The following is a 115343-nucleotide window of genomic DNA, read 5'->3' as shown; positions in this document are numbered from 1 at the left end:
ACTTGGCGGTATTACAGTAAATAGCACGTTTGCATTTAGTTATGACGGCCATTCATTTGGTACAGGAGAAATTAACCTGAATGGGGATCAAGCCCTTGCCTATACGAGAATGAGAAAGCAAGATCCAAAAGGTGACTTCGGACGTCAGCAAAGACAGCGTCAGGTCATTGAAGGCATCATTGCAAAAGGTGCCAACATTTCATCTATTACGAAATTCGGCGATATGTTCAAAGTCGTAGAAAATAATATGAAGACAAACATGTCATTTGATGATATGTGGACGATGATGAATGATTATCGTGATGCAAGACAGCATGTGAAGCAGCACGAGTTGAAAGGATCAGGCACACGTATCAATAACATTTATTACTACCAGCTTGATGACAGCAGCCTTGCGAATGTGAAGAAGGAATTGAAGGAAAGTTTGGAGCAGTAAAAAAGAAGACTACAGAAATGTAGTCTTCTTTTTTTATGATTGAAATGGAACTGGTTTTTCTTCACTTAATCCAAAACGATGGAGAAGCTCTTCGACAATTCGTTTTGACGCTTGTCCATCACCATATGGATTAGACGCCTTCGACATGTTGTCGTACTCTTTCTGATCGACTAACAGCTGTTTTGCCATGTTGTAAATGGTCTCTTCATCTGTACCCGCGAGCTTCAGCGTGCCAGCTTTCACACCTTCAGGGCGTTCTGTTGTATCTCGCAGAACTAATACTGGCTTCCCAAGAGAAGGCGCCTCCTCTTGGACACCGCCAGAATCCGTTAATATAAAGTGTGAGGCAGCAGCGAAGTTATGGAAATCAACGACTTCAAGCGGCTCAATTAAGTGCACACGATCAAGATCACTGAATTCTGTTTGAGCCGCATCACGAACAGCAGGGTTTAAATGTACAGGATATACAACCTGAACATCTTCAAACTCTTCTACAATACGTCTAATCGCTCTAAACATGTTTTTCATCGGTTGGCCGAGATTCTCCCTGCGATGAGCCGTTAACAAAATCATTTTATCTGTGCCTATTTTCTCTAAAATAGGGTGTTGATACTGCTCTGTAACCGTTGTTTGTAACGCATCAATCGCAGTATTCCCCGTCACACAAATCGTCTCTTCTTTTTTATTTTCAATTAAAAGATTCTGCTTTGCCTCATTTGTAGGAGCAAAATGAATATCAGCAATAGTGCCTGTCATTTGTCGGTTCAATTCTTCAGGGAACGGCGAGTATTTATTGTGTGTTCTTAAACCCGCTTCAACGTGACCAACCGAAATTTGGTGGTAGAATGCGGCCAAGCTTCCTGCAAAGGTTGTTGTTGTGTCTCCATGAACAAGGACAATATCAGGTTTTTCCTCTTGGAATAGTTGATCTAGTTTCAAGAGTGCATTTGATGTGATTTCGGATAATGTCTGGCGCTGTTTCATGATGTTTAAATCATGATCAGGCGTAATAGAAAAAGCCTCAAGGACTTGATCAAGCATTTCTCTATGCTGAGCTGTTACAGTAACAATCGAATTTATCTGTGGATGTTTATTCAGTTCAAGGACAAGTGGTGCCATTTTGATTGCTTCAGGTCTAGTACCGAAAATAGTCATTACATTTAGTTTTTTCACTTGTTTATGCCTCTTTCCTAGTATAGTACTTTCAATTATACACAATTGGGAGGGTAAAATTAATGATATAAAAAAAGAAATTTACATTGAATTAACGTTAAATTTCTCTTTCCTTTACATTTTACATATAAAATATGAATTATCTAAAAGTCATTTTAGTGAAATCATTTGTCTTTCCTATGATTTGTAAGTTACACTTTAAACAGACGACCAAGAACAAACATCGAAATATGAAATCGGTTATCTATGTAAGGAAGGTGCAAAGTTCATTGAAAAAAGTACGTAAAGCCATTATACCAGCTGCAGGTCTTGGGACACGTTTCCTCCCTGCAACAAAAGCGATGCCTAAAGAAATGCTCCCAATCGTTGATAAACCAACCATTCAATATATTATTGAAGAAGCTGTTGAATCAGGAATCGAAGACATTATTATCGTCACTGGAAAAGGAAAAAGAGCCATTGAGGATCATTTTGATTTTGCACCAGAGCTAGAGCGTAATCTTGAGGAAAAGGGAAAGAGCGAGCTTTTAGAAAAAGTGAGAAAGTCCTCTAACATTGCTGACATTCATTACATACGTCAAAAAGAGCCGAAAGGACTTGGACACGCCGTTTGGTGCGCACGCAACTTTATCGGTGATGAGCCTTTTGCTGTTTTATTAGGTGATGACATTGTTCAAGCCGAAACGCCTGGGCTTCGCCAGCTGATGGACGAATACGAAAAAACCCTTTCATCTGTCATCGGTGTTCAGCAAGTAGCGGACAGCGATACACATCGCTATGGGATTATCGACCCTCTTACACAAGAAGGACGCCGCTATCAAGTCAAAAACTTTGTTGAAAAGCCGCCGCAAGGAACAGCACCATCGAACCTAGCCATCTTAGGGCGCTACATTTTCACGCCAGAGATCTTTATGTACCTCGATCAGCAAGAAATTGGTGCAGGCGGAGAAATTCAGCTAACAGATGCCATTCAAAAGCTGAATGACATTCAGCGCGTATTTGCCTATGATTTCGAAGGGAAACGATACGATGTCGGCGAGAAGCAAGGCTTCATCGAAACGACGCTTGAGTTTGCTCTTCAGGATGAAGAATTGAAAAAGAAACTCATTCCATTTATGAAACAGCTTCTCGAAAAAGAAGAAGTGAATTAAAAAAAGCTGCCGGCATCGGCAGCTTTTTTATTTAATGACTGAAATAGTCAGTGTATGCTGTTCATTATCAATGACAAACAGGTTGTTTTCACCCTTCACTGCGAACTTTGTTCGTTTCTCATTCATCCAGACATCTTGTTCTGTCAGCCCAAGTGTGGAAGGAGAAATTGGCATAATGTCGCGAAACATAATCGTGTTTGCCTGACCATTTTGAATGACATAGTCGGTTTTCTCTGTGGTCAATCGCTCAATCATATCTCCTTGATCATTTTTCACTGAACTCAGCGTTTGCATTCTCTGTTTCAGCACAGATTCTTCTTTTCCAAGGAAAGAAAGTAAATACTCATACGAACCTGCCGATGCAGGCGATACATAGGAATTAAACTGTCCTGGTCCAATGGATAATGACTTTAAATTCTCTGCATTTTGAAGCGCAGCAGGTTTAACAAAATACGTTTCTGACGCAGTTTTAATTTGAACGGTTTGTTTATTTTCAGCCACAGCCTGTACTTCTTGTCCAAATGTCAAAGTGACATCGGCCTTTTTTTTCATGGCTTGGTCTTTGTAAACCTTGAGGGGATCAGCCGTGACAATCGCCTGTTGATCCACCTTTTTCATATCAGGCGCTCCTTTGGTCTGCGTGTTCTTCGACTGAGGCGCTTCTGTCTTATCTGATGGGATTGCACCAAATGTCGCCAATGTACGAAGCGGGCGATCTGAAAACATCGATAAGGCTAGCAATATCGTTAAGACCGCTAAAACTGTCACTTGAAATGCGGGGCCAAACAATGAACGCCGTTTTCCATTCTCTTGATAACGAGACACCTTTTCTGTCTTCTGTACGCCTTTGCGGCCTTCTTTATGTTTCAATTGATATTCTTTTTTCTCTTTCTTGGAAAGCTTGTTAAACCACTCAACAAACTCCTTATATTCCTTCACGACCTTTTTCGTATCATCAAACATACGAAGCTCACCATAATGCATCCAAGCCACCCGATCACAGATTTTTTGGATTTGGCTAATAGAGTGACTGACAAAAAAGATCGTCTTTCCTTGTTCTTTGAATTCTGTAATGCGGTCCACACATTTTTGATAGAAGGTTTGGTCTCCAACAGACAGTGCTTCATCAATAATCAGGATATCTGGATCGATATGCGCTGAAATGGCAAAGCCAAGACGTGATTTCATTCCACTTGAATAGCTCTTAACTGGCTGGTCAATAAAGTCGCCAATATCCGCAAACTCTACGATTTTTTCATAAAGCTCATCTATCTCTTTATTCGTCAGTCCCATCATTAAGCACTTTAAACGAATGTTGTCTTTTCCGCTTAACTGGTTGTTCAGCCCTGCTGCAATGGCAATTAACGAAGGCTGGCCGTCCATATCAATTTCACCACTTGTCGGTGGAATGATTTTCGCTAGAAGGTTCGACATTGTCGATTTCCCCGATCCGTTAATTCCTACAAAACCAATTGTCTCGCCTTCATATACATCAAAGGACACATCACGAACAGCAAAAAAACCTTTTTCATTTTTATTAGGAAAAAACAGCCCTTTAATCTTATCTGACTGCTTTTTATATAGGACGTATTGCTTGGATACGTTTCGAAACGAAACCTTTAGTTTCATCGTATAATCTCCTTACTTTTTAAAGAAAATCGACAAATTTATCCCTAAATTTCATATGAAGCAATGAACCGACTGTTAAAAGAAGAAGCGTGATCAGCCAAAAATAAAGTGTGTATTTGACATCATGGAAGAACCATTCTCCCTTTAACAAACTATTTCTAAAACCATCAATAATGTAGAAAAGAGGATTCAATTTTAATATGTCCCCAATCCACGCTTTGTCTCCAGTGAGCTTCTCTGAGATATTCCAAAAAATCGGCAGCAAAAAGAAAAGTAATCGTGTCACAGATTGTAAAAGAAATTGATAGTCTCTCACGAGTACGCTAATCGTGGAATTAAACAAACTAAACGAAAACATAAAAGCGATCATACAAATAAGATAGTATATATATTGCAACCAATGTGCGTCAGGATAGATGCCATAGGAAATCAGCACAATCAGATAGACACCCATCATAACAAAGTAGCTGAACAAGTTGGACATAATCACCACAGACGGAAGCGCACTAATCGGAAAATTCATTTTCGATACCATATTAATGCGTTTAAACACACTGTTTGATCCATCAAGAATGGTCGGACTAATGAAAAACCACGGGATTAATCCGGCAAGCATCCAGATGATAAATGGAATCTCCACGCCGCCAATGACAATTGGCTGTCCTCCGCGAATGCCCATACCAAAAACAAACCAGTAAGCCAGCATTTGAATCAATGGATTTAAAAACTGCCATAAAACACCTAAATAATTCATCTGATATTTTGATTTTGTTTCATAAACAGCAAGTCGCATAATCAGCGGGAATGAGCTGATTTGCTCCTTTAGTATCGTCAACATTGCGTTCATTCTAATCTTCCTTAGATATAAGTTTTTGGGATTACTTTTTTAAAAAGCACCGCTCATAATTGTAACAGATAACGATACACATTTCATCTTATAACAAAAGTCATGCACGTCAAACTAGAAGACAAAAAACCCCTGAATCCTTTCAATCATAGATTCAGGGGGCATGAGACATTAGATAATTTGATGCTCTTTTAAGAAATCTGTAATTCTTTTCGTATTTTGATTATCGTTAAAGCTGTTAATTTTCAAGTATTTTTCTTTATATTCATCTTCCACGACATACTCATTCTCAATCGCATGTTTGACAATACGAATAAGCTCTTGAGTATTATATGCAATCGGTCCTGGTGCATTTTCTTCGTTTACAGGAGGAATCGCTTTATACTGTCTAATCAAGTAATCTTTTTCTTCCCAATAAAAAATAGGGTATGCTCCTCTATATTGTGCATCATAAATAGCAGAAGAGTAATCAGTGATAAACACCTTTGATACTTTTAGCGCTTCTGATGGATTATCAGAAATAATATGTTTATACTGAGGCAGGTTTTGATAAACGTACTGAGAAAATTTGTTATGCGGTACAATTAACAAACGATCAAGAAGACCTGCTTCTTCAAAGCTTTTAATGATTTTAATCAGAACTCTATAGTAAGATGTTTCTTCGATTCTATTTGTATATATTAGCCCCTCTTCCCAATAGCGGTAAGTTGGCATAAAGGCGATCTTATCTGCACCGTCTACTAATTTGGCATGATCAAAGGTTGCGAGGCCTGTCAAAATCAAATCCTCACGGTCATATTTCATTTTGTAAAATTCACCAGCCTCTAGTTCAGAACTGATGACTGATTTATAAATATTATATTGGTTCTTGTCTTTATGGAATCCAAAGGCCATTGGATTATCAACTGGTTTCGCAAACATTATTCCATGCTGCAAAAAGACAAGTGGTACGCTCATAATTCTCTCTCTAAGATGATCAATATATAATCTATCGTTCAGAACATGGTTAGATAACTCACTTGAAATAAAATAGCTGGCATTGAAGATACTTAAATAATGTCTCAGACTATATTTCGGAATGATTCCCTTTCCATACTTAGCTTTAAGTGCCGGATAAGCACTTGATTTCTTATTAAGAATAAAGTAATTTCTTGAGTCTGTTTGACAATTCTCTTGTACATAGTCATACACTCTAATAGCGGATTCATCTGCTTTATCACTCTTTTTCTCAAAAAACAAATTCACACGATAATTCTTGTCTTTATAGAATGATGATAAGATACTCGCTATTTTTATTTTTACTTTACTAAATAAAGAATATTCCTGTGAATAAGGAATAATGGTTGATGTCACATTTCCAAATAGATTTGTTCTTAGTACTTGAAGCTTGTCCCCATTCTTTTTCGTGATATATGTTTTCACCTTTTTATCTCTTTTTTTCAGCCTTAAACTATGGATAATTCGGTTATCATTGCCAACGAATAGGTTATTATGGATTCTGCTGTCTAAGTCAAGATCATTTAACGAAATTTTAAAGAAACCATACCTTTTTAAGAATTTGATTTTTCTAAATGGTCTTATAAATTTCGCCACTTGGTGATCAGAATTTCTAATGTACAGATATTCATACTTTTGGTCTGAATTATACGCGTAATGTGTCAGTCTTCCATAAACATAAAAGCTATTAAACAAACTAAAAATACGTAGTCTTGATGTATGTTTTGTAACAAGATAAGGGTTTCCTCTTACTAAGTAAACACCATTCGTTCTTACATATATGTAATACCTTTGTTTATTAATCACCAAAATATTGAGGATATTATCTTCTTTGAATTGCTCTAATGTATCTTTACCAAAAACTTTGAGCGGCTGATATCTAGGAACAAGTCTAAAGTTGACGATTTTCTTTTGCTCAGTCACCTTATTTAAAATTTTGATTTGATTACGATTATTCACAGTCACTTCAATATCTTTATGTTCCTGCATCACATCAAACAAAATTTTCCTTACATTTAGTTCTTTATTTTGGCAATCATACGTAACAACAAAGTTGAAGGGACTATATTGGATAAAGGAGATGTCTACAAATCTTTTTTCTGCCCCGTGAATTTTCAAATCCATTTTATAATTCCGATTGATCTCATCAACGTTCAGCAGCCCTGAGAATAATAACAGTTCCTCTTCGCCTCTAAATAAGCCATAGCGGTCTAACCCTAATTGTTTGACATATATATCTTCAAATTGATTGTTAATGTCAATAGGATGTATTTGATTTGATTGAAGGATGTCAGAGCTTTCTTTGACAATATACAAGTTCTGATCCTTAGAATAGAGATAGATCATTTCATTAGAATGATCTATTGAAGATTCAAAAATCATCTGATCCTTAACATTAATTTCACAAATCTTCTTTGATTCGTTTACAATTAGCTCTTTAAATTCAAAAGTACATAACTTCTCTATGTCATCAATATATAACACTAACTTTTGTTCATCTAAATTAAGAATTTCAATAAAATTATGATAAAGTTTGTACATTGAAGCACCTCTATATTATTTTCAGCATTTTTACAGTACCGGATAATCTTATCTAAATTTAGCATGTTTACTGTTAAATTTCTATGTTTTTTTATTTTTACCATTACATTTAAATATGTGTACAATGGAATAAAAAAAACAAAAAAGTACCGTTCTACTAAGCGAAGAACGGTACTTTTTAAACTATTTTTCAGAAAACACTACTTCAACGACCCGCTTCGAAGATTCTCCAGTCTCTAAGTAACAGAATTTCTCATAAAACGGTGCAAATGAAGCTGGTAGTGTAAAGTCTGGCTGTTCTGTTTCTCTCACCCAGTCAATGACACTTGCTGTCTCTTTCACAAGTGGTCCAGGTGCTTCTTGTTCAAAGTCGAAGTAGAAGCCTCTGAGCTTGTCACGATATGTTTCAATGTCTGGCACATAGAACAGCATCGGACGTTTGAGGTTTGCATAATCAAAGAACACCGATGAGTAATCTGTGATGAGCAGATCTGAAATCATATAAAGGTCTCTAATGTCTTCGTAATGAGAGAAGTCATAGGCAAAGCCTTCATACGGCCCTAAATCAAAGTTTTCAGCAACTAGATAGTGCATACGCAGAATGATGATATATTCATCTCCGATTGCAGCTCTGAGTTCATGCAGATCAAGGTCTAAATCAAATTTGTACTGCCCTTTTTTATAAAATTGGTCGTCTCTCCATGTCGGTGCGTATAAGATCAACTTTTTATCCAGCGGCAGGTTCATTTTTTGTTTCAGTGCTCTCATCGTTTCTTCATTGTTTTGATTGTGAAGGAAGTCATTTCTCGGATATCCTGACTCAATCATGGTCTTTTGGAATTGGAACGCACGTGTAAAGATTTCAGTCGAGTAGGCATTAGGAGAAATGAGATAATCCCAATTCGATGCTTCTTTCGTGAAATTCTTTTTGTATTTCTTCGTGTTTGTTCCAGGCATATGCACCTCATCCATGTCCATTGCCAATCGTTTTAACGGCGTACCATGCCAAGTCTGCAAGTATGTTGTGTGATCTGGCTTTGGAACCCATAGCGGCAAACGGCTGTTTACAACCCAATACTCGGCTCTTGCCATCGCAAAGATCCATTTCAATGACAGACGATTGATATAGTAGATGCCTTTTTCCTTAAACGGTGCTTCATGACCCTTTTTAACGCTCCAGATCAGCGTATATTCAGGGTGATGTTCTTTCATATACTCATAAATCCCACGCGGGTTACAACTGAATTGTTTTCCGTTAAAACTTTCAAAAACAACCGTTTTCTTTTTCACAGACAGCTTACTCGCCAGTTTAAAGGTCGTTTTAAACGTTCTTGTCACAAGACGGTTACGGACTTTTTTGATTTTACTGATCTTCTTTTTGAATTTCTTCCACTTGCTTTTGACGTAATACTTGGCACGTGTTTTCATTGTGTAATCATTAATACGGATGCCAAGCGTTTGTCTTTTTTTCTTTCGGTACACTTCATATCGAATCGGTACATCGTTTCGTTTATGAATTTGAACAAGTCCTTTGAGTTTGTTCGAGCGGTCTCCAAGCACTAAAGAAGTGGTTGTTAATGTTTCCTCTACTCCGTTTACATCGCAGATAAATTCAAGATAGAAGCGATATACAAAGCGTTTGTTTAATGAATAGGTCAATTCCTCTAAAGGGACTTCTGCTAAAAATTGATAAAGCTGTGGTACATGTTGATCATCACGGTATTCGATCACTTCGTCTTTTATATGGGTAATATTAACCGGAAAGCGATGTTCAATTGGTTCTTCACCATTTTTCTTCAATAGAAGCTTTGCTTCTTTGATCTCATACGGATGTTCTGCACTTAATACACCTGCATACCCGGATAAAGATAACATACACCCTTTGTTGAGATCGATATGATTGAATTTCACAACCTTTAGCTCACGCTTGATTTTCAAAGAAGCATTCCCTTTGTCTGTACGGTATGGAATGATACACAGCATGGCGTCTTTATTTTCTAAAAAGGTCAGCTCAGGCTTTTCTATTTCCATTTTTAAACGGCGTTTATAGTTTGACGTTTTCTCTTCAGATTCAATATCTGTATTGATATCCGCTTCTTTTACTTCTTCTTCCTCTTCTTCGGAATCAGAATCATAAGCTGAGTCCTCAAGCTCGTCCTCATCCTCTTCTTTGTTTGTGCTCAAATAGTCCGTGACATACAAGTTATATGTCTGGCCTTGCTCTAACGCAAGCGGCAGCGATGCTTCATTCAATACCAATTTGAATAGATTCTCTTCTTGATGAACAAGCGGAAGGAAAAGTTCTTGTTTCGAAACTCTCTCCCTCATAAACAAATAAAATTCTCTATCTGTTAATGGCATGTCATCGTTGATGCGAATCAGCATTTCTAGTTTTTCATGGTGATTTTTTAACCCTTCAACGACACTCTTCTTATGAATTCCCTCTTCAATCATTAATCGTTAATCTCCTCTGTTCAGAAATCTTACCGTTATGTTATATCACTATTTCACTTTCCAAGAATAGTTGCCTTGTTTCGTTTGATATGACCATCCATCGATGGACGATGGTTTATTCGTAAGCAGCTCACCTTCTATTTCTAGACGCTGCAAAACCTCTTGAAGTTCTTCTGTTTTAAAACGAATGTAAAAATCCACAAATTTCGTTTGGTTGATTTCAATGTTTTTCTTTGTTTGAAAATGGCCGATTGGGAAGCTGACTTGATGGTTCTCATCGATTGTTTGAGAGATGATTTCAGCTCCATTCACTCGATCATATCCTGCGAAATCAATTTGCACATGATCCGCATGACTCATTTCACCTTTTAACTCGAGTTGAAGGTGAAGAACATGATGCTCAGAGCTTAGATCACGCAAGACCCATTTCATGCTGTCAACGATCCCTCTCAGTTCATCTTTATGCTCACGATTTTCGAGCATATGATGAATCGCCGTATTCCAAACAGTCTCTTCGTCAGAAGGAACAAAATAAAAATAAGCTTGTTCTCCCAATAGTTTTTCGACATCTTCTTTATGTTTAGTATCCCCAAAAAAGACAGCATCCACTTGCTGTTTTCTTATTTGTTTAAATAATTCTCCATATTGAGAATTGACTTGATGCAGATCTTCCTCATAATGTGCGTGATGCACAAATGCAGCGTAATAGGTTGTTTCAGGCTGATCGATTTTAAACAGGTGGCGGTCCTGATCACGGTCCTCTGTGATCATCAGTTTCAAACGGTCATTTTGTGATTGAATGCTGGATAGCCATAATTGTTTAATATCCGTCTTCTTTGTAAATGTTTGAATCCCTGTTTTTTTATACCAATTAATATGCCGAACTGGATTCTTTTTTACATCTCCATGGTAGATGAACTCCATATAAATACTGCCATCGTCATTGATCAATTCCTCTAAGTATAGTGCACCTGTATGGGGAACAAAGCTTTGTACTCTGCATAAAACGCCCTGCCAATTGTATTCTTCCCTCTTCACCAGTTGCTGCTCTTCATTATATTGATCAATATAACAAATGGGGGAAGCAGGCAATACATATCTCGTCACTTGAATCGTGGATTCATCTGCTGGAATCACTGCTTCATTGATCGAATGCGATGATTCACCAACAATAAATTCCGAGTAACGTCTTTTACTACCACTTTCCGGTAGAATATAGTGTTCATATACATTCAATATGTCAACCTCAGGAGAAAAGAACTCTCCTATGCGATGAATACGTTCCTTCACATTTGCATCGTAATTTAAAGTTAAAATTGCAGTACGTTTATGTTGATCAGCCAAAGGCTTAACCCTTGTCTTTAAAGACTTCGTTAAGCTCTCATCCTGTTTTGGCACATCACCCACAATAAAGTAATAGTCCATATCAGGCACGTCCATTGATGCCATCGTTTCATGTTGTTCAGATTGAACCAATGTGTCTTCAACTTTTTTCTTCATCCAATTTTGAAACAAAGGAAGCTCTCCTTAAAAATAATGATGACTTGCTCATTGTATTTTACATGAAAAAGTACTTCTCACCAAAAGATAAGAAGTACTTTTTTTCGATCTATTAAAGTCCCGCAATTTCTTCCTTAATTTGTGTTGTCGAGATGCCTTCTGTTCTCTTCAAGTATACGACTTCGCAATGTTCTTTTAAGAAATCGAATTTACCTTCCCAGTCATCTCCCATGACAAACACATCGATATCATGCTCTTGCACGTCACGGACTTTTTGATCCCAGCTGTTTTCTGGAATGACTTCGTCTACATAACGAATGGTTTCAAGAATCAGCTTTCTATGCTCGTAGCTGTGATAAGCTTTTTTTGATTTTTGTAAATTAAACTCGTCTGTAGAGATGGCCACCACTAAGTAATCTCCGAGCTGCTTTGCACGTTCTAGCAGCTTAATGTGCCCCCAGTGTAATAAATCAAATGTACCGTAAGTAATAACTTTCTTCATTGCAAACATAAACTCCTTTCTTCAATCCTTATTCGACTGCATTCGTGCAGTAATTTATCCGTAATTCTGTGATATTCGATTCGCTCTTCGGAACCTCATTATATCACAGCGCCCACCAAACGTTAAGCGGATGTAAAGACAAACTATTTCCAATTTATTGGGCGCAGGAGGAAAAGTCCGAAGAATCAATGTTTCACAAAGGATTGTCCAGATGAAATGATGAAAATGTCATGAAATTTAAAGGTTTGTAAAGTTATTGTTAATATTTCATGGAGCATCTGTGATAAAATGATGAGTAGACGAAGAATGAATTTACAATGGACGTTCATAGATAACAAGTTAAAAAGGAGGTCTAAACAATGCAAACAGAAGTGGTCTCTAACCTTTCTTATGTAAACGGCGACTTAGATGAATTTATCAGCTATATGAACCAGCACCATATTTCTCAGAGAAGAGGCGCCATGATTGCGACTGTCAATCCAGAGATAGGCTATGCCGTCATGAAGGATCATGCGTACCATCAAGTCGTCTCATCTGCGGATTATGTACTGCCGGATGGCGTAGGCGTCGTATTGATGTCCCGCATGACCCAAAGTCCGCTTAAGTCTAGAATTGCCGGCTTTGATGTCTTCATGTCTATGCTTGATCTAGCAAACAAGCAGTCTAAAAGAATCTTTTTATATGGTGCGAAAAAAGAAGTGCTTGAGGCTGTGAAACAGCGAATTGATACGGAATATCCAAATGTGGTCCTTGCCGGAAGCTGTGACGGCTATCAAGCCGATAAACGTTTCGTTGCGAAGCAAATCGCGCGCTCGAAACCTGATATGGTGTTTGTTGCATTAGGTTATCCAAACCAAGAGAACTTTATTTACGAATACCGCCATTTATTCCCGCAGGCTGTTTGCATCGGTTTAGGCGGAAGCTTTGATGTATTTAGCGGAACGGTGAAGCGTGCACCACGCTGGATGATTAAGACAAATACAGAATGGCTGTACAGATTGATTGTGAATCCATGGAGATGGAAACGAATGCTCAATATTCCTAAGTACGCTTTTGCCGTCTTAAAGGAAAGCAAAGGAAAAAAACGTTATTATCCTGAGCAGGTAAAGGATCAGACGAAGCAGCTGTGAGAGACTGATAAATGATGAATATACGCTCAATGATGATTTCATGTTACGCAGCTTTTATTTCTTTCATTGGATGGCTGATGAGCGGCGTGAAGCCTCGTGAAAACCAGGTGACGCTGCTTGTTTCATTCCAAGAGAATGCGGCTGCTCTCATTCATACTTATCAACAACAGGCGAACATGACAATGAAGCTTACTGTCCTCTATACGAAGCATGCTTCTGCGATAGAAAAGGACGAGCCTCATCTGTCATTTCGCTATTTTCATGAAAAAAATCCTCTCCATCTCATTCAATGTCTGTATACGATGTTTAAAAGCAAGGTTGTCGTGACAGATAATTACTTTCTCATGACGAGTGTGCTCAGAAAACGGCCTTCTACCACCTGTATTCAAGTATGGCATGCAAATGGGGCTTTGAAAAAATTCGGGCTCGAAGATGCTTCAAATTCTGAACGAAGTCCCCGTGACATCGAACGCTTCAAACGTGTCTATGCGTCTTTCGATTACATTGTGACAGGCTCAGATCACATGCGTGAGATTTTCAAGACCTCGTTTGGGGTCAATGATGAACGCTTTTTACCAACTGGTGTACCATTGACGGATGTGTACTATGAACAGCACCAGCCTTCCTTGAAGCTAAATAATGTTCCAAAAGGGAAAAAGATCCTGCTCTATACACCAACTTATCGAGACTTTGCAATGGACGGTCTTGTGCTGCCTTTTTCAAAAGAGCAGTTACAAACTGATCTGAATGGCGATTACATTCTGCTCGTCAAGCTTCATCCTGCGGTCAAACATTTAGCGAAAGCAGAAACAGACGGTGAATGGATATTTGATGTGTCCGATCAGCCGCTCTATCCATTGCTTTGTGCTTGTGATGTCCTGGTGACAGATTATTCGTCCATTGTGTTTGAATATGCACTGCTCGAAAAGCCTGTGTTGTTCTTCACTTATGACTTAGACACTTATCGAGAGAAACGCGGCTTAGTCGATCGGTATGAAGATATCATTCCTGGTAAGGCTTGCGTCACTCAAGACATACTCTTGCAGGAGCTTTTGCACCTAAACGGATCAACCAATAAAGAACGAATCAAAACCTTTGCTGAGGAATGGAACCAATATTCAAAGGGACAATCCAGTCAGCAGCTCCTCTCATTTATTGAACAGCAGCTGCTCCTACACAAAAAACGTCCGGCTTCTCATTAGGAAGCACGGACGTTTTTTTATTTGTTATACACCGGGATATCATAATACAGCGTATAGTCATCAAGCAGGTTATACAAACTATACATGCGAGTGACTTGCTTAGAAGCCCAGCCAATATCTGTTGCATATTGATGAGTCGCTGCAGCCGACCAGCGCATTTTATAAATTGTATCTTGCTTGTATGTGGCATTATTGATATAGCTGTTGCCAATGAATTTTGCTCCGCCAATAATGGCCGCCTCTGGCGTGAACCATTGTTGTTCATACGCATACTTTGCACCTAGATAATTCGGATTGCTGTCATATGCGCCAATGCCATACATGTTATAAACTTTCTTTCCATTATACATTGTACCATTCGCTAAAATGGAACTTCCGTTACCCGTTTCAAGCAACGCATGAGAAATAAGATAAATTTCGTTGATATGATACGTTTTTGCTGCTGTAATAAAGGCTTGTCCTTTACCCGCAAGAATCCCTTTTCCTGCTAAAATCTTTGAATTGACCTCTGCTGGATTGAGATTCGCAGCTTCAGAGAGTTTCAGAAATTGAAAATAAGATTGCGTGCCTTCGGCAATATTAGCTGGATCTACATATTTTTGCACCTCTGCTGCACTTGCATTTCTCCAGCCGAGGTTGATCCTGATCCAGTTCCCTTCTTTCCCAAGCTGTTTCACTTTTGCTCCTTTATTGAGCTGTGCCACAATGTTGCTTGCAGAGCTAGAATCAGGTGTAGAACGAACATTTAAGCCATCCGTATTCACTGTCGATGTGGCTTGGTCTACATATGCTGCATAAACATAGGCCGCACCATCTGTCTGTGGTGATACCTTCATTTGTTTGTTGACCATCTCATTGATAGTAAGGTTGTAGTTCGTTTGCATGACCATTGGGCCATTTTTAATTTTTACGGCTGTGGCAGTCCAGCCATATTGGCTTTTCACAAATGCAATGGCTTCATTTACAGTTGGTAATCCTGTAAATTGCTGCGTAATGTTAATTTTGTAAGTTGGTTTCGTTGTTGTTGTATACACAGCGGTTTCATTCCGTTTTTTGAAAAATGCCAAGCCTTGGTCACGCAGTGCAGCGGTTGAGATGACACCTGTTTTGATCTGATATTGAGCATAATCGGCTGCGCCTGTTTTTTGTGCAACAGCCTTCATTTTTTGTTTCGTTAAATAGCTGAGTGCTTGATTCAGTTTTGTCTGATTCACTGTCGGCTCTGTCATGATACGGTATTGCTTGACCGCTTCTGTCAGCGTTTTTGTACTGCTGGGAACGCCATTTTTCTTGATAATCTCTTGAGCCTGCTTCACTTTAGTTTGTTCATATACAGGTGTTGTCTTAAGACTATATGTTTTGCTGACAGCTTGTCCCTTACTTGTCTTGATGCTGCTTGTCAGCTTCTGCGTTTTTAAGTAGGCGGCACCTTTATTCACTTTCGCTTGGTCCACTGCTTGATTGACGACGAGTCGATATGTGCTGTCTGATACCTTGCCTGTTTTTTTCGTTGTCGCAGATACTTTTTTCTTTTGGAAGAAAGCCGCTGCTTTTTTCGCTTGGTCATCTCCTAAAAGGTTTCCCGTCACGACTTGATATGGCTGTGTGGAAGAAATCTTTTTGGAGGTGTAGCGCCATTTCTTTTTCTTGAAAAAGGCTACCGTTTTGCCGTAAGCTGTATCGTTCAATTGATTGAGCTTCACGATATAATTTTTTGTTTTTCCCACTCGCTGGACAGCACCTGCAGCACCGGTTTGTTTCTTAATCTGAGCTGCAGCTGAAGCTGCTTGTTTGTTGTCTTTAAAATAGCCTGATTCCAAGCTGTAGACATTTTTTAAGGCACCAGTCTTTTGAATCTTCCCGCTGATCTTTGCTTCTTTTTGCAGCTGAGTAAGGAGCGTCTGTGCTTTCGACTCGTTCGCTTGTGCAGCGGATGTGACGATGTAATACGGCTTACCCGCTGTCACCGTTTGAAGCACTGCTGTTAAGCCGGATGCCTTTTGAAAGCCTTGCAGAATGGTATTCGCCTTACTTTGTCCAACAATACCGCTTGAAATCAGCTGATACACAGTGCCAGCTTTCGTTTCGGTTTGGTATGTACTGGTGACACCTGCCTGCTTTTGCAGCTCAGTTTGAATATTTTTCACTTTCGTTTCAGAATCAATGGTTCCTGATATGACCTGATAAGAAGGTTTGCTTTGATTGATGACTTCATAGGAGCTATTGAGCCCTGATGTTTTTGTTAGCTCAAGTGAGAGCTTTTTCGCCTGACTTTCATCATTGACTGGGTCAGATACGACCTTTTGTAAAGGAAGGCGGTCACCTACTGGAGACACCGTACCACTCATGCCCACTTCTTTTTTTAATGCAGCTGCACTTGCATTCGCTGCTGCTTGCGACTCATATCCTGAAGCAGTGAGCTGATAGGTCGACGTAGTTCCTGAGGTTTGATAAGTGGCTGTCCACTTTTTGTCTTTCTTTAGTGTTTCCACTGCTTTTTTCACTTCTGCTTCTGTTGTAAATACCTTTGAGGTGTTCATCGTATAAATGGATTGATCGACATAGGAGGCTGCTTGCGCTTCTTTACCCGTGTGTAATGTCATACCAAAGGCAGCTGCGAGTAACATAATCTTGATGGTTTTTTTCACGTTCCCTGTCCCTCTCTTAACTTTGCATAATAGTCTACTAATCTCTTTATCGACAAAAACAAGTACTCTTTCAAGTCATTTATGCAATAGAAAAATAGAGGACCCCCTCGAAGTCCTCTTTTCCTTATATGTGCGACACAATCAGTTCACAAGATCCTTCAATTGAGAAGCTTCCTGTTTCAGCCGGCAGAATAAAATGAGCGCCCTTTGGCAGTGGATATGTGTGTCCGTCATGCTCTAAAGACCCTTCTCCATGAATCACACTGCATAGCAAAAACGGATAATCCTGCGTAAGCTCTACTTTTTGATCAATTTCCCATTTATACACAGAGAAATATTCTGCTTCGACAAATGTACGAATGGTCACTCCCCGCCGTGTTTCAACTGATTCATCTGCATACCCGTCTACATGAGGAACTGTTGTGACATCAATCGCTTGCGCAAAATGAAGTTCACGTTCGTTGCCATCCTGGTCTTTTCGTTCATAATCATATACGCGATAGGTTGTATCTGAGCTTTGCTGCGTTTCAAGGACAAGCGTTCCTTCGCAAAGCGCATGGATGGTACCGCTTGGCACATAATAAAAATCACCAGGCTTAATCTTCACCCGCCGCAAAAGACCTTCCCAATCTCCACTATTCATCATGGTGACTAGCTCAGTTCTTGTTCTTGCATTGTGCCCATAGATCATTTCTGCTCCTTCTTTGCAGTCAATGATATACCAGCACTCTGTTTTTCCAAGCTCGCCATTTTCATGTCTTTCCGCATAATCATCATCTGGATGAACTTGAACGGACAAGTCTTGGTTTGCATCTAATATTTTAGTTAACAGCGGGAAGCGGTCGCCTTCTATCCCCCCGAACAATTCTCTATGATTGTTCCAAAGTTCGATCAGCGTTTTCCCTTTATATGGACCGTCTTGCACGATACTTGGTCCGTTTGGATGAGCAGAAATTGCCCAGCATTCTCCCGTTTGATCAGAAGGAATATCATAGCCAAATTGATCCCTTAAGGCTGTACCTCCCCATATTCTCTCCTTCAATTCAGGCAGTAAAAAAATTGGTGACTGCTTCATTCAGGATGACTCCTCCCTTTGCTACCCTTTGATAATCCTTACCTAGCTTGATGAAAACTAGTAAGTCTCAACTTTTATTATGACGCTATCTAAAGAGAAGTCAATCCTTTCAGTACAACGAATGAAAACGATAACACAAAAAATATTTTACCCTTTGACAGAGCCAGCAAGAAGCCCTTTGACAAAGTATTTCCCAAGAAGAATATAGACGAGTAGTGTCGGCAGCGCAGCCAATATCGCTCCTGCCATTTGGACGTTCCATTGCACAATTTGACTGCCTGATAGATTTTGCAAGGCAACCATCACCGGCTGATGCTCCGCAGTGGTCATCGTGACCGCAAATAAGAATTCATTCCACACATTTGTGAACTGCCAAATAGCCACCACAACAAATCCTGTGATCGAAAGCGGAAGAATCATATGTCTGAAAATCCCGATAAATCCTGCACCATCCATTTTCGCCGATTCAATCATTTCATCTGGGATGCTCACATAGAAATTTCGAAACATGAGCGTTGTGATCGGAAGTCCATATACGACATGGACAAGCACAAGCCCTGGAATTGAATTATACAATCCGACTTCACGCAAAAATTGAATGAGCGGGATCAGAATACTTTGATATGGAATAAACATCCCAAAGAGCATCAGCGTAAAGACGATTTCTGACCCTTTGAAACGCCATTTTGATAGGACATAGCCATTCATTGCACCTAAAACAGCGGACAATAAAGTAGCAGGAATGACAAGATAAAGAGAATTCATTAAATTGGGCGCCAGCTTTTCAAACGCGATTTGATAGCTTGAAAAATCGATAGTAGATGGCAGCGACCACATTCGCTCAAGGGTGACTTCACCTAATGGCTTCAAGCTTGTGACGAGCATGACATAAACAGGCATCAGAAAAAAGAGACTGCACAAAATCAATAAAGCATAAAGAACTGGACGGACAAACCATCTGGCTGTCATGATGAAGCCCCCTTCCGGCTCGACAGGAGATATGGCACGATAAAGACCGCAACAGAGATCAGCATGACAACCGCAATGGCGGCACCGCCTGCATAATGGTTTCCTCTAAAGGTCATTTCAAACATATACACGCCCGGAACATCCGTGACAAAATTCGCACCCGGTCCTGTCATCGAGTAAATCAAATCGAAGATCTTTAAAGAAATATGAGCCATGATGATGACAACACTTGCAGTAATCGGTTTTAAAAGAGGGAAGATGATTTTCCAGTAAATCTGCCACTCCGTTGCGCCATCCATTCTAGCAGCCTCTCTTACTTCCTCTGGAATTCCTCGCAGACCCGCCAAATACATCGCCAGAGAGAAGCCTGTCATTTGCCAAACAGCTGCAATCACAACAGCAATCATGGCCGCAGGTACACCAAACTCAATTTTCCCCCAGACAAATCCGGCCAATATGTTCGTATCCGTATACCACTTAGGCTGGATACCAAGCGTTTTCAAAAATAAATTCACCCCAGTTGACGGGTTTAAAATCCATTGCCATACGACTCCTGTGACAACGAAGGAAAGGGCCATCGGAAAGAAGAATAAATTCCGAAAAAGAGATTCCCCCTTGATCTTCTGGTCTAGTAAAATCGCAAGTGCGAGACCAGAGACAATGACCGCTCCAATAAAAAATAAAGTGAAAAAGACCGTGTTTCGAAGATCTGATTGAAAGCGGAAATCTTGAAACAGCATGACATAATTGCGAAGACCTGCGAAAGAGAAATCAGGAACAAGCGTGGTCCAGTTTGATAATGACACATATCCTGTCCAGCCAATAAAACCGTAAACAAAGATGAATAATAAAACCGCTGACGGGGCTAAAAAGAGCAGCGCCAGCAGCTGGTCTCCATTCCATTTTTTCCGCATACGTTTAACTTTGGGCACAGGTGTTTTTGTCATCGGCGATGTGTCCATGCGCATGAAGCTACACTCCTTTTTAAAAAAAGAGGCGGTGCCTAGCCGCCGCCTCCTTCGTCTTTATTTCATTGCATCTTTTAATGATGAAACAAACTGACTGCTGTCTTTTTGTGTCACGAAGATATTGACGGCTTGATTCGCTTTTGTCACAAACCCTTCTTCAGCAGCTGAGCCATGAGCAAGAGACGGCGCCAGTTTTGACTCTTTAAATGCCTTCATCGCCGATTTTCCGTATTCATCATATTTTGATACATCTGCATCCACACGTGCTGGAATCGATCCTTTTAGCGGATTAAACGCATCCTGTCCTTCCACAGATCCTAAAACGGATAAGAATTTCTTCACGTTTTCTGGCTGTTTCACACCCTTTGGCAGTCCAAATGTATCGGTGATCACCATAAAGCTTCCTTCCGTTCCAGGAGTCGCCGCGTATCCAAAGTCTTGATTCACCTTCAAATCAAGATCATTCACAAAGTACCCCTTCGCCCAGTCGCCCATGACATTCATTGCCGCTTCTCCTTTTGCCACGAGCTGTGAGGCATCCTGCCAGTTACGTGAACTGTGATCGTCATTGACGTATTCGAGCATACGTCCAAAGATGTCTGCCGCTTCCTTCACTTTCGGGTCATCCATTTTCATGTCGCCAGCCCAAAGTTTTTGATAACCATCTGCCCCTAATACACCCAGCAAAACACTTTCAAACAAATGAGTCGCTGCCCAAGGCTCCTTATCTCCAAGTGCAAGTGGTGTGATGCCTTTTTTCTTTAATGCATCTGCTGTTTTGAAAAATTCATCAAATGTCGTTGGCGGCTCTAAGCCTGCATCATCAAATACCTTCTTGTTATACCAAAGCACATTGCCCCTGTGAATGTTTACTGGCACGGAATAGATTTTCCCGTCTTTGCTGACAAGGTCAATCAGTGATTCTGGAAATTTGTCTTTCCAGCCTTCTTTTTCATATAAATCATCCAGAGGCTCCATTTTGCCTGCCGCGACCCAGCTCTCATTCAGCTCCGCCCCGCCATGTACTTGAAACGTAGCAGGCGGATCATTTCCCTGCATACGGCTAGTCAGGACAGCCTTTGCATTCGTACCAGCACCACCTGCGACGGCTGCATTTTCAATTGGAATGTCTTTATTCTTCTCTTCAAACAATTGGATGAGTGCCTTCAGCCCGTCTTCCTCACCTGCTCCTGTCCACCAAGAGAAAATTTCGAGTTTTTCCGCTCCGCCTTCTTTTTTTGCCTCTGAGTTCGTCGATGAGCTGCAGGCAGTGACGATAAGCATACAGAGTGCCAGCAGTGTAAAGCCTAATTTAAACTTCATAATTGATCCCCCTATCCCCATTTTGTAAGCGTTATAAAAATAAGTATAATGGCAGATCCTTGCTTTTTTTCAGGCAAACTTCTTCACTTTTTTATGAAATTCTTCATTTTTTTACGGCCCGTTTTCGATATTCCTTCGGTGAACAGCCGACCATCTTCTTAAACACACGGCTGACGTAATTAGGATCTGTATATCCTGCCTGAAAGGTAATTTCTTTTAAGCTAAGCGTGCTGTCTTTGAGGAGCTTTTTGATCTTATCCAGCCGGCAGGCTGTCACATACTCTTTAAATGTCAGACCAGTCTCGTCTTTAAATCGTTTTGTGAAATAGGTTGGACTTAAATCAACATAAGCGGCCGTTTGCTCAAGCGTGATCTGTTCACAATAATATGTTTTGATGTAACGTTTTGCCCGCTCGATGTCATTGATGGTCTGGGTTCTCGCTTCATACACATCAAATAGGTGTTCACAGCACTGGCGGCATTCAGCTGCGGTGCTGATTGTCAATATCGATAGGTCTGTACGGAGTCGTGATTTGAAGAGAATCAGCAGTTCTTTTACCTGCGAAATCGTCGCCCCCTCTAATTGAAAGGCATCAAATAAAGCCAGCGCATCCTCTCTTCTCCCTTCCTCGAGCGCCTGCATCATGCTGTCTGCAAGCTCCGGCAGATGAATCAATGGACCGGGCTTCACCTCTGTTTGGTAAAAGCCATAACGAACAACGCCGCCACTCTTTTTTCGCTGATAATAGGAAAGCTTCGCCTCTGCTGCACTTTTCTGAAGATGAAGCGGGTTTGAGACTGGGTGCCCTATGCCAACGACAGGTGAAGGCTGACCGTTTGTCATGGCAGCTCGAATGGCTTGCAGCACCTCTGCCTTTAGCGGACCTGGTCCCTGCTGACTATAAATGAGGCATGTAAACAGTTCTCCCCCCATCTGAATAGGCACCGTATGAAATCGTGCAGATTTCTGTAAATCGATCAACAGCTGGTCTCCTTCTGTTCGCTGCACAGCAATGATAAGACCTGCTTCATATTCGGAGAATAGTTGTTGAAACTCCATGGATGTATAGGATTGACCGTTCATGACATGCGCTTCAAGCCACTTTGACTGCTGATCGGCCGCTGCCGCCTGCCGCAGAGACGCCTCCTGCTGTATCTCTGCTGCTACAAATTGAATGGCTGCGATGGTTTCATCTTTGTCAGCTGGTTTGACGAGGTATTGTTTCACCCCCTCCTGCATCGCTTGCTTGGCATAATCGAATGTATCGTAGGCTGTCAGCATAATGAATTTTGTATGAGGACTGATTGCTTTGATCTGTTTGATCGCTGTCAGTCCATCCATGCCAGGCATCTGAATATCCATGAGCACAAGATGAATGGACTCAGATCGCACGAATTCAACCGCCTTCTTTCCATTTTCCGCTTCTCCTGCTATATGACACTCTGGAACCCATTCGGTTAAGAATTTCCGCATCGCTAGCCGTTCTATTTTTTCATCATCGACAATCAGCACGTTCAGCATGCCGGTCCCTCCTTCATCGGAATAGCCAATTGTATGGTGGTGCCTTCGTTTGGCTTTGAATCAATTTGAAGGGCATCTTGCACCCCGTAAAACAAGCGCAGTCTTGACATTACATTCCGAAGACCGATCCCTGTCGAGTGGCCTTTACTCAGTATGTTCGGATCTTCCTCTTCTTTTTCTGACAGCAATCTTCTTTTCTCCTGTTCATTGATGCCCATCCCATTGTCCCGAATCCGAATCATCACATAGCCGCCTTCTTGATAAATCGAGAGCTCGACAAGTCCCTTTTCCTCCTTTGGCTCGACGCCATGAATAAAGGCATTTTCAACAAGCGGCTGTAAGGTAAGACTTGGGATATGCACAGATAAACACGATTCATCGATGGACGTTTTGCACGTAATACGATCGGCAAATCTCGTTTCTTGTATATGAAAATACTCTTTCACCACTTTCACTTCTTGTTCCAATGTAACGGATGTACTAAGAGCAGACAGCGAATACCGCATCAGCGTGGAAACGGATTGAATCAGCCTCGATGTGGCTTCTGCTGATTCTAAGTAAGCCATACGTGAAACGATGTTTAATGTGTTAAATAAAAAATGTGGGTTCATTTGGTTTTGCAGCGTTTTTAGCTTCATGTCTTTGATTTTTTGATCCAATGCTGCCTTTTGTTTGATCTCTTCAATCATCATTTTCATCTCTTGCCGCATTCGCTGAAAGGCTTCATTTAAAACAGAGATTTCATCCTTTGAGGTGACATGCAAATTCGCTCCATCAAAATTTCCTTCTGATACTTCTTTTACGCTTCGGGACAGATGAACGATGGGTCTTGAGATCCCGCCAGCAATCATATACGCCATCCATAAGGCGACCCCGATTGATAACGTAAACAGGCATAAGGTAAAGAGCGCATAGGTTTGATGCCTTTTTTGAAGAGATTGATAGAGTATCTGATACTCAGATAATTCATCATCAAGCAGGGTCATCGTCTGCTCTTGTATATAGGAGGAGACGGTTCTCACTTCCTTCACACTTGCAGCATATTCTTCGATTTTCCCTTCTTTTACATGTGTCATGGTCGCATCACTTTCATTGATGAGCGTCCGCATCATATATTGATATTTTTCAATAGAAGGAATTGCCGCATGAAGACCGGCATCCTTTCGCAGCGCTTGATCGTATGATTTCATTTTCTGTTTTGACGTAAGATATTCTTTGGCAAACTTCCGATCCTTTTCAATGGCATAGGCATTGACCTTTTCATACATCGTTTTCGCCTCTGTCGAGATATCATTAAGCAGGAGAAAAGAACGAAAGCTCCGGCTATATTCTGATGTGATTTTTGAACTGCTCCAGTAGACAAAAAAAGCGGCTACGTTGCCAAGAAGCACAAGGATTAAAAATGCCAATAACAGCTTACTTCGAATCCTTCTCATGGCTGCATCCCCTGCTTTCTGTCTGTTTGCTGAAGAGGCAGATCCCCGCGCCGGATCACACTCGTTCCCGTGTACTGAAGCGGTTCTTCTTTTTCACCTTTTTGCAAACGAACAAGCGATTCAACCGCTTGATAGCCCATTTCATAAGGATGCTGCACGACCACGGCATCAATCGTTCCATCATCAAGCGCCTGAATCGTATCAGGCAATGTGTCAAATGCAAGCACATAAAAATCAGTGGATGATTGATACTGTGCGATTGCTTGAATGATGCCTGCACCATCTAATGCACTTGTGCCATAAAATGCGGTGAGCTTCGCATGATCGTTTAATAGTTTATAAGCGGCACCTGAGGCACCTGACTTCGTAATGGCTGATTCTTCTATTCCAGCAATATGAATGCGTTTTTCAGCGGAGACGGCATCTCGAAAGCCTTTGACACGCAGCTTTTGATGAATGGCATCCAGCCTGCCTGTGACAATTCCTACATACTGTTCACCTTTTGTATCTGCAATGAGTGCCTGTCCTGCGATAAAGCCTGAATAGTAATTGTCCGTTCCTACATACACTTGACGTTTGCTCCCCTCTGCATCTGTATCGACGGTGACAACATCAATTCCTTTTTCCCTCGCCTTCTGAAAAAGCGGTTTGTATTTTTTCGCCTCAAGTCCCTGTGTCATAATGCCGTCAACATGTCCAGCGATTGCCATATCAATGGTTTTCAGATGATCGTCTACATCCGCTTGCTTTGGGCCCAAATATTCTAGATACACGTGATGAACGTCTGCCGCATCCGCAGCTCCCTTTTGTACAAGCTGCCAATATTCATTATCAAGTTCCTCCGGTACAAGGACAAAATGATATTGATACGTTGACTCCGCTTTATCGGAAGCGCTTTCAATTTTAAATAAATCTTGACCTAATAACGTTAAGAAGATGACAGATACCACACAAAATGTGAGAAATGCGCTCATTCCAATCCACTTAGATAATTTCACCGAGTCCTCCTCCTTTCCACTATTCCCGCATAAAAAAAAGAGCTGCTTATAAGCATACTCTCTCGACCTCTATAATTCCTTTGTCATAAATAAACTGTTTGGATCTTCTTGATATGTACCAAAAGGCGGACAATACTGAAACCCAGCGCTCTCATATAGTTTTCTTGCTGGTTCAAAGAAAGCCATTGCGCCTGTCTCTAAGCTGACACGTGTGTAGCCGCGCCGTTTTGCCTCTTGGAGAAGATGATTCAGCATATATCTCGCTACACCTTTTCGCATATGGAGGGCTACGGTTCTCATCGATTTGATTTCCCCATGTTCACTTGACAGTTGCCTTAACGCTCCGCAGCCAAGAAGCTCCTCTCCATCTCGCACACTCCACACGGTGACATCTTGCTTTTTTAAATCAGTTAATGGAAGGGCATGAATGCTTTCTGGCGGCGAATGCTCCTTCATCTCTTCTATATGTGCGGTAATCAGCTGGTCAATTCGTCCATCCGTGAGTTCATCTTGTAGAATGTACATTTCCATCACTCCTTCACGATCATTGTACGTGAAGAGTTGAAATTTCATCTGCTGTTATGTCAGATAAACGAACAAACAACCGGCATCAACGAGCCAGTTGTTTGTTCGTTTGACAAGTATTTATGAAGAAAGAACGGCTTGTAATTCCTCTGCTGTACTGCTTTCAAGCTGACTTCCGATACCAACAGCCACCGCGCCTGCTTTGAGCCACTTTGGAACATCAGCTGGATGAATGCCGCCCGTAGGAATAAATTCAATCTCTGGAAATGGACCTTGTAAGTTTTTCATATAGGATAAACCGAAGGAGCCGCTCGGAAAAAGCTTGAGCAAGCAATAGCCATCTGCTTTTGCCTGCATGATTTCACTCGGGGTGAGAACCCCTGGTACATAGAGTGTGTCGTAAAATGAAAGATGTTCTCCAATCATAGGAAGGTATCCTGGACTAACGATAAACTGCGAACCTGCCTCAATGGCTGATTGCGCCTGCTCCAGCGTCGTAATTGTTCCCGCTCCTACTATGAGGTCCTGCTCCTCCTGAAAGGATGCGATGATGCGTTCAGCATTTGGCGTGGTATACGTCACTTCAATGGCACGAACTCCTTTTTTCTTTAAACGCTCAATCATTTCAATACCTTCTGCTTCACTACCCGCTCTCACAACTGCGATCAATTTACAAGACGCGAGCTGCTTTTTAACGCTCAAACTTGCTGACTTTCCCATATCTCTCATCCCCTTTCATGTACTCCCGCCTTTGATATCGCTTGGCTTCTTTCATAAAAGCCTGAAGCTCCTTCCGGGTTGGCAGTCCGTCCTTATCGCCAGGTGACATCACTGCAAGTGCCCCGACCGCATTGCCTCTTGTCACGGATTTTTCATGTGATAAGCCGTCAAGCAAGCCGCTGATGACCCCCACTGCAAATCCATCACCAGCTCCAACTGTGTCTACGACATCCTGCACATAAAACCCATTCACAATTCCCTGACCGGCTGCACTTTTATAAAAGGCACCTTCTGCCCCTAGCTTAATGACCACTAGCTTGACACCTTTTTGCAAATAAACATCTGCAATCTCTTCTGGCTCGTGATAACCTGTGAGCCTTTGCCCTTCTGCAAGCCCTGGAAAAAACCAATCCGATTGTGAGGCGATATGATTCACCGTCTGAATCATATCTTTCTCCTCTTTCCATAGCTGAAGCCTTAGGTTTGGATCAAATGAAATGGTTTTGCCCGCTTCCTTCATTTCTTGAAGGGCATGAAAAGAAAACGCTCTCATTTCACTAGATAAGGCAGGCGGAATACCAGTCATATGAAGGTGGCCTGCCTGTTTGAAATAAGCGGCGGGAAAGTCGCTTGGACTCATTGTGCTCGCAGCAGAGCCTTTCCGATAATACGTGACGTCAGGGTCTCCTTCCGTCACTTTAGATTTAAGTAAGATTCCCGTTTGAGACCCATCATTTGAACGGAGCACTGCACTTGTATCGACACCCTCTTTTTGAAGCTCTTCTAAAATAAATGTGCCAAGTGAATCTGCTCCGACTTTGCTCACCCAGCCCACATGAAAGCCCAGCCTCGCCAAGCCGACAGCCACGTTACTCTCTGCACCAGCAAGTGCCTTTTGGAATGTATGCACTTGATGAAGCTCTCCAACTTCTTTTGCATAAAACATCGCCATTGATTCCCCAAATGTGACCGCATCCAACGCTTTCACTCATTTCTCCCCTTTCTTGGTACCGGTTTCAAATCAGTTGAAAAAGAGAGAGCATGCACGTATGTATACTCTTCTCTACCTATCATTTATAAAGATTTCCTTACTATGATTTCTCCATCAAGCTGAATCGTTTGGGGCGCACTTTCATCCCCTTCTAGCCGCGTCTTGATTTTTTGCATGGCTGCTTTCCCCATTTCATGAGATGGCTGGGCAACCGTTGTGATTCCAGGTCCAATCAGCTTATACCATTCTGTATCATCAAACCCTGCAATGCCTATCTCTTTAGGTATCTTCACCCCAAGCTCTACAAGTTCACTAATCAGCTTCAGCATGAGTAATCCATTACCGGCTAAAATCGCTTTTTTCTGTTCGTTTGATTGTAAAAAACGGACAATCTCTTCACGCATTTGTTCCTTTTGCTTTAAATCAATTTCTGCAATGATCGGCTTCTTATGTTTACTCAAAGCTGTCTGTTCATATGCTTCCTTTCGTTCTTCACGAGGGCTGATTCCATCGACAGGCTCAGTAAAGAAAGCGATGTGATCATAGCCTTTCTCATACATTTGTTGAAGCAGCCGGATGGTGATATCACGGTTGTTCGTGGTCACTGTGTCTACTTTCAGTTCAGGCAGCTTCCGGTCCACAAGAACAATCGGTACACCGTTTTTCTTAAAATCCTCCAGAATGTCATTGTTCTGTCCTGTCGTATTGATGATGAGCCCTTCAATATAATGTGCATTCAGCTTTAGGAGCATTTCCCGTTCTTTTTCTGGACGATTATCTGTGTTGCACACCATGATGCTGTATCCATTTTCATCACAAATCTCTTCGACCCCGCGAAGTGTTGCCACAGAGAATGGATTCGTAATGTCGGCTACAATAAACCCAATGACCTTGCTTTTTCTGACCTTCAATCCTTGAGCAAGCTGACTCGGACGATAATGGAGTTCTTCAATGGCTTTCTTGATTTTTTTTACCTTTTCTGAAGAAATTTCATTTGTTCTGCCATTGATATATCTGGATACAGTTGATTTTGAGACCCCTGCATATGCTGCAACTTCATTTATGGTGACTTTCGTTTGCTTTTTCTCTTTCATTCAAAAAAACTCCCACAATTGATCTTCTCATTTGGTTCGAAACCGATTTCAAATAAACTTAAAAAGAGCATATCATAATTGAACGCATTTCAGAAGGTTTTTTTGCATGATGATAGAAAGAATTTGTCTAATCAGAGTAAAAGAAAGCGATTTCAAAATAACAGTTGACGGCGCTCTCTTTTTCCTCTAAAATTTTCCTTGAAACCGATACCAAATAAAATATCAATATTTGTTTCAGATGGAAAGGGAGGCTTATCCAAATGGAAAATCGTTATGCTGTACATCCTGAGCAGGTCAAACGTTTTACAACAGAGGAACTTCGTCGTCATTTTCATATTCCTACGCTGTTTGTCAGTGGTGAATTAAAGCTCTATTACTCGCATGAGGACCGCGTGGTGATTGGCGGAGCGATGCCGGCAGCTGAGCCGATCACACTAGATGCCGGAGACTTTTTACGGACGGAGTATTTTCTTGAAAGACGAGAAATCGGGATTGTGAATGTCGGCGGCCAAGGAACGGTCACTGTTGATGGTGAGGCCTTTGTGCTGGAGCATAAAGATTTCTTATATATTGGCCTTGGTCACGAAGATGTACAGTTTACTAGTTCATCAGGCGAGCAGGCCAAGTTCTATTTAGTATCAGCCACGGCTCACAGGGCGTACCCTACGCAAAAAGCAGCCATCGCTGAATTAACACCAAACCACTTAGGGGAAGCAGCTGCTTCCAACGTACGAAACCTGTATCAAGTCATCCATGCAGACGGCATCCAAAGCTGTCAGCTCATGATGGGCATCACTCAGCTTGAAACCAATAACACATGGAATACGATGCCTGCTCATATTCATGATCGCCGGATGGAAGTGTACTTATATCTTGATATCGAAGAGGATGCACGGGTCTTTCATTTTATGGGGGAGCCATCTGAAACGAGACATCTTGTGGTGGCAAATGAGGAAGCAGTCATTTCACCTGCCTGGTCCATTCATTCAGGCTCAGGAACAGCGAATTATTCATTTATTTGGGCAATGGCGGGCGAAAACTATACGTTCAAAGATATGGACTTTGTCCCAATGGATCAGCTGAGGTAACGAGGATGATGACAACTTCATATGCAGCGTCCCTCTTTTCCCTTGAAGGAAAAACAGCCCTTGTGACAGGCCCCGGAACCGGTATTGGGCAAGGCATTGCCGTGGCGCTTGCCAAATCAGGTGCAGATATCATCGGTACGTACCATCACACACCGCTTGAAGAAACAAAGGCGCTAGTCGAACAGGCAGGCCGATCATTTCATGCGGTTCAGGTTGATTTTTCTAATCCTCAGTCTGCAAAGCAGGCTGTCGATGCCATATTAAAGAAGCATACGATTGATATTTTAATCAATAATGCTGGAACCATTAAAAGAGAGCAGGCGGCTCACTATTCAGAGGAAGATTGGCATACGGTCATGGATGTGAATATCAACAGTCTCTTTTTCCTCACGCAAAAGGTTGGACAGCAGATGCTGAAAAATGGGCAAGGGAAAATCGTTAATATCGCCTCCCTTCTATCGTTTCAAGGCGGCGTCTTTGTCCCTGCTTATACAGCAAGTAAGCATGCTGTCGCTGGGCTGACGAAAGCTTTTGCCAACGAATGGGCAAGCCAGCATATTCAAGTGAATGCGATTGCGCCTGGGTATATTGCGACTAATAACACACAAGCCATTCGTGACGATGAAAATCGAAATGAAGAGATTCTGAAACGAATTCCCGCCGGGCGCTGGGGAAAGCCTGAGGATCTAGCCGGTGCTGCTGTTTTCCTTAGCTCACCAGCTTCTGATTATATGAACGGCCACATTTTAGCTGTTGATGGCGGATGGCTTGCAAGATAAACAAACGAGAGAATTCCTATCCGGGATTCTCTTTTTTCTATTTGTATAATTCTCCACCTTCCGAGTCACTCTATAAAAAACATGTGATGAGGGTGAGGTATTATGAAAAGTCGTATTGAACAAGATATAGCGTCCGTCATTAAGCGTGTCAAAAGCTTTGCCGGAAGAAGTGATGATATCGTGTTCCACTCTTTTTCATTTGGTCCTTCCACTATTTCTGCATGTCTCGTGTACGTTGAAGGACTCACAGAATTTGAGATGCTTTCTAAGCAAATCATTTCACCAATGCAAAAGGAACTCGACATCACTGAGGTTGGTTCTACTACACTTGCCTCCCTTTCAAAAACGTTCTTTGGCATTCAAAATGATGTGCTGGATGATATGAACCTTGCCATCGAGCAGTTATATAGCGGCAAGGCTATTTTATTTGTAGATGGAGCGGATCAAGCACTTGCACTCCATACAAATCTTTTTCAATTTAGAGAAGTAGAAGAGCCGCAATCTGAAGTTCTTGTGAGAGGACCACGAATCGGATTTATTGAGAATCTTGAAAAAAACACGGCTTTACTCCGTGAACGGGCAAACGACCCAAATCTTGTGATTCAAAAGGTGAGTATCGGTACTCGCAATAAAAAATCCGCTGCTCTTGTGTATGTTCGCGATATTGCTGATCCTAAACTAGTAGAAGATGTTCTATCACGCATGACCGAAATCAAAATGGATGACATCCCTGAAACCGGCTATATTGAACAGTTGATTGAGGACAGTCACATCTCCATTTTTCCACAAATTCAAAACACAGAACGTCCTGACCGGGTGATTGCATCTGTGCTTGAAGGAAAAGTCTCCATTTTGCTCGATGGGACTCCTTTTGCCCTTATTTTACCTATGACACTTACAGCTTTGATGCAATCTCCGGAAGATTATTATCAGAGGTGGACAAGCGCGACTCTTTTGCGTTTACTTCGTTATATTGCCGTGCTCCTCACGATTTTTTTACCCGGGCTTTACATTGCACTTGTCTCTTATCATCCCGGTTTATTACCGACAAGAATGGCACTCACCATCGCAGGCAGCAGGCAGAATGTTCCCTTTCCTCCTGTTGTCGAAGCCATTCTCATGTCTTTTACGATAGAGCTGCTGCGTGAAGCTGGACTACGGCTTCCAAGAGCCATCGGACAGACAATTGGGCTCATTGGCGGCGTAATTATTGGTCAGGCAGCTGTCCAAGCCAATATTGTCAGTGCCTTAATGGTGATTATTGTGTCACTGACTGCATTGGCTGACTTCACGGCACCGTCATATGACTTTAGTTTCCCACTGCGTATTTTGCGGTTTATGGCGATATTTAGTTCAGCATTGTTTGGATTATACGGCTTAATCATGTGTTATTTATTTGTGCTTTGTCACTTGATGCAATTAAAGACATTTGGTTTTGACTATTTCACACCAGTGTTGTCTTCACCGTTTTCAGATCTAAAGGATACGTACGTTCGTTTACCAATCGGGCTATTTAAATCCAGACCAAAAACAGCAAAAATAAAAAATCTCAAAAGACAAGGAGATTAAACGATGTACAGACCTGAAAGGCTATCATTGTTACAAGTCACCATCCTCTGCAGCTCTACAATGATAGGCGCTGGAATTTTAACCATTCCACGCAGTTCTGCCAATTCAGGATACCCTGATGGCTGGATCATTGTATTAATACAGGGCGTCATCTTTGCTTTCGTTGCTTTTTTGTTGGGGTGGATTGCCGAAAAAAATGCACCAGACACCATTTTTGAGTCAAATACAAAAGGAGCAGGGGCATTCTTCGGGACGATCTTTAATTTAATGCTGGTCGCCTATTTACTAGGCATTGTCGGCTTTGAGGCACGTGTTCTCGGCGAAGTGGTCCAGTTTTTCCTCCTGCAATCGACTCCCATGGCAGTGATTGTAATGATTTTTCTACTTGTGGCGATCTATCATTTGAAAAGCGGTATCTTTCCAGTTGTCAAAATGGTGACCTATATTTATCCGATCACCATGGTCATTTACATAGCGCTCATGCTGTTTTGTTTGAAAATATTTGATTTTGATTATTTGCGTCCTGTGATGGCGCATGGTTTTAAAGATTTTAGTAAGCTGTTCTCTCAAACCTTTATTCAATTTACAGGCTTTGAAGTGATTTTGTTTGTCGTGCCACTCATTTATAAAGACAAATGGTCGAAGGCAAAATGGGCAGCTGCCATCGGCGTTGGCATTACGTCTCTCGTGTACTCCCTCACACTCTTTATAGTGATTGGCTCCATGACCGTGGGTGAAACGAAATCTCTCACTTGGCCAACCGTGTCCCTCATTCAAGCGCTTGAAATTGAAGGGGTGTTTATCGAACGATTTGATATTTTCTTACTGACGATCTGGACGTGTCAGCAGTTCATTTGTATGCTGGGCTTTTTCCAGTTTGCAATTAAAGGCTGTTTCACCGTTTTTAAAACAACCAATTTAACGAGACTGTTATGGCTGCTATTTTTGATTACATCAGCCCTCTCACTTTTCCCTAAAAATATTAATGAAGTCTTTTACTATTCTACTTTACTCGGCTACGCATTGTTCGCGGTTTTAGCCATTCCTTTTATTACTGCTATCCTGCTGATGATACGCAAAAAATGGGGAGGTCGTTCTGCATGAAAAGAAGGCGTATACTGTTATTCTTTTTTTCCTGCTGTCTTATCCTTTTATCAGCAGGCTGCTGGGACTTAAAGGATATTGAAAAACTATCGTTTGTACGCGGTGTTGGCATAGATGAGGAAGAAGAGAATGGGGTTAAGCTGACCTACCAAAACCTTGTACCGAAAACGGGTGGAACACAAGAAGCCGATTCTCCCGGCTATGTGAATGTCGTCTCGAAGGGAAAAAATGTGTTAGAGGCTGTCAGTAATGTCGCCTTAAAGGACCCGCCGATCTATAGTGATCACCTGAAAATCTTTTTGTTCGGCAAAAACCAGGCTGAGCATCACGATATTCAAGGAACACTCAATCATTTTATTCGAGATGATGAGGTTCGGCGCAGCAGCTATCTCCTCGTGTCACGAGGAGATGCGTCAAAAGTCATCAACCAAAAATTGAAATCACAGCAAAAGGTTCCGGTTGAACATATCTTCGAAACATCCAAAAACCGAAGCTTTAACGGAAAAATCGCACTGCCAACACGTATTGGCCGGGCGTCTGATTACTTTCAGATGGGCGTTAGCTTCCTTGTGCAAAGTGTAGATGCGGTAGACGGTGAACTTATTTATGATGGGGCAGGTATCATTCACGGAAAAACAAGAAAGTTGATCGGTTTCATCTCTTCAAAGGATGTCCAATATTTAAACTGGGTAACGAATCGGATCTCAGGCGGAGTTGTACCTGCCACCTACAAAGGTTACCCGATAACGTATGAAATAAAAAAAGCTAAAACGAAGGTCGAGCCCTATCTGAAAGATGGAAAGGTTTCCTTTAAAATTAGCGTACAAACAAATGGAAAATTGTCAGAAGATCAATATCCCCCTGAAAACTCATACGATGAACAGTACATCAAACGATTTGAGAAGGTTTTTTCTCGTAAAATTAAAGAGCGCATACAAAAAACGGTCAGTCATATGCAACATGAAGTAGGTGTTGATCCTATTTTTTTAAGCCGGCAGTTTCGTATTAAGTATCCTGAATATTGGGATCAGCATCGAGATGAATGGGACAAACTATTTCAAGAAGCAGACATAACGTATGACATCAAAGTGAGCATCTTGAACTTTGGCGCAGAAGGCGCAACAAAAAGCTTCAAATGGTAATACCAAAAGGCGGTTATCCCGATGAGGAACCGCCTTTTTTACGTACAACGATTAGAAGCTGGTATAGCGTCACTTGATCAGACAACTCTTTTGTTTGAAAGCCAAGTGATGCTCCTATCCTCGCCACCTCGTCAAAAAACAATTGGACGTTTTGATCAATCTGTACATTGATCGGCTGCTCGATCACGCGTTCAAACAATGGGTCTGGAAAAAGCGCACGCATCGTGTTTGGTGTGAAGAACCGTATATGGGTTCGGTCTAAAATTCCTACATCTTGATACGTAAAATCCCCTGTCATCAAAGGAAGAAGTACCTCTGCATGCATCATGTTAGGCAAACAGCAAATGATGACACCGCCTGGCTTTAAAGATGCGTGGGCTTGCTCAATGATGTGCCAAGGATCTGACACATGCTCTAAAACATCTGAAAAAATGACCGCATCAAAAAAGGCCTCTTTCTCTGACCATGGGTATTCATCTGCATTTGCCTCGATGATTTCTTCATAATACGCCTTTGCGACCGCTGCTTTTACCGTATCCACCTCTACCCCGTACATGTGTACTGACTGACGATTCATTAGTTCAAGCCCGGTAGCCCCTGCGCCGCACCCAACATCCAGCACGCGAGCAGCGTCCTCAGGGAGTAATTCCGCAAAGTACGGATGAGGGGTAATCAAATTTAGATCTATGCCCCACTTATCTAAAAATCGAAGTCTATTCTCAGTAAACAGTGTAGAGATGTTCGTTTCTTGATTGGCATTGAAGGTAGCATGACCATGATGATGCACAAAGGAATCATGCACAATTTGCAGCTGATATCCTTTTAGTAATGACCGCAAACATAGATCGTCATCCTCAAATGATCCATATACAAACCGCTCATCAAATAATCCCACATCCTCGATCAGCTTTCTTTTCACAAGCAAGCAAAACCCTACAAGCCGGTGCACATAAGTTCTCTGACCTTTTCTCTTAGACGTATACTTCTTAGCAAAGGCTGGGAGCTCCTTCACATCTGTATACGATGGCTGGACCATCTGAGGGCCGCTCACATAATTAGAGACGGGCCCCACCATCCCAATCCGCTCTGATGCAAATAACGCCTCTTTTAATGGAGGAAGCCAATTTTCCGTCACGATCGTGTCATTATTTAAAAAGAGAATGCTGTCTCCTGAAGCTTTTTTTGCTCCTTGATTACATCCCTTTGCAAAACCTTCATTCTTTTCATTATCAATGAAAATCACATCATCCAGCTCTCTTACATATTCCTTCGTGCCGTCAGTTGACGCATTATCGACAATGATGAGTTCATATTGGTCGCTATCCGTATGCTGTTTCATGCTATCGATACATTTTTTCGTCAAATGCAGTTCATTGTACGTCAGCATGACAATGCTTGTTTTCCCTTTCATTTCATTTCCACCTTTCTCCCGCCTGTTCCATATGTATGTGATAGGCAGCACGTTCAGAAGATGAGGGAATGTCCTTTCTTGATTAAACGTTTGTTTAACATAGAAAAGCCAGCTGCACACGCCAGCTGGCCATTGTTCATACCGTTTTTCCTTCGCCACTTGCGACGGCACGATTTCTCTTTTTTAAATCTTCTTCGATTTCTTCAAGACTTTTCCCCTTCGTTTCGGTCACCAAGTATTTCACAAATAAGAAGGCGCCTACACCAATGACCGCATAGATGAGGAAAAGATTACTGATACCAATCGCGCTTAATAAAGTTGGGAATGTCAGCGAGATGATTAAATTTCCTGTATGAAGAAGGAAGGTCGAGACACCTGTACCGATTCCCCTGACATGTACTGGGAATAGCTCTGGGAGCATCACCCAAACAACTGGCCCCCAGCTGACAGCAAAGATGACGATAAAGAGACCTAAACAAATAACGGTTGTCCATCCTGCAGCTGTTGAACCTTCAAAAAATCGGTTGACCACTGACAGGACAATTAAACTAAGGACCATTCCTGCATTCCCAAATAGGAGCAGTGCTTTACGCCCTACACGGTCAATGATTTTAATGGCAACAAACGTCATAATGACATTCACTGCACCAATTCCAACAGTTCCTAAAATCGCTGCTGAATTCCCAAAACCAACACTTGTGAATGTTTTTGGTGCATAGTAAATGATCGTATTTGTACCGATAAACTGCTGCAGAAAGGCTAGGCCGACACCGGCAATCAATGCTGGGCGTACCCACGGCTCAAATAATTCCTTAAAACCGCCTTTCTCTTCACTTTCCGCCTTTTGAATATCTGAAATTTCTTCTTCCACTTCTTGCTGACTTTTTCTGAGTTGAGATAATATCTTCTTCGCACGGTCAGCCTGTCCGTGGACAAACAGCCAGCGGGGACTTTCCGGCATAAACAAAATCCCGAATAATAATAGAACAGAAGGAACAACCGCAATTCCAAGCATCAAGCGCCATGCCTCTGCATCCGCTAAAGCGTAGTTCACAATATAGGCAAGAAGAATACCAAATGTGATCATGAGCTGGTTTAAAGAGGACAGTGCCCCTCGTGATTCCTTTGGTGCAAGTTCAGATAAATATAATGGAACAATCGTTGTCGAGCACCCGACAGCGAGCCCTAGCACAATTCGGAATAAGACCATCACTTCTGTATTCGGTGCAAGAGCTGTACCAAATCCGCCGATAATAAACAAAATAGCTGCGGCGATGATGGCTTTTTTCCGCCCAAATTGGTCTGTCAGTTTTCCAGAAAGAGAGGAACCGAGCATCGCCCCGATTAAAATCGAGCTGACGACAAGCCCCTCTGTAAACGCATTTAAACCTAAATCCTCTTTCATAAATAAGATGGCGCCAGAGATGACACCTGTATCATAGCCATATAAAGCACCGCCAAGGGCGCCGAAGAAGTAAAGCCATCCATTCCGATTTTTCATATACATAACCCCACTTTTGTCTCTGTACTCTTATGAAAAGTCATTTTCCTCACTTCCTGTCATTTCAAACATTTCGATGTTTTATGACAAATATATTTCATTTGTGTATCTTTGAAACTTTTTACGAGAAGAAAACGTCAATTAAGCGTTAGTGAAAAAAATGTCGCACTATATCCCGTTTTAAGGTATATTTGTTTTAGTTTGTAAGCAGAAAGAAGGACATCTTTACTATAAAATCATAGCGAGGGTTTAAAATATATGGATCAATCACGAAGTAAACGCAAAGGAAAAAAGCGTTTAAAACCATGGGTGAAAGTCACTCTCTTTATTATTAGTATTCTTTTACTGACAACTGCTTCAGTCACAGGCTACGCCTACTATAAAATAACAAATGCTGCCAAAAAGGCTCAAGTATCTCTTGATCGCGGCGCACAATCTGTTAAACGGATTGAAGCATTCGATCCAGGAAAAGACAGCTTTTCTGTCTTGCTGCTTGGAATTGACAGCAGACCGGGCGAAACAGTGAAACAAGCACGAAGTGACGCAATGGTTTTGGCAACCATTAACCGCACAAATAAAACCGTTAAATTATTAAGCATTCCTAGGGACTCATACGTTAATATTCCAGGCCACGGTTTTGATAAAATTACTCACGCACACGCATTTGGCGGTGCAGATTTAACAGTGAGCACAGTTGAAGATTTACTTGATATTCCGGTCGATTTTGTCATCCAAAGTAATTTCGTAGCATTTAAAGAAATCGTCAACGAATTAAACGGTGTTCCTATTAACATCAAGGATGAGTATCTTGTGAAACAGATTAAAAAGGATACAAAAGGCAAGGTTGTGCTTCAAACTGGAACTCATACACTAGATGGTGATCAAGCGCTCGCATATGTGAGAACGAGAAAAGCAGATAGTGACTTAATGCGTGGGCAGCGACAAATGGAAGTGTTAAAAGCCATTTTTGATAAATCAAAATCATTAACGTCTATTCCGTCATACGACAATATCATTGATACACTCGGTGATAATGTGTCAACCACCCTTTCTATGAAGGAGTTAGTCGGTCTTTTCCCGCTTCTGACTTCATTGAAATCGGTTGATACCATTCAGCTTAAAGGATCCGATTACCAGCCAAACGGCGTTTATTATTTCCAATTGGATCAAAACCAGCTGAACGAAGTAAAAACAGAATTGAAGAAGCAGCTTGAATTATCATAAATAAAAGCGTCCCTATGGGGCGCTTTTTCTTATTTCCTTGATCATTCACTGATTTTTGTTTAGCCTTGATAGAGAGGAATCAACCTTCCTTTTTTATGAGAATGAAGAAAATCGTACATACTTTGAAGAGGCTATTGCATGAATGAAGGAGGATTTGACAGCGATGAAAAAAATGATTGCGATTGATTTAGACGGTACACTCTTAAATACAAAAAGTGAAATATCCGCTCAAAACCGAGAGGCATTGATTCGTGCGAAGGAAGCTGGATATATTGTGACGATCTGTACAGGGCGGGCAACTTTTGATGTCAAGGAGCTGCTTGGCGATTTGGACATCCCCATTATTGCGGCAAACGGCGGGACTGTCCATACAGAAGGATACGAGCTCTTCAGCCGAATCACACTGGATCAAGAAGCAGGCAAGCGGGCTGCAAAGGCATTAGTGGAACGAAACATTTACTTTGAAGTCTATACAGATGATGCTCTCCTCTCTCCTTTTGATGGAAAAGAGAAGCTGAAAGCAGAATTTGATCTGATCAAAAGCGCAAACCCAAATGAGGATCTCGCTGATCTATGGGAAGGAGCCATGACGCAATTTAAACAATTTGGCATCAAACCAGTAGATGATATCCGTGAGATTTTTGAGTCGAACGAACCGACCTATAAATTACTCTGCTTCTCTTTTGATATGAACAAACTGAACGAAGCACGAAATCTTCTGGCAGACATGCCCGAGCTTTCATTGACCTCGTCTGGAAAGCATATTATTGAGGTGCTGCCAAAAGAGTCTGGAAAAGGACATGCCCTGAAAAAGCTCGCAGCCCATTATGGTGTAGACCGCTCACATATTTATGCAATTGGTGACAGCCCAAACGACCTTTCTATGTTTGAAGAAGCAGGCCACCGCATTGCAATGGGGAATGCTGTTGATGTCATTAAAGAAAAGAGCACCTTCATCACAAAAGGAAATCATGAAGACGGTGTCGCTTATTTTATTGATCTTCTTTTACAAAATCAATTCCATGAAAAAAAGACGCTTGTCTGATCAGCGCCTAGAGAGAAGTCCAGAAGTCCGATACAAGTATTGATCGGGCTTTTTCTTTATTTTTTGATTCTAACAGCCGTTTCATATTTGTCCTTCCAGTACGTACTTGTTTTCATATTGGTTAAGACAACACCGTTTGAGACAGTCACATGAATGACTTGATTGGATCCTGCATATATCGCCGGCATCAATGATGTTCCGCTGAAGAAGACAAGATCTCCCGGCTGAAGCTCAGAACGTTTCACAGGTGTACCTGCTTTAACTTGACCTGATGCATAGCGGGGCAGCTCAATGCCAAGCACTTTTTGATACACGTACTGCGTGAACCCTGCTGTATCAAATCCTTCCTTTGGGTTCGTACCGCCTTTGACATAAGGGACTTCACCAATATACGTAGCGGCTTTTGATACGATAGGGTCCTCTTTCGCAAGCTCCAGATCTGTTAACCGCTTCGCACCTGTCCATTTTTCGCGCCAATACGATTCAGACAAATAAGAAATTGTCACACTTTCAGAACGGCTCGCATGAATAAAGCGGTCGCCTCCAATATACATACCTACATGAGAAATTCCGGGCTTATATGTGTTGCTAAAAAAGACAAAATCCCCAGGGCGGATATTGTCTAATGCCACTTTTTCTCCAACGATCCACTGCTGTTCAGCACTTCGAGGTAAATAAATCCCAAGCGATTTTTCAAATAAATACTGTAAAAATCCTGAGCAGTCAAATCCAGTCTTTGGATCTGCTCCTCCAAATTCATAAGGAATTCCTAAATAGGTCAGCGCATCTTTCACAAGAGGGTCATCAGAAATTTCTTGCGTGCCGGGCAGGCGTTTGACCGCATAAAATCGGTCTGTCCAATATTTGCTTTTGCTGACATCCGTTTTCACCACACCTTGACTAAGCGTGATGTGGATGACCTGATTGTTCCCAGCGTACAACGCCACATGTGTTGGGATATCCTTTGTTTCTTCAAGGCTTCGGAAATACACAAGGTCACCGGGCTGCGCTTTATCCCATGATACCTTTTTTCCAATCTGATATTGGTCGATTACCTTCCGCGGCAAATCAAATGTTTCGGATGTCTTGTACACATATTGAATAAACCCAGATGCATCAAAGCCCGTTTTTGGATCGGTTCCTCCTTTATGATAAGGTGTTCCAATCAGCTTTTCCGCTTGCTCCAAAAGAGATGGTGTTTGAGCAGATACCGCTGATTGAGACATGAACATCAGCCCTACAAGCGCACACCCTCCTATCAATATTCCTTTCCATTTCATGATCTTTTCCCTCCAATCTTCTATAGTTTCGACATGACACCTTTCATTTTACACCCTTTTTCGACAAAAAAAGAGCACGCGATGTGCGTGCCCTTTATCCTTTTTAGGTTATTTACCTGCTTCCGCTTTTGACTGCTTTTGCTGTTCAATTTTCTGCATTTCAACCGAAATCTTTTGTTTTTCGTGATCTGTCAGACTGTCACTAAATTTAAAAGCAGACATAAAGACAAAGACTAAAATTAACGCAACAAACGGCCAGCTTGCTTTTAGGAATTTCATTTCTTCTCTTTCCCTCCGTTTTCTTTTAAGTTTTTAACTTTATCAGCGTGATCTACTTCAAAGAAAATGTGTCCGTCTTTTTCTTTCCAATCTGCATTCGTTCCATTGGTCAGCATACGGATAATGGCTTTTGATTCTAGAGATCCTGCTTTTACTGGAGCAGGTGTTGCTTCTTTGATGTACATTGGGACAACTTCAAATGTCGCTTTTCCATCTTCATTCAGATGATACTGAACAAGTGCAGAATCACGTGTTCTTGACCAGCCTTGGTCAAAAATAAAGTTGCCTAGGCTATAGAAAATCGCTGTTCCGTTATAGACTTCCATTGGTTCAAGGACGTGCGGATGAGCACCGATAATGATATCAGCTCCGGCCTTAGACATCGCTCTTGCCAATTCTCTTTGTCTGTCGTTTACTTCATTGTTGTACTCCTGTCCCCAGTGAGCATGAACAACGACGAGATCTGCCTTTTCAGCAGCCTGCGAAATCATCGGAATAAAGATAGATGGATCGGCTGGCAGAATACCCGCCTGGCGATTCGTTGCTTTGAAATCTTTCCCATACACATCTGTAAAACCAAGTGTAGCAATTTTGACACCATTTACTTCTTTGTACGAAATGTTCTGCTTCGCATCTTGGAGGTTACGGCCTGCACCTGTATAATCCATGCCATTTTGTTCAAAGGCATTAATCGTGTTGTTCAGCCCTTTTTCACCATAGTCTGCCGCATGGTTATTCGCAAAGTTTAAGACAGAGAAATTTAAATCCTTCAACGCTTGGACAGAATCTTCATCTGTTTTTAAATGAATATTCTTTTGGGCTGCCTGTTCCTTATCTGATGCGACAGGATGCTCAAAGTTACCTGTCACATAATCTGACACATCAAAATATGGCTTGGCATAACGAAAGAGATGCTCTTTTCCATAGCGGTCTGTTACTTTCTCTACGTTTCTTCCAAACATAATGTCACCGACAAACGAAGCGGTCAGGATGTTTTCTGGATTCTTTTGTACAGTTGGCACTTGTGCTTTCCCGATAAACGTAAATAGAAATGTACAAGCAATGACGATCGGTAAAGCAATGAGTACGTGTTTATTCGTCTTTTTCTTTTGATTCTTTGTGATTTTCAGCAGCTTTTCCTGAAAGCTCAATTTTTTATTCATCATTGGACACACCTTATCTTAAAATAGATAGTAAACATACATGATGGCAAATGTTGCACCACTTAGAAGTAACGTGCTTCCAAGGGTAATTGTAAGACCTTGCTTTTGAATCGTATTTGCAATCAATCCAGGGACGATGATTCCGATTCCGCGGAATTCTGCTATTTCAAATGGGACCACTGGATAGAAGAAATCAAATATCAGCTTTAAGGCAATCCCTGTAATCAGCATCGCTGCAAACTTTCTGCGTCCGTATAAAATCATAAATTTTGATAAGCCAAAGCGAACGATCACATACGTAAGCAAGCTGACAGATAAGACGACTAAAATGAAGACTGGCTGGTTAAATACGAGCGCCAGATAACCCGGGACAACAAGTCCAGCTGGTACGATTCCTGTTTTTTCTGCAAAGATTAAACTAAGTAGAACACCTAAAATTAACGAGATATAAAGATCTGATCCGAACATTTTCTATATTTCCTCCTAGCTGACAAGCTGCTTAATTTTGTATTCTTGAATTTTTTCGATTAACGGTTCAGCGGCACCATGGATATTGCCGACTCCATAAACCACTCGATTATGAAGCTTTTTCTCAAGCATATTCATAATTTCTTCTGTAGATTGATATTCAAGGTTGTGTAAGTGGTCAGCCGGAATTTTCCCTTCCTCATATGCCTTCACAATTGGATCAGTTGTTTCACCAATTAAGACAAGATCACTTGCTTCAATATATGGAAGTACATCCTCCGCAAACTGGATCGTTCTATCTACCCGATCCGCACGGCAGTTCATAATAATAATCGGTTCATCTGTTGGATATCCAATTTCTTTCACACGCTTCCAAATGTTCAATGTAGATGCTGCGTCATTTGCCGCAAATCCATTTACAAAGTGTCCAGGTGTTTTCGCGTCCATTAATGGGAGAATTCTCATCGCTCCTGGATCAGGCGGCGCATTTAACATTCCTCTGAATGCCGTATCTTCATCAATCCCTAATGCTTGGGCAACACCAAGTGCAAGTGAAGCATTATCTGGGAAAACCATGTACTCAAATTTCCGCAAAAACTCATCGGAAATCTTGGAATTATCCGCAACAATGACTTCTGTGTTGCGTTTTTTCGCAATCTCTTTAAAGAAATCTGTATATTCACTATCCGTAATAACCAAGTGTCCATTGTAAGGAATTGTCGCTGTAAAGGCTTCTGCTATTTCATCAAGTGTCGGCCCCATAACGTCCATATGGTCTTCAAGAACGTTTACGATCACGCCAATATTTGCTTGAAGCAGCTCTTCCTGAAAGATAATTTGGTAATCTGGATTTACCGCCATACATTCACTGACGATGGCATTTGCTCCTCTTTCAACTGTTTCTCTCATAACTTCTTTCTGCTCTCCGATATTCGGTCCTTGCGGTTTCCTTTTAATCGGTTTCTCCTCTGGCGTATCCCAATAAATCATTCTTGCATCCGTTCCCGTTGTTTTACCGACAGTTTTATAACCTGCCTCCATTAAGATACCGGTTGTCAATCTTGTGACGGTAGACTTTCCGCGAATACCATTAATATTGACGCGCACCGGCAGGGCATCGATATTTTTCTGATGACGCTTCTTTTCAATAAAGCCAATCCCTAACATGATGACACAGGCTATAACGATTAACCACATCGCTATCTACATCTCCTTTTTTTATGAGTGTGATATGTAAATTCAATCAACAGTATATCTGTTCAGCATAAAATCACAATCGGTATTATGTAACATAATCTTTCACTTCCTCGTATGCCAAATTCCTCTAATCAGAAGGCTTTTTTGCCTACCCATCCTTTAAATGAAAAGGCCAAAAGGCGGACAAAAATCAATCTGAATTTCTGCTGAATTCATGAGAAAGCGTTACCATCAATGATCCGAAAATCTTTTGTCCTTTTCTCCCTAAATTTTTTGACAATTATTAAGATGTATTTTGAATCAATGTTTTAAAGCCCGCTCTTCTCTATAACATCAGTCATATCAGCGCTTTAAATGAATAGTGCGTGTTTTGGAATGTTTTATATTTTTGAACGAACAGGTTAGAAAGTCATCCTCATTGGTCAGATTGCTATGTGTTGACCTATGACAAAGGTCACCTCTAAAAAAATCAAGTCATATGCTTATTTTTAGGTCACAAAAAATTGGGATAAGATGTAAATATTTGATCATTTCGGTGTACCTTCTCTTTACGATATTCGCACCTTATGACCTAAACAATGAAACATTATTCATTTGTTTTTATCAAGATTCATCATTTCTTAACATTTTTAATGTGAATTTAGTTGAAAGTTGTCAGCTTATGTCATGCTTTCCCCAAAGGAGACGAATAAAATCCGCTTCTCCGCTTACACTATGGGTAAAAAATCTGTGAGAGGAGGCTAAAGATGCCAAACACCAATGAGCAGACACGCCTGCATTTTTTATCAGGCAGCTTCGAGGAAAAAATCCGTATCCTAAAAAAAACATTTCAGCAAAGCGGCGATTTTGAATACCGAGAGTTAATGGTGAATGAAACAAAATCTGTGCTGTTCTTTATTAAAACAAGAATAGATGAAGGCAAATTAAATGATTTCATTATCGGTAACTTATTAGGCTCTCCTGGAAAGCAGAATTATATAAAGTCTCTTAGCACACTTGAAACAGGCGACTTGACGCTGATCACAGACAGTATTATTGCGGGAAGTATTGCCTTTCTTGATGAAAACTCCTCGCAAATCAAGCTGTTTGCTGTCGGACAGCCGCCGCTGCGCTCTATTACTGAACCGTCTTCTGAAAGTATTATCGCGGGTGCACATGATGGTTTTGTTGAAAGTCTTGATACCAATATCTACTTACTGCGTTCGCATTTAAATGATCGGAAGCTCGCCATTCAATATCATAAGGTCGGTACAAAATCGGAAACAAAGCTTGCAACGGTTTATATATCTGATATTGCCAATCAAGAAAAGGTCGAAGAAGTCAACAGACGGATTTCTTCTATTAAAGTAGACACACTGATAAGTCCTGGCTCTATCGTTGAGGCAATTGAAGAAGATTCATATTCTATTTTCCCGCAGCTGATTGATACAGAACGTCCGGACAAGGTAAGATCTGCGATTCTTGAAGGCAGAATAGTCGTACTCATGGATGGCAGTCCAATGGCCATCATTCTGCCTATCACGTTCTTTAGTTTTTTTCAGTCGCCGGATGATTATAATAGCCGCTGGATTCCTGCTACGTTTATTCGTATTCTTCGTTATCTTGCCTGCATCATCGCAGTCATATTGCCATCTTTTTATATTGCTGTTATTGCGTTTCATTATGAGGTTGTCCCAGATGAACTAGCTATTACGATGAAGAACTCTATTATTGGCATTCCCTTCCCTCCATTGATTGAGGCTATGCTGATGGAGATCACAATTGAACTTATACGTGAGGCTGGGGTGCGTCTGCCTAAACCCATCGGGCAGACCATTGGCATCGTAGGAGGTTTGGTTATTGGGGATGCGGTTGTACAAGCAGGACTTATTTCGAATGTCCAAGTGATTGTAGTCGCTGTGACGGCTGTCGCTTCATTTGTACTTCCGTCGTTTGAAATGACGTCCACCATCAGGATGCTTCGTTTCCCGCTCATGTTTATGGCATCGATGTTTGGATTTATTGGCATTTCATTTGGGCTCGCCATTATTCTCATGAATTTATGCCGCCTAGAATCACTAGGGGTGCCATATTTATCACCTGTTGCTCCATTTAACTGGCAGGACTTAAAAGATACTGTGGTTCGACTCCCAATGTGGATGTACAAAAACCGCCCTGTTTATTTAAATCCGCAAAAGAACAAACAAATTGAACAACTGAGAGGGTGGAAAAAGAAAAATGAAAAATAAAATATCTCCACCTCAAGCTGTTTTTTTTATCATCCAATCTCAAATTGGTGTTGGTATTTTAGCGCTCCCCCATTTGCTAATGAAAGACATGGGACACGATGGCTGGATGGCAATAATTGTCGCGTGTTTTTTTATCCAAATCATCAATACCATTTTTCTTTATATCATCTACAAGTATCCAGAAACGTCATTTTTCCAAGCGCTGATTGAGGTCTTTGGAAAATGGATTGGACGCACCTTGGTCGTGCTCTATACGGTATACTTTGCCTCGGTCTGCATCGTAGTCCTATCTATATTCACAAGGATTCTTGGCATATGGGTGCTCCCGCTCACACCAAACTGGGTGATTAACCTATTACTGATGATATGCATTATCTATATCTCAAAGGAGCAAATTACAGCCATTGTCAGGTTTAATTTTATCTTAACTCCCTTTTTGCTCATGCTCTCTCTATTGATGTTCTATTCATTGAAAGGAACCAATATTGATTACCTTCTGCCCTTTTTCCAAACAGATATTTCTCAATTTCAGCTTGGATTGAAGGACGTGGTGCTGTCAATGAATGGATTTGAGATGATTTTAATCATCTCTCCACTGATGAAGGGCACCATTAAGGAACGATATAAAGTGATGACCATTTCAAATATATGCACGACGCTTTACTACCTATTTATTACATTAATTTGTTTTATGTTTTTCAGCCCAGCTGAGCTTGATGTTATCCCGAATCCTGTTTTGTATCTATTAAAAACCATTACATTCGGTGTCATTGAGCGCACGGATTTAATTTTTCTAAGCTTTTGGGTCTTTGTCATTTTAGCCACACTGAGTAATTATCTGTACTTTTGTGCAAATGGTGTGTCCAGTATGCTGAAGAAAAAAAATCACAAAAAATATGTCTACTATTTTGCCATTTTGATTTATGCTGCAAGCTGTTTTCTTTCAACTGATAACTTTAGAATTCAGCGCTTCAATGACTTTACTACCGCTGCACAATATTCATTTATATACACACTTCCGATCATGATGGCCGTTATCATCTTTATCAAACACCGCAAAAAGAAGGTGAAATCACATGCATCATAGGTACATGTTGACACTGCTTATGTGTGTTTCCCTCATTTTCATGCCTGGCTGCTGGGATCAAAACCTATTAAAAGACATCTCTCTCGTATTAACTTCAGCTGTTGATCAAGGAGAGGATGACAATGCGAGATATTCGATTACCTATCGAAAGGTGCAGCAGTCTCAAAGTATGCAGCAAGGGAATTCAGGCAGCTATTTAACCACTGTTCTCACAACCGATGCGCCTACTTTAAGAAAAGCAAGAAGCAACTTTAGCCGGAGTGTAGACCAAAAAATTGATATGTCTAAAATGAGGGTCCTGCTGATCGGTGATGAATTTGCCCAAAACCGGCTGCTCCCTTACTTAGATATGTTTTATCGCGATCCCAAAAGCCCTTTGCTCGCAAACTTGGCAGTGGTGCAAGGCGGGAGTTGTGTGGACTTAATCAATTCTCTGCTCAAGGAAAAACTCATTGTGAGCGACTATTTAAACAACCTGATCACTTCTGCATCACGCTCCTCACAAGTTGCACCTAAGAACATTCAAAATATCCGGTCCAAAATGCTGCAAACCGGCGAGGATTTCACACTGCCATTACTCTACTACGATAAATCAAAAAAGTTAACGAGTGTAAGGGGGGTCGCCTTATTTGATAATGAGAAAATGAAAGGAGAACTTTATGCGCAAGATGCCATTCTGCTCACCATCATGGATGGAAAAATGGGCAGTTATGCAAACTTCACAAAAAAAGTAAGAAGTGATATGAAATCAAAAGAGAACAATTACATCAGCATTCAAGTTACCGATACAAAAAGAGACATTAAAATCGTCAATCCTGATCATCGAAACGTAACCTTCTCTCTTGAGTTTGAATTCAATACCTCTGTTATTGAATATCCGAAAGATAATTTAGATACAGACAAGAAAATTAAAATGCTAAATAAAAGGCTGTCAGCTATTTTGACTAAAGATGCCGAAAGAGTCATTGCGGCCCTGCAAGAAGCAAATTCTGACGTCCTAAGCCTTGGCAGAAAATATAGGGTAAAACACTATGATGAATATATGAAAATGAACTGGGTCACCGATTATCCGAAGGTGAAAATCATTCCAAAAGTGAAAGTGAACATTACACAAACAGGTATTATTAGTTAAGAAAAGGAAGAAGCCTTCTTTCTTTTCTTTTTTTATTTTTTTTAGATTGTCATTTCGATGCTTTCGTGATAATCTATGTGTGTAAACGGTTACACATTCATGAAGGGAGGCTCTCCATTGGCTACAATTAAAGATGTCGCAAAAGCTGCACAAGTGTCTGTTGCCACTGTTTCACGCGTGCTCAATGATACTGGATATGTTCATTCAGATACGAAAACCCGCGTGACGCAAGCGATGCAGGAGTTGAACTACTTTCCCAATGAAGTGGCTAGATCCCTTTTCAAAAGAGAATCACGCTTAATCGGCTTAATCTTGCCTGATATCACAAACCCCTTCTTTCCTCAGCTTGCTAGAGGCGTTGAGGATGAGATTCATGCGCACGGTTTTCGGTTATTATTCGGAAACAGTGATGAAGATCGAGAGAAAGAAATGGCATACTTGCAAACCTTTAAACAAAATCAAGTTGTCGGTGTCATCGCGGTCACAAATGAACCTGAGTCAGATATATACAATGATGATGATCTGCCTGTTGTGTTTTTAGATCGAACAGTTCCACATGCACCTTCTGTTTTTGCAGATGCTGCAGCTGGCGGGAAAATGGCGGCAATGGAATTAATCAGACGCGGTAGCCGGCAGATCACACTGTTAAAAGGACCTGCCCATCTGCAAACAGCGCGGCAGCGATTCAAAGGCGCACTCGATGTTCTCACGGAAACAGGTGTCGACTTTCATGTGATGTCTAATGCTTCCTTTTCCTTTCAAGAAGCCCGAAAAAGTGCCAAGGCCCTTTTCCAGCTGTACCCTGAAACAGATGGGATCATTGCCAGCAATGATATCGTCGCAACAGCGGTCATCCATGAAGCGCTTCGAATCGGAAAAGCGATTCCAGGAGACGTTCAAATCATTGGATTTGATGATATTCCGCAAAGTGAGCTGCTCTTCCCTTCCTTATCGACCATAAGGCAGCCCGCCTATGAGATGGGAAAAGAAGCGGCACAGCTGTTAATCAAAGCGATTCAGAAACAACCGATAGATCAACCAGTTATTCAAATGCCCGTCTCTTTTATTGAACGAGAGACCACAAGAAAGGTGGATTCACAATGAGTCATATTGTTGTAGTAGGAAGCTGTTCAATGGATTTAGTCGTCACTTCAGATAAACGGCCAAATGCCGGTGAAACGGTTTTAGGCGAATCGTTTAAAACGGTCCCAGGCGGGAAAGGTGCCAATCAGGCAGTCGCAAGCGCCAGACTCGGTGCAGATGTATATATGGTCGGCCGAGTTGGTGATGACGCTTATGGCCATGATATTCTCAGCAATTTACAAGCACAAGGTGTCCGTACCTCATGTATGAAACCGGTTACCGAAATGGAGAGCGGCACAGCTCATATCATTTTAGCAGAAGGTGATAACAGCATTGTAGTGGTCAAAGGGGCAAATGACGAGGTTACTCCTGACTATGTAAGTACTGCTCTTTCTACAATTGATGATATTGGGATGGTTCTCATCCAGCAGGAAATACCTGAAGAAACGGTCGAAGCGGTCTGCGCCATTTGCAGTGAAAAAGAAATCCCTGTCATTTTAAACCCTGCACCAGCCCGTAAAGTATCGAAGCAGGTTTTAGATCAGGCTGCTTACATTACACCGAATGAACATGAAGCTGTTCTGATGTTTGATGGTCTGCCAACCAGAGATGCCTTGCGTCAATACCCTAACAAATTACTAGTCACAGAAGGAAAAAATGGGGTTCGATATTTTGATGGAACGAAAGACGTGTTGGTTCCAGGCGTTCCTGTCGAAGCAGTCGATACAACAGGAGCTGGCGATACCTTTAACGGAGCCTTGGCTGTCGCTCTAACAGAAGGCAAATCCCTCTATGACGCACTTGCCTTTGCCAACCTTGCAGCATCAATGTCCGTCACAAAGTTTGGCGCACAAGGCGGCATGCCAACAAGAGAAGAATTGGAGAAAAAGAAATGAAAAAAAACGGCATCCTAAACAGCCATATCGCCAAGGTGCTTGCTGACCTTGGCCACACAGATACAATCGTCATCGCAGACTGTGGTCTTCCTATCCCAGAAGGTCCAGTCAAAATTGACCTAGCATTATCAATCGGCACACCATCCTTTCAGGAGGTCACCTCCCTCCTTCTTCAGGAAATGGCCGTTGAAAACATCACTGTAGCTAGTGAAATCAAAGAAGCCAATGAACGAGATCATTTATTTCTTAAGAAAGCGCTCTCAAAATCGTTACATGAAGTAGACCACGAGACGTTCAAAGACATGACCAAACAGGCAAAAGCAGTCATTCGAACGGGTGAAGCCACCCCATACGCAAACTGCATTCTTCATGCCGGTGTCATCTTTTAAAAGGAGGAGCCAGATATGAACATAGAGATGCATAACATCCATAAGGCTTTTGGAAAAAACACCGTTCTCTCCGGGGTCTCCTTTGACCTCGTCACAGGTGAAGTCCACGCACTCATGGGTGAAAATGGTGCGGGAAAATCAACTTTAATGAATCTGCTTACAGGTCTTTATTCTTTAGATCAAGGAACGATACAAATCGACGGAAAAGAAACCGCTTTCAAAAATCCGAAGGAAGCGGAGCAGCACGGTATCGCCTTCATTCATCAGGAGCTCAACATATGGCCGGATATGACCGTCTTGGAGAATCTATTCATCGGGAAAGAAATCTATACGAAACTCGGACTGCTAGATACTAAGAAAATGAAGACCCTCGCCCAAACGCAGCTGGACCGTTTGTCTGTGAATCTCTCACTTGAACAAGAGGCAGGCAGCTGTTCTGTTGGACAAAAACAGATGATTGAGATTGCAAAAGCATTAATGACCGATGCAAAGGTCATCATCATGGATGAGCCGACAGCAGCTCTTACGGAACGGGAAATCGAGAAGCTCTTCCAGGTCATTGAATCTCTCAAAAAAGAAGGCGTTTCCATTGTCTATATTTCTCACCGTATGGAGGAAATCTTCGCCATCTGTGACCGGATTACGATCATGCGTGATGGGAAAACGGTCGATACGAAGGCCATACCTGAAACGAATTTCCATGAAGTCGTCAAAAAAATGGTCGGCCGTGAATTGACAGATCGATATCCTGAGCGAACGCCTTCTACAGGAGACATTGTCCTTGAGGTGAAACAAGCAACGAGAAAAGGACAATTTCAAGATATCAGCTTCTCAGTTAAAGCTGGAGAAATCGTTGGTGTTGCAGGCTTAATGGGTGCTGGCCGAACCGAAATGATGCGGTCGCTGTTTGGTCTTGATCCTCTTGATCAAGGAGAAATATGGGTTCATGGAAAAAAGGCTGTTATTAAAAAACCAAGTGATGCCGTCAAGCTCGGCATCGGCTTTATCACAGAGGATCGCAAGGATGAAGGATTGATGCTTGATGCATCCATCCGAGAAAACATCGGTCTGCCAAACTTAAAAAGCTTCTCTCCAAAGGGATTGATTGATAAGAAAACAGAACAGGATTTTGTCGACCTTCTCATCAAACGACTGACGATTAAAACGGCTTCCTCTGACATCTCTGCCCGAAGCCTGTCTGGTGGAAATCAGCAAAAAGTCGTCATCGCCAAATGGATCGGCATACAGCCGAAGGTCTTGATTTTAGATGAACCGACACGAGGTGTCGACGTCGGAGCGAAACGAGAAATCTATCAGTTAATGAATGAGCTGACTGATCGAGGTGTTGCCATTTTAATGGTCTCCTCTGAACTCCCAGAGATACTCGGGATGAGCGACCGGGTGCTCGTCATTCATGAAGGAACCATCAGCGGAGAATTAGACAAAGCAGAAGCAACGCAGGAACGAATTATGACACTAGCTACAGGAGGGAAGTAACATGAAACCACTTACTTCAAATGGACGATTTGATCACATCATGCAAAAGCTTGGGCCATTCTTAGGACTCATCATCCTTGTCGCCATTGTTTCTATTTTAAACCCGGCCTTTTTAGAGCCATTAAACATCTTAAACTTACTGAGACAAATCTCCATTAATGCCCTCATTGCCTTTGGCATGACGTTTGTTATTTTAACTGGAGGTATTGATTTATCAGTCGGTGCTATTCTTGCACTGTCCAGTGCCCTGACTGCCGGCTTTATCGTTTCTGGCATGGATCCGATTTTAGCCATTATCGTCGGCTGTATCATCGGTGCCGTTCTTGGGATGATCAACGGTCTTTTAATTACAAAAGGAAAAATGGCTCCTTTTATCGCAACGCTTGCCACGATGACGATTTTCAGAGGTTTGACACTCGTTTATACAGACGGAAACCCGATTACTGGGCTTGGCTCTAACTATGCCTTTCAGTTATTCGGCCGCGGATATTTCTTAGGCATTCCTGTTCCAGCGATTACGATGCTTCTCACCTTTATCGTACTTTGGGTACTGCTTCATAAAACACCTTTCGGCAGAAGAACATATGCCATCGGCGGGAATGAAAAAGCGGCTCTCATCTCAGGAATCAAAGTACCACGCGTGAAAATTATGATCTATTCATTAGCAGGCTTCATGTCTGCCTTAGCAGGTGCGATCTTAACATCTCGCCTAAATTCAGCGCAGCCAACAGCTGGTACGTCCTATGAGCTTGATGCCATTGCTGCCGTCGTACTTGGCGGGACAAGCCTGTCCGGCGGAAGAGGAAGAATTGTCGGCACACTCATCGGGGTGCTCATTATCGGTGTCCTGAACAATGGTATGAACTTACTTGGCGTTTCATCATTCTATCAATCTGTTGTGAAAGGGATTGTCATCTTGATTGCAGTCCTATTAGACAGAAAGAAATCTGCTTAAGGAGGCAGCCGCTATGAAAAAATATCTTATTCTCATCCTGACTCTCTCATTGTTCATGCTTTCTGCCTGCTCACTTGAACCGCCGGAGTGGGCCAAGTCATCAAAGGATGGCAAGAAAAAAGACATCAAAATTGGGCTGTCGATCTCGACGTTAAATAACCCATTCTTCGTTTCTCTGAAAAACGGTGTGACAAAAGAAGCGAAAAAGCTAGGCATTGAAGTCGTGATTGCAGATGCACAAAATGATTCAGCTAAACAAACAAGTGATGTAGAAGACCTTATTCAGCAAGGCGTCGACGCATTGCTCATCAACCCAGCGGATTCATCTGCCATATCAACCGCTGTCGAATCAGCAAACGCTTCTGATATACCTGTCATCACATTAGACCGCTCAGCCGAAAGTGGAAAGGTAGAAGCACTTGTCGCCTCAGATAACGTCAAAGGCGGAGAAATGGCAGCTAAATTTATCATTGACAAGGTTGGCAAAGGAGCAAAAGTCGCTGAATTAGAAGGCGTACCAGGCGCTTCAGCTACACGTGAGCGTGGAAAAGGATTCCATCAAATAGCGGATAAAGATCTAAAAGTGACAGCAAAACAAGCTGCTGACTTCGACCGGACAAAAGGACTGAATGTCATGGAAAACCTCCTTCAAGGAAACCCTGACATCAAAGCCGTTTTTGCCCACAATGATGAAATGGCACTTGGCGCACTAGAAGCGATTCAAAGTTCTGGAAAAGACATTCTTGTCGTTGGCTTTGACGGCAACGAAGATGCACTCAGCTCAATTAAAGCAGGAAAGCTCTCTGCAACGGTTGCGCAGCAGCCAGAGCTGATCGGTCAACTGGCAGTCGGTGCTGCAAACGATGTATTAAAAGGGAAAAAGGTACAAAAGAACATTGCAGCTCCACTCAAACTAGAACAGAAGAAATAAACAGAAAACCCCCGATTTCCCTCAGGGGTTTTCCTATTACTGTGGTCTTTTCAGCACAAATGACATGCCTAAATGGGCATAATCATTACCTGCTAGGCGAGCGACTGGTTTCAGTTCATTAGTAGAAACATAGCCTTTTTCTGCATCATAAACACCCTCATCTAAATGTGCACATACAACCCGGCCAATGATATGATCAACTGTGATCTCCCCTTCATCATTTTGAAAGGTCAGATGTTTTTCCAGCTGACATTCAAAACGAATGCGCGCTTCCTTGATTCCCGGCACTGAAATGACATGACTCTCTACTTGATGAAGTCCGGTGCGATCCAGCTCACTCTCTTCCCGAGGCAATGTAGCAGCTGTTTCATTAATATCTTCTATCATGTCTTCATCACTCACATGGACGACAAACTCTTCCCTGTCAATGATATGCTGCGCAGTATCTTTCATCTGACCATCACGTCGTCCGATAGAAACCGCAATGAGCGGCGGGTGTCCGCTGATGACATTAAAGAAACTAAATGGTGCGGCATTGACAACATCTTCTTTAGACAGACTTGTAATAAACGCTATCGGTCTTGGAACGATAGAACCAGATAATAATTTATATGCCTCTTTTCGTGACAGCTGATCCATTTGCAATGTAATCAATTCAGGTACGCCTCCTTTTAATGTAACGACATCATACCATAACCGTTCCCTACACCTCTTATTCCAGCTCGGTGCGATGCAGGATATGGTGAACAAGATGAAATAAAGCAGGATTATGATTTTCCCGTCTATAGGAAATCGTCCATTCCGCCAGAAGCTGTTCATCCTCAATGGCTCGATATACAACATCCAGATTAAATAAACGCCGGGCTGATTTTGGAATCACTGCAATACCGATCCCTGCTGTGACGAGGCCAATGATCATTTGATATTCCGCCGCTTCCTGCACGATATTTGGAGAAAACCCGTACTTTTCACATAGCAGGACAAAGTGCTGATAAAGAGACGGCCATGATTCCTGTGATAAAGAAATAATTGGTTCATGCCGGATATCTTCAATCGTGACCGTCTCTTGTTGAGCCAATCGATGATTTTTTGGAATCGCAAAAATACATTCACTTTGCTTCATCAAACGACTCACTAATTCTTCATGCGGCGGTGTAGGATGTAAAAAACCGATATCAATCTCACCATTTAAAAGTGCCTCTAGCTGCTGCGGAACAGAAAGCTGCTGCAGCTCAATACTGACAGAAGGATACAGCTCCCTGAATTCACGTACAACAGGCGGCAGAATATCATACGTCGCCGTTCCAACAAAACCTATGATGATTTTCCCCAGCTCTCCTCTTGCTGTATGACGGGCATGATCAACGGCTTTATCAAGCTGCTGCAGCACTCCCCGAACCTCATGTAAAAAGACCTTTCCAGCTGCTGTTAGCTCCACTACCCGCTTCGACCGGTGAAATAAAGGAAAACCCAATTCTTCCTCAAACTGCTTAATTTGCTGACTAAGTGGAGGCTGTGTCATATTCAACCGCGCGGCTGCTCTGCCAAAATGCAGCTCCTCCGCTACTGTGACAAAATACTGCAAATGTCTCAGTTCCATCCTTTCACTCCTCACACACTTATTCGTGAAACATATCAAAACCACGTTAAACATATATTGGAAAATTTATTTTATGAAATGTATAGTAAATCATATCATGAAAATATATTTTCATAAAAAATTTTACTTGCCGAAAGGAGTGCGGGGTAAATGAAATCTCAAGCACAACCCCTAACAAGACGAGGAGCAGAGTTGATTGTTGATACGCTGATTGCTCAAGGTGTGACCCATGTTTTTGCGATTCCAGGTGCAAAAATTGACGCTGTATTTGATGTATTAAAAGACAGAGGTCCAGAGCTTGTCCTATGCAGACACGAACAAAATGCAGCCTTTATGGCAGCTGCTGTTGGACGTTTAACCGGCAAACCAGGTGTTTGTCTTGTCACATCAGGTCCTGGTGCATCTAATTTAGCAACAGGTCTATTAACAGCCAATACAGAAGGTGATCCTGTTGTCGCAATCGCCGGAAACGTCATTCGTGCAGATCGTCTGAAACGAACACATCAATCACTCGACAATGCGGCATTATTCAAACCAGTCACAAAATATAGCGTTGAAGTACAAGACGTTCATAATATACCAGAAGCGTTAACGAATGCTTTTCGCGCGGCACAAAAAGGGCAGGCTGGAGCAGCATTTATCAGCTTTCCACAAGATGTCGTGACAGAACACACCACACAAACACCAGTGTCTGCTCACCCTTCTCCAGAATTAGGTCCTGCACCAGATGCTCTCATCAGTTCGGCTATCGCCAAAATTCAAAATGCACACTTACCTATTGCGATTGTGGGAATGAAAGCTAGTCGTCCAGCTGCTGCAAATGCCACAAGAGCATTATTAAAAACACTTGGTATCCCATTTGTTGAAACGTACCAAGGAGCCGGCGTTCTCTCAAGAGAGCTCGAGTCTCAATATGTAGGCAGAATCGGCTTATTCCGTAATCAGCCGGGTGACCTTCTCATTGAACATGCAGATGTCCTTTTGACCATTGGCTTTGATCCAATCGAATATGATCCGAAGCTTTGGAATCTTCAGCCGCAGCAGCGTCAGATCATCCATGTTGATGACATGCAGGCAGATATTGACCATTTTTATGAGCCAGCGCTTGAGCTTGTAGGCAATATTTCTGAAACCGTCAAACATCTAGCGCATGACAGTGTTCCCCTTTCTCTAAGCAAAGAGAACATAGAATTCGTCACTGAATTACAGGAACTATTAAGCGACATCGAAAAGACACCAGAAAGAGAAAGTCATCGATCTCACCCTCTGGATGTCATTCATACATTGAGACGTCTGATTCCTGATGACACGAAGGTCACGTGTGATATCGGATCTCACGCGATTTGGATGTCCCGTCACTTCCGCGTCTATGAACCGAATTCATTCCTGGTAAGTAACGGCATGCAAACATTAGGCGTCGCATTACCATGGGCAATTGCGGCTTCTATCATGAATCCAGATGAAAAGATTATCTCGGTCTCAGGTGATGGCGGTTTTCTCTTCTCCGCAATGGAGTTAGAAACAGCTGTCCGCAAGAAAACAAACCTCGTTCACCTTGTTTGGAACGACAGCACATACGACATGGTCGCGTTCCAGCAGGAAATGAAATATGAGCGTACATCCTGCGTTGAATTCGGGCAGATCGATTTAGTGAAATATGCGGAAAGCTTTGGAGCGACTGGACTAAGAGTCAACTCACCTGAGGAGCTTTCAACCGTCCTTCAAAAGGGTATAAACATAGAAGGACCTGTGATTATTGATATTCCGATTGACTATCAAGACAACCCTGACCTCGCCAGTCAAAAATGGCCAGAAGTCTTTCGCAAAAAACATGCAATGAACGTCAGATAAGACTTCGATACATTACATTAAAGGAGTGAGCGGTTATGGGTATGATGCACCCAATGAATCAACAGAATGACACAAGACAGCATGACAAACAGCAAGAGGTCTATCAAGTATCGACAATGACCTCCCTGCTGGAAGCCGTATATGATGGAGATTTCTCCCTCGCACATATTCCTGAACACGGTGATTTTGGCATCGGTACATTCAATCAATTAGATGGAGAGCTGATCGGCTTTGACGGCGCATTCTACCGGCTGCGCTCGGATGGAACAGCGACACCGGTCACCAATCAAGATTATTCACCTTTCTGCTCTCTAGCATTCTTTGAAACAGATATCGTTCATCGAATTGATGCACCTATGACGTCCAAAGAACTTGAAGAAGAAATCGATCGCATTTTACCAAGTAAAAATATCTTTTATGCGGTCCGCATTGATGGATCATTCAAAAAGGTTCAAACACGTACGGTTGAAAAACAGGAAAAACCTTACGTTCCGATGGTAGAAGCAGTCAAGTCTCAGCCTATTTTTGACTTTGAGGATATTCAAGGTACGATCGCAGGCTTCCGTACACCGCAATACGCACACGGTATTGCGGTGAGTGGATATCATCTTCATTTTATTGATGAAGATCGAAGTGTTGGCGGACACGTATTTGATTACACCGTTGATCAAGTCACCATCCGCATTTCTCAAAAACGCCATATGAATTTACATCTGCCAAATACGCAGGAATTCTTCCAAGCAGACATTGATAGAGCTGACCTTGCACAGCAAATTGCAAGTGCAGAAAGCAGTCCGGATCAATAAATGAAAACACCCCGATGAGATCGGGGTGTTTTTTTATGCATAAAGATAATTTCTTGCATACAATGTTTTCGTTTCGATAGCAAATGATAATTCATCCATTCTATTCGTAATAAATATGATAGAATATCAACAGAAGAAAGGTGGTTATACGGTGTCAAAAGACTATAGCATTCCAAACCTAACATTAGACGAAAGAGATAAACAAATTTTATCCCTATTACACGAGGACGGGCGCATGTCTTATACAGATCTCGGCAAACAGGTCGGTCTGTCACGTGTTGCCGTACAAGCCCGCATTCAGCAGCTCGTTGAAGCAGGGGTCATTGAACGATTCACCGCTGTAATTAACCCCGCGAAGGTCGGCATTCATGTCTCTGTCTTCTTTAATGTAGAGGTAGAGCCGAAATTTTTAGAAGCGGTTGCCCTTCAGCTTGAAAAGGAAACGGCTGTCACAAGCCTTTATCACATGACAGGACCAAGCAAGCTGCATATGCATGGCATTTTTCAACATGAACAGGAAATGGAGACTTTCCTGACAAAAAAGCTATACCCGCTAGAAGGCGTTGTCAGTGTGGACTGCCAAATGCTCATTAAACGATACAAAAGCCGCATGGGCATGAAATTGTAGACAGGAGTTGAACCACTTGCAATCATATATCGAACTCATTATCGCTATGGTGCGAACCGGTATTCTCGGTTTTGGCGGAGGCCCTTCCGTGATACCGCTTATTCGCCATGAAGCGGTGGTGAAATACCAATGGATCAACGATGACGAATTCGGAGAAACACTCGCCATCGCCAATGCATTACCAGGCCCGATCGCAACAAAAATGTCAGCATACCTCGGCTATCGATTAAAGGGCGTATCTGGCGCAATTGTCGCCACAGCTGCTCATATTTTACCAACATGTCTCGCCATGGTAGCCCTTGTCACACTTGTCAGCGTCTTAAGCTCCTCACAAATCATTCAAAATATGATTGGCGCTGTGACCCCAGTCATTGCTGTTCTTTTAGGTATCATGGCATATGAGTTTGGACAAAAAGCGCTGAAAGGCTTCGGCATGATCTTCGGGGTCGCTCTATTCCTTCTTGCCTTTATTGGGCTGCAAGTGCTGTCCATTCATCCAGGAATTATTGTCATGATCTTTTTACTTTATGGCGCCTTTCATTTTAAACTGAAAAATCGCTGGAATCGGCCAAATAAAGAGAAAGGAGTGTCTTCATGATGCTGATTCTCTTTTTATTCTGGGCATTCTTTTTATCCAATCTATTAGGATATGGCGGTGGCCCTGCATCCATCCCGCTCAATTATGAAGAAATCGTCAATCATTTTCATTGGATGACGAACGAAGGATTCTCCAATATGCTGGCTTTAGCCAATGCACTGCCGGGGCCAATCGCTACGAAGATTGCAGCATATGTCGGCTATGACGTCATGGGCTGGCCAGGCTTTATCGTGGCACTGCTTGCAACTGTCCTGCCATCCGCTGTTGGGCTGATTTTATTGCTCAAACTGATTGACCGCTTTCGTCAATCTCCCGTCGTAAAAGGCATGACCTTATCCGTTCAGCCTGTCATTGCGATGATGATGCTTTTATTAACATGGGAAATCGGCGGAGATGCTGTGAAAGCCATCGGCTGGACGCAATCGCTCGCCATTGCTGCGATCTCCTTTTTCTTGATGACCAAATTCAAGCTGCACCCTGCCTTTCTTATTGTGGCTGCTTTCTTATATGGCGGATTCATTCTGCCGCATTCATAAAAACCGATAACATTCACTGTTATCGGTTTTCTTTTACATATAAATTGGAGAAATTGATCTGCGCCCAATCGAATGATACTCGATCCCTGCTTGTTCTGCCGCTTCAAGTGTATGACAGTTTCGTCCATCGAAAATAAGCGGCCGCTTCATCCATTTCTTATAGGAAGCGAGTGGAAACGACTGAATATCCGCCCACTCTGTTAATAGACAGACCGCATCGGCATCCTTGATCGCTTCCTCAATCGTTTGAGCAAATAAGACTTGATCCGGCAGCTCGCGAGCTGCATGCCGGGCAGCAACAGGATCATATGCCACAAGCTCCGCACCTAATTGATGGAGCTCATGAGCGATCGGAATAGATGGCGCCTCCCTCATATCATCTGTATTCGGTTTAAAGGACAGACCAAGTAGCGCAATTCGCTTCCCTTCAAGAACTGCCCCCAGCCGCTCCTGAATATTTTGGATAAAACCCGCCCGCTGCTCATTATTTACTTTGATGACAGCCTTTAACAGCTCAAAATCATGGGACACATGCCCTGCAATTTGGACAAGTGCATTTGTATCCTTTGGAAAACAAGAACCTCCATAGCCAATGCCCGCTCTGAGAAAGGAAGAACCAATCCGCTGATCAAGCCCCATTCCCTGCGCCACCCATTCAACATCAGCACCAGTTTTTTCACAAATGGAAGCAATTTCATTCATAAAACTGATTTTTGTCGCAAGAAATGCATTTGATGCGTACTTGATCATTTCAGCACTTTTACGGTCTGTTTTCACCAATGGAAGATGGAAATCAGCATACATCTCCTCTAACTGGTCTAATACGGCTTTTGTTTCAGCTCCAATCACTAGCCGATCCGCCCTCAATGTATCTGAAATGGCAGAGCCTTCCCGTAAAAATTCTGGGTTAGATGCAATCGCTAGTGGCTCCTTCCGTCCTAATTCTTGATGGATCAACTGATCGATTTGATCACCCGTTCCGACAGGCACTGTACTTTTCACCACAAGAATCGCCCCTGACTTTGCTTTTAAGCCCATCTCTTTTGCAGCCTGAAACACATACTGTAAATCAGCTTGGCCATCTACCTGCTGCGGGGTGCCGACTGCAATCATTAACACATCAGCCCGCGAGTAGGCTTCCGCTCCATTTATGTGAAAATGAATTCGTCCCTGCGCAAGATTGCGTTTCAATAGCTCTTTTAACCCTGGCTCATACATTGGGGGCTTTCCTTGTTTCAGCTGCATGACCTTTCGGCGGTCAATATCAATACACGCCACATCATGACCTGCCTCCGCTAAACACACACCTGTCACAAGTCCCACATACCCACAGCCTGCAATCGCAATATTCATGACACCATCAGCTCCCCATACTCCTTATGCTTGTAATGACATCGTATGCCGGGAGCTTTCATTCCATTCTTAAAAGCATACAAAAACCCCCTGCCATCACTAGCAGGGGGTCACTTTTATGAAACAAGACCATTTCGAATATGAGCAATCAGATTTTCAAGCATTTCTTTTGTTGTGACATCATTTGAATTTTCACCAATATCATGAGCGTACATCAAAATCTTTAAAAACTCTTCTTGATTTAAACCCTTATTATCCATGTCTGTATCCTTTCGAATCCACTAATTTCATTATTATATGCTGTAAGGTTGGTTTATGCAATACTCTAATACATCATTCGACAGCTTTTGAAATTTATGACCATTTTCATGAAAAACTTTTTTATAATTCCCCATTGAGCTATAATAAAAGAATTGGAATCTTTTACTTGGTTAGGAGCGGATCAAATGCTTCAGCACAACATCAACGAAGAAGAAATCAAACAAACAGCCGAACAGATCAAAGAACTTCTTCCTGCAACAGATGAAAACAAACAACTCATCAAAAAAGCATTGATTACTTATAGACAGGACAGCGTATATCGGCTCAAGCAAGAGTCTGATACCGAATGGTCAGCTTATGTACATGATGTCGTGGCAGCAAGAGTCCACCTTCATGTGCTGTTTCCTGTGAGAAGCAGCTGCTCATGTCCAGCAGATGGACTTTGTAAACACATTCTCGCTGTCTTCTTTTCGCTATACGCTCAAGTAGAGAGTGTGACCGGATTTACAGAACATTGGTCAGAAAAGGATGAATTACAGCGCAGCAAAGAACTGATTCGCCAGCACTTCCAAGTGAAGCGCCCAGACGAACAATCACTCCAAAGCTGGCTGACTTTTTTCCAAGAGGAATTTAACCTCTGGCTGAAACGGACACCGAAGCACCAGCAAACACCGCAGCATTTATATTACGGCTATTTATCGATCCTAAAAAAACACGCACCTGCTTCACCTGAATTCAAGAGCTTGTATGCGATTCATACGTCGATCGATGTATGGCTGAGGCTTCATGAACTCGTCGACCTCGGCCGGCTTGATGCCGAAAAAGACTTTTATTCCATGAATCCCTATGTAGAACAGCTCATGAACACCATTTTCGATTCAGTGGATCATTTGAAGACATACGCCCTTTCCTTTTCCCTCGATCCGTTTCTTGAAAACACACCAACTGCCGTTCGCACACTTCTTCAAATCAATGGACCTTTCCAGCATGAACGAGTAGCGGTCTTTATGGAGATTTGGGGCACCATATTAAATAGAGGGAAATGGGTCAAAAAAGAAACAGAATTACTAAAGAACGCCCAGAAGAAAGAACAAACGGTTGAACGTACCATCGGGCTGATGCACATGGATTATTTACTGAAAGAAGACGACAGCCTCTTTCAGCAATTACAGCTGCTCAATGCGGATATGCTGCCAAATGTGCTCAATTGGCTGAAGGATCTCACAAACCGAAAGGACTGGAAGCGGCTCAAGCTCTGGTATCATGAAATCACCTATATATTAGAGGAATATTGCCAGCTCGACCTTTCCTACAGAGAACTGCGGGGAGCTGTCAGTGATTTCTTCTTTTATTTAGATGCATACTTTAAGCAGACGAAGGATCATCATTTATATGAACGTTATCTCCAAATCTGTATGCCCTATGCGTTTACAGAATACAGTCAGCTCTTGTATGCACAGCAGCGTTATGCGGAATGGATTGAGATTCACAGCCTTGTTGGTTTCTCCATTAGTGAACTGGAGAAGGATTTGATCAAACAGATTGCAAAAGAGGAGCCGGAAGCCCTCATTCCATCGTACCACCGTGAAATCTCACTGCTTCTCGATCAAAAGAATCGAAGTGCTTATCGAGAGTCTGTAAAAATGCTGAAAAAACTGCGCACGCTTTATCATAAAACGAACAAAACCGCGATCTGGGAAAGGTATGTAAAGCAGCTGCAAGATTCAACAAAACGGCTGCGTGCGTTCCAAGAGGAAATGAAGAAAGGAAAATTGATTGATGACACGCCATAAACAAATTGTCATTCATGCAGAACAAACTGAAGATTTCTCTTTCACCATTTCAGCGCAAGCAGAGGACGGACACCCTGTTCCGCTTAATGAAATGAAGAGGCAGCTTTTCCAATGGCACGAATCTTCTTTCTACGGAACATTTTTAGAAGATGTGAGCTTTATTGGCACTCCTGCCTTTCTGTTAAGCCCTTGGATGACCGTTGAATTGCTAGGAAAAAATTCATTTAATACGTTTAGTCATGTGACATTAACGGATGAAACGGAACCACTGATGAAGACAGCCTCCACCATTTACGAATTCATCGAGGACGAAGATTACGTTCCCGATTACGAGGCGTGGAAAAAAGGCGAACTTCGATTTAAAGACAAAGAAGGCCTATTAGATGGCTATACGGCTGATTGGTTCTCCTTTGCTGTACAGGATTACATTCAGTATGATGATGCCTTGCAGCACAAATGGAACCGTATGACTGCACAATCGCCTGCGCTCTCATCCTTCCAAGGACATTTTTTAGATGAGCAGGATTTCCTGGAGACGATTGGCTGGATTGATGACGAGACGCCGTTCACTGTCGGCTTGCGCTTAAACGAGCCTGATTTTGACGGTGATGATTGGAAAATCGAATTGTTTTTACGTGATAAGAAAAACAGCGACCTTCACTTTTTTGAAGGCATTCGTTCATTGAAAAGGTCTTGGCACCCGTATCAAGATAAAATTTCAAGAGAGCTGGAACGATTCAGTCAAATCGTCCCTTGGCTTTCTTTCACATCTGGCACCACACTTATGTCAGAAGAAGAAGCATGGCTCTTCCTATCTGAAGCAAGTGAAACACTTGTCAATATGGGCATTGAGATTCTGCTCCCATCATGGTGGCAAATTGTTAAAGACAGCACGATGATGTTAAAAGCAAGGATTTCTTCTACACCGCGAGGCGAATCGCATGTCGGAATGGACGCATTAATGGACTTTAATTGGCGCTTTGCGACAAACGGCATTGAACTGACAGAAGATGAGTTCAACGAGCTTGTCCAAAGCAAACGACGCCTTGTCAACATTCGAGGACAATGGATCAAAATAGATCCGACCTTCATTCAGCAAATGAAAAAGTGGATGGAGCGTGCCGAAAATGAAGGGCTTCACATGTCTGATATTTTGTCACGCGAACTGGCAGATCAAGAAGCTTCCTCTGAATCGATTCCAGAACTGCTAGACAGTTCAGCATTTGCCCATATTCAATTTGAACTTTCATCGCAATTAAGAGGGCTTGTCCACCAATTAAATGATTCGCACGAGCTGCCTTCTTACGAAATGAGTGAGTCCTTCAAAGGCACACTGCGTCCGTATCAGCAGCATGGCGTGAATTGGCTTTTATTTTTAAGATCTCATGGATTTGGGGCTTGTTTAGCAGATGATATGGGCCTTGGAAAAACGATTCAAATGATCGCATATTTCACGTATTTGAAGGAGCAGGAGCAAAATGCCGCTCCGTCTCTCATCATTGCGCCGACCTCTGTTTTAGGAAACTGGCAACGAGAGCTCGAAACATTCGCTCCACATTTGAATGTTGCCCTGCATTACGGCCCAGCACGTCCACAGGGAGAGAACTTCACAAAAGCATACGAATCAACAGATATTGTCCTGACTTCTTACGGACTCTCACATTCTGATCGTGATGAATTAACGGCAGCAAAGTGGAATACCATTTGCTTAGACGAAGCCCAAAACATCAAGAACGCCCATACGAAACAATCGAGAGCGATTAGACAGCTCAAGGGACAGCATCACATTGCCCTCAGCGGGACTCCAATGGAAAACCGTTTGACAGAGCTTTGGTCCATATTCGACTTCGTCAACAAAGGATATCTCGGCAGCCTGACCAGCTTCCATAAAAAGTTCGTCCTTCCGATTGAAAAAGACCGTGAAGAAAAAAGAATTGAACAGCTGCAGCAGCTGATCAAACCATTTTTATTAAGACGAACAAAACAAGATGAAGAGGTTGCCCTAAACCTGCCTGAGAAACTCGAAGAAAAAGAATTCATTCCGCTCTCCGCTGAGCAGGCGTCTTTATATGAACAGCTCGTGAAGGATACATTTGAACACATGGCATCATTAACAGGGATGCAGCGAAAAGCCATTATTTTAAGTATGCTTGGCAGACTCAAACAGATTTGTGATCACCCTGCGCTCTATTTAAAAGAGAGCGGAACAGATGTGAAACTGCTGAAACGTTCGTTAAAAATGGATAAACTCGCAGAGCTGTTAAAAGCGATACATGAGCAAGGAGAAAGCTGTCTCATTTTTACGCAGTATATTGAAATGGGCAACATGATCAAGCAGCTGGCAGAAAAGATGTTTGGAGAACCGGTCCAATTTTTAAATGGCAGCCTCTCAAAACAAGAGCGGGACAAAATGGTGGACCGCTTCCAGAAGAAAGAATTCAACATCTTAATTCTCTCTTTAAAGGCAGGAGGAACAGGACTCAACCTAACCGCCGCAAACCATGTCATTCACTACGATAGATGGTGGAATCCTGCTGTGGAAAACCAAGCGACAGACCGAGCTTATCGGATTGGACAAAAACGATTTGTTCACGTCCATAAGATGATCACAACGGGCACAATCGAGGAAAAAATCGATCAAATGCTCGAAACAAAACAAACATTAAATGATCAAATTATCCAAAGCGAAAGCTGGATTACAGAGCTATCGACAAACGAACTAGAAGACTTATTTACCTTAAGTGCCGCCGCTCAATCATCTTAAACACAGCAAAAAGAGGACTTTTCATTAATCTGGAGAAAAGTCCTCTTTTTCATTTCATATAACGTACGCTAAATGTTCAGTTTTTTCAATGCAGATTTCACATTCATAAACGTATTTAATTCACGGAAGTCCTCTCTCATTTCTCCCATTTTCATTGCAAGATTCGGTTTAATTCCTGTCACAATGAGTTCAGTACCTGTCATTAAAATCAAATCGTTCAGCTTAAAGATCGCATCTGCCACAAATGAATCCACTTCTAATAATCCGGACAGATCGACAATAAAATAATCATCCTTGGATTGAGAGATATAGGTGGAGACCGTTGAAATGATCTTATCAAATCTAGGCGCTGTTAACGTACCAATGATCGGTAACACAGAGATACCATCTTTCACCGGAACGATGGGAACAGAAATATTCAGCACTTCATCAATTGATTGCTCAAGAAGCTCCTGCTGTTCCTTCTCTTTCGTGACATCCTTTTGCAGACCAACGAAATAAAGACGTTTCCCTTCATTTTCATCAATCCAAAGAGGAGCGACACTTAACTCGTTCCAAAACATTTGTCCAGATTTTTTATAATTTTTCAGCTGAACCGTGACAGCCTCTTTGTTCTCAATGGCTGTTCTAATTTGCTTGAGAGCGATTTGTTCAGTTTCATCTCCCTGAAGGAAACGACAATTCCTCCCCAATACTTCGGGTTCTTGATAGCCTGTCATATCTAAAAAGCCCTTATTCACATATATTAAAGGATTATCAGGTAAAGACGGGTCCGTCACCGTCAGGCCAACCTGAGTATAGTCCAAGGCTTCCTTGATTAAATGCAGATTTTCGGACTTATAAGATTCCAGCGCCATTCGTTTAGTCTCCTTATTTTCCTTACAAGCGGGTTATATTCATAATTAAATTATATGATGTTCCACATCATGTGTAAATAGAAGTGGTTCTGAATTCCTCTTTTGTAGAATGCGCTTCATCCTATGTGATTTATACCACGACATCTGATTCATCTATTTCAAAAGGTGCCGGATCATATGCGCGACTCCGTGTTCATCATTTGATAACGTCACGTGATCAGCGATTTCTTTTATATCCTGTCTCGCATTCCCCATTGCAACCCCAACACCAGCTGCTTGAAGCATCGATTCATCGTTTAAACTGTCTCCTACAGCCGCTGCCCTACTTAAAGGAATACCTAGTCTTTCTGCCAGCCTTGTTAAAGCCTGTCCTTTAGACGCGTCCTTTGAACCAATTTCAAAGTTATGATCAGCCGAACTGACCAATGTTAAATCTGAATCATCACCAAACTCATCCCATCCGGCTTTCAATCTGTCTTGAAAGAAAGAAAAACCTAAGATGTTGTAAAATGAAAGCTTTCGATCCTCACGAAACAATTCTTTATATGTATCAATATAAGAAAAACCCGACTGGCTGTATTGAACTTCTGCCGCTTGCTTTAAGACATTCTGATCCGTTTCTGGATTTGCACTTTTTAAGCGGTCCATTTCAATCACAAGGAGCTCTCTGCCGCGATTTGGTGTGAAAATGGCTTCGTTTGTAAAGACTTCATAATAATAATCACGTTCTTCAAGCCATGACAATATGTGTTTAGCCTTTTCTTCTTGTAAAGCAGCTGAATGGTACACTTGTCCAGTTGGATCATGAATCACAGCTCCATTGGCACTAATCACCCATGTATTCATACCAAGCTGGTCAAAAATAGACCTCACATCAAAATACGCTCTCCCTGTTGACACGACAACCTCAATTCCATTCGCAGCTGCTTCCTTTAATGCCTGCTCGTTTTCCTGACTCACTTTGTGTTCACTGTTCAATAAAGTTCCATCTAAATCCGTTGCGATTAATTGAATGTTTGTCATCGTTCTCTCCTTTTTGTCTTTATTTTCAACCGACATACCGTTAACAAAATCCATCATCATTATGAAATGAGTATCCACTATTTGCAAGAGCTGATCGGTTAAACAGTGAATAAAAGGGTATCCGGCCACGCAAATATGACCGGATACACACAAAGGGGATTCACAAGGGGACACATGACCTATACAAAGAAGCATTGGTTCTATTACGCAGTGTACATATGAACAAGGCAGCATCTATCAGCTTTAGCTAGAGGGGGGCTGTCAGATGATAGACGTTACCTTTTGATTCGGGACTTGCCTCCTTTCCTTTCAGCTACCCCTAGTCTACGGAGAAAGGCCGTATGTGACAAAACAGGAAAATAGCAAAATAGGCCTTCAAATTCTCTATATCCTCATTAATTTCTGTTTTTTACCGCTTGCGTATAAAACATCATCTTGTTTTGTTTGATGAAATACTTATTTTTCATAAATTGATAAAAAATATCTGAATGAATCCAATTACTAGAAGGCATGTGAATATAATCAGATCCGTCCCACGCAAACCAATAAAAACAAAGCCGGCCATCATGAACCGACAGCTGAAACTCAAAACAGTCCATTTGATCCTCGGTGACATATTGAAACGTGAGTGACTCTCCTTCTTCCATATACACATCACAAAATGAAAGAATGTCTCCCCACGAATAAACACGTATATCACTCTTTGCCTTGTCGTCGCCAATATGAATGTTTCTCAATTGATAGGACTCCATAAAACATCTCCTTTCACTCAAGTGCAGCTAGTTCTAAGCAGGCAGCGGTTTCATTTATACAGATGTTGTATGCTATAATAATACTTACGAATAATGAACGCTTGTGAGGTGATAAATATGAAAACCTTTAGGCTAATTGATTTAAAAATTGAACTTGATCCACAGCAAGATAAAATGTCCAGTATTCCCCTTCGTGACGGTTTAATCATTAATAAAGAAGACGGTGAAAATCACTGGATGATTGAAGCACTCATTCCAAAGAAACATAGACAGGTGTTTGAGGTACTCTTTCAGCAGCACACAGAAGTGAAGATTCTTGTAACGATTACTAAAGAAAACAACCGCCCTGTTCATCTATCTGTCCAAGTCAAAAACATCGTTGCCTTAGAAGAAAACATTTCTGTGTTACTCGATGGTAAAATGATTACAAATCGTTACAGAACAGAAACTGAAGAAGTATTAAAAGACCTCGTCAAAGAGGGGCTGTCAGGAGAAAAACTACTGGATGCTTTTAAACAAAACACATAAAAAAGAGCGGGATCAGCCGCTCTTTTTCTATTGCACATCTTTAGACTGGCCTTGATTTTTCAATAAATCTCTAATTTCAGTTAGCAGAACTTCCGTTTGATCCGGCGTTTCCACAACCTCTTCTTCCTCAACCTTTTTCCGTTTTAACTTATTCAAATAACGAATAAAGATAAAAATGGAAAACGAGATAATTAAGAAATCAACCACTGTTTGAATAAAGTTCCCATATAAAATTTGAGCCGCTCCGATTTTAATGGATAGACCGCTAAAATCATGCCCTCCAATAATAATACCGACAAGCGGCATGATTAAATCATTCACAAGAGAAGTGACAATTTTGCCAAATGCTCCCCCAATGATGACACCTACAGCCAAGTCAATGACATTGCCCTTGACGGCAAACTCTCTAAATTCTTTCAGCATCCTTTATCACCTTCATCTTTTTTTGTCTAATATGACGTTTTTTTGTCAAAATTGCAAGTCCTTATCCGCTCTAACTGAACGTTTCTAAATAAAAAAGCGATTCATGCTTAATGAACCGCCAGGAAAATCATGATACTTTAGGACCGATAGAAAATGTCAGTTCTGCTTCACATGCAACTTCGCCATCTACTGTCGCTACTGCTTTTCCTTTTGCAACCGGCCCGCGGAGGCGCGTCACTTCAACCTCTAAACGAAGCTGGTCACCAGGCTTGACCTGTCTTTTGAAGCGGCATCCGTCAATCCCTGCAAACAAACCAATCTTTCCTTTGTTTTCTTCCTTGCCTAACATAATCACACCAAAAACCTGTGCGAGTGCTTCTACTATAAGCACACCAGGCATGACTGGGTAACCAGGGAAATGGCCGTTAAAAAATTCTTCATTCACTGTGACATTTTTAATTCCAACCGCTCTTTTTTCTCCCTCAACCTCTAGAATACGGTCGACCAATAAGAATGGATAACGGTGTGGAATAATGTCTTGAATTTGCTGAGCATCAAGCATATCTTGATCTCTCCTTCTTTTCTATATCGCTGATCTTCATTTGATTCCTATAGAAGTATATTATGAATGCTGGCATTTTTCAATATTCGCCTTATGCATATGGTAAAAAATAGAATCTACTATTACCAATTGTCATCAAATATAATCCACACTACACTCATTGTTTTTTCACAAATATGGTAATATATATTACAACATTGATTGAATAAGAGGGTAAAAATGAATTTTATGAGCGATAAATCCATAAAAAAACTTCTCCATTCCTGGTATACAATGCTAAAGCATCGACATTTTTCGAAGGCTGAAGAAATCAAAAAAACACTGCTAAAATATAAACGCAAATTATCAAAAAAACAGGAGCTCTATTTCCATTATCAGCTGATGCTTTTCCGTCATCAGCTCTGGATGAATCAGACAGAGGACTTAGAAAAACTCAAACATGAACTGCTGCCCCACAAAGATGATATGAACGAAGAACTGCAATATTATTTTTATTTCTTTCTCGGATTATATGAATCTTTAAAAAGTGATCAAAATGATGCGATTCATTATCTCGAAAAGGCAGAGGAACGACTGCCATTACTTGACGATGAGCTGGAGGAAGCAGAGTTCCATTTCCGTACAAGCGGTGTTTATTATAACAACCGTTACTCGTTGTTATCGATTCGTCATATTCAAAAAGCCATGGATATTTTTGCAAAGCACGGAGATATCCATAGCATCTATCGGTGTAAAATTGTGCTCGCTCTTAACTATAGCGACCAAAAGAAATATGAGGAAGCGGAAGATATTTTCATTGAAATTATTGATTATGTGAAAAAGATTGATGATCAAGAGCTGCTCGGTATCGTTTACTATGATGCTGGCTTTATTCAGTCAAGACAAAACCGTCATAAGGAAGCGCTAGAATACTTCAAAAAAGCACTTCGTCTTCCAGCATACCGAAAGTCAGCACACTCCTATGTATCGTGCCTATACGAAACTGTGCGTTCCTGTTTTAAAGAAAATTTAACCGATGAAGGGATGAAATATCTTCAAAAAGGACTGAAAGAAGCCGTTGCTTCCCAGTTTGATATATTAAGAATGAAGTTTCAAATCTTATCTCTTCTCTACAGCCAAACGCCAAAGGCAGATGAGCAGATCGCCACGCTCGTCACATGTCTTGAACGAAAAGAAGCCTGGATTGATCTTGAGGATCTGCTTGCTGATGTCTCAGATTTTTATAAAAAAAAGGGCGACTTTGAGCGAGCCGCCTTTTTTATCATGAGAGGCTGATACCAGCCTGCTGATTATCGAATTGTATTAATTAATCCCAGCATTTGATCGCCCATCGTAATCGTTCTTGAATTCATCTGATAGGAACGCTGTGTTGTCATGAGGTCTGTTAATTCTTTCGACATATCCACATTTGACGTTTCCAGTGCACCTTGCTGAAGCTGAATCGCCTCTCGGTTTGCTCCATTTAATGCTGTTAATGCACCTTGATAGGTTCCGTCGACCGAGAACAAATTATCTCCTTCAGAGACAAGTGCTGACGAATTATTGACTTGTACAACGCCTAGATTCACTTGCTGATTCGGTTGATTATCTCTTGAAATCGCCGTAAGCCGTCCATTTTTATCAATTGAAATATCACGGAAATTCGCATTTAAGACGATTGCATTTCCGTTTTCATCAAGAATCGGATAGCCTTCGCTCGTGACAAGCTGCACTTGGTTACGGTTATTGCCCGGCTGTAAGTAAAGTGAGCCATCTCTTGTATAACGGATATTACCGCCGGCGTTGACCTGCAAATACTGCGACGGCGCTCCGAAGGCAACATCAAGATCACGTCCTGTTTCTTTAATAGAGCCTTGCAGCGAGTTAATGGACGCATTGACCATTGTACCCGTTCCAAGCCTTAACCCAGCAGGTGTCAGACGACTGTTTGCCACCTGCTCATTTTTTTCATCTACCTGATTAAACTGTTGTCTGATCAGCTCTGAGAAACGGGTGTTTTTCGCGCGGTATCCTGTTGTTTCACTGTTCGCGATGTTGTTGCTGATGATGTCAAGCTGCTTTTGCACTTCATTCATCGATACAGCTGCATTTATCATCGTTCTAAGCATAATTTTCCTCCTTTCTTTTTCATTTCTTGATTAGTACACTCTGCCAATTTCATTCACTGCTTTTTCTAAGCTTTTATCATACGCCTGAACCACTTTTTGGTTTGTTTCAAATGCTCGGTAAGCCGTTGTCATATCTGTATATGATTTCGTCACATCCACGTTCGACAGCTCCGATACGCCTTGGCTTAACGTGTAGGACATTTGACCGTTATTGACTGCACTTGGCAGGGGCTGGTTATCAACTGTACGGTATAAATCATTTCCTTCACGCGCTAGGTTTCTTGTATCCATCGCAACACGTACATCGATTTGACCAAGATTTTGGCCATTTTCAGACACAGTACCATCTGCATTCACTTTGAAGTTCTCACTCTGAACCGTAATCGGCTGACCCGTCACGGAAAGAAGAGCGCGTCCATTAATCGTCAGCTGATTTTGTGCGTTCAATGTAATGGAGCTGCTTTTCGTATAACGAACGCCTTCTGGTGTGTTGACCGCATAAAATAGCGCTGATTTCTGATTGGTCTCCGGATTGATCGGCACATTATTTTCAACTAGTGCTACATCTGTTGTTTGATCTGTTGTTTTTAAAGTTCCCTGTGTAAATTGAGGGATTAATTCCTGCATATATGTCCCAGTATTGATTCCACCAATCGGCGATTGCAGTGGAACACTAAAGCCTTTGCCTGAGGATGTTTGGAAACGTCCTGATTCCATTCGGCTCAGCAGCATTTCTGGAAATGCACGCATTGCCCCTTCATCCGCTTTATATCCTGGGGTATTCGCATTTGCGATATTATTTGAAAGCATTTCTGTCCGCCGCTCTTGAGCGATCATGGCAGATGTTGCGGTGTATAGTCCTTTTAACACGTGCTCACCTCATTCAAATTCTTTCACATGACCTAAACACAATCTTCTATGAAATATATCGGCTGATTAGCAGGGTTCTTTAATAAAAATCCCCCATTCTTTCTAAAAAGAATGAGGGAAATCATTAGCTGAGTTTACGCTTTGGCAGCTTGTCCATATTATCAAGCATCACGCCCGTACCAACTGCTACACAGTCCATTGGATTTTCAGCAACGAAAACTGGTACTTTCAGCTCTTCTGCAAGCAATTGATCAAGCCCGTTTAGAAGAGCTCCGCCACCTGTAATGATGACGCCGCGATCGATAATATCAGCTGATAATTCAGGCGGTGTTCTTTCAAGAACTTGTTTCGCAGCCTGAACAATCGCAGATACAGATTCACGCAATGCTTCTTCTACTTCTTTGCTTGTGACGGTAATCGTTCTTGGTAATCCTGTCACCATGTCTCGTCCACGAATCGAAATCTCTTCGTGACGTGCGTCTGGGAATACCGTTGCAACTTGGATCTTAATATCCTCAGCCGTGCGCTCACCAATCAACAGCTTGTACTCTTTTTTAATGTAGTTTAGAATTTCCAGATCAAATTTGTCTCCAGCCATTTTAATAGAAGAGGCGGTTACAATGTCACCCATTGAGATGACAGCGATATCTGTCGTTCCGCCTCCAATATCTACGACCATGTTTCCACTTGGCTGAAAAATATCCATACCAGCACCAATCGCTGCTACTTTTGGCTCTTCTTCAAGAAATACATGCTTACCACCGCTTTTTTCAGCAGCTTCTTTGATCGCCTTCTGCTCAACAGATGTAATATTTGTCGGGCAGCAGATGAGCATACGCGGCTTAGAGAACAGCCCTTTCACATTTAATTTGTTAATAAAATGCTTGAGCATCGCTTCAGTTACTTCAAAATCAGCGATTACGCCGTCTTTTAATGGACGAATCGCAACAATATTCCCAGGCGTACGTCCAACCATACGTCTAGCCTCTTCTCCAACAGCCAAAACTTTCCCGCTGTTTTTGTCAAGAGCTACCACAGATGGTTCATTTAACACAATTCCTTTTCCTTTGACATGAATCAGTACATTTGCAGTACCAAGATCAATTCCAATATCCCTAGCAAACATCTATATATATCCTCCTTGAAAATCTGTTTCCATAGCAAATACCACATTCTGCCCTAATTATATATTCTATCATAATTTGCAGAAAAAAAGATATTTCTTTACAAAAGTCTTTACAAAATTTGTGGTTAGAAACTACCGATATGAGGAAGATATATATATCATGTTTATGAACAAAGAACTAAGCTTACTGTTTCACAGGTTCGCCTTCTAGAATTTCTTCTTTTTTATACTTTAACTTGGTGGCTTCTCCTCCTCGCAAGTGGCGGATTGATTTATGATAATCCAGTATCTCCTTCACTTCATTAGCCAGATCTGGATTAATTTCTGGCAGTCTTTCTGTTAGATCCTTGTGTACAGTACTTTTAGAGACTCCAAATTCTTTCGCAATAACACGAACGGTTTTCTTTGTCTCCACGATATACTTTCCTATCTTGATTGTTCGCTCTTTGATGTAATCGTGCACACCACTCGACCTCCCTAAAATGGATGTGAGAAGTGTGAAATGAGATCCGTATGAAGATTATCCATTTTCAGCGGCGCTTGTTCGTCGTAATTTCTCATCCATTAGGTAGTAAATGCCAAACACGATCCCTCACCTCAAACACTCTCTTTGTCAGGTTTGTAACAGTGTATTAGCATTGAATAGGGAATATGCTAAAAATGAAGATGGGACAAGGGATTTATCAGAAAAGGCAAAACAAAAAATCATTTCGGGGCGCGAAAATTTCCACTTTACAAGAAAGGGTTCAGCACGTAAAATAGAAAAGGTGAATTTATTTACCTAGCTAAATATTTAAAAAAGGTGAGCATATGGATACGTTAAATAGAGAGTGTTTACATCAAATACATCAAGGCGCACGGCTGCTGTCTAAAAAGGCGAACGAAGCGCTTGCTGCTTATGACTTGTACATGTCCCAGTGGACTGTGCTTTTTTGTTTGGATACATTCGGCCCAAAAACCCAAAAAGACATCTGGACATATTTAAACGTCGAAGCACCGACCATCACCAGAACCGTCACCCGCTTAGAAGCAAACGGCTGGGTGAAACGTGTACAAGGCAAAGACAAACGTGAGAATCTGATCGTGATGACAGATGATGCAAAAGCCCGATTTGAAGAAATCAAACGCACGATGGAACAATTTGAAGAAGAATGTCTTTCAGATTTTACCTACGAAGAAAAACAACTCCTCCATACACTTTTACACAAATTATCTACTGAATAGGAAGTGACATACATCATGAACGAACGCATATGGACAAAAGATTTTATCATGATTGTCCTGGTGAATTTATTTACGTTCACCTCTTTTTATGCCCTTTTGACATTACTGCCCATTTACACAATGGATGAACTAAATGGAACAGAATCACAGGGCGGTCTCCTTGTGACGGTCTTCTTATTGTCTGCTATTGTGACAAGACCGTTTTCTGGCGCCATTATTGAGAAATTCGGCAAAAAACGGATGGCGATTTTCTCTTCTACAGCCTTTGCCTTACTCACTTATTTATACATTCCGATTGATCAATTCCAAACGCTTCTTGTGCTGCGTTTCGTACAAGGAATCTTTTTTAGTATTTTGACGACAGTCGCCAGTGCCATTGCGGCTGATATGATCCCTAAACATAAACGCGGGGAAGGACTCGGATACTTTGTGATGTCCATGAACCTCGCTGTTGTCATCGGTCCGTTTATCGCACTAAACCAAGTAGGAAAAATAGGATTTCATTCCTTATTTGTTCTCTTTTCCATTATCGTGACGATCGGAGCCGCTTTTACAATGCTAATTAGACAGCCAGAGCCTGAAAACGGCGGAAGCATCGTCTTCCGATTCACGTTTTCTCACCTGTTTGAAAAAGGCGCATTAAAAACAGCGGCCGTCGGTATTATTATTTCTTTCTGTTATTCGCCGATTATTTCATTTATTTCAGTATATGCCAATTCACTCCATTTGATGGGTGCAAGCAGTTATTTCTTCATTGTGTTTGCGGCTGCAATGCTTGGATCACGTCCATTTACAGGCAGACTTTTTGACCGAGTTGGAGCTCACGTTGTGATCTATCCTTCGATTGCCCTTTTTGCTATTGGTTTATGGATGCTGACAGCGACACATTCAGCCACAATGCTTCTTCTATCAGGCGCTGTGATTGGACTTGGCTATGGTTCGCTCGTGCCATGTTTACAAACACTTGCGATTCAGCACTCACCAGCTCACCGTACGGGGTATGCGACGGCTACTTTCTTTACTCTGTATGATACAGGCATTGCGGCCGGCTCATTTGTCTTTGGACTCCTTGTCAGCTTCACAGACTTTTCAAATGTGTACCTCATTGCAGGCATTGTTGTCTTGCTGAGTATGGGCGTCTTTTATTGGAGCGAACGAAAACCCCAGGAAGCAAATGCACAAAAGGTCTCCCTTTCAGAATAAAAGGATACTATTTTAAACTTCGCCGGAAACATGCTAAAATATAGGATATTTCATATAGAGCATACAGGCTTTTTTGAAAAATAGTTGGCATTAAGCGAAAGTATAGGTGATGTTTTGAATTACGAATTGTTTAAAGTCATACACGGGATGGCTCACCATTCTGAGTTTTTAGATCAGGCCATGATCTTTATTACGAAAAAGGCCATTCTTGTGTACGCCCTTGTCTTATTGATTTGCTGGTTTTTAGGGAATCACAAATTTAAGAAGCATGTCTTCTTTTCCGGTGTAACAGGCATTGCAGCACTTATCGTCAACTTTGCCATTACATTGTTTCATTATGAAGAGCGGCCGTTTGTGGCGCATAAAGTCGACACACTCATCCCGCATTCAGCAGACGCTTCCTTCCCAAGTGACCATACAACAGGTGCATTGGCTCTTTCACTAGCCATTCGATCCCGTAATAAAAAGCTCGGCAACATATTGCTCGTCTTTGGATTACTTACAGGATTCTCCCGCATCTGGGTCGGTCATCATTATCCATTTGATGTTTTAGGCAGCTTGGTCGTATCGATTGTGGTTGTCTTTATCATGAATAAATTATGGAAGTTCTTTGACTCTCCTATTGATCGTATCGTGACATTTTACGAGACAATTGTAGGGAAAATTTTCAGAAGGAAGACAAAGGATCAGGGTTCAGACCTGTCCAACTCTTAAGCGGCCTTGCGATAACGTGATGAAGATTCTTCTCTCACTTATCGCGCCGCTTTTTTTATTGGCGGTCTCCCTCTAACCATACTTGAAAAATAAAGACTGACGCCAATGCCAATAAGAGAAATGATGATCAACGTCCAGCCTAATTGCGCAAAATGAGCACCAGCAATTTCTTCCCCAAACAGCATACCAAGCACAGCAGACGACAGAATAGAACCAAGGTAGCGGCATGTTTGAAAAAGTCCAGAGGACGTGCCAATCATTTGCTGAGGACTTGCCTTGAGCATCGCAGCTTGAAGCGCAACATTCCCTATCCCATAACTGAGCCCAAGCAGCGCCAGAACCAATCCTTTTCCCCATAATGGCGCAGGAATAAAAAAGAAAGTCATGGCAGACGCTCCAGCCAGCATCAATACAGCACTCGCTAAAACTGGATGGCGTTCATCCCCGCGATCCACCCACTTTCCTGTCAGCGGCGACACAATAATGCTCACCCCTGACATACACAGCATAAAAAGACCCGTCATCTCCACACGCCAGCCTAACTCATCCTGAAAATAACTCGGCAAACCAAAAAAGAGACAATAGAAAAAGATATTTAAAATGATAAATTGCACATACACAAGTGACAGCCGCTGCTCTTCTCTGAACATCCGTATTTGAATAAACGGTTCATCCACCTGATACTCCCACCAGATAAAAGCGCCTGCACTCAGGAGACAAAGAATGCCTTGAACATATTGAATGCCATCACCCAGTGATAATAAAAATGAAAGGAGGAGAACAATGCAGACGGTAAAAAGAAGCATCCCTGGCAAATCGAGTGTTCGCACAGTTTCGCCTATGCGCAGCTTTCTCTTTTTCTGCTCCTTCGGAAACAACAATAAACCGAGAAAGAAACTGATCAAAATAAACGGCAGATTCACTAAAAAGATAGCCGGCCAGCCGCCAATGGTCATCAGAAATCCGCCAAGCGTCGGTCCAAGCGCCGTCATCGCTGAAGCAAAAATGGATAATACCGCTAACGCCGAAGCCTGTCTTTCTTGAATATGATCCCGAATGAGTCCGACCCCAGAAGGATAAATGGCACTGCTTCCAATCGCCTGTAACAAACGGATCACAATCAGCACCGCAAACGTTGGGGCAAACGGCGCGCAAATGGCTGAGACTGCGACAAGAACGAGACCGAATAAAAATAAGGTTCTCCGGCTCATCACATGATCCCCAATCCGGCCGCTCACTGGCTGTGTTACTGCACTGGCTAAATAAAAAGAAGAAATAAGCCAAGATACGGTCGTAAACGACAAACCGAATTCATGCTGAATTTGATGCAAGGCCAAAGAAATCATTGATGAATTCAGCGGATTCAACATCGTTCCAAAGGCAATAGCGGTTAAAAAAACTTTTCGATTGTCTCTCCACTTGTTCATACACTGACCTCCTTTTTGCAACCCTTTCGTTATTATGAGATTCATTTCCCTTTTTTACCCTAATCAATTCAAGTTCTCTCTTAGAAAAGCAAGACATACATTCTAAAAAGGACGGTTGTTGGAATAACACATATAAAATTGAGAATATGAGGAACAAATGGTAAGATGCTACACATATTGAAAAGCCTACTTTCTCCTTATATGGAGAACGGCTGAAAAGGAGGAGAAGCTTATTATTAAAAAAAGACGGTTTTGGGTCCCAGCCCTTTTCTCGGTTGCAGTATTACTTCTGTCTTCGTGTGGTTCAAATGAAACAAATGGGAACGGAGATAAACGTAATTCTACAGCGAAAGGGTCGCCAATTTTGGAGGATGGAAAATTTATTTTTGCAGCATCAGGTGAATTTCATCCGTTTAGTTACATGGATGGAAATCAGATGTCCGGCTTTGATATCGACGTAGGCAATGCGATTAGTGACAAACTAGGTCTCGAACCTATACAGAAAAAATATAAATTCGCAGGCATCGTCGAAGGCGTGAAAGCAGGTAAATTTGATGCGGCGGTTGCAAGTCATACCATCAATGAGGAACGAAAAAAACACGTCCTTTTTTCTAAGCCCTATTACTACTCTGGTCCGCAAATTTTCACAAGACCCGGATCAGACATTCAGCATGCTGATGACTTAAAAGACAAAGAAATTGCTGTATCCAAAGGATCGTCCTACGCTGATATTGCTAAGGAACATAGCGGGCAAGAACCAAAATATTATGATAGTGATGTCGTCGCCTTAGAAGCACTGGCCAAAGGAAAACACGATGCAGTCGTAACAGATTTCGCCACAGGTGCAGAAGCGATGAAGAAAAAATTGAACATCACAGCGCAGGAAAGACTCGGACAAAGTGAGCAGGCAATTGCTGTATCAAAAGAAAATGAACAGCTCATAAAAGAGATCAACGATGCGATTGACGCACTAAAAAAAGACGGAACATTAAAACAAATTAGCGAAAAGTACTTTGATGAAGACATCACGGTCAAACAAGATTAAAACCACGATTGTGCGCCTTTTTTATAGGCGCACTTTCTTCAAATGGAGATGATTGTTTTGCCTACCCTATCACACTTTTTTCAGACACTGATTGATTCTAGAGGTATTTTCTTAGAAGGAATGCTGATCACCTTACAGCTGACGGTGATCAGCATCTTCATCGGTATGTTCATCGGGCTTTTCTTTGCTTTATTGAAAATATCCCGCATAGCCGTTTTCGGTTATATCGCCAATGCGTATATCTTTCTTGTACGCGGAACACCACTGATTGTTCAAATTTTCATCCTATACTTCGGCCTCACAGAATTGAATATACCCGACTTCTGGGCTGCTTCCATTGCGCTCGCCTTTCATAATGGGGCCTATATAGCGGAAATATTTAGAGGTGCCATCCAATCCATCGATCAGGGGCAAAAAGAGGCAGGACGATCTCTTGGGATGGGTCGTTTTTTAACAATGAGACGCATCATTCTCCCTCAAGCGATGCGGCGCGCCCTCCCCCCTCTTGGCAACCAGTTCATTATCGGCTTAAAAGATTCATCACTCGCCGCCTTTATCAGTGTCAATGAACTATTTAACGTCGCCACCACGCAAGGCTCCAACAGTTTTGATAATATGACGTATTTACTTGTTGTCGCCGTCTATTACTTAGTTCTTGTCCTGCTGTTAACATTCGCTGTCCAAACCTTTGAGAAGAAACTATCAGCCAGTGACCAATAGGAGGAGAAGCATGACAGAATCAAAGGAAATCATTCGTGTTGAAAAACTCAATAAATATTTTGGAGAGCTTCATGTTTTAAAAGATATCGATCTCACTGTTTATGAAAATGATGTGGTCGTCTTAATTGGCGCAAGCGGTTCTGGAAAAAGCACCCTGCTCCGCTGTATGAACTTTTTAGAAATAAAAAATGATGGAGATATTATCATTGATGGCAGCCCTGTTCATCCAAAGCGCGATCAATTAAACGAAATGAGACAAAAAATAGGGATGGTGTTTCAGCATTTTAATCTTTTCCCGCACAAAACTGTGCTTGAAAATATCATCGAAGCGCCTGTTATGGTGAAAAAAACAAAGAAAGCGCAAGCCATCGCTGAAGCCAGCGCCTTGCTAGAAAAAGTCGGACTTGCGGATAAAGCCAACGTATATCCTTCTAAACTATCAGGCGGCCAAAAACAGCGTGTAGCCATAGCCAGATCTCTCGCCATGAAGCCTGATGTCATGTTATTTGACGAACCTACGTCTGCCCTTGATCCAGAGCTTGTAGGCGAAGTGCTGCAAACGATGAAAAGCCTCGCAAAAGAAGGCATGACCATGGTCATTGTCACACATGAAATGGGCTTTGCGAAAGAAGTTGCCGATCGTGTCGTCTACATGCACGAAGGCCGCATCGTCGAAGAAGGCGTCCCTTCGGAATTGTTTGATTCTCCTAGGGAGGAACGTACAAAACTGTTTCTCAGCTCCATTTTATAGGTCAAACGCCCTTCATTTTTAGTGCTTAACTTACGTTTTTGCTCATTTTTTACGAACTTTTCATCCATTTATATTGAACTTAACCAAAAAACCATGTCAGATAAACTTACATGTATATGTTATATATGACTTTTCTCTCTATAATGAAGAATTAAGAAAACAATAATTCTGAATGATTCGGGGGAATGCAGCATGCAAATGGGTGATACAGTATTTATGTTCTTCTGCGCACTACTCGTGTGGTTAATGACACCGGGTTTAGCTTTATTCTACGGAGGACTCGTGAGGAGCAAAAACGTGTTAAGCACAACCATGCACAGCTTAACGTCACTAGCGATCGTTTCAATCGTATGGATCGTATTCGGTTATTCCTTAGCTTTTGCACCAGGCAATGCATGGATCGGAGGATTAGACTGGGTGGGCCTGAAAGGCGTAGGTTTTGAGCCTGGTTCCTATAGTGAGACCATTCCACATTCATTGTTCATGATGTTTCAAATGACTTTTGCCGTCTTAACAACAGCCATCATCTCAGGAGCCTTTGCTGAACGGATCCGCTACTCAGCAGTCGTTGTATTTACACTCCTTTGGGTCACATTTGTATATGCTCCAGTCGCACACTGGGTATGGGGCGGCGGTTGGATTGGCGAGATGGGTGCTCTTGACTTCGCAGGCGGAAACGTGGTTCACATCTCATCCGGTGTTGCGGGTCTTGTCGTGGCGATTGTGCTCGGGAAGCGTAAAGAAGCAGCAAGCTCTTCTCCGCATAACTTGATCTACACCCTTCTTGGTGGAGCTGTCATCTGGTTTGGCTGGTTTGGTTTTAACGTTGGTAGTGCTCTTACATTAGACAGCGTGGCCATGTTTGCCTTTATTAACACCAATACAGCTGCTGCTGCAGGAATCATCGGCTGGCTGTTAGTAGAGTGGATGATCAACAAAAAACCAACCATGCTCGGCGCGATCTCTGGAGCCATCGCAGGTCTTGTCGCCATTACACCTGCCGCAGGCTTTGTTACACCGTTTGCTTCTATTATAATAGGAATCATTGGCGGGATCGTCTGTTTCTGGGGAGTCTTTTCACTCAAAGCCAAATTTGGCTATGATGACGCACTAGATGCATTTGGCCTTCACGGAATTGGCGGTACTTGGGGAGGAATTGCAACAGGACTATTCGCCACAACTTCTGTCAATGACGGCGGAGCCAATGGCTTATTTTACGGAGATCCTAGCTTACTTTGGAAGCAAGTGGTCGCGATTGTTGCTACGTACGCTTTTGTTGCCGTTGTGACATACGTGATCATCAAAGTGGTCAATGTCTTCTTCAAAATTCGTGCAACCGAAGAAGAAGAATCAGTGGGTCTTGATTTAACCATGCACGGTGAAAAAGCTTATCAAGATTAAAGAAAAGGGGTGTCTCTATGAGCAAAATGTATAAAGTGGAGATTGTCACACGTCCAGCTAATTTTGAAACATTAAAGGTGGAGCTTGGAAAGATTGGTGTCACCTCGATTACCTTTTCAAATGTACACGGCTGCGGCTTACAAAAGGGACATACAGAGCTATACCGCGGCGTCAAAAAGGAAAGCAACGTGTACGAACGATTAAAGATCGAAATCGTCCTAAGCAAAGTACCTGTCGAACAGGTCGTAGAAACAGCTCAAAAGGTACTTCGTACAGGCGAACCAGGGGATGGGAAAATTTTTATATATGAGGTAGCGAATACAATCAACATCCGGACAGGTGAAGAAGGACCTGCCGCCCTATAGTGTATCCTCCGCCGAGTGGCGGGGGATCTTTTTAAGCAGAAAAAACCTCTGCATATTCATATACACAGAGGACCTTGTAAGACATTAAGATTGTTTTGTTTCTTCTGACTGACTGCTGTCTTTAGAGGAATCAGAAGACTTTTCTTGATCAGAGGATTTACCCTTCTCATCAGACTTTTCTTCAGATTTTTCTCCAGCTGGCTCTTTGGCTTTATCTTCAGCAGCAGGTTCTTTCGTTTTTTCCTCAGTCTTTGGCTGAGCAGGTTCTTTTGCTTGTTCCGTCACTTCTTGCGCTGCTTTTTCAATTGTAGAAACAGGCTTGTCAATGAAGCTAAGCGGATTAAGCGCTAAACCTTCCATACGAATTTCAAAATGCACATGGTTGCCGCTTTCAGCACCATATAGATTTTTACCAGAAGCACCAATGACATCATTCTGCTTGACTTCATCGCCTTCTTTGACACTCACTTGTGACAACGATTGATAAACAGTCGATAATCCATCTTCATGTTCAATTTCAACAACGTGACCAAGAACTGGATCTTTTTTCGCTTGAACCACTGTTCCACTAAGAGCAGCTGTGACATCAAACACTTTGCCATCTTTATCTGCAAGATCAATACCTTTGCTCAAGGTATAGGTGTTATTATAGTTTACAAGTGCTGCTTCTTTTTCTTTTTGGTCAGCATCTGCTTCATAGAACTTTTTCACGACAGAAACATTATCAGAATTCTGGACCGGCATTGCGACATTTTCAATTGGCTTTCCAACTTCAACGGCATCATCGCGCTGTTCTTGCCCTGTTTGATTTCCATCAGATAGTTGGTCTTTCACATCTTTTGATACAGCTTGATACCAAAGAACGGCTGTTAACACGACCGCTGCGCTGACCAAGTAAATAGCAGGGAATACCCAGCGCTTACGGAAAAATTGCTGAACTTTTGTGATTTTGGAAGTACGTTTCTTTTCTTCCTCTCTCATTTTTCATCACCTCAGCAACATTCTGAACACTTTTCAAAAAATATATACACACGAAATCATTTTTCTTTTTATTTTGCGCAATCGCATCAATAATATGTATGATAAATGAAAAAAAGATGGGAGACTTAATTGTGAAAACTTTCAACCGTATAGCAACAGAAGATGACCTCAAAGCGATCGTTGATATCTACAATTCAACCATTGCTTCAAGAGAAGTGACCGCAGATACAGAACCAGTTTCTGTCGAGGACCGCCGGCAATGGTTTTTGAATCATTCCGAGAAAAGACCTCTCTATGTGAAAACAGATGAGGATGGAAATATCTACGGCTGGCTCAGCTTTGAAACCTTTTACGGAAGACCTGCATACAACGGGACCGTTGAAATGAGTATCTATTTAAACCAAGACTATCGAGGAAAAGGCTTAGGATCACTTTTCTTGCAAGAAGCCATTGATTTAGCACCATCATTAGGCATTCGAACGTTACTTGCCTTTATTTTCGGGCACAACGAAGCTAGCATTCGACTATTTAAAAAGCACGGCTTTGAGACATGGGGCCACCTGCCACGCATCGCAGAAATGGACGGCAGCAGATACGATTTAGATATCCTAGGAAAAGAATTATAAAACGAGCGTCTCCCTGAAAAAGAGACGTTTTTTTATGACGCATGTAACAGCTGTTCAAACTGTTTCGCATTTTGAAGAGATTTTCTTTGCAGAATGATACCATGTTCATCAATGAGAATCGCTTGTGGAACAACCGTTACCCCGTATAGCTCCATGATTTGTGAAGAACGAGTATACACAGCCTGGGACGGCAGCAATTCAAGGATCTGCGTATCATCCGCCTGTTCATCCCCATTAATAAAAATGAATTGAGTATCATCAACAGCGATTTGCTGCTGCAAGTCTGCTAAAATGCTTTTGCACGTCATACAAGTAGAGTTCACAAATAACAGCATCACAGCACTCCCGCTTTGAAAATATTCCTTCAAAATGACCTTCTCCCCTAAATGGGAATAGCTTCGAAATAACGGTGCAGGCTCCCCCACATCCGCTTCCTTTAATTCAATTCCATCAAGGGTTTTGATTTTATTCATAAATTTTCCGATAAAACGGGCGAGCAAAAATATCACAGCCAGCTGAGCAATGACAATGAATAACACAATAATCAATAGAATATCTGTCATTTCACATCGTCTCCTTCTATAAATAATTCAAATTGATTGATCCATTTTCTTTTAAACATTAAGACTTCTTGACCCACCGCTATTATGAAAGAGACAGCCACGGCAATGAGAAAACAAATGATGTTATATTGCCATGGAATGGTTTCTGCATAGGGATGCACATAAAACAATCCGATCACAAGAGCCAGCATCGACACATTGCGAATCACAATTCCCCAGTGAAGGCGTTCATTATCAAGCAGTCCACCACAGCCGCAAGAAATATCACGATGTCCTCTCAATAAATTGAAGGTCACCGCTCCAGTATAAATACTTAAAAGTGCTGTAAGACCAATCGCAGGTACAAGAGTCATATGCCATACGAATAAAAAAACAGTACAAACCAATTCTGCAGTTAAAAACAAATAAAACATGGGTCCCGTGAAAGAAGAAGGCAGCAGCCGATAAGCATTCATCTGCTGCATATGTGCCGTCTGTTTTTTTACTTTATCAAGCCAAGCACCAGCAAAAATGATACCTAATAAATAGACACCTATGTAATAAAAGACACTCACCTTACGCCATCTCCTTTTGTTGGAATAATTGAGATTGTGCCTCGTAAAGCCTTTTGTACTCTCCATTTAACACCATCAGTTCATCATGGTTCCCCTCTTCAACGAAAGCACCATCTTTCATTACGATTATACGGTCTGCTAAACGAGCTGCTCCCATTCGATGTGTGATAAACAAGACACCCTGATCCTGCGTGTGATCGAATAGCTTTCGAATGAGTGAAATTTCCGATAGTGGATCAAGAGCAGAAGTTGGTTCATCTAAAATGATAAAATCACTCTCTCTAAAGAAGGTTCTAGCCATCGCGAGCTTTTGCCATTGTCCGCCAGACAGTTCATGGCCTTCTTCAAAAAATCGGCCAAGCTGCGCATCATACATTTCTTCCATTTGATGAATTCTTTTCTCTATGCCTGCTTGCCGTGCAGCTGAGATCATCCGCTCTCCCTCGTCCATATGATCAATACGGCCAAACCCGATGTTTTCTTTCACAGTGAACTCGTACTTCATAAAATCTTGAAAAAGAACAGCCATTCTCGCATGATATGACTTTTTATGAATAGTAGAAATGGACTCACCGTTCACTTTTTGCATGTTCGGCTGATCTGGATCATATAAACCGGTCAAACATTTGATCAAGGTGGTTTTACCTGATCCGTTATCCCCCACCAATGCAATACGTTCACCTTTATTGATATGAAAATGTATATGCTCAATGGCAGGTGTTTTCATATTCGGATAAGTAAAAGAGAGATTTTCAAGTGTAATGGACTGAATACACTCGATTTTTCGAAGCGATGCTCCTTCTTCTGTCTGCTCATGAATTTCTTCTTCTCTCTTTTGAAAAGCTCTCATTTCATCAACATAAAGACTTGTTTCATATAAACTAGAACATTCTCTTGTTAAGTCCTGAAAACCACTTTGGATGTTTTGCACCGCTTGCAGCACAGCGACAAATGTCCCGGCAGCTAATTTTTTTTGAAAAATAAGAAAAACAATAAAAAGACCGCAGCATACATAGGCAAATGTCATAAGCAATCCGCCCGCCATCTCCCAGCGGACTTGCCGCTTAAGCAGTTTATATTTTTCATCTGCACTTTTTACATAATGATCTTTCCATTTCTGAAGAAGATAATTCCCGATTCCATATAAACGGATTTCCTTCAACGAATCCCGTTGTGCGACAAGATCGGACACATACATTTCTCTTCTGTCATTGGCTGTTAACATACGGTTTAATTGATAACGCGCTCCTCCAAAGAAAAGATCAATCCACAAGACAGGCAGGGTAAACACGATCAGAATGACCGCCAAGCCCCAATGGATACCGATCATATAGATAAGAAGTGATACAACAGTAATCAATGCGCTCATGATGGTAAAGATACTTCTAACCATGCTCAGAACATGCTGATGACTGTTCATCACACGTTGACTTTCATTGTAAAAAGACGGGTGTTCAAATGTAATAAACGGCAGCCTGATCGCCTTTTGAAGCAATTCACCCTTCAAATGCAGACCAATCAAATTTGTCGCTTTCTGCTGGCTAAGCTGAAGAATGAATTGAAGCCCATATCCTAAAACCACAATGACCATTTGCAGCCCAAATAACCACAAAACCTTTTGAATGTCTCCTGAAGACGTCATGAATAAAATAATTTCATTAATCAAAGTTTGAATAATCCAGACACTAGCCAAAGGCATAAAACCAACGATCACTTGGATCAACAAGGTTAAAAGAAGATAAGATCGGCTTCTTTTCCAAGTATAGGAGATTGCATATAAACAATGGTTCACTGTACTCATCAAACGCTCCACCTTACACCATTTAGTATAATTGACATATTTTTGATATTTATATTATGATAGCTTTGCGTAACTTTACTCTGAGAGGACGATATACGATGAATTCAATCCTACTTTTACAGCTCACTCTTATTCTTTGCAGCCTATTATTAACGATCGGAGTCATCATCTATTTAAAACAACAAATGGAACTGATCATCTTACCGATACAGCATGTTGGACAAAAACTTGTGCATCCGCTGCTTGAAAAACCATCACCTATTCCAGTGAATGATTTACTGCAAACTAACAACAAGCAGCAGCTACTTATTTTCACTGATACATCATGTCCGCATTGCATCCCATCACTTGAACAATTCCTAGAAACGAAAAAGCAGCGTAAATTGGACGTTCCATTTAGTATTTTGCTAAAGAATGGGCAAAAAGAGGATCAAGAATTATATCGTGATAATAAAACCAACATGCGAATTATCCCTGTGGACGAGCAAATGATAGACGCATTCCAAATTGAAGAATTTCCTTATTACATTATGGTAGAAGAAGATGAAATCATCTCATACGCAGCACCTTTTCCGGATGGTCTTTATTCAAGGATATCTGCAAAATAAAGATAAATGAGGCATGTGAAGACTATCAAACACATACCTCATTTTTTTATTGTGGATCTGACTGAACATCTTGATCTTTTTCTCCTGCAGCAGCTTCACTCGCTTCACCTGAAGCCTGTTCCTCAGCTTGTTCAAACTCACTCCGAGCCTCATTTGAAATGTCTACTTGGTCACCATGCTCATTCACAGTAACAGACGAAGAAGACGTCTCTTTTTGAGCCTCTTTCTCTAGTTCCTTTAATTTAGAAACATGAAGTTCTAAATCTTTTCCTTGCTGAACTAAAGTAAGTTGTTGAAATAATGCCTTTCTCTCTTCTGGAGAATGGTCACCTTGAACAATTTGAGCCGCTTGGGTTAAAAAAGAATTTGATGTTTGACCCGCTTGACGTCTATTTGACGTCTGCATAGCATTTGTTAAGAATGAAATTGAAGATATGCTCATGCGTTCACATCCTATTAAATATGATCCTTAGATTTAGCAGCCACATCTAACGCGTTCTTGACTAGTACAAATCTCACCTGTGTCACGATCCACGTAGTAACGGAAAGTTCCAACACCTTGAAGGAAACAAGTCGGTGCTGATTTACATGAAGTGACTAATTTTTGCAAAATACATCTTGCAGCTGCAGGTTGAACATTGGTCATCTTGTTTAAGAAACGATCTAACATATGAATTCCACCTTCCAATTTTTATGGTAACACAACACAATAATAACCAATTACTAGACAACTAACAACATATTTTGATAAATTTACTAATTATTTTTTACTACCAATCTTATTTATGACATAATTTGTTGATAATTTTTATAGTAAATGTTACTTTTTTCTTATTTGAAAATAATTTATTTATCTGTAAATAATGAAGTGAAGATAGAAACATTTTAATTAAACAACATTCACTCTTCCTAAAGCACTACTTACTCAAGTATGATAAAGAGTGAATACATAAAGGAGTGAACACCATTGCAACAAACTGAGAAAATCATTCAATCTCTTCATTCAATCGTAAAGTGGGGAAAGGTTGGTAGCATCTTTCTCTATATTTCAGGCGGTCTGGCTATTCTTATTGGTTTTTGGCTTGTTCTTCCTGCAGCCCTTGGCGTCTTCCTCATTATGATGGGAATTCATGTACAAAAATCTGTAAAAGCAGCTGAACACTTGATTCAGGCTCCAGATACTTCTTACGAAGAATTATTAGAACAGTACGCTAAGATGATGAAAATGCAAACACTGTTTGCCATTTCAAGTATTGCCGCAGTTATTCTTTCATTCATTGCTATCGTTTTGATACTTATACTAGGCGGGTTAGCCTTCCTCCAAGAAATTCCTTATGATGTCCAGCAGTATGAAGGTGATTACGAACAAGAACTCGGTGACTTTTATTAATGGAGAGGGGTATCAATAGTCATTCGATACCCCTTTTGTTTTTATCATTTGACTTGGATCATTCTCCTATGCTTGACATTCAGTCTTGATCATTTTAAAATACAAATCGTAACTATTACGAATTAAAGGAGGTTCCTATTACTTATGCGCGTGAATATTACGTTGGCCTGTACTGAAACAGGTGACAGAAACTACATCACAACAAAAAATAAAAGAACGAATCCTGACCGATTGGAGTTAAAAAAATATTCTCCTCGATTAAAGAAATATACCCTTCATAGAGAGACAAAATAAATTTTTTAGATTATAAATCGTAATGATTACTTTTTAAGCGAGGCGGAAAACAAAATGATCGTTTTCAAAAGGACAAAAACAAATGAATAAGCGTATACCTGTTACAGTATTAAGCGGCTTTTTAGGAGCAGGAAAAACAACGATATTAAATCATGTTCTTCAAAATCGCAAAGGATTAAAAGTGGCTGTGATCGTCAATGACATGAGCGAAATTAATATTGATGCAGAACTAGTCAAACAAGGCGGAGAGCTTTCTCGATCAGATGAGAAACTCGTTGAATTATCTAACGGCTGTATTTGCTGCACTTTAAGAGAAGACTTGTTAATCGAAGTAGAACGCCTTTGTAAAGCGGGTAATATTGATTATATTGTCATTGAATCAACCGGAATTAGTGAACCAATTCCCGTCGCTCAAACGTTTTCTTATATTGATGAAGAAATGGGTATAGATTTGACCCGCTTTTGCCGGCTAGATACGATGGTCACAGTAGTAGATGCAAATCGTTTCTGGACTGATTTCCAGTCAGGAGAGAGTTTATTAGATCGTAAGGAAGCGGTTTCCGATGACGACGAGCGAGAAATTTCCGATTTACTCATTGATCAAATTGAATTTTGTGACGTGCTTATTATCAATAAATGTGATCTAGTATCTCCCTCTGAATTAGATCGACTTGAGCATGTGCTGAACAAACTACAACCAGAAGCATCTATCATCAAAACCTCAAAAGGTATAGTACAGCCAGATGACATTTTGAATACTGGTTTATTCGACTTTGAAAAATCAAGTGCCTCTGCTGGGTGGATCAAAGAAATCAACGCAGGACATGGTCAGCATACACCGGAAACAGAGGAATACCAAATTTCATCTTTTGTTTACGAAAGAAGACTCCCTTTTCATACCGGCAGACTGAATGCTTGGTTAGATCAAATGCCTGAGCAGATCGTTCGTGCGAAAGGTTTTACTTGGCTTGCCACACATCATGATTTAACCATTTTAATTTCACAAGCTGGGAAATCTGTTGCGATTGAACCAATTGCATACTGGATTGCTGCTTTGCCTGAACAAGAAAAAGCACGGATATTAAATCAGGAACCAGAGCTTCTAGATGAGTGGGACGCAGAGTTTGGTGATCGCCATACAAAACTTGTGTTTATCGGTGTAGATTTGCCTAAAGCAGAAATCATTCGTACTCTTGATCAATGCTTGCTCACACCTGAGGAATTTGATCAAAATTGGACTACATTTGAGGACCCCTTTCAATGGAAAATACAAAATTAGGCCAGGAGGGTTTTAATTGGCAAAGAAATCTAAGATTGCTAAAGAAAAAAAACGACAGCAGCTTGTATTGAAATATGCAGAATTAAGGAAAGAGTTAAAAGAAAAAGGTGACTATGAAGCTTTACGAAAATTACCTAGAGACTCTTCCCCTATCCGCTTAAAAAACCGCTGTGAATTAACGGGCCGTCCCAGAGGTTATTTACGAAAATTCAAAATGTCTAGGATTGCTTTTCGTGAGCTTGCCTATAAGGGTCATATCCCTGGAGTGAAAAAATCGAGCTGGTAAAGAATGATTTGATCTTATCACAGCACTCGTAAAAGTAAAGCCGCACACAATGAGGGAAAATCTATTTTCCAATCTTATCTCAATCTTTTTGAGGTGCAAAATAGCAATTTAAAAACCAGCAGAGATTCTGCTGGTTTTTTATAGTGACTGAGTTCATAAGATAAAAAGACCTGTTTTCAAAAAAGGATTTTCAACCACGATTATGACATTTTCTCTTCTTTTCAAAAATACATGATCATGATACTTTATTGTCATTACCCACCGATGTATGACATCTCAACCTTTTTCTGATCTTTTTTCTGCTCTCTCTCGGCTGAATATTGGTCATGTCTATTCGACCATAATTCCTTTAACCTGTTCGTTAATTCTTCATTATCCTTTGTCGTACGAATCATCTGTTTCAGATCAAAACCCGATGATGCAAACAGACATGTAAATAATTCCCCCCGTGCAGACAGCCTTGCTCTGTTACATGTTCCACAAAAAGCATCTGAAACGGAAGAAATAATGCCTATCTCTCCTGAACCATCTTTGTAAAAAAATCGTTTGGCTACTTCACCTGTATATTGAGGAGGTTCTGGTTTGATAGGATATGTTGAATCAATTAATTCAATTATTTCTTTCTTTGTCATGACATGTTCTAGATTCCATTTATTCGTATTACCGACATCCATAAATTCAATAAATCTGAGAACGTGTCCTTCTTTTTTGAAGTAAGCTGCCATTGGTAAGACATCCTGATCATTCACACCTTTTTGAACAACCATATTAATCTTGATAGCAAGTCCAGCCTTTTTTGCAGCCTCAATACCATCAAACACTTTTTGGATAGAAATATGCCTTCCGTTCATTTGCTTAAAACGGTCGGGATTTAATGAATCTAAACTAATGGTGACTCTATTAAGACCAGCTCTCTTCAACTGATCAGCATATAAAGGTAAAAGCGTTCCATTGGTTGTCATCGCAATGTCTTCAATCCCTGGAATGTTTGCGAGCTTTTCTATTAAGACAGGCAGATCTTTCCGCATTAAAGGTTCTCCGCCCGTGATGCGTATTTTTACCACACCTAGGTTCTTTACAAAAAGGGTAGCAAGTCGTTCAATTTCTTCGAAACTAAGCAGTTCTTCTTTTTTCAAGAAAGGATAATCCGGTCCAAAAATTTCAGCAGGCATACAGTACGTACATCTAAAGTTACAACGATCAGTTACTGATATTCTTAAATCGCGCAGTGGTCGATGTCTTTTATCTAAAATACTGACCATACTTTGCCTCCTATTCTGTAATACGCTGAGGATGCGTGTAAATGTTAAAGGAATTCCCTCTGACGAATCCAACTGTCGTAATATTTAATTCTTCTGCCATTTTAAGCGCCAGCTCAGTAGGTGCTGATTTTGAAATGACGATAGACACTCCTAGTTTTGCTGCCTTCAATAGAACTTCTGACGATATCCGGCCGCTGAAAACAAGGATTTTATCTCTAAGTGGAATTCGCTGAAGTAAACAATATCCATAAATTTTATCTAAAGCATTATGTCTTCCTATATCAGTTCTAGTGATGAATAGCTTCTCTGTGTCACACAGTCCAGCATTATGCACTCCACCAGTATGTTGAAATAATTGGCTTTCTTCTTGCAAACACTTCATGAGATGCATACAGGTTTCAGCAGAAATACTGATTCGATCAATGGCCGTTTTTGCCGTCTTCACATCTTGAAGGAAATAAAAGTGTCTTCCTTTCCCGCAGCATGAACCAATCACTCGTTTTGTAAAATCTGATGAATCAAATCCACTTGAGTGAACTAAATCAACATAGGCAAAACCCATACTTTCATCTATTGTAAACCTTTTAATCTCATTTTCAAATCGAATGACCCCTTCTGAAGCCAAAAAGCCGATAACCAATTCTTTCAGGTGCTCTGGTGAACAAACAAGCGTCACAAATTCTTCTCCATTCACCATCACAGTTAAAGGATATTCTTCTACAATTTCATCAGTTTTGCAGGTAAACTGGCCTTCACGGTATTGGTGTATGACTCGTTTCTTTTTAACAGAAGAATTCATTGTATGATCTTCCTTTCAATGCAAATTTAGTTATATGATCCAATCAAATTGTGATATTATTTTAAAAAGTCATAAAAATGTAACATATTTCTATCTTATCAAACTTCTTGATTGCTTTATATGGGGGGAACAAAATGAACAAATCGAAAAATCGCTGGCTCATCGCAGCAAGTGCTGTAGGAATTCATTTATCTATTGGGTCTGTTTATGCTTGGAGTGTTTTTACGAATCCTTTACATGAAGCCTTTCAGTGGTCATTAACAGAAATAAGTCTCACCTTCAGTATTGCTATTTTATTTTTAGGTTTATCTGCTGCTTTTATGGGACATTTCGTTGAAAGGTATGGTCCAAGGGCATCGGGGCTCTTCTCAGCTATTTTCTTCGGCATCGGAATGACTGGGTCAGGATTCGCTGTCCACATGTCCTCACTGCCTCTCCTCTATTTATTTTATGGTGTACTCGCTGGAATTGGTTTAGGGGTAGGCTATATTGCACCTGTATCAACTCTAGTCAAATGGTTTCCGGATCGAAGAGGTCTTGCAACCGGCTTAGCCATTATGGGGTTTGGGTTTGCTTCTCTTATTTGCAGCCCAATTATTCAATATCTCATTGAAAAAATGAATATCGCAAATACTTTTTATATTCTTGGAATCTCCTATTTTATCATCATGGTGATCTCATCTCTTTATTTATCACCACCAACACCTGATGACGTCAAACAATTTGATGTATTTAAAACAAAGAAAAGAAAAATCCCTCAAGATTTATCACAGCTTACAGCAAATGAAGCGATCAAAACAAGACGTTTTTATTATTTGTGGCTTATGCTTTTTATTAATATCACATGCGGAATCGCTATTATTTCAGTAGCGTCACCTCTTGCCCAAGAAAGTGTTGGGTTCACTGCAGGTGCTGCAGCTACTCTTGTGGGCATTTTAGGTGCTTTTAATGGTTTAGGACGCATTGGCTGGGCATCGTTTTCAGATTATATAGGAAGACCGAATACGTATACGATTTTTTTCAGTATCCAGCTCATTGCTTTTCCATTACTCCCCTATTTAAAAGAACCGCTCATCTTTTCAATCGTTATGGCAATCATTTATACGTGCTATGGAGGAGGATTTGCTTCAATTCCAGCCTATATTGGAGATTTGTTTGGTACAAAGCAGCTTGGTGCCATACACGGTTATATTTTGACTGCTTGGGCCGCTGCGGGATTAGCAGGACCACTATTTTCATCCTTCATCCGAGATATAACAGGTAATTACACACAAAGCCTTATGGTGTTCTCTGGCTTATTTTTCATTGCTTTTATCATATCACTTCTCATTCGAAAGGATATTCAGCAGCTAAGAGAAAAAAACCTATCTGCTGCTTCCTCTGTCTCAGCCCGATCTTAATTTGAATTTGACAGAATCACAATCTAAAGGTAATTTTTAGATATGAAAACGCTTTACAAAGTAATAGGAGGGTGATGATCTCATGGGGAAAACAAAACATAAGGGGCCTGTTAAACTCAATAAAAAACCCTCACCAAAGCTATGGGCCTCTTTTGTACCAATGGGGCTTGGCAAAGTGAAACCGAAACACATTCGAGATACGATGAAAGTGGCATGGGAGAACAAAGATAACCTTCCCTACGCGTACCGTATTTTAACGCAGGGTGTTTGTGACGGCTGTGCCCTTGGCGTCTCAGGACTGTATGATCAAACGCTCGCAGGACCTCATATATGCACCACAAGACTAAATGTGCTTCGTCTTAACACAATGCCAGCTATTGATCCAAAATGGTTTGAAGATATTCAGCAGCTAAAGCAAATGGACAGCACCTCTCTTCGCAAGCTTGGTCGGATTCCTTATCCATTGATTCGAAAAAAAGGTGACAATGCCTTTACACGTATTTCTTGGGATGATGCACTAGATCAAATCGCAGCTAAAATCCAATCAATTGATAAACGGCAGCTTGCTTTCTATTTAACCGCTAGAGGAATTACAAATGAAGTTTATTATACGGCTGCAAAGGCTGCTCGATTTATAGGGACGAATCATATTGATAATGCTTCTCGCATTTGCCATTCACCAAGTAAAACCGCTCTTAAACGGTCCCTTGGCATCGGTGCTTCCAGCTGTAATTACAGTGATTGGATTGGAACGGATGTATTAATTTTTTGGGGATCTGTTGCAGCAAACAATCAGCCTGTTTCCACTAAATATATGTACGCTGCTAAAAAGAAGGGAACAAAAATTATCGTCATCAATCCGTATAAAGAGCCTGCTATGGAAAAGTATTGGGTTCCTTCTATTCCAGAGAGTGCTTTATTCGGTACAAAAATTGCAGATGATTTTTACCAAGTCAATATAGGCGGAGATATTGCGTTTATGAACGGCGTCATCAAGCATTGGTTTGACATGGAGCAGCATGCTCCCCATTCGGCTCTTGATCACGAATTTATTCAAAAACATACAACAGGCATACAGGATTTAAAGCAGCATGTCGCACAATTGAAGTGGGAAGACCTAGAAGCATCATCAGGTTTATCAAAAGAAAGAATGAAGGAATTTGCGACACTGCTTGCCAATGCTAATTCAGGCGTTTTTATTTGGAGTATGGGCCTTACTCAGCACCGCTTTGCAACTGATAATATATCACAGGTTGCCAACCTTGCCATGCTGCGCGGATTTATCGGCAGAAAACATTGTGGTGTCATGCCAATTCGGGGGCATAGCGGCGTCCAAGGTTCTGGTGAAATGGGCGCTGATCCATTCGTTTTGCCGGGTAGTGATTTTGATGACGAGAATATTGAAAGAATCGAACGTATATGGGGGTTTGACATTCCTAAATGGCATGGTGACACCATTGGGCAATCCTTTGAGAAGATGGCTCTCCCAAAAGACCATCCACAAAAACTCAAAATGCTGTTTACGAGTGGCGGAAACTTTTTAGAAACGATGCCAAATCCGGAAGCGATCGAAAAAGCATTATCTGAACTTGAACTCCGTGTTCACCAAGATATCATTTTGAATACCTCTACGCTGGTAGACGCTGAAGAGGCGGTGATTGTGCTGCCTGCTATGACAAGGTATGAACAACCAGGCGGCGGCACATCAACCAGTACGGAACGCATGGTATATTTCAGTCCAGAAATTGAAGGACCTCGTATCGAGGAAGCCAGAGCGGAATGGGACATTTATGTTGATCTTGCGAAGAGAGTCCGGCCAGAAGATGCCGAGCTGATACATTTTGAAACAGCTGAAGACATTCGTCGTGAGATTGCGGTCGCCAACCGAAATTATGATGGCATCCAGCATTTACGTCACAAGGGAGACGTTTTTCAATGGGGAGGCGCATGGCTTTGTGAAGATGGCGTGTGTCCAACACCAGACGGCAAGGGACATCTTCTTCCTGCCCAGCTGCCTCAATATCGAAAAACCGAAGGACATTTCAATATCACGACAAGAAGAGGAAAGCAATTCAACTCCATGATCTACAGTGAAAAGGATGCCTTTAATGGTGGAAAACGTCATTCTATCCTAATGAATGAAGAAGATGCAAAAGAGCTTTACGTCCAAGAAGGTGATCCAGTTGTTCTCTTTAATCAATATGGATCCTATCAAGGAGTGGCTCAATTCGGAGAGTTGAGACGCGGCAATATCGCAGTTTATTGGCCGGAAGGGAACGTTTTAATTCCTAAAGGTGTGTATGAGAGCTACTCACAGATTCCCGAGTATAATACGGCTGCCATATTAGAAAAAGCCGAAACCTTCCATGCAAGAAAGGATCAGCATTATGTGGAGAAACGAATTGATGAATTAGAAACGACTTTGAATTAATCGTCAACTTAAAAACAGCTGGGGTTGTTTTCCCCAGCTGCCATTCACTCTCTACCGACCAAAAGTGCTCGCTTCCTGTTGAAGAATATGGTTCAATTCTTCGGCATTTGCAGCCGGTTGATATTGTCCTCCACCCGCTTTTGCAACAGATTTAAGACTTTTTGCTTCCTTTTCATTCACATCGAAGCCAATGATATTGACGATTGTATCTATTCCGTCTTCATGTAATTCCTTTGCTGCTTTTGAAGGGCTTCCACCACAAGTTTCTTCACCATCACTGACAACATAGACAATATTTTTCCCTTCAGCTTGGTGATCTTCAAAATCTTGTTTCGTATCCGTTAATGCTTTTGCAAGTGGTGTCCAGCCAGTTGGCTTATACACATTCAGTGCTTGTTGAAATGTTGATGGCTCATATGATCCAAATCCGTAAACGGCTTCAGAACTTGAACAAGAAACGGCTTTCCCTGCATTTTTATTGGTTCCTTCATGACCAAACACACGAAGTAGAACTTGTGTATCTTCTGATAAAATACTCGCAAAGCTTTGAATAGACCGTTTGGCGATTTCAATTTTCTTTTCACCTTCAACTGACTGTGCCATGCTGCCGCTTAAATCGAGTAATATTACCACATGAGCAGGCGGCTCCTGTTTTGTTACAGCATGAGCTGGTGAAGAAAGAAGCAGGACAAGGCTAGCCAAAATGGTTAATACGATATTTCTTTTCATCAATAAAGACCTCCCTTTTTTACTTTTGTACAGAAAAAGAGAAACGAAAGCATGAATCAATCGTTTCCCTTTTGTTCAGCAAGTTATTCGTGTAGTTTTAATGATTCTGCTGAAAAGATAGATCCCATTTCTTTACCTGTGCTTGCTTGGTAGTAATGGCCTTTACCAGCTTTGGCTACTTGCTTCAATTGACCTTCATAGCCATCGTTAAAGTCTAACCCGATCACATTTACAACAGTTGATCCTTTTGAGTTATGCAATTCTTTTGCTACTTTTACTGGATCTCCGCCACAAGTTTCTTCACCATCAGTGATTAAGTACACAATATGCTTTGTTCCCTCAGTAAGCTGCTCATCCGCTTGCTTTGCATTTTCAAGTGCACGTGCAATCGGTGTCCAGCCAGTTGGCCCAAGTCCGTTTAAAGAGTTCTCAAAGCTGTCTTTTTCATATGGCTGTACGCCGTAAACGCCTCTAATGACTTCACATGATTGAGCTTTACCTGAATTTTTGTTGTTTCCTTCAGAACCAAACAAGCTCATACGAATTTTAGCGTCTTTTGGAAGTGACTGAGCAAATTTAAATACCTCTTGTTTGGCGAGATCAAATTTGCGCTCTCCCTCAACTTTTCTTGCCATGCTTCCACTTGCATCAAGCAAGATTGTGACTCTTACATCTTTATTATGTTTTTTGACTGTAGATGCTTCTGCAAATACTGGTGAAGAGATTGACATAGATAATGTCAATACAGCTAAGGTTACGAGTGAGAATACTTTTTTCAACATAATTTTCCTTCCTCCTTATGTATTTAATTGAAACACCTTAATCGTAAATTATTCTGTCTTGGAATGGTATAGGACTCGGTCCCTTTTTCTCTTTCATCAAAATCACTAAAATTCTGTCAGATGTCTAGATATTTTCACCTAACACACCCATTATCCTCTCGTTTTCTCTGTCTTTCGAGGGACTTTGTATCGGCCATCGGTTCTTATCGGGACGTAAATGTTTAAGTTTTCCTTCGGTGCGTCTTAAGTCGCAATTTGTCACATTCTGTTCAAATCTCTTTGAACACACAAAAAAATGCCTCATTTCTGAGACACCTTTGATTTATTTTTTAGCCATATACGTGTTGAGAAAACGATCGGCTGATTCGATTTGAATTCCTTTATAATAATGTTTCACGATGGCATCTACTTTTTTGCCTGCCTGCGCCATATAATGCGCACCATATTGACTCATGCCTACACCATGACCATATCCTTTTGTTGTAATGACAATCTGCTGGCCCTTGCGTTCCCATGTAAAGTCCGCTGAATGAAGGCCTAGTGATTCCCGAATGTCTCGGCCTGACAGTGTTTTACCGTTGATCACGGCTTTCGCTACTTGGTTTCCTGGTGTCCGTTCTACAATCTGTCCGACCTGAGCCTGCTGAGTGAGTGTCACACCTAATTTTTGCTGAAATTCACTGACCGAGATGGTTTTCTTATTTTGAAATTTTGGCGATTTTTCGTCCCATTTACTTGAGACACTTTTCAAATAAGGGATTTCGTTTTTCCAATAGGCTTCGGCATTTTCCGTTTTTCCGTTACTTGTTGAAAAGAATGAAGCATCAATTGGTTTCTCGTCATAAGTCAGCACTTTTCCTTGTGTGCTGGCGACAGCTTCCGTGACCTTTTTTAATTTCCAATTGTACGCTTTCCCCCAAATTTTCTTGAGTTCCTGTTTGTTTTTGTAAACTTGGAACATTTGGGTATCATCTACAAGAGAGCCCTTAGGTGATTTGACAGTCTTATCACTGATCATTTGTCTGACGATATACGTTCTTGCTGCGAGCGCCTGTGCTTTGAGTGCTTCCATTTCAAAATCAGCTGGCATTTCAGATGCTACGACACCGATCACATACTCTTCTAAGGGGATGTTTTCTACCTGCTGATGAGCTGAGCGATAGACGGGGATAGCGACGGGTGATTGCTTCAATTTGACTGAACCCTTCACTTCTTTTTTAACTGATGGTTCTGCTGCTACGTGCTGGCTTGCCGCCGGTTTCCCTTGGAACGTCGGCAACACAAGTAATGTTGGAATCATTAAAATAATGATGCATATTCCTGCGATTGTCCATATCATTGGTTTCATATTTGGCTGCCCCCATTTGTCATTGAATCTCTTTTATCCTATGGGCAGGGACAAGCTAATATGACAGCTTCTTTCATTTAGTGGACAAGTCTTTTATGAAAGGTATGGGCCTGTTCTTAGAATGGATTTTACTGTTCGTCTGTATGAATAAAATTTAAGATGGTTGGATACACTAATGATAAGCTTCGTGAAATGAGGCATTCTATGATTCTAAAAAAAAATCAGCATGCCCCAATGGACACACTGATTTCTTTCATGATTAAGCGTTCAGATCTGATACAACTTGTTCTTGTGTCACATCTGCTGATTCATCGTTAACTCTTTCAATATCTGCACCGATTGCTGCAAGCTTTTGGTGGAAGTTCACATAACCACGGTCAATATGCTTCAACTCAGTGACACGTGTATGACCTTCTGCCACTAATCCAGCAAGTACAAGTGCTGCTCCTGCTCTTAAATCAGTCGCTGCCACTTCAGCACCTTGAAGTTGAACCGGCCCATTGATAATGACAGAGCGACCCTCAATTTTAATATCGCCATTCATGCGGCGGAATTCTTCAGCATGCATAAAGCGGTTTTCAAACACCGTTTCTGTGATCATGCTTGTTCCGTTCGCACGAAGCAATAGCGCCATCATCTGAGATTGCATATCCGTTGGGAACCCAGGATGCGGCATTGTTTTTAGATCGATTGGCTTGAGCTCAGATGGTCCAATGACTCTTAAACCTTCTTCTTCTTCAATGATCTGAATACCCATTTCTTCCATTTTTGCAACAAGTGATGTCATGTGCTCTGGCACTGCGCCTTTTACAAGAACATTTCCTTCTGTAATGGCTGCTGCCACCATGAAAGTACCTGCTTCAATTCTGTCAGGGATGATGTTGTGTTTTGCACCGTGAAGTGTTTCCACACCTTCGATTTTGATTGTACCAGTACCAGCACCGCGAACCTTACCGCCCATGGCATTGATGTAGTTTGCTAAATCAACAATTTCAGGTTCTTTTGCTACGTTTTCTAAAATCGTCGTTCCTTCAGCTAATGCTGCTGCCATGATGATGTTTTCAGTTGCCCCTACACTTGGGAAATCCAAATAGATTTTTGCACCTTTTAAACGGCCTTTTACTTCAGCCTCGATGAAACCATTACCTACTTGAATTTTAGCTCCCATTGCTTCAAAGCCTTTTAAATGCTGATCAATTGGTCTTGAACCAATCGCACACCCTCCAGGTAATGCAACTCTTGCATGACCTGTTCTTGCTAAAAGTGGTCCCATGACAAGCACGGATGCTCGCATTTTACGGACATACTCAAACGGAGCCTCAGTTTCTAGTGCATGAGATGCATCAACTGATACTTCGTTATTTTCAAAATGTACTTCTGCTCCTAAATGACGTAACACTTCATTGATTGTATATACATCGGAGAGCGTAGGTACATCACAAATTACGCTTTTTTCTGTACTTGCTAACAAAGATGCAGCGATAACTGGTAAAACGGCATTTTTTGCGCCTTCTACTTTAACTGTGCCGTTTAACTTTTGACCGCCGCGGACGATGATTTTTTCCAAGGTCTTCCCCTCCGCGTCCCAAATTCTCTATATTAATATTCAGTCGTTACGATTGGTGTGCCAACCGTAATCGTATGATTTTCGTTCATTTCCGAACTTCTGATGGCAATTTGAACATTCATTTTATCATTTGAAGTCATAATGAACTGTTCCCACTTATCTGTGTAAGCGGAAAGCGACACAAAATTAGACTCAACGAGATACTCAACTGGTTTTGCTTGAAACTCATTTGCTAACATTTCAGCTTTTTTTTGCAAAACAACATCCATCATACCATTTACATGACCATCGAGACAAGTAAAAATTACAATTTTCTCTTGTAATATGCTTTTTGCATGACGTACGAACTGATCATATGTATGCTCCCAGGTATTCAGTGGGCGAGCACCTTTTTGCTCATATAATAAATACGACTTTTGATTTGATTTTGTGTCGGTCTTCACGAGTAAAATTTTCGATTCTGTATCATTTTTTTCATCTTTGTAAATTCCTGTGACTTTGGTGACATGTTGTTCTTTTTTTTCGGTCCACTCATACTGTCGTAGTTCGTCTTTCAAACGTTTCACTTTTTTTGAAAATTGTTCGGATGAAATATCTACATTTGTTTTGGCATGAAGGGTCCACCCATCGACTTCGATTTGCTGGTTTTTTAGACCTTCTGCTATTTGAGCGAGCGGGGAAGATTCTTCCGCACGAACACCTTGAATCATCAGAACAAAAAAAAGAATAAACGCAAATAATGGCCAACCTTTCAAATACTTTCTCACTTGTCATTCCCCCTTGCTACAAGTGTTGCCGCAAGGAGGGCAATGCATACGTGGAAAAGTCAACAAAAGGCAAGCCTTTTGACCCTTCCTTTTACGTTCCCGCAGAAGGCCGTGACCAAACCTTTTATGTTAGAACATATAAGGAATTTGTCTCGAGAAATTTAAGTAATCAAGAAAGAAATTGCTGACCGCAGATGCGATAGCAATGGTAATGAGCATCATCAGCAGCCTTGCTTGAACGATTTTCCCTTTCTTAATGAGTGGATCAATATTTACAGCAAGCAGTGCCCACCATGTAACCGCGATAAAAAATAGGTGGATCACAATGCCCACGATTGCTTGTTGTCCTACGTCTTCCATACAGTTGAATCCTCCTTTTATTTATTTCTGTAAAGGAAAACTCCCTTTCATTATATCCTCGAAAATCGGAAAGATGAATCATTTGGAAAAAAGAGCTACATTTAGTGTAAATCCCCTCTTATCCTGATGCCAAGGAGATGATATACTGCGTGTGGAAGGAGCTGAACACATTGAAAGATTCTTTTCCTGACTTTGTTGATTTGTACGGAGAATTGGTTCCCTCATTTGATCATGAATGGGAGGCCATTGCTTTCTACTTTGATTATAGACAGACACAGCTAGAAGAATTAGCACAATTGTGTCATTTTCATAACATTTCTTTGAATTACTCTGAGGAAAGCTTGTATCAGTTAGAATCACTATACTTTGATGCATTGACCAAGCAGCTGTTCGCTGAGTGGAAAATGCCAATAGATGCATTAGAAGCGATGATGAGTGTGTATATAGGAGAGGTTGTCATCCGTCATCATTCAGATGCTGACTGGGTGGTGCGGCCTTATATGGATTCTCCGCATAAATATACGCTTGGCTTACGCAGAAATAATAAAACATGGCATTGTAGTACGCAATTTTGCGAGCACTTATATCTAGAAAAGCAAGCATCTCATCCTTATGTGTCGATGTACCAATCTCTCATGTCATCCTAAAAAAAATCCTTCTTATCACAGTGATAAGAAGGATTTTCTGTTTTATTTCCCTGCTACATTTAAACGGTTTAACGCCCGTTTTAATGCGAGTTCCGCCCGGCGTACATCACTTTCATTCGGGTGGTTCAAATGCTCTTCAGCACGCTGTTTCGCTGATTTAGCACGATCGACATCAACTTTATCTGATGTTTCAGCGGCCTGAGCAAGAATCGTTACTTGTTCAGGGCGGACTTCAACAAATCCGCCACTTACTGCAACCAATTCAGTTGATCCACTATGTTTTAAGCGAACTGCACCGATTTTTAGCGGAGCAACCATTGGAACGTGGCCAGCTAAAATACCAAGCTCACCGCTTTCTGCTCTTACACTGACCATTTCCACATCCGCTTGATACACTGGGCCGTCGGGAGTAACGATATTGACTTGAACGGTCTTCATGCTTTTACCCTCCTAAGGACCAGATTAGGCCTCTACACCCATCTCTTTGGCTTTTTCAATCACTTCTTCAATGCGTCCAACTAGGCGGAATGCATCTTCTGGAAGGTGATCGTATTTACCAGACAAGATTTCCTTGAAGCCTTTAACAGTTTCTTTCAATGGCACATAAGAACCCTTTTGGCCAGTGAACTGCTCTGCTACGTGGAAGTTTTGAGATAGGAAGAATTGAATACGACGCGCTCTGTGTACCACAAGCTTATCGTCCTCAGATAATTCATCCATACCTAAAATGGCAATAATATCTTGAAGCTCTTTATAACGCTGCAATGTTTGCTGCACTTCACGCGCAATCGCATAATGCTCTTCACCAACAATCTCAGGTGCAAGTGCACGAGATGTTGAAGCAAGAGGATCAACTGCTGGGTAAATACCCATTTCAGTCAGCTTACGCTCAAGGTTTGTCGTTGCATCAAGGTGAGCGAACGTCGTTGCAGGAGCTGGATCTGTATAGTCATCCGCAGGTACATAGATCGCTTGAATCGATGTAACCGATCCTACGTTTGTAGACGTGATACGCTCTTGCAGCTGACCCATTTCTGTTGCAAGTGTCGGCTGATAACCTACCGCTGAAGGCATACGTCCAAGAAGGGCTGATACTTCAGAACCTGCTTGTGTAAAGCGATAGATATTATCGATGAAGAACAATACGTCTTGACCTTGTTCATCACGGAAATGCTCTGCCATTGTCAAACCAGTTAGGGCAACACGCATACGTGCACCCGGTGGCTCGTTCATTTGACCGAAGACCATGGCTGTTTTTTCGATAACGCCAGAATCTTTCATTTCGTAGTAAAGGTCGTTTCCTTCACGTGTACGCTCTCCAACACCAGCGAATACAGAAATACCGCCGTGTTCTTGTGCGATGTTGTTGATCAATTCTTGAATCAGAACGGTTTTACCTACACCAGCTCCACCGAATAGACCGATCTTTCCACCTTTGATGTAAGGAGCAAGCAGGTCAACAACTTTGATACCTGTTTCAAGAATTTCAACTTCTGTAGAAAGTTGATCAAAAGAAGGCGCTTGTCTGTGGATTGGATCTCTTTGAGCTTCCACACCAAGTGGCTCATCTAAGTCAATGTTATCTCCCAGTACGTTGAATACACGTCCAAGTGTTACGTTACCAACTGGTACTGAAATTGGTTTTCCAAGGTCTACAGCTTCCATACCGCGCTTCACACCGTCTGTTGATGCCATTGCAATGGTTCTCACTGTATCGTCACCTAAATGTAGTGCTACTTCTAAAGTTAAGTCGATATCAACTTCACTTTCGCTTTCCGCTTTATGCGAAACTTTGATCGCATTATAAATCTCAGGCAAGTGACCGTCTTCAAAACGAACGTCTACGACTGGTCCCATGATCTGACTGATGCGTCCTGTTTTCATTGCATTCCCTCCTGACAATTATTTCTATTCTAAGGCAGCTGCTCCGCCGACAATTTCTGTAATCTCTTGTGTAATCGCTGCTTGACGAGCACGGTTGTAAGAGAGTGTCAGGCTGTCGATCAATTCTTTTGCGTTGTCTGTTGCACTCTTCATTGCTGTCATTCTTGCAGCATGTTCACTTGCTTTGCTGTCAAGAAGCGCACCGAAAATCAAACTCTCTGCATATTGAGGAAGGAGAACTTCAAGAATTTCTTCTTCAGAAGGCTCAAACTCATAAGATGCGGAACGTTTATTTGGTGTCGCTGCGGCCGAAAGGTCCGTTAGCGGCAATAATTTCTTCTCTGTTACTTCTTGTGAAATCGCACTGACAAAGTGGTTGTAGAACATGTAAAGTTCATCAAACGCTTCATCAGAGAACATTTGAACTGTACTGCTTGCTAATTCTTTAATATCAGCAAACGCTACTTCGTCTCCAAGCCCTGTTACTTCAGAAATAACTGGAATACCACGCTTTTTGAAGAAGTCGCGTCCGATTTTACCAATGACAATCACCGCATATTCATCAGCGGATTGATGACGAGATTGAATGGTTTGGTAAGCGGCACGCAAAATCGAGCTGTTAAAAGGTCCTGCAAGCCCTCGATCAGATGTAATAACGAGATACCCTGTTTTTTTGACAGGTCTTGAAAGAAGCATTGGGTGCTTAGCACTTGTTCCAGTTGCGATTGCAGCAACCACTTCCTGGATTTTCTCCATGTAAGGAACAAAAGACTTCGCATTGTTTTCAGCACGATTCAGTTTCGCAGCTGATACCATTTGCATCGCTTTTGTGATCTGACTCGATTTTTTCGTTGACGTGATCCTTGACTTTATATCGCGTAATGAGGCCAAAGATTTCACCACCTTTTTTCAGGAATCCGTGTTCATTTACGTGAAAAGAGAGAAAAAGAGAATCTTTTTCTCTCGGAAAGATTACTAATTAGTTGCTTGGTGCAAACGTACGTTTAAAGCCTTCGATTGCTGTCTTCCACTCTTCATCAGCAGGCATATTTCCTGTTTGAGAGATTGTGTCAAACAAGCCTTTATGGTTTTCTTCAATGTACAAGAATAACTCAGCTTCAAAACGTTTAACATCAGCAATGGCTACATCGTCTAAGTATCCTCTTGTTAGTGCGTAAAGAATCGCTACTTGTTTTTCAACTTTAAGCGGTTTGTTCAAGTCTTGTTTTAAGACTTCAACTGTTCTTGCACCACGGTTTAATTTCGCTTGAGTGGCTTGGTCTAGATCAGATCCAAACTGAGCGAATGCTTCAAGCTCACGATAAGAAGCAAGATCCAGACGAAGTGTACCTGCTACCTTTTTCATCGCTTTGATTTGTGCAGAACCACCTACACGGGATACAGACAATCCTGCGTTTACCGCTGGACGTACGCCTGAGAAGAAGAGGTCAGATTGTAAGAAAATCTGTCCATCTGTGATGGAAATAACGTTTGTAGGGATATATGCAGAGATATCGCCAGCTTGCGTTTCTACGAAAGGCAATGCTGTGATAGAACCGCCACCCTTTTCGTCACTAAGCTTCGCTGCACGTTCTAATAAACGAGAGTGAAGATAGAAAACATCACCAGGGAATGCCTCACGACCTGGAGGACGACGAAGCAATAATGAAAGCTCACGGTAAGCTGCCGCTTGTTTAGAAAGGTCATCATAGACAACAAGTACGTGCTTGCCGTTATACATGAATTCCTCACCCATCGTTACACCTGCATAAGGAGCAAGGTAAAGAAGTGGAGCTGGCTGTGATGCAGAAGCTGTGACAACGATTGTGTAGTCAAGCGCACCATGCTTACGAAGTGTTTCAACAACACCACGAACCGTAGATTCTTTTTGTCCGATAGCTACATAAATACAGATCATGTCTTGATCTTTTTGGTTTAGAATCGTATCGATTGCAACAGATGTTTTACCTGTTTGACGGTCACCAATGATCAATTCACGCTGTCCGCGGCCGATTGGAATCAAAGCATCAATGGCTTTAATTCCTGTTTGAAGCGGCTCATGTACAGATTTACGATCCATAACACCAGGTGCTTCACTTTCGATTGGACGTGTTTTGCTTGTTAAAATTGGACCTAGTCCATCAACAGGCTGACCAAGCGGGTTCACAATACGTCCGATTAATTCTTCACCTACTGGAACCTCCATGATACGACCTGTACGTTTTACGTCATCACCTTCACGGATATCTTTGTAAGGTCCTAAAATAACGATACCTACGTTAGACTCCTCAAGGTTTTGAGCCATACCCATTACACCGTTAGAGAACTCAACCAGCTCTCCTGCCATAATGTTGTCAAGGCCATGTACACGCGCGATACCGTCCCCTACTTGAATGACTGTACCGACATCTTTTACTTCAATTTCTGATTGATAGTTTTGGATTTGCTGCTTTATCAGCGCGCTAATCTCTTCAGCTTTGATACTCACTAAGGTTTCACCCCTTCTAACGATTTTCGCCTGCAAGCTGACGTTCAATGCGGGAAAGCTTTCCACTCACACTGCCGTCATAAATGCGGTTTCCGATACGGATTTTCACTCCGCCTATTAGATCCTTGTCAATCACATTTTCAACACGCAGTGATGTGACTCCGGCTTTTTTGGCAAATACTTCAGATAAAGATTGAATTTCAGCACCGCTCAGCGGTTTCACTGAATACACGATCGCATCGTCTATTTGTTTCGTACGGTTTGCAAGTTTCACAAACTCAGACGTCATTTCAGAGAAAATATTCGTGCGTCCGCGGTCAATCAGTAAATACATTGTGTGCAATACATAAGTAGAAACACCTTTGAAAGCTTCAGCAATCAACTGTTTCTTTTTGTCTGCCGTAATCTTTGGATGAACAAGGAAGTCATTGAGTTCTTGATCAGCCTTTAGAACTTTTTTGATCTCATTCAGCTCTTTTTCAGTTTCGTCTACTGCCGAAGAAGCAAGAACGATGTCAAAAAGAGCAGAAGCGTAACGCTTAGAGACAATAGTTACGCTCATCGGCTTTCGCCTGCCTCTTTAAGGTACTCTTGAATCAATTTCTCTTGTGCCTGCTCATCAAGTTCTTTTTCAATCACTTTAGATGCAATCAACACAGATAGTGATGCAACCTGCTCACGCAGTGCAGCCACAGCTTGTTCTTTTTCTTTCACGATTTCAGTTCTAGCAGACTCTTTCAAGCGCTCTGATTCTTGACGTGCTGCTTGAATGATCTCTTCTTTTTGTTTCTCACCAATCTTTTTCGCATTTTCGATGAGTGTATGTGATTCTTCGCGTGCTTCTTTCAATAAGACACGTTGTTCTTCAAGAAGCTTTTCAGCTTGAACGTGCTTTTGTTCAGCACTTGAAATTTCATTTCCTATATAATCTTCACGCTGCTTCATAATACCTAATAAAGGTTTAAGCGCAAATTTCTTTAAAAGTGCAAGCAAAATGAGCATAGCGATAAGCTGGAATAACATATCACCGGCGTTGAAACTTAAGCCCCCTGCTCCTAAAACCACTGGTAACTGAGACATTTAGTACGGCAACTCCCTTCTTTAAATAATATGTTAAGAAACAAAACATAAAGGAATGGCGAAGTTTCGAACTAATCTGATCTTCGCCATTAAAATTCATATTAGAACGCTTCTCACATATTAACCAAAGAATGCCAAGAATGCGATAACGACAGCGATAATTGGAAGTGCCTCAACTAAAGCGACCCCGATGAACATAAGTGTTCTTAGTTCTCTACCAGCTTCTGGCTGACGAGCGATTCCTTCAACTGTTTTAGATACGATTAGACCGTTACCAATACCTGCTCCTAGTGCTCCTAAACCGATTGCAATTGCTGCTGCTATTAAATTCATTAAAAAGCTCCTCCTTTAAAATAACGTCCTTTTTGGACTCTCAATTTTTTAGTGTTCGTCGCTGACTTTATGGGAAATGTACACCATTGTCAGCATGGTGAAGATAAATGCCTGGATTGTTCCGACAAACAAACTGAATGCCTGCCATACAATCATCGGCACGATGGCACCTAATGTACCAACGATACCAAGCGCAATATTTTGCGTGTAGAAATTGGTCGCAAGTCCTGCAAGTAACCCAAGAAGAATCTCTCCAGCGAAAATATTTCCGTAAAGACGCAAACCAAGTGTTAGCGTGTTTGCAAATTCTTCAATGATTTTCAGCGGCACTAAATATGGGATTGGCTTGAAGAAGTCTTTCGTATATTCCTTGACTCCTTTTGCCTTGACACCGTAGAAGTGTGTAAGTCCCATGACCATAATTGCTAGTGTCATTGTGATTGCAGGATCAGCAGTTGGTGATTTCCACCACAAGTTGTGATCGACCGTAATCGAGAACGGCAGTCCAAGCATGTTTGAAACAAATATGTACATGAGTAATGTAACGCCAAGCGCTAGAAATGGGGCTCCTGTTTTCATGTCCATCGAACTACCTATGATATTTCGAACAAAATCAACGATCCATTCCATGAAGTTCTGCGCCTTAGTCGGACGAATAGACAGAACACGAGTAGTCAGCACCGCTATGAGAAGAACGATGATACTAGCAATCGTAATCATGAGAACATTGGATAAGTTGAACGTTAACCCTAAAAATTCTGTAGTTTTTGAACTGTGACCCAAAGAGTATTCACCTCTCTTCCATAGTAGAACGTTTAAGTTGAATGAAGGAATCTATCATAATGACAGGATATATTGTCATTAATCCTATAACAACACCTGCCAGATGAACTTCATTAGGGTAACGCCAAGCAATCGCTACTGCGAGAATCGCGTTGGCCCACCTGGCTGTACTTCCCATTGAACGAATGGATTTTCCTTTTTTAACCGCTCGATCAAAAGCGTGCATTCTCCGTATAAGTAGGAATAAATTAAAGAAAGCAAAAATTGTGCCGATAATGAAACCAAGAAACAATGGTTTAAAACCAGGCATGGCATAGCCAAACACAAAAATTGCCAATAGATAGAACATGTATTTACTCTGTCTGCGGAAAATCGCGTTTGGATCGTTCATTCATCTGACTCCCGATGAAAAGTATTGTAAAAAAGGTGATAAATGGTGATGAAAACTGCGTAGAAGACGCTGATGATAAGCCGTCCTATTCGAAAAAAATCAATCACCCATCGGTCTAATTGCACAATCAGACTTGAAATCTTTAGATCTATGGGATGCTGCTTCATTCGTTGATACAAACCCTGATTATTAAAGGGTTCACAATGAGGATTAGTAGAGTGCTATAGGCTATGAAAACCTTACCATAATACCCTCGTTTAGCATACAATAGCGTCTATGATGTGTCAATCGGTTGAAAGTTAAAAAACTTTTCTATAGTGATAGAGCACACAAAATGTTCACAATTTCATCAAACTTTAGGAGAGATGTGACATTCATTGAAAAAAACAGCCAATGTTCAGTATACATTGATTTTTCTAAGAACGGTATCAATCCTTTGTCATATATTTCAAAAAGCCCACATGCACGTTTGCATGTGGGCTTTTATTAAGACTTTCTTATTTCGTTCCGTACATACGGTCACCAGCATCCCCAAGACCTGGGATGATGTAACCTTTTTCGTTTAGTTTCTCATCTAATGCTGCAATGTAGATATCAACATCTGGATGATGCTTTTGCATTTCTTCTACACCTTCAGGGGCAGCAATCAGACACATAAAGCGAATGTTTTTCGCACCGCGTTTTTTCAAGCTGTTTAACGCTTCGACTGCTGAACCGCCAGTTGCAAGCATTGGGTCTACTACGATAAATTCACGTTCTTCCACATCTGATGGAAGCTTCACATAATATTCAACAGGCTTTAATGTTTTCGGATCGCGGTATAAACCGACATGTCCCACTTTAGCAGCTGGAATGAGTTTCAAAATCCCGTCTACCATTCCAAGACCTGCTCTTAAAATTGGCACAACCCCGAGTTTCTTCCCTGAGATCACGTTTGATTTCGCTACTTGTACAGGTGTTTCTACATCTACCTCTTCAAGCGGTAAGTCTCTTGTGATTTCAAATGCCATTAATGTTGCGACTTCATCCACTAGCTCTCTAAATTCTTTAGTTCCTGTATGAACGTCACGAATATATGTAAGTTTGTGCTGAATAAGCGGGTGATCAAATACATAAACCTTTGCCATTGCTTGCTACAACTCCTTTTCTGTCATCTTCCGGTGAACTTTGCACACTTCCTACAATTCTACATAAAAAGACATCATCTTTCAATATGATTCGCAAATCCTACAAAAAAAACCCACATGCCAAAAATAGGCAAATGGGTCTGTTTTTTAATAATCTAATTCGTTATATAGAGGGAAACGGGCCGTAAGATCAGATACACGCTTTTTCGCCTCTTCTAATTTCGCTTCATCTTCATGATGTTTTAGCGCAAGTGCAATAATGGAACCGACTTCTTTCATCGCTTCTTGATCAAAACCGCGGCTTGTTACTGCTGCTGTACCTACACGTACACCACTTGTGACAAATGGTTTCTCTGGATCATAAGGAATTGCATTTTTGTTCACTGTAATACCGATTTCATCAAGAACGTTTTCTGCAATTTTTCCTGTGATGCCAAGAGAACGCAAGTCGATGAGAACAAGATGGTTATCTGTTCCGCCAGATACAAGCTGAATATCTTCAGATAAAAGTGTTTCAGCTAGTTGTTTTGCATTATTAATGACGTTTTGTGCATATGTTTTGAAATCTCCGTTCAATACTTCACCGAAAGAAACAGCTTTTGCAGAGATGACATGCATCAGTGGGCCACCTTGAATACCAGGGAAGATCGATTTGTCGATCTTTTTACCAAACTCTTCACGGCATAGGATCATTCCGCCGCGAGGTCCGCGTAATGTTTTGTGAGTTGTTGTTGTCACAAAATCTGCGTAAGGAACTGGATTTGGATGAAGACCTGCTGCAACAAGACCAGCAATGTGAGCCATGTCGACCATAAAGTAAGCACCGACTTCATCAGCAATCTCACGGAACTTTTTGAAATCAATTTGGCGTGGGTATGCACTTGCACCCGCAACGATGAGTTTCGGCTTATGTTCACGTGCTTTTTCAAGTACATCTTGATAGTCGATATGCTGAGTTTCTTTATCTACACCATATTCTACAAAGTTGTACTGTACACCACTAAAGTTTACAGGGCTTCCATGTGTTAAATGCCCGCCATGTGATAAGTTCATGCCAAGTACTGTATCGCCATGCTCAAGAATTGTAAAGTATACGGCCATGTTCGCTTGAGCACCTGAGTGAGGCTGTACGTTCACATACTCAGCGCCAAAAATTTCTTTTGCGCGGTCACGTGCGATATCTTCCACAACGTCTACATGTTCACAGCCGCCATAGTAGCGTTTACCAGGATAGCCCTCAGCGTATTTGTTTGTTAATACAGAGCCCTGTGCTTCCATGACTGCTTCGCTTACGAAGTTTTCTGATGCAATTAATTCGATTTTGTCCTGCTGGCGTTTCCGCTCTAGTTGAATTGCTTTGAATACTTGTGCGTCTTGCTCAGGTAAATGTTTCATCAGCGAAATCCTCTCCAATCTATTTCCATTCGATGTTTTCACCATCTCATTGTACACGGTTTTTGAGTAAAATGTAAAAGTTTTTTTTGGAAAATCGACTTCTTTTTTATGAAAACCCGAATATTCAAGTGGTAAAGCGTCTTCATCATTCAACATTATATTAGAAATATATCGAAGCTATGATCTTGTATAAACGGCTCGTTCTCCGCCAATCAGCTTCGGACGCGTTTTCGCAAAAGTCACATGTGCATGTCCTAATCGATGACGACTGAGGCGGACAGGTACAGCGACTCTCTTTAAGTGCATCCCAATTAACGTATCGCCGATATCAATTCCAGCATGTGCCTCAATGCATTCGACTAATACAGGATGTTCCATTTGCTGATATGCATGAGCCGCCATCGAACCACCCGCTTTACGGACAGGTACTGCAGCTACGATCTCCAGGTTAAAACGGAAAGCCACTTCTTCTTCAACAACAAGGGCACGATTTAGATGTTCACAGCATTGAAAGGCGAGTTCAATCCCGGTCTCTCGTCTTAACTGATCCAATTCTTGATAGATAGAGGCAGCAATTTGCTCACTTCCTGCAGTACCAATATGCTCACCAGCCACTTCTGACGTACTGCAGCCAATGACTAAGATTTGCCCGGCACGCAATTCAACTGTTTGATGAAACTCTTTTAACATTTCAAGCCAATCTTGACCAATGTTCATGTTAAGCGCTCCTTATAGGTGCTTTTCTTCGTAATCAGCAATTTTGCCAATCCGCACAGCATGGCGTCCTGCTGTAAACTCTGTCGTCAGCCAAATGTGCGCAATCTCACGTGCTAATCCTGGTCCAATCACTCGCTCTCCCATTGCAAGAACGTTCGTATCATTATGTTCTCTCGTTGCTTTCGCACTAAATGTATCATGAGCCAATGCACAGCGAATTCCTTTTACTTTATTTGCTGAGATGCTCATGCCGATGCCTGTCCCACAAATTAAAATGCCGCGGTCGACTTCTCCGTTTGCCACCATATTGGCTACAGGGAAAGCATAATCTGGGTAGTCTACAGAACCTGATCCGCATTCACAACCCATATCAATGTATTCAATCTTCAATTCATCCATCAGTTGTTTGATTTCTTCACGAATATTCGTTCCGCCGTGATCGGATGCAATGGCTACTTTCATCGGGCAATTCCTCCTAAGGGTGAGTTGATCTGTTATGTCTTACATTCATTCTTTATTCACAGTTATATTTTAACCTCTACCTAGTGATTTGCAAACAATAGCAGAAAAACCGTTGAGGCAACGGTTTTACAGGTTATCTATTATGATGATCTTTTTTCAGCTTCTCAGCGAGCTGATACAGTAAGGCTTCTAGTTCATCTCGAGTTTCCTGATAAACAGAAAGACTTCCTCCAAACGGATCGGATACATCGCCTTCTGTTCCTGTCGCAAATTCCTTTAAAGTGAAGACCTTGCCTTTTGCATGCGCATATTGCTCTGCAATCAACTGTTTATGCTGCATCGTCATCGTGAAGACGTAATGAGCTTCGCGCAGAAGATCCTCTGTCAATTTTGATGATGAGTGATTCAGTGGAATGCTTTTCTCAAATAATGCTTCGATCGCTTGAGGAGAAGCCTTCCCTTCATCGGAGGCAAAAATGCCCGCTGATTTTACAGTGACCTCTAAACCTTTTTCATCTGCAATGGAAGCAAAAAGGGCTTGAGCCATTGGACTTCTGCATGTATTTCCCGTACAAACAAATAAGATTTTCATCTTTCGCCCTCCTTTTCTTCTATTATATAGCATTTCATTCTACATGTTA

The 115343-nt window shown here is 41.5% G+C and carries 113 protein-coding genes (1 of these 113 running past the window's edge); 46 read left to right on the top strand and 67 right to left on the bottom strand.

Going from position 1 to position 115343, the window contains the following annotated elements:
- Positions 1–436, top strand: the 3' portion of a protein-coding gene (gene tagU, locus EV579_RS11945) for a polyisoprenyl-teichoic acid--peptidoglycan teichoic acid transferase TagU (protein ID WP_133744501.1). Its footprint begins 485 nt before the window's first position; only the last 436 of its 921 coding nucleotides appear in the window; its start codon lies off the left edge, out of view; its stop codon occupies positions 434–436.
- Positions 437–469: 33 nt separating this feature from the next.
- Here the strand turns inward: tagU and wecB are convergent, their stop codons facing one another.
- On the bottom strand, positions 470–1609 hold the full coding sequence (gene wecB / locus EV579_RS11940; protein ID WP_039181859.1) for a non-hydrolyzing UDP-N-acetylglucosamine 2-epimerase: 1140 nt from the start codon (positions 1607–1609) through the stop codon (positions 470–472).
- A 269-nt stretch (positions 1610–1878) separates the two neighbouring features.
- On the opposite strand from wecB, the gene galU reads away from it, so the two are divergent.
- Entirely contained in the window at positions 1879–2760 is an 882-nt protein-coding gene (gene galU / locus EV579_RS11935; protein WP_008343198.1) for a UTP--glucose-1-phosphate uridylyltransferase GalU, read from the top strand.
- A 27-nt stretch (positions 2761–2787) separates the two neighbouring features.
- On the opposite strand, the gene tagH is transcribed toward galU, so the two are convergent.
- From tagH to tagD, 6 genes are all read right to left on the bottom strand, one after another.
- A complete protein-coding gene (gene tagH, locus EV579_RS11930) occupies positions 2788–4389 on the bottom strand; it encodes a teichoic acids export ABC transporter ATP-binding subunit TagH (RefSeq protein ID WP_133744500.1) in 1602 nt (533 codons plus the stop codon).
- Between the two features lie 19 nt (positions 4390–4408).
- Positions 4409–5236, bottom strand: a complete 828-nt coding sequence (locus EV579_RS11925; RefSeq protein WP_024423644.1) for an ABC transporter permease — start codon at positions 5234–5236, stop codon at positions 4409–4411.
- A gap of 171 nt (positions 5237–5407) precedes the next feature.
- On the bottom strand, positions 5408–7774 hold the full coding sequence (locus tag EV579_RS11920; protein ID WP_133744499.1) for a CDP-glycerol glycerophosphotransferase family protein: 2367 nt from the start codon (positions 7772–7774) through the stop codon (positions 5408–5410).
- Between the two features lie 183 nt (positions 7775–7957).
- A complete protein-coding gene (locus EV579_RS11915) occupies positions 7958–10228 on the bottom strand; it encodes a CDP-glycerol glycerophosphotransferase family protein (protein ID WP_133744498.1) in 2271 nt (756 codons plus the stop codon).
- A gap of 48 nt (positions 10229–10276) precedes the next feature.
- The gene (locus EV579_RS11910; RefSeq protein WP_133744497.1) at positions 10277–11743 is read right to left on the bottom strand and encodes an alpha-glucosyltransferase N-terminal domain-containing protein; all 1467 of its coding nucleotides are present in this window, start codon (positions 11741–11743) and stop codon (positions 10277–10279) included.
- A gap of 97 nt (positions 11744–11840) precedes the next feature.
- Positions 11841–12230 carry a glycerol-3-phosphate cytidylyltransferase gene (gene tagD, locus EV579_RS11905; protein ID WP_008343212.1) on the bottom strand — a complete coding sequence of 130 codons (390 nt, stop codon included), beginning with the start codon at positions 12228–12230 and terminating at the stop codon, positions 11841–11843.
- A 359-nt stretch (positions 12231–12589) separates the two neighbouring features.
- Between tagD and EV579_RS11900 the strand changes: the two genes are divergently transcribed.
- On the top strand, positions 12590–13360 hold the full coding sequence (locus tag EV579_RS11900; protein WP_024426277.1) for a WecB/TagA/CpsF family glycosyltransferase: 771 nt from the start codon (positions 12590–12592) through the stop codon (positions 13358–13360).
- A gap of 11 nt (positions 13361–13371) precedes the next feature.
- Positions 13372–14562 (top strand): CDP-glycerol glycerophosphotransferase family protein, encoded by a 1191-nt coding sequence (locus tag EV579_RS11895; protein ID WP_133744496.1) that lies wholly within the window; start codon positions 13372–13374, stop codon positions 14560–14562.
- A 17-nt stretch (positions 14563–14579) separates the two neighbouring features.
- On the opposite strand, the gene EV579_RS11890 is transcribed toward EV579_RS11895, so the two are convergent.
- The 12 genes from EV579_RS11890 to EV579_RS11835 all read right to left on the bottom strand — a co-directional run bounded on the left by EV579_RS11890 (position 14580) and on the right by EV579_RS11835 (position 28831).
- Positions 14580–17210, bottom strand: a complete 2631-nt coding sequence (locus EV579_RS11890) for a glucosaminidase domain-containing protein (protein ID WP_133744495.1) — start codon at positions 17208–17210, stop codon at positions 14580–14582.
- Between the two features lie 124 nt (positions 17211–17334).
- Positions 17335–18285: a mannose-6-phosphate isomerase, class I gene (gene manA / locus EV579_RS11885; RefSeq protein WP_133744494.1), complete on the bottom strand. Its 951-nt coding sequence runs from the start codon at positions 18283–18285 to the stop codon at positions 17335–17337.
- 147 nt (positions 18286–18432) lie between these two features.
- The gene (locus EV579_RS11880; protein WP_044333316.1) at positions 18433–19254 is read right to left on the bottom strand and encodes a carbohydrate ABC transporter permease; all 822 of its coding nucleotides are present in this window, start codon (positions 19252–19254) and stop codon (positions 18433–18435) included.
- Positions 19251–20222, bottom strand: a complete 972-nt coding sequence (locus EV579_RS11875; RefSeq protein ID WP_133744493.1) for a carbohydrate ABC transporter permease — start codon at positions 20220–20222, stop codon at positions 19251–19253. The genes EV579_RS11880 and EV579_RS11875 overlap by 4 nt, the downstream gene beginning before the upstream one ends.
- A gap of 57 nt (positions 20223–20279) precedes the next feature.
- Positions 20280–21545 (bottom strand): ABC transporter substrate-binding protein, encoded by a 1266-nt coding sequence (locus tag EV579_RS11870; RefSeq protein WP_029706335.1) that lies wholly within the window; start codon positions 21543–21545, stop codon positions 20280–20282.
- Between the two features lie 103 nt (positions 21546–21648).
- Entirely contained in the window at positions 21649–23067 is a 1419-nt protein-coding gene (locus EV579_RS11865; protein ID WP_133744492.1) for a response regulator, read from the bottom strand.
- Positions 23061–24503 carry a sensor histidine kinase gene (locus tag EV579_RS11860; RefSeq protein WP_133744491.1) on the bottom strand — a complete coding sequence of 481 codons (1443 nt, stop codon included), beginning with the start codon at positions 24501–24503 and terminating at the stop codon, positions 23061–23063. Before EV579_RS11860 ends, EV579_RS11865 begins: the two co-directional genes overlap by 7 nt.
- A complete protein-coding gene (locus tag EV579_RS11855) occupies positions 24500–25501 on the bottom strand; it encodes a sugar-binding protein (RefSeq protein ID WP_133744490.1) in 1002 nt (333 codons plus the stop codon). The genes EV579_RS11860 and EV579_RS11855 overlap by 4 nt, the downstream gene beginning before the upstream one ends.
- A gap of 69 nt (positions 25502–25570) precedes the next feature.
- Positions 25571–26026, bottom strand: coding sequence for a GNAT family N-acetyltransferase (locus tag EV579_RS11850; protein ID WP_133744489.1), 456 nt, complete (start codon positions 26024–26026; stop codon positions 25571–25573).
- Between the two features lie 120 nt (positions 26027–26146).
- Positions 26147–26746, bottom strand: coding sequence for a bifunctional 4-hydroxy-2-oxoglutarate aldolase/2-dehydro-3-deoxy-phosphogluconate aldolase (locus EV579_RS11845; protein ID WP_133744488.1), 600 nt, complete (start codon positions 26744–26746; stop codon positions 26147–26149).
- Positions 26718–27734 (bottom strand): sugar kinase, encoded by a 1017-nt coding sequence (locus tag EV579_RS11840; protein WP_103131699.1) that lies wholly within the window; start codon positions 27732–27734, stop codon positions 26718–26720. The genes EV579_RS11845 and EV579_RS11840 overlap by 29 nt, the downstream gene beginning before the upstream one ends.
- Before the next feature lie 86 nt (positions 27735–27820).
- Positions 27821–28831, bottom strand: a complete 1011-nt coding sequence (locus tag EV579_RS11835; protein ID WP_133744487.1) for a LacI family DNA-binding transcriptional regulator — start codon at positions 28829–28831, stop codon at positions 27821–27823.
- Positions 28832–29091: 260 nt separating this feature from the next.
- Between EV579_RS11835 and kduI the strand changes: the two genes are divergently transcribed.
- The 5 genes from kduI (at position 29092) to EV579_RS11810 (ending at position 34513) form a co-directional block, all read left to right on the top strand.
- The gene (gene kduI, locus EV579_RS11830) at positions 29092–29919 is read left to right on the top strand and encodes a 5-dehydro-4-deoxy-D-glucuronate isomerase (protein WP_024423659.1); all 828 of its coding nucleotides are present in this window, start codon (positions 29092–29094) and stop codon (positions 29917–29919) included.
- Positions 29920–29924: 5 nt separating this feature from the next.
- The gene (kduD, locus tag EV579_RS11825) at positions 29925–30698 is read left to right on the top strand and encodes a 2-dehydro-3-deoxy-D-gluconate 5-dehydrogenase KduD (RefSeq protein ID WP_024426292.1); all 774 of its coding nucleotides are present in this window, start codon (positions 29925–29927) and stop codon (positions 30696–30698) included.
- 102 nt (positions 30699–30800) lie between these two features.
- On the top strand, positions 30801–32267 hold the full coding sequence (locus EV579_RS11820) for a spore germination protein (protein ID WP_133744486.1): 1467 nt from the start codon (positions 30801–30803) through the stop codon (positions 32265–32267).
- A 3-nt stretch (positions 32268–32270) separates the two neighbouring features.
- Positions 32271–33371, top strand: coding sequence for a GerAB/ArcD/ProY family transporter (locus tag EV579_RS11815; protein WP_024426294.1), 1101 nt, complete (start codon positions 32271–32273; stop codon positions 33369–33371).
- Complete coding sequence (locus EV579_RS11810) at positions 33368–34513, top strand: Ger(x)C family spore germination protein (protein WP_133744485.1); 1146 nt, start codon at positions 33368–33370, stop codon at positions 34511–34513. The genes EV579_RS11815 and EV579_RS11810 overlap by 4 nt, the downstream gene beginning before the upstream one ends.
- 13 nt (positions 34514–34526) lie before the next feature.
- Here the strand turns inward: EV579_RS11810 and EV579_RS11805 are convergent, their stop codons facing one another.
- Together EV579_RS11805 and EV579_RS11800 are read right to left on the bottom strand one after the other, a co-directional pair.
- Positions 34527–35924 carry a bifunctional glycosyltransferase family 2 protein/class I SAM-dependent methyltransferase gene (locus EV579_RS11805; RefSeq protein WP_133744666.1) on the bottom strand — a complete coding sequence of 466 codons (1398 nt, stop codon included), beginning with the start codon at positions 35922–35924 and terminating at the stop codon, positions 34527–34529.
- Between the two features lie 136 nt (positions 35925–36060).
- Positions 36061–37425: a sugar porter family MFS transporter gene (locus tag EV579_RS11800; protein WP_133744484.1), complete on the bottom strand. Its 1365-nt coding sequence runs from the start codon at positions 37423–37425 to the stop codon at positions 36061–36063.
- Between the two features lie 258 nt (positions 37426–37683).
- Between EV579_RS11800 and EV579_RS11795 the strand changes: the two genes are divergently transcribed.
- On the top strand, positions 37684–38649 hold the full coding sequence (locus tag EV579_RS11795) for an LCP family protein (protein WP_025093927.1): 966 nt from the start codon (positions 37684–37686) through the stop codon (positions 38647–38649).
- 163 nt (positions 38650–38812) lie between these two features.
- Positions 38813–39694 (top strand): Cof-type HAD-IIB family hydrolase, encoded by an 882-nt coding sequence (locus EV579_RS11790; RefSeq protein WP_025093926.1) that lies wholly within the window; start codon positions 38813–38815, stop codon positions 39692–39694.
- 56 nt (positions 39695–39750) lie between these two features.
- On the opposite strand, the gene EV579_RS11785 is transcribed toward EV579_RS11790, so the two are convergent.
- The 5 genes from EV579_RS11785 to pgsB all read right to left on the bottom strand — a co-directional run bounded on the left by EV579_RS11785 (position 39751) and on the right by pgsB (position 44081).
- Positions 39751–40974, bottom strand: a complete 1224-nt coding sequence (locus EV579_RS11785) for a C40 family peptidase (protein WP_073207659.1) — start codon at positions 40972–40974, stop codon at positions 39751–39753.
- Between the two features lie 108 nt (positions 40975–41082).
- Positions 41083–41253 (bottom strand): extrachromosomal elements maintenance protein EdmS, encoded by a 171-nt coding sequence (edmS, locus tag EV579_RS19005; RefSeq protein ID WP_087976066.1) that lies wholly within the window; start codon positions 41251–41253, stop codon positions 41083–41085.
- Positions 41250–42416 carry a CapA family protein gene (locus tag EV579_RS11780; protein WP_024423669.1) on the bottom strand — a complete coding sequence of 389 codons (1167 nt, stop codon included), beginning with the start codon at positions 42414–42416 and terminating at the stop codon, positions 41250–41252. Before EV579_RS11780 ends, edmS begins: the two co-directional genes overlap by 4 nt.
- An 18-nt stretch (positions 42417–42434) precedes the next feature.
- A complete protein-coding gene (pgsC, locus tag EV579_RS11775; RefSeq protein WP_007497520.1) occupies positions 42435–42884 on the bottom strand; it encodes a poly-gamma-glutamate biosynthesis protein PgsC in 450 nt (149 codons plus the stop codon).
- A 15-nt stretch (positions 42885–42899) separates the two neighbouring features.
- The gene (pgsB, locus tag EV579_RS11770; RefSeq protein WP_024423670.1) at positions 42900–44081 is read right to left on the bottom strand and encodes a poly-gamma-glutamate synthase PgsB; all 1182 of its coding nucleotides are present in this window, start codon (positions 44079–44081) and stop codon (positions 42900–42902) included.
- Positions 44082–44827: 746 nt separating this feature from the next.
- Between pgsB and EV579_RS11765 the strand changes: the two genes are divergently transcribed.
- From EV579_RS11765 to rbsB, 9 genes are all read left to right on the top strand, one after another.
- A complete protein-coding gene (locus tag EV579_RS11765) occupies positions 44828–46309 on the top strand; it encodes a spore germination protein (RefSeq protein ID WP_024426302.1) in 1482 nt (493 codons plus the stop codon).
- On the top strand, positions 46299–47396 hold the full coding sequence (locus tag EV579_RS11760) for a GerAB/ArcD/ProY family transporter (RefSeq protein WP_056765612.1): 1098 nt from the start codon (positions 46299–46301) through the stop codon (positions 47394–47396). Before EV579_RS11765 ends, EV579_RS11760 begins: the two co-directional genes overlap by 11 nt.
- The gene (locus EV579_RS11755) at positions 47386–48528 is read left to right on the top strand and encodes a Ger(x)C family spore germination protein (protein WP_025093922.1); all 1143 of its coding nucleotides are present in this window, start codon (positions 47386–47388) and stop codon (positions 48526–48528) included. The genes EV579_RS11760 and EV579_RS11755 overlap by 11 nt, the downstream gene beginning before the upstream one ends.
- A gap of 117 nt (positions 48529–48645) precedes the next feature.
- Positions 48646–49632 (top strand): LacI family DNA-binding transcriptional regulator, encoded by a 987-nt coding sequence (locus tag EV579_RS11750; RefSeq protein WP_024423674.1) that lies wholly within the window; start codon positions 48646–48648, stop codon positions 49630–49632.
- Positions 49629–50507, top strand: a complete 879-nt coding sequence (rbsK, locus tag EV579_RS11745; RefSeq protein WP_073207668.1) for a ribokinase — start codon at positions 49629–49631, stop codon at positions 50505–50507. Before EV579_RS11750 ends, rbsK begins: the two co-directional genes overlap by 4 nt.
- Positions 50504–50896 carry a D-ribose pyranase gene (gene rbsD / locus EV579_RS11740; RefSeq protein ID WP_034281179.1) on the top strand — a complete coding sequence of 131 codons (393 nt, stop codon included), beginning with the start codon at positions 50504–50506 and terminating at the stop codon, positions 50894–50896. The genes rbsK and rbsD overlap by 4 nt, the downstream gene beginning before the upstream one ends.
- A 15-nt stretch (positions 50897–50911) precedes the next feature.
- Positions 50912–52393 (top strand): sugar ABC transporter ATP-binding protein, encoded by a 1482-nt coding sequence (locus EV579_RS11735; RefSeq protein ID WP_056765604.1) that lies wholly within the window; start codon positions 50912–50914, stop codon positions 52391–52393.
- A gap of 1 nt (position 52394) precedes the next feature.
- Complete coding sequence (rbsC, locus tag EV579_RS11730) at positions 52395–53348, top strand: ribose ABC transporter permease RbsC (RefSeq protein ID WP_024423678.1); 954 nt, start codon at positions 52395–52397, stop codon at positions 53346–53348.
- A gap of 13 nt (positions 53349–53361) precedes the next feature.
- Entirely contained in the window at positions 53362–54279 is a 918-nt protein-coding gene (rbsB, locus tag EV579_RS11725) for a ribose ABC transporter substrate-binding protein RbsB (protein WP_024423679.1), read from the top strand.
- A 36-nt stretch (positions 54280–54315) separates the two neighbouring features.
- Here the strand turns inward: rbsB and EV579_RS11720 are convergent, their stop codons facing one another.
- Together EV579_RS11720 and alsR are read right to left on the bottom strand one after the other, a co-directional pair.
- A complete protein-coding gene (locus tag EV579_RS11720; protein WP_081372103.1) occupies positions 54316–54933 on the bottom strand; it encodes a flavin reductase family protein in 618 nt (205 codons plus the stop codon).
- 58 nt (positions 54934–54991) lie between these two features.
- Positions 54992–55879 carry an acetoin biosynthesis transcriptional regulator AlsR gene (gene alsR, locus EV579_RS11715; protein ID WP_133744483.1) on the bottom strand — a complete coding sequence of 296 codons (888 nt, stop codon included), beginning with the start codon at positions 55877–55879 and terminating at the stop codon, positions 54992–54994.
- 150 nt (positions 55880–56029) lie between these two features.
- On the opposite strand from alsR, the gene alsS reads away from it, so the two are divergent.
- The 5 genes from alsS to chrA all read left to right on the top strand — a co-directional run bounded on the left by alsS (position 56030) and on the right by chrA (position 60298).
- Complete coding sequence (gene alsS / locus EV579_RS11710) at positions 56030–57730, top strand: acetolactate synthase AlsS (RefSeq protein WP_133744482.1); 1701 nt, start codon at positions 56030–56032, stop codon at positions 57728–57730.
- Positions 57731–57765: 35 nt separating this feature from the next.
- Positions 57766–58536, top strand: a complete 771-nt coding sequence (gene budA, locus EV579_RS11705) for an acetolactate decarboxylase (protein ID WP_024423683.1) — start codon at positions 57766–57768, stop codon at positions 58534–58536.
- Between the two features lie 151 nt (positions 58537–58687).
- Complete coding sequence (gene chrS, locus EV579_RS11700; protein ID WP_024423684.1) at positions 58688–59164, top strand: chromate efflux transcriptional regulator ChrS; 477 nt, start codon at positions 58688–58690, stop codon at positions 59162–59164.
- 16 nt (positions 59165–59180) lie between these two features.
- On the top strand, positions 59181–59762 hold the full coding sequence (chrB, locus tag EV579_RS11695; RefSeq protein WP_122631650.1) for a chromate efflux transporter ChrB: 582 nt from the start codon (positions 59181–59183) through the stop codon (positions 59760–59762).
- Positions 59762–60298: a chromate efflux transporter ChrA gene (gene chrA, locus EV579_RS11690; RefSeq protein ID WP_024423686.1), complete on the top strand. Its 537-nt coding sequence runs from the start codon at positions 59762–59764 to the stop codon at positions 60296–60298. Before chrB ends, chrA begins: the two co-directional genes overlap by 1 nt.
- A gap of 33 nt (positions 60299–60331) precedes the next feature.
- On the opposite strand, the gene EV579_RS11685 is transcribed toward chrA, so the two are convergent.
- Positions 60332–61651 (bottom strand): UDP-glucose dehydrogenase family protein, encoded by a 1320-nt coding sequence (locus EV579_RS11685; RefSeq protein WP_133744481.1) that lies wholly within the window; start codon positions 61649–61651, stop codon positions 60332–60334.
- Between the two features lie 116 nt (positions 61652–61767).
- A complete protein-coding gene (locus EV579_RS19000; RefSeq protein ID WP_003214884.1) occupies positions 61768–61911 on the bottom strand; it encodes a YwzD family small protein in 144 nt (47 codons plus the stop codon).
- A gap of 186 nt (positions 61912–62097) precedes the next feature.
- On the opposite strand from EV579_RS19000, the gene EV579_RS11680 reads away from it, so the two are divergent.
- Together EV579_RS11680 and EV579_RS11675 are read left to right on the top strand one after the other, a co-directional pair.
- Entirely contained in the window at positions 62098–63705 is a 1608-nt protein-coding gene (locus EV579_RS11680; protein WP_133744480.1) for an SWIM zinc finger family protein, read from the top strand.
- Entirely contained in the window at positions 63692–66469 is a 2778-nt protein-coding gene (locus EV579_RS11675; RefSeq protein ID WP_133744479.1) for a DEAD/DEAH box helicase, read from the top strand. Before EV579_RS11680 ends, EV579_RS11675 begins: the two co-directional genes overlap by 14 nt.
- 68 nt (positions 66470–66537) lie before the next feature.
- On the opposite strand, the gene ytvA is transcribed toward EV579_RS11675, so the two are convergent.
- From ytvA to EV579_RS11660, 3 genes are all read right to left on the bottom strand, one after another.
- The gene (ytvA, locus tag EV579_RS11670; protein ID WP_133744478.1) at positions 66538–67326 is read right to left on the bottom strand and encodes a YtvA family blue-light photoreceptor; all 789 of its coding nucleotides are present in this window, start codon (positions 67324–67326) and stop codon (positions 66538–66540) included.
- A 153-nt stretch (positions 67327–67479) separates the two neighbouring features.
- Positions 67480–68340 carry a Cof-type HAD-IIB family hydrolase gene (locus tag EV579_RS11665; protein WP_208300740.1) on the bottom strand — a complete coding sequence of 287 codons (861 nt, stop codon included), beginning with the start codon at positions 68338–68340 and terminating at the stop codon, positions 67480–67482.
- Between the two features lie 404 nt (positions 68341–68744).
- Positions 68745–69101, bottom strand: coding sequence for a hypothetical protein (locus EV579_RS11660; RefSeq protein WP_034281192.1), 357 nt, complete (start codon positions 69099–69101; stop codon positions 68745–68747).
- Between the two features lie 117 nt (positions 69102–69218).
- On the opposite strand from EV579_RS11660, the gene EV579_RS11655 reads away from it, so the two are divergent.
- The gene (locus EV579_RS11655) at positions 69219–69629 is read left to right on the top strand and encodes a YwpF-like family protein (RefSeq protein ID WP_024423692.1); all 411 of its coding nucleotides are present in this window, start codon (positions 69219–69221) and stop codon (positions 69627–69629) included.
- Positions 69630–69656: 27 nt separating this feature from the next.
- On the opposite strand, the gene mscL is transcribed toward EV579_RS11655, so the two are convergent.
- Together mscL and fabZ are read right to left on the bottom strand one after the other, a co-directional pair.
- Positions 69657–70052 carry a large conductance mechanosensitive channel protein MscL gene (gene mscL, locus EV579_RS11650; RefSeq protein ID WP_073207695.1) on the bottom strand — a complete coding sequence of 132 codons (396 nt, stop codon included), beginning with the start codon at positions 70050–70052 and terminating at the stop codon, positions 69657–69659.
- 127 nt (positions 70053–70179) lie between these two features.
- Positions 70180–70614, bottom strand: coding sequence for a 3-hydroxyacyl-ACP dehydratase FabZ (gene fabZ / locus EV579_RS11645; protein WP_012011512.1), 435 nt, complete (start codon positions 70612–70614; stop codon positions 70180–70182).
- A gap of 219 nt (positions 70615–70833) precedes the next feature.
- On the opposite strand from fabZ, the gene EV579_RS11640 reads away from it, so the two are divergent.
- Positions 70834–71889 (top strand): tetratricopeptide repeat protein, encoded by a 1056-nt coding sequence (locus EV579_RS11640; protein ID WP_133744476.1) that lies wholly within the window; start codon positions 70834–70836, stop codon positions 71887–71889.
- Between the two features lie 14 nt (positions 71890–71903).
- Here the strand turns inward: EV579_RS11640 and EV579_RS11635 are convergent, their stop codons facing one another.
- The 4 genes from EV579_RS11635 to spoIIID form a co-directional block, all read right to left on the bottom strand.
- Positions 71904–72722 (bottom strand): flagellar hook-basal body protein, encoded by an 819-nt coding sequence (locus EV579_RS11635; RefSeq protein ID WP_034281197.1) that lies wholly within the window; start codon positions 72720–72722, stop codon positions 71904–71906.
- 30 nt (positions 72723–72752) lie between these two features.
- Positions 72753–73592 carry a flagellar hook-basal body protein gene (locus EV579_RS11630; protein ID WP_103131713.1) on the bottom strand — a complete coding sequence of 280 codons (840 nt, stop codon included), beginning with the start codon at positions 73590–73592 and terminating at the stop codon, positions 72753–72755.
- Between the two features lie 124 nt (positions 73593–73716).
- Positions 73717–74718: a cell shape-determining protein Mbl gene (gene mbl / locus EV579_RS11625; RefSeq protein WP_007497573.1), complete on the bottom strand. Its 1002-nt coding sequence runs from the start codon at positions 74716–74718 to the stop codon at positions 73717–73719.
- Between the two features lie 184 nt (positions 74719–74902).
- Positions 74903–75181: a sporulation transcriptional regulator SpoIIID gene (spoIIID, locus tag EV579_RS11620; protein ID WP_008343327.1), complete on the bottom strand. Its 279-nt coding sequence runs from the start codon at positions 75179–75181 to the stop codon at positions 74903–74905.
- 347 nt (positions 75182–75528) lie between these two features.
- Between spoIIID and EV579_RS11615 the strand changes: the two genes are divergently transcribed.
- The 3 genes from EV579_RS11615 to EV579_RS11605 all read left to right on the top strand — a co-directional run bounded on the left by EV579_RS11615 (position 75529) and on the right by EV579_RS11605 (position 77859).
- Positions 75529–75942, top strand: coding sequence for a MarR family winged helix-turn-helix transcriptional regulator (locus tag EV579_RS11615; RefSeq protein ID WP_024423697.1), 414 nt, complete (start codon positions 75529–75531; stop codon positions 75940–75942).
- 15 nt (positions 75943–75957) lie between these two features.
- Positions 75958–77145 (top strand): MFS transporter, encoded by a 1188-nt coding sequence (locus EV579_RS11610; protein WP_122631644.1) that lies wholly within the window; start codon positions 75958–75960, stop codon positions 77143–77145.
- Positions 77146–77259: 114 nt separating this feature from the next.
- Positions 77260–77859, top strand: coding sequence for an undecaprenyl-diphosphatase (locus tag EV579_RS11605; protein WP_024423699.1), 600 nt, complete (start codon positions 77260–77262; stop codon positions 77857–77859).
- Positions 77860–77897: 38 nt separating this feature from the next.
- Here the strand turns inward: EV579_RS11605 and EV579_RS11600 are convergent, their stop codons facing one another.
- On the bottom strand, positions 77898–79286 hold the full coding sequence (locus EV579_RS11600; RefSeq protein ID WP_044333371.1) for an MFS transporter: 1389 nt from the start codon (positions 79284–79286) through the stop codon (positions 77898–77900).
- Positions 79287–79485: 199 nt separating this feature from the next.
- Between EV579_RS11600 and EV579_RS11595 the strand changes: the two genes are divergently transcribed.
- From EV579_RS11595 to EV579_RS11575, 5 genes are all read left to right on the top strand, one after another.
- Entirely contained in the window at positions 79486–80331 is an 846-nt protein-coding gene (locus tag EV579_RS11595) for a transporter substrate-binding domain-containing protein (RefSeq protein WP_243837421.1), read from the top strand.
- Positions 80332–80373: 42 nt separating this feature from the next.
- Positions 80374–81051: an amino acid ABC transporter permease gene (locus EV579_RS11590; protein WP_080652918.1), complete on the top strand. Its 678-nt coding sequence runs from the start codon at positions 80374–80376 to the stop codon at positions 81049–81051.
- A 10-nt stretch (positions 81052–81061) separates the two neighbouring features.
- Positions 81062–81802 carry an amino acid ABC transporter ATP-binding protein gene (locus EV579_RS11585; RefSeq protein ID WP_034622553.1) on the top strand — a complete coding sequence of 247 codons (741 nt, stop codon included), beginning with the start codon at positions 81062–81064 and terminating at the stop codon, positions 81800–81802.
- A 192-nt stretch (positions 81803–81994) separates the two neighbouring features.
- Positions 81995–83203, top strand: a complete 1209-nt coding sequence (locus EV579_RS11580; protein WP_024426325.1) for an ammonium transporter — start codon at positions 81995–81997, stop codon at positions 83201–83203.
- Between the two features lie 17 nt (positions 83204–83220).
- The gene (locus tag EV579_RS11575; RefSeq protein WP_024423704.1) at positions 83221–83568 is read left to right on the top strand and encodes a P-II family nitrogen regulator; all 348 of its coding nucleotides are present in this window, start codon (positions 83221–83223) and stop codon (positions 83566–83568) included.
- Between the two features lie 84 nt (positions 83569–83652).
- Here the strand turns inward: EV579_RS11575 and spoIIQ are convergent, their stop codons facing one another.
- Positions 83653–84549, bottom strand: coding sequence for a stage II sporulation protein SpoIIQ (gene spoIIQ, locus EV579_RS11570; protein WP_034281210.1), 897 nt, complete (start codon positions 84547–84549; stop codon positions 83653–83655).
- 116 nt (positions 84550–84665) lie between these two features.
- Between spoIIQ and EV579_RS11565 the strand changes: the two genes are divergently transcribed.
- On the top strand, positions 84666–85175 hold the full coding sequence (locus tag EV579_RS11565; RefSeq protein ID WP_029706351.1) for a GNAT family N-acetyltransferase: 510 nt from the start codon (positions 84666–84668) through the stop codon (positions 85173–85175).
- A 32-nt stretch (positions 85176–85207) separates the two neighbouring features.
- On the opposite strand, the gene EV579_RS11560 is transcribed toward EV579_RS11565, so the two are convergent.
- From EV579_RS11560 to EV579_RS11550, 3 genes are read right to left on the bottom strand one after another with little or no spacing between them, the layout of a single operon-like run.
- Positions 85208–85738, bottom strand: a complete 531-nt coding sequence (locus EV579_RS11560; RefSeq protein ID WP_024426327.1) for a TlpA family protein disulfide reductase — start codon at positions 85736–85738, stop codon at positions 85208–85210.
- Positions 85735–86292: a MauE/DoxX family redox-associated membrane protein gene (locus EV579_RS11555; protein WP_044333378.1), complete on the bottom strand. Its 558-nt coding sequence runs from the start codon at positions 86290–86292 to the stop codon at positions 85735–85737. The genes EV579_RS11560 and EV579_RS11555 overlap by 4 nt, the downstream gene beginning before the upstream one ends.
- A 1-nt stretch (position 86293) precedes the next feature.
- Positions 86294–88093 carry an ABC transporter ATP-binding protein gene (locus EV579_RS11550; protein ID WP_103131714.1) on the bottom strand — a complete coding sequence of 600 codons (1800 nt, stop codon included), beginning with the start codon at positions 88091–88093 and terminating at the stop codon, positions 86294–86296.
- 98 nt (positions 88094–88191) lie between these two features.
- Between EV579_RS11550 and EV579_RS11545 the strand changes: the two genes are divergently transcribed.
- A complete protein-coding gene (locus EV579_RS11545; RefSeq protein ID WP_024423710.1) occupies positions 88192–88701 on the top strand; it encodes a thioredoxin domain-containing protein in 510 nt (169 codons plus the stop codon).
- A 46-nt stretch (positions 88702–88747) separates the two neighbouring features.
- Here the strand turns inward: EV579_RS11545 and EV579_RS11540 are convergent, their stop codons facing one another.
- Complete coding sequence (locus EV579_RS11540; protein ID WP_024423711.1) at positions 88748–89143, bottom strand: hypothetical protein; 396 nt, start codon at positions 89141–89143, stop codon at positions 88748–88750.
- A gap of 525 nt (positions 89144–89668) precedes the next feature.
- Between EV579_RS11540 and EV579_RS11530 the strand changes: the two genes are divergently transcribed.
- The 4 genes from EV579_RS11530 (at position 89669) to rpsN (ending at position 91950) form a co-directional block, all read left to right on the top strand.
- On the top strand, positions 89669–90091 hold the full coding sequence (locus EV579_RS11530) for a DUF5362 family protein (RefSeq protein WP_024426331.1): 423 nt from the start codon (positions 89669–89671) through the stop codon (positions 90089–90091).
- A 144-nt stretch (positions 90092–90235) separates the two neighbouring features.
- Positions 90236–90385 (top strand): 50S ribosomal protein L33, encoded by a 150-nt coding sequence (rpmG, locus tag EV579_RS11525; protein ID WP_024423713.1) that lies wholly within the window; start codon positions 90236–90238, stop codon positions 90383–90385.
- A gap of 82 nt (positions 90386–90467) precedes the next feature.
- Positions 90468–91664, top strand: coding sequence for a GTP-binding protein (locus EV579_RS11520; RefSeq protein WP_103131715.1), 1197 nt, complete (start codon positions 90468–90470; stop codon positions 91662–91664).
- Positions 91665–91680: 16 nt separating this feature from the next.
- A complete protein-coding gene (gene rpsN / locus EV579_RS11515) occupies positions 91681–91950 on the top strand; it encodes a 30S ribosomal protein S14 (RefSeq protein ID WP_103131716.1) in 270 nt (89 codons plus the stop codon).
- Positions 91951–92204: 254 nt separating this feature from the next.
- Here the strand turns inward: rpsN and moaA are convergent, their stop codons facing one another.
- Positions 92205–93212, bottom strand: coding sequence for a GTP 3',8-cyclase MoaA (gene moaA / locus EV579_RS11510; protein WP_029707486.1), 1008 nt, complete (start codon positions 93210–93212; stop codon positions 92205–92207).
- A 10-nt stretch (positions 93213–93222) separates the two neighbouring features.
- Positions 93223–94011, bottom strand: a complete 789-nt coding sequence (gene fdhD, locus EV579_RS11505; protein WP_122631639.1) for a formate dehydrogenase accessory sulfurtransferase FdhD — start codon at positions 94009–94011, stop codon at positions 93223–93225.
- A gap of 134 nt (positions 94012–94145) precedes the next feature.
- Between fdhD and EV579_RS11500 the strand changes: the two genes are divergently transcribed.
- Positions 94146–95411 carry an L-lactate MFS transporter gene (locus EV579_RS11500; protein ID WP_133744475.1) on the top strand — a complete coding sequence of 422 codons (1266 nt, stop codon included), beginning with the start codon at positions 94146–94148 and terminating at the stop codon, positions 95409–95411.
- 82 nt (positions 95412–95493) lie between these two features.
- On the top strand, positions 95494–97842 hold the full coding sequence (locus EV579_RS11495) for an FdhF/YdeP family oxidoreductase (RefSeq protein ID WP_133744474.1): 2349 nt from the start codon (positions 95494–95496) through the stop codon (positions 97840–97842).
- A gap of 51 nt (positions 97843–97893) precedes the next feature.
- On the opposite strand, the gene EV579_RS11490 is transcribed toward EV579_RS11495, so the two are convergent.
- The 6 genes from EV579_RS11490 to EV579_RS11465 all read right to left on the bottom strand — a co-directional run bounded on the left by EV579_RS11490 (position 97894) and on the right by EV579_RS11465 (position 103395).
- Positions 97894–98571, bottom strand: a complete 678-nt coding sequence (locus EV579_RS11490; RefSeq protein WP_133744473.1) for a VWA domain-containing protein — start codon at positions 98569–98571, stop codon at positions 97894–97896.
- An 83-nt stretch (positions 98572–98654) separates the two neighbouring features.
- Complete coding sequence (locus EV579_RS11485; RefSeq protein ID WP_034622539.1) at positions 98655–99353, bottom strand: VWA domain-containing protein; 699 nt, start codon at positions 99351–99353, stop codon at positions 98655–98657.
- A gap of 322 nt (positions 99354–99675) precedes the next feature.
- The gene (gene spoIID, locus EV579_RS11480) at positions 99676–100701 is read right to left on the bottom strand and encodes a stage II sporulation protein D (RefSeq protein WP_024426338.1); all 1026 of its coding nucleotides are present in this window, start codon (positions 100699–100701) and stop codon (positions 99676–99678) included.
- A 259-nt stretch (positions 100702–100960) separates the two neighbouring features.
- Positions 100961–102268, bottom strand: coding sequence for a UDP-N-acetylglucosamine 1-carboxyvinyltransferase (gene murA / locus EV579_RS11475; protein ID WP_024423722.1), 1308 nt, complete (start codon positions 102266–102268; stop codon positions 100961–100963).
- A gap of 32 nt (positions 102269–102300) precedes the next feature.
- Positions 102301–103035, bottom strand: coding sequence for a YwmB family TATA-box binding protein (locus tag EV579_RS11470; protein WP_024423723.1), 735 nt, complete (start codon positions 103033–103035; stop codon positions 102301–102303).
- 129 nt (positions 103036–103164) lie between these two features.
- Positions 103165–103395, bottom strand: coding sequence for a DUF1146 family protein (locus tag EV579_RS11465; protein WP_024423724.1), 231 nt, complete (start codon positions 103393–103395; stop codon positions 103165–103167).
- 170 nt (positions 103396–103565) lie between these two features.
- Between EV579_RS11465 and EV579_RS11460 the strand changes: the two genes are divergently transcribed.
- Positions 103566–104042: a hypothetical protein gene (locus tag EV579_RS11460; protein ID WP_133744472.1), complete on the top strand. Its 477-nt coding sequence runs from the start codon at positions 103566–103568 to the stop codon at positions 104040–104042.
- 42 nt (positions 104043–104084) lie between these two features.
- On the opposite strand, the gene EV579_RS11455 is transcribed toward EV579_RS11460, so the two are convergent.
- The 14 genes from EV579_RS11455 to EV579_RS11390 all read right to left on the bottom strand — a co-directional run bounded on the left by EV579_RS11455 (position 104085) and on the right by EV579_RS11390 (position 115294).
- On the bottom strand, positions 104085–104480 hold the full coding sequence (locus EV579_RS11455; protein ID WP_003214592.1) for a F0F1 ATP synthase subunit epsilon: 396 nt from the start codon (positions 104478–104480) through the stop codon (positions 104085–104087).
- 24 nt (positions 104481–104504) lie between these two features.
- On the bottom strand, positions 104505–105926 hold the full coding sequence (gene atpD / locus EV579_RS11450) for a F0F1 ATP synthase subunit beta (protein ID WP_024423726.1): 1422 nt from the start codon (positions 105924–105926) through the stop codon (positions 104505–104507).
- A gap of 24 nt (positions 105927–105950) precedes the next feature.
- Entirely contained in the window at positions 105951–106817 is an 867-nt protein-coding gene (locus EV579_RS11445) for a F0F1 ATP synthase subunit gamma (RefSeq protein ID WP_024423727.1), read from the bottom strand.
- 88 nt (positions 106818–106905) lie between these two features.
- A complete protein-coding gene (gene atpA / locus EV579_RS11440) occupies positions 106906–108414 on the bottom strand; it encodes a F0F1 ATP synthase subunit alpha (RefSeq protein ID WP_024423728.1) in 1509 nt (502 codons plus the stop codon).
- Positions 108415–108430: 16 nt separating this feature from the next.
- A complete protein-coding gene (locus EV579_RS11435; RefSeq protein ID WP_047202549.1) occupies positions 108431–108976 on the bottom strand; it encodes a F0F1 ATP synthase subunit delta in 546 nt (181 codons plus the stop codon).
- The gene (gene atpF, locus EV579_RS11430) at positions 108973–109494 is read right to left on the bottom strand and encodes a F0F1 ATP synthase subunit B (protein WP_008354935.1); all 522 of its coding nucleotides are present in this window, start codon (positions 109492–109494) and stop codon (positions 108973–108975) included. The genes EV579_RS11435 and atpF overlap by 4 nt, the downstream gene beginning before the upstream one ends.
- A gap of 120 nt (positions 109495–109614) precedes the next feature.
- Positions 109615–109827: a F0F1 ATP synthase subunit C gene (atpE, locus tag EV579_RS11425; protein ID WP_003214968.1), complete on the bottom strand. Its 213-nt coding sequence runs from the start codon at positions 109825–109827 to the stop codon at positions 109615–109617.
- Positions 109828–109875: 48 nt separating this feature from the next.
- The gene (atpB, locus tag EV579_RS11420; RefSeq protein ID WP_024423730.1) at positions 109876–110610 is read right to left on the bottom strand and encodes a F0F1 ATP synthase subunit A; all 735 of its coding nucleotides are present in this window, start codon (positions 110608–110610) and stop codon (positions 109876–109878) included.
- A 7-nt stretch (positions 110611–110617) separates the two neighbouring features.
- Positions 110618–111001, bottom strand: a complete 384-nt coding sequence (locus EV579_RS11415; protein WP_024423731.1) for an ATP synthase subunit I — start codon at positions 110999–111001, stop codon at positions 110618–110620.
- A gap of 497 nt (positions 111002–111498) precedes the next feature.
- Positions 111499–112128: a uracil phosphoribosyltransferase gene (upp, locus tag EV579_RS11410; protein WP_003214553.1), complete on the bottom strand. Its 630-nt coding sequence runs from the start codon at positions 112126–112128 to the stop codon at positions 111499–111501.
- A 147-nt stretch (positions 112129–112275) separates the two neighbouring features.
- Positions 112276–113523 carry a serine hydroxymethyltransferase gene (gene glyA / locus EV579_RS11405; RefSeq protein ID WP_024423732.1) on the bottom strand — a complete coding sequence of 416 codons (1248 nt, stop codon included), beginning with the start codon at positions 113521–113523 and terminating at the stop codon, positions 112276–112278.
- 177 nt (positions 113524–113700) lie between these two features.
- On the bottom strand, positions 113701–114240 hold the full coding sequence (locus EV579_RS11400; protein ID WP_024423733.1) for a TIGR01440 family protein: 540 nt from the start codon (positions 114238–114240) through the stop codon (positions 113701–113703).
- Between the two features lie 12 nt (positions 114241–114252).
- Entirely contained in the window at positions 114253–114702 is a 450-nt protein-coding gene (gene rpiB / locus EV579_RS11395; protein WP_003214714.1) for a ribose 5-phosphate isomerase B, read from the bottom strand.
- 133 nt (positions 114703–114835) lie between these two features.
- Positions 114836–115294: a low molecular weight protein arginine phosphatase gene (locus tag EV579_RS11390; protein WP_024423734.1), complete on the bottom strand. Its 459-nt coding sequence runs from the start codon at positions 115292–115294 to the stop codon at positions 114836–114838.
- Positions 115295–115343: the final 49 nt, after the last annotated feature.

This window comes from Bacillus sp. BK450 (genome assembly GCF_004364885.1).
In the GTDB taxonomy this organism is placed as follows: Bacteria; Bacillota; Bacilli; order Bacillales; family Bacillaceae; genus Bacillus; species Bacillus safensis.
This window is presented reverse-complemented; position numbering and strand designations above follow the sequence as displayed.

What these genes read in the sequence shown, in the direction of transcription:
- EV579_RS11490 (WP_133744473.1), bottom strand. Translation starts at nt 98,571, where the DNA reads ATGAAAAGAAATATCGTATTAACCATTTTGGCTAGCCTTGTCCTGCTT.
- EV579_RS11565 (WP_029706351.1), top strand. Translation starts at nt 84,666, where the DNA reads ATGGGAGACTTAATTGTGAAAACTTTCAACCGTATAGCAACAGAAGAT.
- glyA (WP_024423732.1), bottom strand. Translation starts at nt 113,523, where the DNA reads ATGAAACATTTACCTGAGCAAGACGCACAAGTATTCAAAGCAATTCAA.
- EV579_RS11415 (WP_024423731.1), bottom strand. Translation starts at nt 111,001, where the DNA reads ATGAACGATCCAAACGCGATTTTCCGCAGACAGAGTAAATACATGTTC.
- EV579_RS11655 (WP_024423692.1), top strand. Translation starts at nt 69,219, where the DNA reads ATGAAAACCTTTAGGCTAATTGATTTAAAAATTGAACTTGATCCACAG.
- edmS (WP_087976066.1), bottom strand. Translation starts at nt 41,253, where the DNA reads ATGAAATTCCTAAAAGCAAGCTGGCCGTTTGTTGCGTTAATTTTAGTC.
- EV579_RS11870 (WP_029706335.1), bottom strand. Translation starts at nt 21,545, where the DNA reads ATGAAGTTTAAATTAGGCTTTACACTGCTGGCACTCTGTATGCTTATC.
- EV579_RS11805 (WP_133744666.1), bottom strand. Translation starts at nt 35,924, where the DNA reads ATGAAAGGGAAAACAAGCATTGTCATGCTGACGTACAATGAACTGCAT.
- upp (WP_003214553.1), bottom strand. Translation starts at nt 112,128, where the DNA reads ATGGCAAAGGTTTATGTATTTGATCACCCGCTTATTCAGCACAAACTT.
- rbsD (WP_034281179.1), top strand. Translation starts at nt 50,504, where the DNA reads ATGAAAAAAAACGGCATCCTAAACAGCCATATCGCCAAGGTGCTTGCT.
- EV579_RS11820 (WP_133744486.1), top strand. Translation starts at nt 30,801, where the DNA reads ATGAAAAGTCGTATTGAACAAGATATAGCGTCCGTCATTAAGCGTGTC.
- EV579_RS11860 (WP_133744491.1), bottom strand. Translation starts at nt 24,503, where the DNA reads ATGAGAAGGATTCGAAGTAAGCTGTTATTGGCATTTTTAATCCTTGTG.
- EV579_RS11790 (WP_025093926.1), top strand. Translation starts at nt 38,813, where the DNA reads ATGAAAAAAATGATTGCGATTGATTTAGACGGTACACTCTTAAATACA.
- atpE (WP_003214968.1), bottom strand. Translation starts at nt 109,827, where the DNA reads ATGAATTTAATAGCAGCAGCAATTGCAATCGGTTTAGGAGCACTAGGA.
- kduI (WP_024423659.1), top strand. Translation starts at nt 29,092, where the DNA reads ATGGAAAATCGTTATGCTGTACATCCTGAGCAGGTCAAACGTTTTACA.
- atpD (WP_024423726.1), bottom strand. Translation starts at nt 105,926, where the DNA reads ATGAAAACAGGACGCATCAGTCAGATCATGGGACCAGTCGTAGACGTT.
- EV579_RS11465 (WP_024423724.1), bottom strand. Translation starts at nt 103,395, where the DNA reads ATGGAAGACGTAGGACAACAAGCAATCGTGGGCATTGTGATCCACCTA.
- EV579_RS11895 (WP_133744496.1), top strand. Translation starts at nt 13,372, where the DNA reads ATGATGAATATACGCTCAATGATGATTTCATGTTACGCAGCTTTTATT.
- EV579_RS11600 (WP_044333371.1), bottom strand. Translation starts at nt 79,286, where the DNA reads ATGAACAAGTGGAGAGACAATCGAAAAGTTTTTTTAACCGCTATTGCC.
- EV579_RS11850 (WP_133744489.1), bottom strand. Translation starts at nt 26,026, where the DNA reads ATGTACATTCTACAAGATGAACTCACGGATGGACGAATTGACCAGCTG.
- EV579_RS11865 (WP_133744492.1), bottom strand. Translation starts at nt 23,067, where the DNA reads ATGCTGAACGTGCTGATTGTCGATGATGAAAAAATAGAACGGCTAGCG.
- alsR (WP_133744483.1), bottom strand. Translation starts at nt 55,879, where the DNA reads ATGGAACTGAGACATTTGCAGTATTTTGTCACAGTAGCGGAGGAGCTG.
- EV579_RS11735 (WP_056765604.1), top strand. Translation starts at nt 50,912, where the DNA reads ATGAACATAGAGATGCATAACATCCATAAGGCTTTTGGAAAAAACACC.
- EV579_RS11920 (WP_133744499.1), bottom strand. Translation starts at nt 7,774, where the DNA reads ATGTACAAACTTTATCATAATTTTATTGAAATTCTTAATTTAGATGAA.
- tagD (WP_008343212.1), bottom strand. Translation starts at nt 12,230, where the DNA reads ATGAAGAAAGTTATTACTTACGGTACATTTGATTTATTACACTGGGGG.
- EV579_RS11585 (WP_034622553.1), top strand. Translation starts at nt 81,062, where the DNA reads ATGACAGAATCAAAGGAAATCATTCGTGTTGAAAAACTCAATAAATAT.
- fdhD (WP_122631639.1), bottom strand. Translation starts at nt 94,011, where the DNA reads ATGAATTCTTCTGTTAAAAAGAAACGAGTCATACACCAATACCGTGAA.
- EV579_RS11785 (WP_073207659.1), bottom strand. Translation starts at nt 40,974, where the DNA reads ATGAAATGGAAAGGAATATTGATAGGAGGGTGTGCGCTTGTAGGGCTG.
- spoIIQ (WP_034281210.1), bottom strand. Translation starts at nt 84,549, where the DNA reads ATGAGAGAGGAAGAAAAGAAACGTACTTCCAAAATCACAAAAGTTCAG.
- pgsB (WP_024423670.1), bottom strand. Translation starts at nt 44,081, where the DNA reads ATGTGGTTAATCGTTATAGCCTGTGTCATCATGTTAGGGATTGGCTTT.
- ytvA (WP_133744478.1), bottom strand. Translation starts at nt 67,326, where the DNA reads ATGGCGCTGGAATCTTATAAGTCCGAAAATCTGCATTTAATCAAGGAA.
- EV579_RS11455 (WP_003214592.1), bottom strand. Translation starts at nt 104,480, where the DNA reads ATGAAGACCGTTCAAGTCAATATCGTTACTCCCGACGGCCCAGTGTAT.
- EV579_RS11610 (WP_122631644.1), top strand. Translation starts at nt 75,958, where the DNA reads ATGAACGAACGCATATGGACAAAAGATTTTATCATGATTGTCCTGGTG.
- EV579_RS11615 (WP_024423697.1), top strand. Translation starts at nt 75,529, where the DNA reads ATGGATACGTTAAATAGAGAGTGTTTACATCAAATACATCAAGGCGCA.
- EV579_RS11795 (WP_025093927.1), top strand. Translation starts at nt 37,684, where the DNA reads ATGGATCAATCACGAAGTAAACGCAAAGGAAAAAAGCGTTTAAAACCA.
- EV579_RS11495 (WP_133744474.1), top strand. Translation starts at nt 95,494, where the DNA reads ATGGGGAAAACAAAACATAAGGGGCCTGTTAAACTCAATAAAAAACCC.
- EV579_RS11680 (WP_133744480.1), top strand. Translation starts at nt 62,098, where the DNA reads ATGCTTCAGCACAACATCAACGAAGAAGAAATCAAACAAACAGCCGAA.
- mscL (WP_073207695.1), bottom strand. Translation starts at nt 70,052, where the DNA reads ATGCTGAAAGAATTTAGAGAGTTTGCCGTCAAGGGCAATGTCATTGAC.
- moaA (WP_029707486.1), bottom strand. Translation starts at nt 93,212, where the DNA reads ATGGTCAGTATTTTAGATAAAAGACATCGACCACTGCGCGATTTAAGA.
- chrA (WP_024423686.1), top strand. Translation starts at nt 59,762, where the DNA reads ATGCTGATTCTCTTTTTATTCTGGGCATTCTTTTTATCCAATCTATTA.
- rbsB (WP_024423679.1), top strand. Translation starts at nt 53,362, where the DNA reads ATGAAAAAATATCTTATTCTCATCCTGACTCTCTCATTGTTCATGCTT.
- EV579_RS11760 (WP_056765612.1), top strand. Translation starts at nt 46,299, where the DNA reads ATGAAAAATAAAATATCTCCACCTCAAGCTGTTTTTTTTATCATCCAA.
- EV579_RS19000 (WP_003214884.1), bottom strand. Translation starts at nt 61,911, where the DNA reads ATGGATAATAAGGGTTTAAATCAAGAAGAGTTTTTAAAGATTTTGATG.
- EV579_RS11880 (WP_044333316.1), bottom strand. Translation starts at nt 19,254, where the DNA reads ATGACAGCCAGATGGTTTGTCCGTCCAGTTCTTTATGCTTTATTGATT.
- EV579_RS11900 (WP_024426277.1), top strand. Translation starts at nt 12,590, where the DNA reads ATGCAAACAGAAGTGGTCTCTAACCTTTCTTATGTAAACGGCGACTTA.
- EV579_RS11800 (WP_133744484.1), bottom strand. Translation starts at nt 37,425, where the DNA reads ATGAAAAATCGGAATGGATGGCTTTACTTCTTCGGCGCCCTTGGCGGT.
- rbsC (WP_024423678.1), top strand. Translation starts at nt 52,395, where the DNA reads ATGAAACCACTTACTTCAAATGGACGATTTGATCACATCATGCAAAAG.
- EV579_RS11815 (WP_024426294.1), top strand. Translation starts at nt 32,271, where the DNA reads ATGTACAGACCTGAAAGGCTATCATTGTTACAAGTCACCATCCTCTGC.
- manA (WP_133744494.1), bottom strand. Translation starts at nt 18,285, where the DNA reads ATGAAGCAGTCACCAATTTTTTTACTGCCTGAATTGAAGGAGAGAATA.
- rpmG (WP_024423713.1), top strand. Translation starts at nt 90,236, where the DNA reads ATGCGCGTGAATATTACGTTGGCCTGTACTGAAACAGGTGACAGAAAC.
- EV579_RS11765 (WP_024426302.1), top strand. Translation starts at nt 44,828, where the DNA reads ATGCCAAACACCAATGAGCAGACACGCCTGCATTTTTTATCAGGCAGC.
- EV579_RS11915 (WP_133744498.1), bottom strand. Translation starts at nt 10,228, where the DNA reads ATGATTGAAGAGGGAATTCATAAGAAGAGTGTCGTTGAAGGGTTAAAA.
- EV579_RS11845 (WP_133744488.1), bottom strand. Translation starts at nt 26,746, where the DNA reads ATGGGAAAGTCAGCAAGTTTGAGCGTTAAAAAGCAGCTCGCGTCTTGT.
- EV579_RS11640 (WP_133744476.1), top strand. Translation starts at nt 70,834, where the DNA reads ATGAATTTTATGAGCGATAAATCCATAAAAAAACTTCTCCATTCCTGG.
- EV579_RS11810 (WP_133744485.1), top strand. Translation starts at nt 33,368, where the DNA reads ATGAAAAGAAGGCGTATACTGTTATTCTTTTTTTCCTGCTGTCTTATC.
- EV579_RS11755 (WP_025093922.1), top strand. Translation starts at nt 47,386, where the DNA reads ATGCATCATAGGTACATGTTGACACTGCTTATGTGTGTTTCCCTCATT.
- kduD (WP_024426292.1), top strand. Translation starts at nt 29,925, where the DNA reads ATGATGACAACTTCATATGCAGCGTCCCTCTTTTCCCTTGAAGGAAAA.
- budA (WP_024423683.1), top strand. Translation starts at nt 57,766, where the DNA reads ATGGGTATGATGCACCCAATGAATCAACAGAATGACACAAGACAGCAT.
- EV579_RS11400 (WP_024423733.1), bottom strand. Translation starts at nt 114,240, where the DNA reads ATGAACATTGGTCAAGATTGGCTTGAAATGTTAAAAGAGTTTCATCAA.
- EV579_RS11550 (WP_103131714.1), bottom strand. Translation starts at nt 88,093, where the DNA reads ATGAGTACAGTGAACCATTGTTTATATGCAATCTCCTATACTTGGAAA.
- rbsK (WP_073207668.1), top strand. Translation starts at nt 49,629, where the DNA reads ATGAGTCATATTGTTGTAGTAGGAAGCTGTTCAATGGATTTAGTCGTC.
- EV579_RS11780 (WP_024423669.1), bottom strand. Translation starts at nt 42,416, where the DNA reads ATGAATAAAAAATTGAGCTTTCAGGAAAAGCTGCTGAAAATCACAAAG.
- EV579_RS11685 (WP_133744481.1), bottom strand. Translation starts at nt 61,651, where the DNA reads ATGAATATTGCGATTGCAGGCTGTGGGTATGTGGGACTTGTGACAGGT.
- EV579_RS11435 (WP_047202549.1), bottom strand. Translation starts at nt 108,976, where the DNA reads ATGAGCGTAACTATTGTCTCTAAGCGTTACGCTTCTGCTCTTTTTGAC.
- rpiB (WP_003214714.1), bottom strand. Translation starts at nt 114,702, where the DNA reads ATGAAAGTAGCCATTGCATCCGATCACGGCGGAACGAATATTCGTGAA.
- pgsC (WP_007497520.1), bottom strand. Translation starts at nt 42,884, where the DNA reads ATGTTCGGATCAGATCTTTATATCTCGTTAATTTTAGGTGTTCTACTT.
- EV579_RS11575 (WP_024423704.1), top strand. Translation starts at nt 83,221, where the DNA reads ATGAGCAAAATGTATAAAGTGGAGATTGTCACACGTCCAGCTAATTTT.
- EV579_RS11635 (WP_034281197.1), bottom strand. Translation starts at nt 72,722, where the DNA reads ATGCTTAGAACGATGATAAATGCAGCTGTATCGATGAATGAAGTGCAA.
- spoIID (WP_024426338.1), bottom strand. Translation starts at nt 100,701, where the DNA reads ATGAAACCAATGATATGGACAATCGCAGGAATATGCATCATTATTTTA.
- EV579_RS11875 (WP_133744493.1), bottom strand. Translation starts at nt 20,222, where the DNA reads ATGCGCATGGACACATCGCCGATGACAAAAACACCTGTGCCCAAAGTT.
- EV579_RS11520 (WP_103131715.1), top strand. Translation starts at nt 90,468, where the DNA reads ATGAATAAGCGTATACCTGTTACAGTATTAAGCGGCTTTTTAGGAGCA.
- EV579_RS11835 (WP_133744487.1), bottom strand. Translation starts at nt 28,831, where the DNA reads ATGAAAGAGAAAAAGCAAACGAAAGTCACCATAAATGAAGTTGCAGCA.
- mbl (WP_007497573.1), bottom strand. Translation starts at nt 74,718, where the DNA reads ATGTTTGCTAGGGATATTGGAATTGATCTTGGTACTGCAAATGTACTG.
- tagH (WP_133744500.1), bottom strand. Translation starts at nt 4,389, where the DNA reads ATGAAACTAAAGGTTTCGTTTCGAAACGTATCCAAGCAATACGTCCTA.
- EV579_RS11590 (WP_080652918.1), top strand. Translation starts at nt 80,374, where the DNA reads ATGGAGATGATTGTTTTGCCTACCCTATCACACTTTTTTCAGACACTG.
- alsS (WP_133744482.1), top strand. Translation starts at nt 56,030, where the DNA reads ATGAAATCTCAAGCACAACCCCTAACAAGACGAGGAGCAGAGTTGATT.
- atpF (WP_008354935.1), bottom strand. Translation starts at nt 109,494, where the DNA reads ATGTCTCAGTTACCAGTGGTTTTAGGAGCAGGGGGCTTAAGTTTCAAC.
- EV579_RS11925 (WP_024423644.1), bottom strand. Translation starts at nt 5,236, where the DNA reads ATGAACGCAATGTTGACGATACTAAAGGAGCAAATCAGCTCATTCCCG.
- EV579_RS11540 (WP_024423711.1), bottom strand. Translation starts at nt 89,143, where the DNA reads ATGAGCATATCTTCAATTTCATTCTTAACAAATGCTATGCAGACGTCA.
- EV579_RS11545 (WP_024423710.1), top strand. Translation starts at nt 88,192, where the DNA reads ATGAATTCAATCCTACTTTTACAGCTCACTCTTATTCTTTGCAGCCTA.
- EV579_RS11675 (WP_133744479.1), top strand. Translation starts at nt 63,692, where the DNA reads ATGACACGCCATAAACAAATTGTCATTCATGCAGAACAAACTGAAGAT.
- EV579_RS11560 (WP_024426327.1), bottom strand. Translation starts at nt 85,738, where the DNA reads ATGACAGATATTCTATTGATTATTGTGTTATTCATTGTCATTGCTCAG.
- fabZ (WP_012011512.1), bottom strand. Translation starts at nt 70,614, where the DNA reads ATGCTTGATGCTCAGCAAATTCAAGACATTATTCCACACCGTTATCCA.
- EV579_RS11500 (WP_133744475.1), top strand. Translation starts at nt 94,146, where the DNA reads ATGAACAAATCGAAAAATCGCTGGCTCATCGCAGCAAGTGCTGTAGGA.
- EV579_RS11660 (WP_034281192.1), bottom strand. Translation starts at nt 69,101, where the DNA reads ATGGAGTCCTATCAATTGAGAAACATTCATATTGGCGACGACAAGGCA.
- EV579_RS11580 (WP_024426325.1), top strand. Translation starts at nt 81,995, where the DNA reads ATGCAAATGGGTGATACAGTATTTATGTTCTTCTGCGCACTACTCGTG.
- EV579_RS11390 (WP_024423734.1), bottom strand. Translation starts at nt 115,294, where the DNA reads ATGAAAATCTTATTTGTTTGTACGGGAAATACATGCAGAAGTCCAATG.
- EV579_RS11485 (WP_034622539.1), bottom strand. Translation starts at nt 99,353, where the DNA reads ATGTTGAAAAAAGTATTCTCACTCGTAACCTTAGCTGTATTGACATTA.